This window comes from Agrobacterium sp. NPDC090283, assembly GCF_044769685.1.
GTDB lineage: Bacteria > Pseudomonadota > Alphaproteobacteria > Rhizobiales > Rhizobiaceae > Agrobacterium.
This window is the reverse complement of sequence record NZ_JBIVYG010000002.1, coordinates 345,059-458,388: the sequence shown is the minus strand read 5'-3', so window position 1 is coordinate 458,388 and position 113,330 is coordinate 345,059. Positions and strand designations below refer to the sequence as shown.

Annotated in this window: 103 protein-coding genes and 1 riboswitch (2 of these 104 running past the window's edge); of the genes, 61 read left to right on the top strand and 42 right to left on the bottom strand. The window is 60.7% G+C overall.

Annotated features, from left to right (window positions below; genetic code table 11):
* The 4 genes from ACIQUH_RS05045 to gpmI form a co-directional block, all read left to right on the top strand.
* A protein-coding gene (locus ACIQUH_RS05045; protein ID WP_400812925.1) for a 3-methyl-2-oxobutanoate dehydrogenase (2-methylpropanoyl-transferring) subunit alpha crosses the window boundary here: on the top strand, positions 1-1,206 show its 3' portion. It extends 33 nt beyond the left edge of the window; 1,206 of the gene's 1,239 nt are visible here — the last part of the coding sequence; its start codon lies off the left edge, out of view; it ends in the stop codon at positions 1,204-1,206.
* A 3-nt stretch (positions 1,207-1,209) separates the two neighbouring features.
* Complete coding sequence (locus ACIQUH_RS05040) at positions 1,210-2,223, top strand: alpha-ketoacid dehydrogenase subunit beta (RefSeq protein ID WP_400812924.1); 1,014 nt, start codon at positions 1,210-1,212, stop codon at positions 2,221-2,223.
* Between the two features lie 2 nt (positions 2,224-2,225).
* A complete protein-coding gene (locus ACIQUH_RS05035; RefSeq protein WP_400812923.1) occupies positions 2,226-3,503 on the top strand; it encodes a dihydrolipoamide acetyltransferase family protein in 1,278 nt (425 codons plus the stop codon).
* 366 nt (positions 3,504-3,869) lie between these two features.
* A complete protein-coding gene (gpmI, locus tag ACIQUH_RS05030) occupies positions 3,870-5,387 on the top strand; it encodes a 2,3-bisphosphoglycerate-independent phosphoglycerate mutase (protein ID WP_400812922.1) in 1,518 nt (505 codons plus the stop codon).
* 72 nt (positions 5,388-5,459) lie between these two features.
* Here the strand turns inward: gpmI and ACIQUH_RS05025 are convergent, their stop codons facing one another.
* From ACIQUH_RS05025 to ACIQUH_RS04995, 7 genes are all read right to left on the bottom strand, one after another.
* Positions 5,460-5,897 carry a DUF6691 family protein gene (locus ACIQUH_RS05025; RefSeq protein ID WP_400812921.1) on the bottom strand — a complete coding sequence of 146 codons (438 nt, stop codon included), beginning with the start codon at positions 5,895-5,897 and terminating at the stop codon, positions 5,460-5,462.
* Positions 5,894-6,301, bottom strand: coding sequence for a YeeE/YedE family protein (locus ACIQUH_RS05020; protein ID WP_400812920.1), 408 nt, complete (start codon positions 6,299-6,301; stop codon positions 5,894-5,896). Before ACIQUH_RS05020 ends, ACIQUH_RS05025 begins: the two co-directional genes overlap by 4 nt.
* Positions 6,298-6,654, bottom strand: a complete 357-nt coding sequence (gene bigR, locus ACIQUH_RS05015) for a sulfite-sensing transcriptional repressor BigR (protein ID WP_400812919.1) — start codon at positions 6,652-6,654, stop codon at positions 6,298-6,300. Before bigR ends, ACIQUH_RS05020 begins: the two co-directional genes overlap by 4 nt.
* The gene (blh, locus tag ACIQUH_RS05010; protein ID WP_400812918.1) at positions 6,648-7,943 is read right to left on the bottom strand and encodes a bifunctional sulfur transferase/dioxygenase Blh; all 1,296 of its coding nucleotides are present in this window, start codon (positions 7,941-7,943) and stop codon (positions 6,648-6,650) included. Before blh ends, bigR begins: the two co-directional genes overlap by 7 nt.
* 262 nt (positions 7,944-8,205) lie before the next feature.
* The gene (locus ACIQUH_RS05005; protein WP_400812917.1) at positions 8,206-8,691 is read right to left on the bottom strand and encodes a hypothetical protein; all 486 of its coding nucleotides are present in this window, start codon (positions 8,689-8,691) and stop codon (positions 8,206-8,208) included.
* A gap of 13 nt (positions 8,692-8,704) precedes the next feature.
* The gene (locus ACIQUH_RS05000; protein WP_400812916.1) at positions 8,705-9,496 is read right to left on the bottom strand and encodes an SDR family NAD(P)-dependent oxidoreductase; all 792 of its coding nucleotides are present in this window, start codon (positions 9,494-9,496) and stop codon (positions 8,705-8,707) included.
* 26 nt (positions 9,497-9,522) lie between these two features.
* Positions 9,523-10,350, bottom strand: a complete 828-nt coding sequence (locus ACIQUH_RS04995) for an alpha/beta fold hydrolase (protein ID WP_400812915.1) — start codon at positions 10,348-10,350, stop codon at positions 9,523-9,525.
* Positions 10,351-10,477: 127 nt separating this feature from the next.
* Here ACIQUH_RS04995 and ACIQUH_RS04990 point away from each other — a divergent pair, with 127 nt between their 5' ends.
* Both ACIQUH_RS04990 and ACIQUH_RS04985 read left to right on the top strand, forming a co-directional pair.
* Positions 10,478-11,464, top strand: coding sequence for a GlxA family transcriptional regulator (locus tag ACIQUH_RS04990; RefSeq protein WP_400813015.1), 987 nt, complete (start codon positions 10,478-10,480; stop codon positions 11,462-11,464).
* A 121-nt stretch (positions 11,465-11,585) separates the two neighbouring features.
* On the top strand, positions 11,586-12,317 hold the full coding sequence (locus ACIQUH_RS04985; protein WP_400812914.1) for a FadR/GntR family transcriptional regulator: 732 nt from the start codon (positions 11,586-11,588) through the stop codon (positions 12,315-12,317).
* 29 nt (positions 12,318-12,346) lie between these two features.
* Here the strand turns inward: ACIQUH_RS04985 and ACIQUH_RS04980 are convergent, their stop codons facing one another.
* Positions 12,347-12,982 carry a LysE family translocator gene (locus ACIQUH_RS04980; RefSeq protein ID WP_400812913.1) on the bottom strand — a complete coding sequence of 212 codons (636 nt, stop codon included), beginning with the start codon at positions 12,980-12,982 and terminating at the stop codon, positions 12,347-12,349.
* Between the two features lie 313 nt (positions 12,983-13,295).
* On the opposite strand from ACIQUH_RS04980, the gene ACIQUH_RS04975 reads away from it, so the two are divergent.
* The 4 genes from ACIQUH_RS04975 to ACIQUH_RS04960 are packed head-to-tail and all read left to right on the top strand — an operon-like array spanning position 13,296 to position 16,804.
* On the top strand, positions 13,296-14,318 hold the full coding sequence (locus tag ACIQUH_RS04975; protein ID WP_020813122.1) for an ABC transporter permease: 1,023 nt from the start codon (positions 13,296-13,298) through the stop codon (positions 14,316-14,318).
* Entirely contained in the window at positions 14,318-15,205 is an 888-nt protein-coding gene (locus ACIQUH_RS04970; RefSeq protein WP_400812912.1) for an ABC transporter permease, read from the top strand. Before ACIQUH_RS04975 ends, ACIQUH_RS04970 begins: the two co-directional genes overlap by 1 nt.
* A gap of 4 nt (positions 15,206-15,209) precedes the next feature.
* Positions 15,210-16,046 (top strand): ABC transporter ATP-binding protein, encoded by an 837-nt coding sequence (locus tag ACIQUH_RS04965; protein WP_111791673.1) that lies wholly within the window; start codon positions 15,210-15,212, stop codon positions 16,044-16,046.
* Positions 16,046-16,804, top strand: a complete 759-nt coding sequence (locus ACIQUH_RS04960) for an ABC transporter ATP-binding protein (RefSeq protein WP_400812911.1) — start codon at positions 16,046-16,048, stop codon at positions 16,802-16,804. The genes ACIQUH_RS04965 and ACIQUH_RS04960 overlap by 1 nt, the downstream gene beginning before the upstream one ends.
* A gap of 407 nt (positions 16,805-17,211) precedes the next feature.
* Here the strand turns inward: ACIQUH_RS04960 and ACIQUH_RS04955 are convergent, their stop codons facing one another.
* From ACIQUH_RS04955 to ACIQUH_RS04945, 3 genes are all read right to left on the bottom strand, one after another.
* A complete protein-coding gene (locus ACIQUH_RS04955) occupies positions 17,212-18,810 on the bottom strand; it encodes an ABC transporter substrate-binding protein (RefSeq protein ID WP_400812910.1) in 1,599 nt (532 codons plus the stop codon).
* Positions 18,811-18,891: 81 nt separating this feature from the next.
* Entirely contained in the window at positions 18,892-19,521 is a 630-nt protein-coding gene (locus ACIQUH_RS04950) for an SGNH/GDSL hydrolase family protein (RefSeq protein ID WP_400812909.1), read from the bottom strand.
* A gap of 6 nt (positions 19,522-19,527) precedes the next feature.
* Positions 19,528-20,676 (bottom strand): mandelate racemase family protein, encoded by a 1,149-nt coding sequence (locus ACIQUH_RS04945; RefSeq protein WP_400812908.1) that lies wholly within the window; start codon positions 20,674-20,676, stop codon positions 19,528-19,530.
* Between the two features lie 435 nt (positions 20,677-21,111).
* Between ACIQUH_RS04945 and ACIQUH_RS04940 the strand changes: the two genes are divergently transcribed.
* Entirely contained in the window at positions 21,112-22,140 is a 1,029-nt protein-coding gene (locus tag ACIQUH_RS04940) for an LLM class flavin-dependent oxidoreductase (protein WP_400812907.1), read from the top strand.
* 62 nt (positions 22,141-22,202) lie between these two features.
* Here the strand turns inward: ACIQUH_RS04940 and ACIQUH_RS04935 are convergent, their stop codons facing one another.
* On the bottom strand, positions 22,203-23,510 hold the full coding sequence (locus ACIQUH_RS04935; protein ID WP_400812906.1) for an NtaA/DmoA family FMN-dependent monooxygenase: 1,308 nt from the start codon (positions 23,508-23,510) through the stop codon (positions 22,203-22,205).
* 359 nt (positions 23,511-23,869) lie between these two features.
* Here ACIQUH_RS04935 and ACIQUH_RS04930 point away from each other — a divergent pair, with 359 nt between their 5' ends.
* From ACIQUH_RS04930 to ACIQUH_RS04895, 8 genes are all read left to right on the top strand, one after another.
* Positions 23,870-24,937 carry an ABC transporter substrate-binding protein gene (locus ACIQUH_RS04930; RefSeq protein ID WP_400812905.1) on the top strand — a complete coding sequence of 356 codons (1,068 nt, stop codon included), beginning with the start codon at positions 23,870-23,872 and terminating at the stop codon, positions 24,935-24,937.
* 7 nt (positions 24,938-24,944) lie between these two features.
* Positions 24,945-25,841: an NmrA family NAD(P)-binding protein gene (locus ACIQUH_RS04925; RefSeq protein ID WP_400812904.1), complete on the top strand. Its 897-nt coding sequence runs from the start codon at positions 24,945-24,947 to the stop codon at positions 25,839-25,841.
* Entirely contained in the window at positions 25,832-27,016 is a 1,185-nt protein-coding gene (locus tag ACIQUH_RS04920; RefSeq protein WP_400812903.1) for an LLM class flavin-dependent oxidoreductase, read from the top strand. Before ACIQUH_RS04925 ends, ACIQUH_RS04920 begins: the two co-directional genes overlap by 10 nt.
* 92 nt (positions 27,017-27,108) lie before the next feature.
* Positions 27,109-28,308: a M20 aminoacylase family protein gene (locus tag ACIQUH_RS04915; RefSeq protein ID WP_400812902.1), complete on the top strand. Its 1,200-nt coding sequence runs from the start codon at positions 27,109-27,111 to the stop codon at positions 28,306-28,308.
* A gap of 34 nt (positions 28,309-28,342) precedes the next feature.
* Positions 28,343-29,932, top strand: coding sequence for an ABC transporter substrate-binding protein (locus ACIQUH_RS04910; RefSeq protein WP_400812901.1), 1,590 nt, complete (start codon positions 28,343-28,345; stop codon positions 29,930-29,932).
* A gap of 439 nt (positions 29,933-30,371) precedes the next feature.
* Complete coding sequence (locus ACIQUH_RS04905) at positions 30,372-30,722, top strand: DUF3088 domain-containing protein (RefSeq protein ID WP_400812900.1); 351 nt, start codon at positions 30,372-30,374, stop codon at positions 30,720-30,722.
* A 39-nt stretch (positions 30,723-30,761) separates the two neighbouring features.
* On the top strand, positions 30,762-32,357 hold the full coding sequence (locus ACIQUH_RS04900) for an ABC transporter substrate-binding protein (RefSeq protein WP_400812899.1): 1,596 nt from the start codon (positions 30,762-30,764) through the stop codon (positions 32,355-32,357).
* A 44-nt stretch (positions 32,358-32,401) separates the two neighbouring features.
* Positions 32,402-33,754: an LLM class flavin-dependent oxidoreductase gene (locus ACIQUH_RS04895; RefSeq protein ID WP_400812898.1), complete on the top strand. Its 1,353-nt coding sequence runs from the start codon at positions 32,402-32,404 to the stop codon at positions 33,752-33,754.
* 16 nt (positions 33,755-33,770) lie between these two features.
* Here ACIQUH_RS04895 and ACIQUH_RS04890 read toward each other — a convergent pair whose 3' ends face one another.
* From ACIQUH_RS04890 to ACIQUH_RS04860, 7 genes are all read right to left on the bottom strand, one after another.
* On the bottom strand, positions 33,771-34,742 hold the full coding sequence (locus tag ACIQUH_RS04890; protein ID WP_400812897.1) for a LysR substrate-binding domain-containing protein: 972 nt from the start codon (positions 34,740-34,742) through the stop codon (positions 33,771-33,773).
* Positions 34,743-34,779: 37 nt separating this feature from the next.
* Positions 34,780-36,018 carry an acyl-CoA dehydrogenase family protein gene (locus ACIQUH_RS04885; RefSeq protein ID WP_400812896.1) on the bottom strand — a complete coding sequence of 413 codons (1,239 nt, stop codon included), beginning with the start codon at positions 36,016-36,018 and terminating at the stop codon, positions 34,780-34,782.
* 68 nt (positions 36,019-36,086) lie between these two features.
* Positions 36,087-37,142, bottom strand: a complete 1,056-nt coding sequence (locus ACIQUH_RS04880) for an aldo/keto reductase (RefSeq protein ID WP_400812895.1) — start codon at positions 37,140-37,142, stop codon at positions 36,087-36,089.
* Between the two features lie 18 nt (positions 37,143-37,160).
* Positions 37,161-38,096: an ABC transporter ATP-binding protein gene (locus tag ACIQUH_RS04875; RefSeq protein ID WP_400812894.1), complete on the bottom strand. Its 936-nt coding sequence runs from the start codon at positions 38,094-38,096 to the stop codon at positions 37,161-37,163.
* On the bottom strand, positions 38,074-39,072 hold the full coding sequence (locus tag ACIQUH_RS04870; protein WP_400812893.1) for an ABC transporter ATP-binding protein: 999 nt from the start codon (positions 39,070-39,072) through the stop codon (positions 38,074-38,076). The genes ACIQUH_RS04875 and ACIQUH_RS04870 overlap by 23 nt, the downstream gene beginning before the upstream one ends.
* Positions 39,069-40,064, bottom strand: coding sequence for an ABC transporter permease (locus ACIQUH_RS04865; protein WP_400812892.1), 996 nt, complete (start codon positions 40,062-40,064; stop codon positions 39,069-39,071). The genes ACIQUH_RS04870 and ACIQUH_RS04865 overlap by 4 nt, the downstream gene beginning before the upstream one ends.
* Positions 40,061-41,050 (bottom strand): ABC transporter permease, encoded by a 990-nt coding sequence (locus ACIQUH_RS04860; protein WP_400812891.1) that lies wholly within the window; start codon positions 41,048-41,050, stop codon positions 40,061-40,063. The genes ACIQUH_RS04865 and ACIQUH_RS04860 overlap by 4 nt, the downstream gene beginning before the upstream one ends.
* 269 nt (positions 41,051-41,319) lie before the next feature.
* Here ACIQUH_RS04860 and ACIQUH_RS04855 point away from each other — a divergent pair, with 269 nt between their 5' ends.
* The 3 genes from ACIQUH_RS04855 (at position 41,320) to ACIQUH_RS04845 (ending at position 45,245) form a co-directional block, all read left to right on the top strand.
* Positions 41,320-42,927, top strand: a complete 1,608-nt coding sequence (locus ACIQUH_RS04855; protein WP_400812890.1) for an ABC transporter substrate-binding protein — start codon at positions 41,320-41,322, stop codon at positions 42,925-42,927.
* A 111-nt stretch (positions 42,928-43,038) separates the two neighbouring features.
* On the top strand, positions 43,039-44,070 hold the full coding sequence (locus ACIQUH_RS04850) for an ABC transporter substrate-binding protein (RefSeq protein WP_400812889.1): 1,032 nt from the start codon (positions 43,039-43,041) through the stop codon (positions 44,068-44,070).
* A complete protein-coding gene (locus ACIQUH_RS04845) occupies positions 44,067-45,245 on the top strand; it encodes an acyl-CoA dehydrogenase family protein (protein WP_400812888.1) in 1,179 nt (392 codons plus the stop codon). Before ACIQUH_RS04850 ends, ACIQUH_RS04845 begins: the two co-directional genes overlap by 4 nt.
* 60 nt (positions 45,246-45,305) lie before the next feature.
* Here ACIQUH_RS04845 and ACIQUH_RS04840 read toward each other — a convergent pair whose 3' ends face one another.
* Positions 45,306-46,376 carry an LLM class flavin-dependent oxidoreductase gene (locus ACIQUH_RS04840; protein ID WP_400812887.1) on the bottom strand — a complete coding sequence of 357 codons (1,071 nt, stop codon included), beginning with the start codon at positions 46,374-46,376 and terminating at the stop codon, positions 45,306-45,308.
* 400 nt (positions 46,377-46,776) lie between these two features.
* On the opposite strand from ACIQUH_RS04840, the gene ACIQUH_RS04835 reads away from it, so the two are divergent.
* From ACIQUH_RS04835 to ACIQUH_RS04805, 7 genes are all read left to right on the top strand, one after another.
* Complete coding sequence (locus ACIQUH_RS04835; RefSeq protein WP_400812886.1) at positions 46,777-47,379, top strand: alpha/beta hydrolase; 603 nt, start codon at positions 46,777-46,779, stop codon at positions 47,377-47,379.
* Positions 47,380-47,643: 264 nt separating this feature from the next.
* Positions 47,644-48,573: a sulfurtransferase gene (locus ACIQUH_RS04830; RefSeq protein WP_400812885.1), complete on the top strand. Its 930-nt coding sequence runs from the start codon at positions 47,644-47,646 to the stop codon at positions 48,571-48,573.
* A gap of 76 nt (positions 48,574-48,649) precedes the next feature.
* The gene (locus ACIQUH_RS04825) at positions 48,650-49,831 is read left to right on the top strand and encodes a YeeE/YedE family protein (RefSeq protein WP_400812884.1); all 1,182 of its coding nucleotides are present in this window, start codon (positions 48,650-48,652) and stop codon (positions 49,829-49,831) included.
* Between the two features lie 208 nt (positions 49,832-50,039).
* Positions 50,040-50,237 (top strand): hypothetical protein, encoded by a 198-nt coding sequence (locus tag ACIQUH_RS04820; protein WP_400812883.1) that lies wholly within the window; start codon positions 50,040-50,042, stop codon positions 50,235-50,237.
* 168 nt (positions 50,238-50,405) lie between these two features.
* Positions 50,406-51,575 (top strand): FMNH2-dependent alkanesulfonate monooxygenase, encoded by a 1,170-nt coding sequence (gene ssuD / locus ACIQUH_RS04815; RefSeq protein ID WP_400812882.1) that lies wholly within the window; start codon positions 50,406-50,408, stop codon positions 51,573-51,575.
* A gap of 192 nt (positions 51,576-51,767) precedes the next feature.
* Positions 51,768-52,313 (top strand): flavin reductase family protein, encoded by a 546-nt coding sequence (locus tag ACIQUH_RS04810; RefSeq protein ID WP_400812881.1) that lies wholly within the window; start codon positions 51,768-51,770, stop codon positions 52,311-52,313.
* A gap of 50 nt (positions 52,314-52,363) precedes the next feature.
* On the top strand, positions 52,364-53,308 hold the full coding sequence (locus tag ACIQUH_RS04805) for an acyl-CoA dehydrogenase family protein (protein ID WP_400812880.1): 945 nt from the start codon (positions 52,364-52,366) through the stop codon (positions 53,306-53,308).
* Positions 53,309-53,352: 44 nt separating this feature from the next.
* Here the strand turns inward: ACIQUH_RS04805 and ACIQUH_RS04800 are convergent, their stop codons facing one another.
* On the bottom strand, positions 53,353-53,802 hold the full coding sequence (locus ACIQUH_RS04800) for an RrF2 family transcriptional regulator (RefSeq protein ID WP_400812879.1): 450 nt from the start codon (positions 53,800-53,802) through the stop codon (positions 53,353-53,355).
* Positions 53,803-54,105: 303 nt separating this feature from the next.
* Here ACIQUH_RS04800 and ACIQUH_RS04795 point away from each other — a divergent pair, with 303 nt between their 5' ends.
* The 7 genes from ACIQUH_RS04795 to ACIQUH_RS04765 all read left to right on the top strand — a co-directional run bounded on the left by ACIQUH_RS04795 (position 54,106) and on the right by ACIQUH_RS04765 (position 62,179).
* Positions 54,106-55,110: an LLM class flavin-dependent oxidoreductase gene (locus ACIQUH_RS04795; protein WP_400812878.1), complete on the top strand. Its 1,005-nt coding sequence runs from the start codon at positions 54,106-54,108 to the stop codon at positions 55,108-55,110.
* Between the two features lie 22 nt (positions 55,111-55,132).
* Entirely contained in the window at positions 55,133-56,473 is a 1,341-nt protein-coding gene (locus ACIQUH_RS04790; protein ID WP_400812877.1) for an LLM class flavin-dependent oxidoreductase, read from the top strand.
* An 82-nt stretch (positions 56,474-56,555) separates the two neighbouring features.
* Positions 56,556-57,743 (top strand): M20 aminoacylase family protein, encoded by a 1,188-nt coding sequence (locus tag ACIQUH_RS04785; protein ID WP_400812876.1) that lies wholly within the window; start codon positions 56,556-56,558, stop codon positions 57,741-57,743.
* A gap of 21 nt (positions 57,744-57,764) precedes the next feature.
* Positions 57,765-58,319, top strand: coding sequence for a GNAT family N-acetyltransferase (locus tag ACIQUH_RS04780; RefSeq protein ID WP_400812875.1), 555 nt, complete (start codon positions 57,765-57,767; stop codon positions 58,317-58,319).
* A gap of 13 nt (positions 58,320-58,332) precedes the next feature.
* Complete coding sequence (locus tag ACIQUH_RS04775; RefSeq protein WP_400812874.1) at positions 58,333-60,138, top strand: amino acid ABC transporter permease/ATP-binding protein; 1,806 nt, start codon at positions 58,333-58,335, stop codon at positions 60,136-60,138.
* 23 nt (positions 60,139-60,161) lie between these two features.
* On the top strand, positions 60,162-61,100 hold the full coding sequence (locus ACIQUH_RS04770) for an ABC transporter substrate-binding protein (RefSeq protein WP_400812873.1): 939 nt from the start codon (positions 60,162-60,164) through the stop codon (positions 61,098-61,100).
* 143 nt (positions 61,101-61,243) lie between these two features.
* The gene (locus ACIQUH_RS04765) at positions 61,244-62,179 is read left to right on the top strand and encodes an ABC transporter substrate-binding protein (protein ID WP_400812872.1); all 936 of its coding nucleotides are present in this window, start codon (positions 61,244-61,246) and stop codon (positions 62,177-62,179) included.
* 66 nt (positions 62,180-62,245) lie between these two features.
* On the opposite strand, the gene ACIQUH_RS04760 is transcribed toward ACIQUH_RS04765, so the two are convergent.
* Positions 62,246-63,169, bottom strand: a complete 924-nt coding sequence (locus tag ACIQUH_RS04760) for a LysR substrate-binding domain-containing protein (RefSeq protein WP_400812871.1) — start codon at positions 63,167-63,169, stop codon at positions 62,246-62,248.
* A gap of 113 nt (positions 63,170-63,282) precedes the next feature.
* On the opposite strand from ACIQUH_RS04760, the gene ACIQUH_RS04755 reads away from it, so the two are divergent.
* From ACIQUH_RS04755 to ACIQUH_RS04745, 3 genes are read left to right on the top strand one after another with little or no spacing between them, the layout of a single operon-like run.
* The gene (locus ACIQUH_RS04755; RefSeq protein ID WP_400812870.1) at positions 63,283-63,594 is read left to right on the top strand and encodes a (2Fe-2S)-binding protein; all 312 of its coding nucleotides are present in this window, start codon (positions 63,283-63,285) and stop codon (positions 63,592-63,594) included.
* Complete coding sequence (locus tag ACIQUH_RS04750; protein WP_400812869.1) at positions 63,573-64,955, top strand: FAD-dependent oxidoreductase; 1,383 nt, start codon at positions 63,573-63,575, stop codon at positions 64,953-64,955. The genes ACIQUH_RS04755 and ACIQUH_RS04750 overlap by 22 nt, the downstream gene beginning before the upstream one ends.
* Positions 64,948-66,099: an NAD(P)/FAD-dependent oxidoreductase gene (locus ACIQUH_RS04745; RefSeq protein ID WP_400812868.1), complete on the top strand. Its 1,152-nt coding sequence runs from the start codon at positions 64,948-64,950 to the stop codon at positions 66,097-66,099. Before ACIQUH_RS04750 ends, ACIQUH_RS04745 begins: the two co-directional genes overlap by 8 nt.
* 7 nt (positions 66,100-66,106) lie before the next feature.
* Here ACIQUH_RS04745 and ACIQUH_RS04740 read toward each other — a convergent pair whose 3' ends face one another.
* Positions 66,107-67,432, bottom strand: a complete 1,326-nt coding sequence (locus tag ACIQUH_RS04740) for an NAD(P)/FAD-dependent oxidoreductase (protein ID WP_400812867.1) — start codon at positions 67,430-67,432, stop codon at positions 66,107-66,109.
* A 229-nt stretch (positions 67,433-67,661) separates the two neighbouring features.
* Here ACIQUH_RS04740 and ACIQUH_RS04735 point away from each other — a divergent pair, with 229 nt between their 5' ends.
* On the top strand, positions 67,662-68,138 hold the full coding sequence (locus ACIQUH_RS04735; RefSeq protein ID WP_003506856.1) for an Lrp/AsnC family transcriptional regulator: 477 nt from the start codon (positions 67,662-67,664) through the stop codon (positions 68,136-68,138).
* 167 nt (positions 68,139-68,305) lie between these two features.
* Here the strand turns inward: ACIQUH_RS04735 and ACIQUH_RS04730 are convergent, their stop codons facing one another.
* The 7 genes from ACIQUH_RS04730 to ACIQUH_RS04700 form a co-directional block, all read right to left on the bottom strand.
* Entirely contained in the window at positions 68,306-69,961 is a 1,656-nt protein-coding gene (locus tag ACIQUH_RS04730) for an ABC transporter ATP-binding protein (RefSeq protein ID WP_400812866.1), read from the bottom strand.
* On the bottom strand, positions 69,958-70,812 hold the full coding sequence (locus ACIQUH_RS04725; RefSeq protein ID WP_400812865.1) for an ABC transporter permease: 855 nt from the start codon (positions 70,810-70,812) through the stop codon (positions 69,958-69,960). Before ACIQUH_RS04725 ends, ACIQUH_RS04730 begins: the two co-directional genes overlap by 4 nt.
* Positions 70,812-71,762, bottom strand: a complete 951-nt coding sequence (locus ACIQUH_RS04720) for an ABC transporter permease (protein WP_196380584.1) — start codon at positions 71,760-71,762, stop codon at positions 70,812-70,814. Before ACIQUH_RS04720 ends, ACIQUH_RS04725 begins: the two co-directional genes overlap by 1 nt.
* A 92-nt stretch (positions 71,763-71,854) precedes the next feature.
* Positions 71,855-73,465 (bottom strand): ABC transporter substrate-binding protein, encoded by a 1,611-nt coding sequence (locus ACIQUH_RS04715; protein WP_400812864.1) that lies wholly within the window; start codon positions 73,463-73,465, stop codon positions 71,855-71,857.
* 93 nt (positions 73,466-73,558) lie between these two features.
* Positions 73,559-74,272, bottom strand: coding sequence for an HAD-IA family hydrolase (locus tag ACIQUH_RS04710; RefSeq protein WP_400812863.1), 714 nt, complete (start codon positions 74,270-74,272; stop codon positions 73,559-73,561).
* 257 nt (positions 74,273-74,529) lie between these two features.
* On the bottom strand, positions 74,530-75,903 hold the full coding sequence (locus ACIQUH_RS04705) for an aspartate aminotransferase family protein (RefSeq protein ID WP_400812862.1): 1,374 nt from the start codon (positions 75,901-75,903) through the stop codon (positions 74,530-74,532).
* A gap of 14 nt (positions 75,904-75,917) precedes the next feature.
* The gene (locus ACIQUH_RS04700; protein ID WP_400812861.1) at positions 75,918-76,754 is read right to left on the bottom strand and encodes a GNAT family N-acetyltransferase; all 837 of its coding nucleotides are present in this window, start codon (positions 76,752-76,754) and stop codon (positions 75,918-75,920) included.
* 322 nt (positions 76,755-77,076) lie between these two features.
* On the opposite strand from ACIQUH_RS04700, the gene ACIQUH_RS04695 reads away from it, so the two are divergent.
* Together ACIQUH_RS04695 and ACIQUH_RS04690 are read left to right on the top strand one after the other, a co-directional pair.
* Positions 77,077-77,745, top strand: coding sequence for a haloacid dehalogenase type II (locus tag ACIQUH_RS04695; protein WP_035221404.1), 669 nt, complete (start codon positions 77,077-77,079; stop codon positions 77,743-77,745).
* 15 nt (positions 77,746-77,760) lie between these two features.
* Positions 77,761-79,035 carry an NAD(P)/FAD-dependent oxidoreductase gene (locus ACIQUH_RS04690; protein WP_400812860.1) on the top strand — a complete coding sequence of 425 codons (1,275 nt, stop codon included), beginning with the start codon at positions 77,761-77,763 and terminating at the stop codon, positions 79,033-79,035.
* 256 nt (positions 79,036-79,291) lie between these two features.
* Here ACIQUH_RS04690 and ACIQUH_RS04685 read toward each other — a convergent pair whose 3' ends face one another.
* The 9 genes from ACIQUH_RS04685 to argE form a co-directional block, all read right to left on the bottom strand.
* Positions 79,292-80,749 carry an NAD-dependent succinate-semialdehyde dehydrogenase gene (locus ACIQUH_RS04685; protein ID WP_400812859.1) on the bottom strand — a complete coding sequence of 486 codons (1,458 nt, stop codon included), beginning with the start codon at positions 80,747-80,749 and terminating at the stop codon, positions 79,292-79,294.
* A 15-nt stretch (positions 80,750-80,764) separates the two neighbouring features.
* Positions 80,765-81,808 (bottom strand): tartrate dehydrogenase, encoded by a 1,044-nt coding sequence (locus tag ACIQUH_RS04680; protein ID WP_400812858.1) that lies wholly within the window; start codon positions 81,806-81,808, stop codon positions 80,765-80,767.
* Between the two features lie 13 nt (positions 81,809-81,821).
* Positions 81,822-83,285, bottom strand: a complete 1,464-nt coding sequence (locus ACIQUH_RS04675; protein ID WP_400812857.1) for an aldehyde dehydrogenase family protein — start codon at positions 83,283-83,285, stop codon at positions 81,822-81,824.
* A gap of 141 nt (positions 83,286-83,426) precedes the next feature.
* Positions 83,427-85,394: a hydantoinase B/oxoprolinase family protein gene (locus tag ACIQUH_RS04670; protein ID WP_400812856.1), complete on the bottom strand. Its 1,968-nt coding sequence runs from the start codon at positions 85,392-85,394 to the stop codon at positions 83,427-83,429.
* 3 nt (positions 85,395-85,397) lie between these two features.
* Entirely contained in the window at positions 85,398-87,440 is a 2,043-nt protein-coding gene (locus ACIQUH_RS04665; RefSeq protein WP_400812855.1) for a hydantoinase/oxoprolinase family protein, read from the bottom strand.
* 128 nt (positions 87,441-87,568) lie between these two features.
* The gene (locus ACIQUH_RS04660; protein WP_400812854.1) at positions 87,569-88,024 is read right to left on the bottom strand and encodes a GNAT family N-acetyltransferase; all 456 of its coding nucleotides are present in this window, start codon (positions 88,022-88,024) and stop codon (positions 87,569-87,571) included.
* Entirely contained in the window at positions 88,021-88,377 is a 357-nt protein-coding gene (locus ACIQUH_RS04655) for a cupin domain-containing protein (RefSeq protein WP_003524651.1), read from the bottom strand. The genes ACIQUH_RS04660 and ACIQUH_RS04655 overlap by 4 nt, the downstream gene beginning before the upstream one ends.
* A gap of 26 nt (positions 88,378-88,403) precedes the next feature.
* A complete protein-coding gene (locus ACIQUH_RS04650) occupies positions 88,404-89,327 on the bottom strand; it encodes a 2-hydroxyacid dehydrogenase (RefSeq protein ID WP_400812853.1) in 924 nt (307 codons plus the stop codon).
* Positions 89,328-89,350: 23 nt separating this feature from the next.
* Entirely contained in the window at positions 89,351-90,475 is a 1,125-nt protein-coding gene (gene argE / locus ACIQUH_RS04645; RefSeq protein ID WP_400812852.1) for an acetylornithine deacetylase, read from the bottom strand.
* Between the two features lie 203 nt (positions 90,476-90,678).
* Here argE and ACIQUH_RS04640 point away from each other — a divergent pair, with 203 nt between their 5' ends.
* The 5 genes from ACIQUH_RS04640 to ACIQUH_RS04620 all read left to right on the top strand — a co-directional run bounded on the left by ACIQUH_RS04640 (position 90,679) and on the right by ACIQUH_RS04620 (position 95,317).
* Positions 90,679-91,557: a GNAT family N-acetyltransferase gene (locus tag ACIQUH_RS04640; RefSeq protein WP_400812851.1), complete on the top strand. Its 879-nt coding sequence runs from the start codon at positions 90,679-90,681 to the stop codon at positions 91,555-91,557.
* 39 nt (positions 91,558-91,596) lie between these two features.
* Positions 91,597-91,831, top strand: a riboswitch (cobalamin riboswitch).
* Positions 91,832-91,987: 156 nt separating this feature from the next.
* Positions 91,988-93,019 carry an ABC transporter substrate-binding protein gene (locus ACIQUH_RS04635; protein ID WP_400812850.1) on the top strand — a complete coding sequence of 344 codons (1,032 nt, stop codon included), beginning with the start codon at positions 91,988-91,990 and terminating at the stop codon, positions 93,017-93,019.
* Positions 93,016-94,044 carry a FecCD family ABC transporter permease gene (locus ACIQUH_RS04630; protein ID WP_400812849.1) on the top strand — a complete coding sequence of 343 codons (1,029 nt, stop codon included), beginning with the start codon at positions 93,016-93,018 and terminating at the stop codon, positions 94,042-94,044. The genes ACIQUH_RS04635 and ACIQUH_RS04630 overlap by 4 nt, the downstream gene beginning before the upstream one ends.
* Complete coding sequence (locus ACIQUH_RS04625) at positions 94,041-94,841, top strand: ABC transporter ATP-binding protein (RefSeq protein WP_400812848.1); 801 nt, start codon at positions 94,041-94,043, stop codon at positions 94,839-94,841. The genes ACIQUH_RS04630 and ACIQUH_RS04625 overlap by 4 nt, the downstream gene beginning before the upstream one ends.
* On the top strand, positions 94,838-95,317 hold the full coding sequence (locus ACIQUH_RS04620) for a pseudoazurin (RefSeq protein WP_400812847.1): 480 nt from the start codon (positions 94,838-94,840) through the stop codon (positions 95,315-95,317). The genes ACIQUH_RS04625 and ACIQUH_RS04620 overlap by 4 nt, the downstream gene beginning before the upstream one ends.
* A 135-nt stretch (positions 95,318-95,452) precedes the next feature.
* Here ACIQUH_RS04620 and ACIQUH_RS04615 read toward each other — a convergent pair whose 3' ends face one another.
* Entirely contained in the window at positions 95,453-96,265 is an 813-nt protein-coding gene (locus ACIQUH_RS04615) for a class I SAM-dependent methyltransferase (protein ID WP_400812846.1), read from the bottom strand.
* 113 nt (positions 96,266-96,378) lie between these two features.
* Here ACIQUH_RS04615 and ACIQUH_RS04610 point away from each other — a divergent pair, with 113 nt between their 5' ends.
* The 11 genes from ACIQUH_RS04610 to ACIQUH_RS04560 all read left to right on the top strand — a co-directional run bounded on the left by ACIQUH_RS04610 (position 96,379) and on the right by ACIQUH_RS04560 (position 109,414).
* Positions 96,379-97,512 carry an ABC transporter substrate-binding protein gene (locus ACIQUH_RS04610; protein ID WP_400812845.1) on the top strand — a complete coding sequence of 378 codons (1,134 nt, stop codon included), beginning with the start codon at positions 96,379-96,381 and terminating at the stop codon, positions 97,510-97,512.
* Positions 97,513-97,608: 96 nt separating this feature from the next.
* Positions 97,609-98,748 carry an ABC transporter substrate-binding protein gene (locus ACIQUH_RS04605; protein ID WP_400812844.1) on the top strand — a complete coding sequence of 380 codons (1,140 nt, stop codon included), beginning with the start codon at positions 97,609-97,611 and terminating at the stop codon, positions 98,746-98,748.
* Positions 98,745-99,812, top strand: coding sequence for a FecCD family ABC transporter permease (locus ACIQUH_RS04600; protein WP_400812843.1), 1,068 nt, complete (start codon positions 98,745-98,747; stop codon positions 99,810-99,812). Before ACIQUH_RS04605 ends, ACIQUH_RS04600 begins: the two co-directional genes overlap by 4 nt.
* Positions 99,806-100,558 carry an ABC transporter ATP-binding protein gene (locus ACIQUH_RS04595; RefSeq protein ID WP_400812842.1) on the top strand — a complete coding sequence of 251 codons (753 nt, stop codon included), beginning with the start codon at positions 99,806-99,808 and terminating at the stop codon, positions 100,556-100,558. The genes ACIQUH_RS04600 and ACIQUH_RS04595 overlap by 7 nt, the downstream gene beginning before the upstream one ends.
* Positions 100,559-100,786: 228 nt before the next feature.
* Positions 100,787-101,287, top strand: a complete 501-nt coding sequence (locus ACIQUH_RS04590; RefSeq protein ID WP_400812841.1) for an RNA polymerase sigma factor — start codon at positions 100,787-100,789, stop codon at positions 101,285-101,287.
* Positions 101,288-101,397: 110 nt separating this feature from the next.
* Positions 101,398-102,393, top strand: coding sequence for a FecR family protein (locus tag ACIQUH_RS04585; RefSeq protein WP_400812840.1), 996 nt, complete (start codon positions 101,398-101,400; stop codon positions 102,391-102,393).
* Positions 102,353-102,673, top strand: coding sequence for a hypothetical protein (locus ACIQUH_RS04580; protein WP_400813022.1), 321 nt, complete (start codon positions 102,353-102,355; stop codon positions 102,671-102,673). The genes ACIQUH_RS04585 and ACIQUH_RS04580 overlap by 41 nt, the downstream gene beginning before the upstream one ends.
* A complete protein-coding gene (locus ACIQUH_RS04575) occupies positions 102,606-105,392 on the top strand; it encodes a TonB-dependent hemoglobin/transferrin/lactoferrin family receptor (RefSeq protein WP_400813014.1) in 2,787 nt (928 codons plus the stop codon). Before ACIQUH_RS04580 ends, ACIQUH_RS04575 begins: the two co-directional genes overlap by 68 nt.
* A 104-nt stretch (positions 105,393-105,496) precedes the next feature.
* Positions 105,497-106,252: a hypothetical protein gene (locus ACIQUH_RS04570; RefSeq protein ID WP_400812839.1), complete on the top strand. Its 756-nt coding sequence runs from the start codon at positions 105,497-105,499 to the stop codon at positions 106,250-106,252.
* 14 nt (positions 106,253-106,266) lie between these two features.
* A complete protein-coding gene (locus ACIQUH_RS04565) occupies positions 106,267-108,114 on the top strand; it encodes a type I secretion system permease/ATPase (RefSeq protein ID WP_400812838.1) in 1,848 nt (615 codons plus the stop codon).
* Positions 108,101-109,414, top strand: coding sequence for an HlyD family type I secretion periplasmic adaptor subunit (locus tag ACIQUH_RS04560; protein WP_400812837.1), 1,314 nt, complete (start codon positions 108,101-108,103; stop codon positions 109,412-109,414). The genes ACIQUH_RS04565 and ACIQUH_RS04560 overlap by 14 nt, the downstream gene beginning before the upstream one ends.
* 24 nt (positions 109,415-109,438) lie before the next feature.
* Here ACIQUH_RS04560 and ACIQUH_RS04555 read toward each other — a convergent pair whose 3' ends face one another.
* Positions 109,439-110,359, bottom strand: a complete 921-nt coding sequence (locus ACIQUH_RS04555) for an SMP-30/gluconolactonase/LRE family protein (protein ID WP_400812836.1) — start codon at positions 110,357-110,359, stop codon at positions 109,439-109,441.
* 33 nt (positions 110,360-110,392) lie between these two features.
* Positions 110,393-111,106: a GntR family transcriptional regulator gene (locus ACIQUH_RS04550; RefSeq protein WP_400812835.1), complete on the bottom strand. Its 714-nt coding sequence runs from the start codon at positions 111,104-111,106 to the stop codon at positions 110,393-110,395.
* A gap of 103 nt (positions 111,107-111,209) precedes the next feature.
* Between ACIQUH_RS04550 and ACIQUH_RS04545 the strand changes: the two genes are divergently transcribed.
* The 3 genes in view from ACIQUH_RS04545 to ACIQUH_RS04535 are tightly spaced (each overlapping or abutting the next) and all read left to right on the top strand, a layout consistent with a single transcriptional unit that may run on beyond the window.
* Complete coding sequence (locus ACIQUH_RS04545) at positions 111,210-112,262, top strand: Gfo/Idh/MocA family protein (RefSeq protein WP_400812834.1); 1,053 nt, start codon at positions 111,210-111,212, stop codon at positions 112,260-112,262.
* Complete coding sequence (locus tag ACIQUH_RS04540) at positions 112,255-113,271, top strand: Gfo/Idh/MocA family protein (RefSeq protein ID WP_400812833.1); 1,017 nt, start codon at positions 112,255-112,257, stop codon at positions 113,269-113,271. Before ACIQUH_RS04545 ends, ACIQUH_RS04540 begins: the two co-directional genes overlap by 8 nt.
* Positions 113,268-113,330: the start of a Gfo/Idh/MocA family protein gene (locus ACIQUH_RS04535; RefSeq protein ID WP_400812832.1), read on the top strand. 1,011 nt of this gene lie beyond the right edge of the window; 63 of the gene's 1,074 nt are visible here — the first part of the coding sequence; it begins with the start codon at positions 113,268-113,270; the stop codon falls past the right edge of the window. Before ACIQUH_RS04540 ends, ACIQUH_RS04535 begins: the two co-directional genes overlap by 4 nt.

Sequence of the window (113,330 nt, the reverse complement as noted above, 5' to 3'; positions counted from 1 at the left end):
CATGTTCCGGAACCCGCGGTGCGGCCCGGCGGGGAGCCGGATTTCTCCAATGTGAAGATACCCAAGGCCGGCTCCGTGCCGCGCCCGGAGGTGGACGCCGCACCGGAAAGCATGCGCGATCTCGCCTATTCGATCATTCGCGTCCTCAATCATCAGGGTGAGGCCGTCGGACCGTGGGCCGGGCTGCTTTCGGATGAGGAATTGCTGGTCGGCCTCAAGAACATGATGCGGCTTCGGGCTTTCGATGCCCGCATGCTGATGGCGCAGCGGCAGGGCAAGACCTCCTTCTACATGCAGCATCTGGGCGAAGAGGCTGTCAGTTGTGCCTTCCGCAAGGCGCTTTCCAAAGGCGACATGAATTTCCCGACCTACCGGCAGGCGGGCCTGTTGATCGCCGACGATTACCCGCTCGTCACCATGATGAACCAGATCTATTCCAACGAGCTCGACCCGTTGCATGGGCGGCAATTGCCGGTTCTCTATTCCTCGAAGGAGCATGGCTTCTTCACCGTTTCCGGCAACCTCGCCACGCAATATGTGCAGGCGGTCGGCTGGGCGATGGCCTCGGCCATCAAGGGCGATACGAAGATCGCGGCCGCCTGGATCGGTGATGGCTCGACGGCGGAGTCGGATTTTCACTCGGCGATGGTCTTTGCCTCCACCTATAAGGCTCCGGTCGTTCTCAATATCGTCAATAACCAATGGGCGATTTCCACCTTTCAGGGCATTGCGCGGGGCGGTTCCGGCACATTTGCGGCGCGCGGGCTTGGCTTCGGCATTCCCGCACTCCGGGTCGACGGCAATGATTATCTCGCCGTTTATGCCGTGGCGCGGTGGGCGGTGGAACGGGCGCGCCGCAATCTCGGCCCGACGCTGATCGAATATGTCACCTATCGTGTCGGTGCCCATTCCACCTCTGACGATCCGAGTGCCTATCGCCCCAAGGCGGAATCCGATGCCTGGCCGCTGGGCGACCCGGTTCTGCGATTGAAGAAACATCTCACCCTGCGTGGTGTCTGGTCGGAGGAGCGGCACCGGCAGGCGGAGGCGGAAATCGCCGACGAGGTGTTGGAAGCGCAGCGCGAGGCAGAAAGCCACGGTACACTGCATGAGGGCAAAAAACCGCCGAAAAAGGATATTTTCGAAGGCGTCTACGCCGAGATGCCACCGCATCTCGTCCGCCAGCGCCAGAAGGCAGGGTGGTAAGACATGGCAAGAATGACGATGATTGAAGCCGTTCGCAGCGCCATGGATGTATCCATGGAGCGCAGCGACGATGTCGTGGTGTTCGGTGAGGATGTGGGCTATTTCGGCGGCGTCTTCCGTGCCACGCAGGGGCTGCAGGGAAAATACGGCAAGACCCGCTGTTTCGATGCGCCGATCAGCGAATCCGGCATTGTCGGCACCGCCATCGGCATGGCCGCTTATGGCCTGCGCCCCTGCGTCGAAATCCAGTTCGCCGATTACATGTATCCCGCCTATGACCAAATCACCCAGGAGGCGGCGCGTATCCGCTATCGCTCCAATGGCGATTTCACCTGCCCGATCGTGCTGAGAATGCCAACCGGCGGCGGTATTTTTGGCGGGCAGACGCACAGCCAGAGCCCGGAAGCGCTTTTCACCCATGTCTGCGGACTGAAAGTTGTGGTCCCTTCCAACCCCTATGACGCCAAGGGGCTGCTGATTGCCTCCATCGAAGACCCCGATCCCGTGATGTTTCTGGAACCGAAGCGGCTTTATAACGGCCCCTTCGACGGTCATCACGACCGACCGGTCATGCCCTGGTCCAAACACGAGATGGGCGAGGTGCCGGAAGGGCATTACACCATCCCCATCGGCAAGGCGGAAATCCGCCGTCCCGGCAACGACGTCACCGTCATCGCTTATGGCACCATGGTGCATGTGGCGCTGGCGGCGGCGGAAGAGACGGGTGTGGATGCCGAGATCATCGATCTGCGCAGCCTGCTGCCGCTCGATCTCGATACCATCGTGAAGTCCGTCTCCAAAACCGGCCGCTGTGTGATGGTGCATGAGGCGACGCTCACTTCTGGCTTCGGCGCCGAAGTCGTGTCGCTGGTGCAGGAACATTGTTTCTATCACCTTGAGGCGCCCGTCGTTCGCGTCGCCGGTTGGGATACGCCTTATCCCCATGCGCAGGAATGGGACTATTTTCCGGGACCCGCCCGCGTCGGGCGCGCCCTCGTAGACGTCATGGAGGCCTGATTATGACGGAATATGTTCTTACCATGCCCGATGTCGGTGAAGGTGTGGCGGAAGCCGAATTGGTGGAATGGAACGTCAAGCCGGGCGATATCGTCCATGAGGACATGGTGCTGGCCGCTGTCATGACGGACAAGGCGACGGTGGAAATCCCGTCACCCGTCGCGGGCGTCGTCACCTGGCTCGCCGTGACGGTCGGAAACACCGTGCCGGTGAAAGCGCCGCTGGTTCGCATCGAAACAGATGTCGCCGCCGTTGCCCCCAATGGCAGCGTGCCGGAAGCGGAGGCAGCAACCCGGGTGATGGAAGCGGATGCGCCAGCCGATATGACGGAGACGCCGCCACCCGTTGAAACCCAGCCGGCGGCGCGGCAGGTCGAGGAGGCCCCGCCGGCGCCCGCAGCCGAGCTGCACCACAAACCGCTGGCCTCCCCCGCGGTTCGCCAGCGCGCCGACGATCTCGATATCGATCTCACCAAGGTCAAGGGAACGGGGCCGGACGGCCATATCACCCATGCCGATCTCGATGGTTTTTTAACGGTACGGGGCCGGCCGGAACGCCCCGAGCCGATGACGCCGCGTGACAGCGCCGTCGAGGAAGTGAAGGTGACGGGGCTGCGGCGCAAGATTGCCGAGAAGATGGTGCTGTCCGTCTCGCGCATTCCCCACATCACCTATGTCGAAGAAGTCGACGTGACCGATCTCGAAGATCTGCGCGCGACGATGAACGGCAATCGCCGTTCCGGGCAGCCGAAACTGACGATACTGCCGTTTCTGATGCGCGCGCTGGTGAAAGCCGTGGCCGATCATCCCGGAATGAACGCCACTTTCGATGATGAAAAAGGGGTCGTCAGCCACTATGAGGCGGTCCATGTCGGCATCGCCACGCAGACGCCGGCGGGCCTGACGGTTCCGGTCGTTCGCCATACGGAAACGCTTGGCCTTTGGGACTGTGCGGAGGAAGTCGCGCGTGTCGCGGAAGCCGCCCGCACCGGCACGGCGCATCGGGAAGAACTGATGGGCTCCACCATCACCATCAGTTCGCTGGGGGCTTTGGGCGGTGTTGTTTCGACGCCGATCATCAACCATCCCGAGGTGGCGATCATCGGCGTCAACAAGATCGTGACGCGACCGGTCTGGGATGGCACGCGTTTCGTGCCGCGCAAGATGATGAACCTGTCTTCGAGCTTCGATCATCGGGTCGTCGACGGCTGGGATGCAGCGGTCTTCATTCAGGCCGTCAAGGCGCTCTTGGAAAAGCCGGCGCTGATTTTTATCGAGTGATAGGCCGTTATTATCGATGCGCTTCACACCCTCATCCCTGTGCTTGTCACAGGGATCCAGCCAGCCCAAGTCATTGGGCTGAAAAGAGTCCTCTCGCCGCACAGACGCGCGTCGGCTGGATTCCTGTGACGAGCACAGGAATGAGGGGAAGAACTGTGACACCAGTGTGGTCGATTTTAAGCCGCCGTTTTCGACCTTCACGGAACTGTTTCGCTGTCGGTATAGGCTTGCGTTCGCCATCTTCGGGTATAGAAGAGAAGAACGAGAAGCATGTTTTCTCATCACGATCATAGTGGCGGACGAGGGCGCTCCGGTGCCCGGCGGTCCGCTGTCCGCCGGCAACCGAATGAAGAAGAAGGTCCTCCCATGCACACTCCCAAACCCGTTGTCCTGACTATTCTCGATGGCTGGGGGTTGAACGAGGACACATCCAGCAATGCGCCGGTGCTTGCGAATACGCCCACCATGGACCGGCTTTTCGCCACCTGCCCGAATGCGAGGCTGACCACCTTCGGCCCGAAAGTCGGTCTGCCCACCGGGCAGATGGGCAATTCCGAAGTCGGCCACACCAATATCGGCGCCGGCCGCATCGTCGCCATGGATCTCGGCCAGATCGATCTGGCGATCGAGGATGGCAGCTTTTTCCGCAATGCGGCGATGCTCGATTTCGCCGCCAGGGTGAAGGCCGCGGGTGGCGTGGCGCATCTGATGTGCGTCGTTTCCGATGGCGGCGTCCACGGCCATATCCTCCACGGCCAGGCGGCGGTGAAGCTGATGGTCAGTCACGGTCTGAAGGTCGTCGTGCATGCCATCACCGATGGCCGCGATGTCGCGCCGCAATCGGCCGAAGACTTCGTGGCGGCGCTGGTGGCAAGCCTGCCGCAGGGCGCGAGCATCGGCACGGTGATCGGCCGTTATTATGCGATGGACCGCGACAATCGCTGGGAGCGCGTCGAGAAAGCCTATGACGCCATGGTTCTGGCGAAAGGCGAACATGCGCGGGATGCGGTGAGCGCCGTTGCCCAGAGCTACAAAAACAACGTCACCGATGAATTCATCCTGCCGACGGTGATCGATGGTTATGAGGGCTTCAAGGCCGGCGACGGCCTGTTCTGCCTGAATTTCCGCGCCGACCGTGCCCGTGAAATTCTCCTTGCCATCGGTGCTGATGATTTCGACGGTTTTCCGCGCGAAAAGCCCGTGCTTTCGGCGCTGTTGGGCATGGTGGAATATTCCACCAGGCATAATGGTTTTATGACCACGGCTTACCCGAAGCGCGATATCGCCAATACGCTCGGCGCCTGGGTGGCGAAGCAGGGGCTCACGCAGTTCCGCCTGGCCGAGACGGAAAAATATCCGCATGTCACCTTCTTCCTGAATGGCGGCAAAGAAGAGCCGGAAGTGGGCGAAGACCGCTTCATGCCGAAATCGCCGAAGGTTGCGACCTACGACCTGCAGCCGGAGATGAGCGCGCCCGAGGTGACGGAGAAATTTGTCGAGGCGATCGGCAAGGGATACGATCTCATCGTCACCAACTACGCCAATCCTGATATGGTCGGCCATACCGGCGATCTGCAGGCAGCGATCAAGGCCTGCGAAGCCGTGGATCGCGGGCTGAGCGCAGTCGTTGCTGCCCTTGAAAAAGTGGGTGGCGCGATGCTTGTCATTGCCGACCACGGTAATTGCGAAACCATGGTTGACCCGGTGACGGGCGGTCCGCATACGGCGCATACCACCAATCCGGTGCCGGTGATCCTGTTTGGCGGACCGGAAGGCGCCAAACTGCATGATGGCATTTTGGCCGATGTCGCGCCCACCCTGCTGCAACTGATGAATGTGCCGCTGCCGCCGGAAATGACGGGCAAGAGCCTGATCGACCTGTAATCAAATGCGGTCGCGCCGGCGTTCTGGACCCGCGCGGCCGCATTTTTGTCTGCCGAATGAGCGTTGCGCGTTCTATGGTTCTCTTGCGTAGAGGCGGTCGTGCACCAGCATGCCGGCAATCATGGCGCAGACGAAGAGAACGACCGGCATAAGCCCAAGGGCAAAAGCCGATAGTGCCGGACCGGGGCATAAACCGGCAAGCCCCCAACCCAGGCCGAAAATCGCCGAGCCTGTTATGAGCGGCGGGTCGATGCGGGTTCTTGCGGGAGGGCTGAAATCCTCGGCGAGGACCGGTTTGGCGAGACGTCGGCTGGCGAAAACACCCGGCACGGCGACCATCAATGCACCGCCGAGGACGAATATCAGGCTCGGATCCCAATGGCCACTCGCCAGGTCGAGAAAACCGGAAACGCGGGCTGGATCGATCATGCCTGACAGCGAGAGGCCGAAGCCGAACAACGCGCCTGCGACCAATGCCAGAGTAACACGGGCCACGGCTGGATTTTTCATGACAGCGCCCCTGTTATCGTTGCGGCGCAGATGCCGGTGATCAGGAAGGTTGCGGTCGCGGCGATGGAGCGACGGGAAAATCGCGCCAGCCCCATGATGCCATGGCCGGAGGTGCAGCCGGAGCCCATGCGCGTACCAAAACCCACCAGCAAGCCGGCAATGAGGATAAGCGGCCAGGGTGCGACTATGGTGATGGCAGGCAGCCGGCCGAAGGCGGCGGCATGGATATAGGGCCCAGCCAGCAAGCCGGCGACGAAGGCGAGATCGGCAATACGCCGTTCCCGGCCGAGCATTTTGCCCAGGATTCCGCTGATGCCGGCAATGCGGCCATTAAAGAGAAACAGGAGAATGCTGGCAAGACCGAGCAGCATGCCGCCGAAAAGAGAGGGCCAATAGGGGGTCACGGGGTCTTTGCCTCCGGTGAACAGAATATGGTGTAAAGGGCTTCGATCAGTTGCGCGGCTTTCGCCTCGCTCAGTTGGTAGAAGATTTGCTTGGCGTCGCGCCGGGTCTCGACCACGCCGGCTTCCCGCAGGACGCCGAGCTGCTGGGAGAGCGTCGGCTGGCGAATATCCAGCTTGACTTCCAGTTCGCCAACGGAAAATTCCCCCTGCGCCAGCGTGCAGGCGAGCATCAGCCGCGCGGGATGGGCAAGCGTTTTCAGTAGCAGCGCGACTTCGACAGCCCGCGCCTCCATGGCGGGGAGGAGAATTTCAGCAATGTGCGGTGTCTCTTCCAGCGTGGTCTCCTTTACCATGTGCTGCCCTCCAGCACATCGAGCGGGAATTTCAGATAACGCTTGCCATTCGCCTCCGGCTCCGGCAGGCGGCCGCCGCGAATATTGACCTGCAGGGCGTGGAGAATGAGCTTCGGCATCGGCAGGGTGCGATCCCGTGTTTCCCTGAGACGGATGAAGCCCTCCTCCGTCATGCCGGCCAGATGCGGATTGCTGCGTTTCTGTTCGCCAACCGTGCTTTCCCATTTCGGGGCGCGGCCGCCGGGCTGATAGTCATGGCCGGTGAAAAGCCTTGTTTCGTCGGGGAGGGCAAGAATGTCCTGAATGGACGCCCAGAGTTCTCTGGCGCTGCCGCCCGGAAAATCGGCGCGGGCGGTGCCGGAATCGGGCATGAAAAGTGTATCGTGCACAAAGGCGGCATCTCCCACCACATAGGTCACGGAGGCGAGTGTATGGCCGGGCGAAAACAGCACGCGCGCTTCCAGCGAACCGATATTGAACCTGTCGCCCGCCTCGAACAGCCGGTCCCATTGCGAACCGTCGGTTTCGAGATCCGGCCAGTTATATTTCTCCTGCCAGAGCTTTTGCACGCCGGTGACCTTCGCGCCGATCGCCGTCGGCGCGCCGGTTTTCTGCTTCAGATAATGGGCGGCGGAAAAATGGTCGGCATGCGGATGGGTATCGAGAATCCATTCTACCGACAGGCCCTCGCTCTTCACATGGTCCAGAATGGCGTCGGCATTCATCGTTCCGGTCGCGCCGGATTTCTCATCGAAATCATAGACCGGGTCGATGATGGCGCAGCCGCCGGTCGCGGGATCGGACACGACATATTGCACGCTCCATGTGCGCGGATCGAAGAACGCCTTGACGTGCGGGACAGCCGCCGCGCGCCGTTCCAGCCAGCGGGTGGCGCCGGAAAGGTCAAAGCCATGGACCTTGCCGAAAGCCTCGATACCGTCCCGTTCGATGCGCCCATCCAGCGCTTCCCCGAGAACATGAAGCGTGAGCGCGCGCGTGCCACCCTTGCAATGGGCAAAAACCGGACCTTCCGCTTCCGCCATTTTTTGCTGGAAGGCGCGGATATCGGCTTCGGTGATGGTAGGGCCGCTGACCGGGATGAAGCCATAGTCCATGCCTGCCGCGGTGGCGGCGCTTTTTTCCTGCGCATTGCCCGGCTGGCCGGCCTCTTCACCATCAGGGCGGGCATTGATGATGCTTTTATAGCCCTGAGCGGAGAGCGATTGGAAATCGGCGATCGTCGGCTGGGCCGCAACGGTCAGACGCTCGTTGATCTTCACGGCATTCATCGGCATCTCCTGTTGTAATAATTTAATATATATTATTATATAATGTATATTGTATATTTGCAAGAGGCTGAAAATGCCTTCGTTCCGAATGTCTCCTGCCACATTTTCAGGAAGGGTTCGGAAGGAACACTAGAGACGGGATTTCTTCGTTTTGTGACGGGTGGGCAAAGACCGCCAGTATTGGGCATGCAAAGACATGCCTTGCGCCCCAAATAGTGAGGCACAAGGCATGTTCACGAAAACCGGCTCGAATCCAGTCTCGCTAGACGGCGAGCCTGCGGCGCGTCGCCTTCCAGCCGAGACAGATGGCTGCAACAAGCAGAACCGTCTGGGCGATCACAAAGGGCGGTTCATTACCGTTCGGTGCGAGATTGTTGAGCGTTTCGACCTTGAGAAAGGCCTGAACGATCAACACGAACATATTGAGATAAAGGCTGATCGTGGCGGTGATCGTATAAATGATGCGCGCCCTGCCATTCAGACCGTATCCGTAAAGCGCAACCAGTGCGATTGCCAGAACGAGAGTCGAGATGATGCCGACGCCGAGTGCCGGTGTGAAATTTCCGATTGGAAACAGGAAGCCGGTGAGTGTGGTGGCGAGCGTGGTGACGAGGAAAATCGCCATCATGCGGGGCATCCACCGCCCGGCCGCATAAGCGGGCAGTGCGATCAGTCCGGCGGCAATGCCGATGAAGCTTAAGCCCACATGCAGTGCCGTGAATTGGGGAATGGTCAGTCCGAGGATCATGATACGTCTCCCTCTATTCGGTTTTGGCTGCACGATACCGGCTGGCGGCAAGTGCATGCGACAGATTGGGCCTTAACGCCGCGCGCGCTGCAAGGAAATTTTCGAGATCGGCCGTATCCGGCAGGGAAGGAATGGTCAGCGCTTCGCCGAGGTCGAGACCGGCAAGGGCCGCATCCACCATCTCGTAAACGTCCATGACCATGGCGGACGGAATGGCATCGAGCCGTTCCTCTTCCCAGATCGCTGTGCGGGTGATGCCCGGCAGGACGGCCTGAACCCGCACGCCGGAGGGCGAAAGCTGCGCCTCAAGCGCCTCGGTGAAGGCAAGGACGAAGGCCTTGGTGGCCGGATAGACGGCGGTGAACGCCGCCGGCATCAGCGCCGTGACCGAGGTGATGTTGATGATCGTGCCCTTTCCATCGGCGGCAAGGCGCGGTGCTATGGCCGCCGCAAGCCGGGTGACGGCAAGAATGTTGAGGTTGATCATCGTCGTCACATAGGCCGGATCCAGCGCCGTGATCGCGCCTTCACCGGCAATGCCGGCATTGTTGACAAGGCCGGTAATCAGCCGGTCGTCGCGCAGCCGCCCTTCCACCTTTTCGAGATCTTCCGCCCGTGAAAGATCGGCGGAGAGAACCTCGACCGCGATGTGATGATCCTTTTCCAGCTGTGCGGCCAACGCCTTCAGCTTTTCGGCGCGCCGTGCCACGAGGATGAGATCATGGCCGCGTTTTGCCAGGCGTTCCGCATAGACCGCGCCGATGCCGTCCGATGCGCCGGTGATGAGAAATGTATTCTGTGTCATGTCCGTGTCTCCTGTGTCTCAAGGTTTCAGGCGTTGATGAAGGCGAGAAGGTCGGCGTTGAACCGGTCCTGATGGGTCTGCGTCAGGCCATGATCGGCGTCCTCATAGATTTTAAGGACCGCATGTTTGACTATTCTGACCGTGGAAAGCGCCGAAGCGCCGACCGGAACGATCTGGTCGTCATCACCGTGCAGAACCAGCGTCGGTTTGTCGAAGGCCTTCAGGTCCTGATGGAAATCGCTTTCCGAGAAAGCGCGGATGCTGTCGAGCTGGCCTTTCAGGCCGCCCATCATGCCCTGCCGCCAGAATTCCTCGCGGATGCCTTCGGATATCACGGCGCCTTCGCGGTTGTAGCCGTAGAAGGGAATGGTCAGGTCCTTGAAAAACTGGCTGCGATTGTCATAGGTGCCCTTGCGGATATCGTCGAAAACATCGATCGGCAGGCCGATGGCATTGCTTTCCGTCTTCAGCATCAGCGGCGGCACCGCGCCGATAAGGGCGATCTTGGCGATGCGGGCCGTGCCGTGGCGGCCGATATAACGTGTCACCTCGCCGCCGCCGGTGGAATGGCCGACCAGAATGATGTCGTGGAGATCGAGCTGTTCGATCAGCTCGGCCAGATCGTCGGCATATTGATCCATGGTATTGTTATGCCAGACCTGATCGGAGCGGCCGTGGCTGCGGCGGTCATGGGCGATGGTGCGGAAACCGTTGTTGGCGAAGAACACCATCTGCGCATCCCAGGCATCGGCGCTGAGCGGCCAGCCGTGGGAGAAGATGATGGGCTGGCCGTCTTTCGGGCCCCAGTCCTTGTAGAAGATATGTGTTCCGTCTCTGGTGGTGATCGTTGTCATGGCTCTCTCTCCTGTTGCAGGGAGCTTGCTTGCGTCCCGTGGGAATAGAGATACTCTTGGCGCAGCCGGGGCTGGATTGGCGCTTCTGACAGAAAACGAGCCGAAACTGACAAAACGGGGTGTGGGCATGGCGGGTGTAGCGGGAAGCGCGCTGGAAGTGGGACTGGTCCTCTATCGCGACTGTCAGATCGCCATGGTGCATGGCATCACCGATCTTTTCGCCATCGCATCGGTATTTTCACAGGATCGCGGCGGGCCGAAATTGCGGGTCAGTCACTGGAGCATGGGCGAGGGCGGTGAATTTTCCCGCTGCCATGACACCGAGCCCGGCACACCGGGACATCCCGATATCTTCGTCGTGCCCGGCCGGTTGACCGGGCCTGCTGAAATCGAAGAGGCCGCGCCTTATGCCCGCTGGCTGCTGGATCGGCACGCGCAGGGCGCGACGCTGGCCGCCAGTTGCGGCGGCTCCTTTATCATCGCCGCGACGGGCCTCCTGTCCGGCCGCCCGGCGACCACGCACTGGCTGTTTGCCGAACGGTTCCGCGACCGTTTTCCCGATATCCGGCTGGAGATAGACAAGATCGTCATCGAGGATGGCGATATCATCACGGCTGGCGGGCTGATGGCCTGGACCGATCTTGGCCTGCGCATCGTCGACCGGCTGCTTGGCCCCTCGGTGATGATCGAGACCGGAAAGTTCCTGCTGATCGACCCTTCGGGGCGGGAACAGCGCCATTATAGCAGCTTCGCCCCGAGGCTGACGCATGGCGACGAGCCGATCCTGAAGGTGCAGCACTGGCTGCAGGCCCGCGCCGGACGGGCGACGAGCGTTGCCGACATGGCCGGCCATGCCGGGCTGGAGGAGCGAACCTTCCTGCGCCGTTTCAAGGCGGCGACCGGTATGAAGCCGATCGAATATGTCCAGCATCTGAGGGTCGGCAAGGCGCGGGAATTGCTGGAATTCACCCGCCGCTCGGTCGATCAGATCGCCTGGTCGGTGGGTTATGAGGATGCCGCCGCCTTCCGCCGGGTGTTTCACCGCATTCTCGGCCTTTCACCGGGGGAATATAGGAGCCGCTTTTCCAGCAGTTCGGCCATGGCCGCGGCCTGACGATACCCTGCGGCTTCGACGGTGCCATTGGTGCGCTGGCGAGGCCGCTGAGACGTCTGGCCCTTGCAATGTGGCGGGTGTTTGCTAACATGCCAGACAAGTTTAAAACAGGTGGGCCGGAATGGACGTTGAGAGCAGCACGAAGCAGGGGGTATCGCTCGCGGCGAAAATCAGTTCGGCATTGCGGCGGGATCTGGCGGAAGGCGTTTTCCGCCCCGGTGACCGGCTTCCGAGCGAAAGCGAATTGACGCGGGAATATTCCGTCAGCCGCACGGTCGTGCGTGAGGCCATCGCCATTCTGCGCGCCGATGGCCTTGTCGAAGCCCGCAAGGGTGCCGGCGTTTTTGCTGTCGAAGTAAAGCCGGCCAAGGAACTGCCTTTTAACGATCTGGCGGTGGGGCGAATTTCCTCTGTGATCGAATTGCTGGAATTGCGCACCGTTTTCGAGGTCGAATCCGCCGGGCTTGCGGCATCGCGCCGCTCCGCTGTGCAGGTGGAGGCGATTGTGGATGCGCACCGGCGCGTCGGAGATTGTCTCGCCGCCGGCCTGCCGACACGGGACGCCGATTTTGAGTTCCATCTGGCGATTGCACAGGCCACGCAGAACAGGCGGTTTCCCGAGTTTCTGCAGCTCATCCGCTCCGGCATCATTCCTCGTGGGGAATTGCAGGGTGCGGCGCCCGGGTCGCGTCCCAAGGACTACAATCTGCATCTCCAGGAGGAGCATGCGAGGATTGTCGACGCCATCATCGAAGGGGACGCCGATGCCGCTCGCCAATATATGGCGGCGCATCTGCGCGGCAGTCTTGAGCGCTACAAGGTGCTGTTGCGCTCCCGCACTGCCGCTGAATGAGATCCGGAAATGGCATTCAGGTCAATGGGTTACGTGGTCGCCCGCCGATAGAAGGCCAATGAGGCAGCAAGCGTCAGAAGCGCGCCGCCGCAAATCCTGTCGAGCCACAGGGCTCCGGATTTTCGCAACAGCCGGACGGCCCGCGAGCCGAGCAGGGCATATCCGAACATCACGATTAAATCGACGCCGGCGAAGATCAGCGCAAGAGCGGCATATTGCTGGAGCTGCGGCGCTGCGGGATCGATGAATTGCGGCAGGAAGGCCGAAAAGAACAGGTATCCCTTGGGATTGGTCACCGCCACGAGAAAGCTCTTGAGGAAAATCGAGCGGGCGGAAGTCGCCGCACTGGCACCTGCTGAATGAAGCGCGCCATCGAGTGTGCCTCTGGAGCGTAAAAGCATGATGCCGAGGAAGGCAAGATAACAGACGCCCACCCATTTGACGACGCCGAACCAGAATTCGGAAGCCGCGAGCAAAGCGCCCAATCCCAGGGCAACCGCGCCGATCAGGACAAAATCCGAGACAACAGCGCCAGTCATGCCGATCAAGGCGCGGCGTACTCCAAATCTTGAGCCATTGGCAAGCGCGAGCAAAACGGTCGGGCCGGGTGTCGCAATGCCAATAAAGGCGACGACGGCAAATGCCAGAAGCGTCATGTCAGCCATATTTTCCTCCCCCTGAAAGTGCGGATGCCTTCGGCATTATCGCGAGGCAGGCGTCCCCTGACGCCACGAAGCGCGAGAATATAGGCTTTTTTGGATGCCGCAACACAGGCGCTTTCCCGAAAGCAAAAGCAAAAGTCGGGTAGTCTCCATATGAAATCTCCGTCTCGAGGCACAGGTTCCGGATCCCTGTGCAGTACGGATTTCGCTGGCGGGCGCTTGACAGCTTTCAACACCTGTGACAACTTGCGAATAGTTGTCAGACAGGATTGCGCCCTGGTCACTTGCGCGGTCGGTCTCTGGCAAGGGAGGAATCATGTCAAAAAGACGCCTTTCGCTGTATGGCCTGTCCGGCCAGATCGGAAGTATTGCCGTTACGCTGCTTGGATTGTTGCTGCTGACCTTTTTTATCGGCCGCCTGATGCCCGCCGATCCGGTGCGGGCGATCGTCGGCGAGGATGCGACCCGCGAAACCTATGAACAGGTCTATCATGCGCTCGGTTTCGATCGGCCGCTGTGGCAGCAGTTCTTCTATTATCTCGGCGATGTCTTCACCGGCGATTTCGGAACCTCGATCCGCACCGGTCGCCCGGTTATCGAAGACATCATCAGGGTCATGCCCGCGACGATGGAGCTTGCTACCTTCGCGATCCTGATTGGCGCCGGCCTCGGCATACCCATGGGCGTTTATGCCGCCGTCAATAAGGACCGCTGGCAGGACCATCTGGTGCGGGTGCTCAGCCTGTTCGGCCATTCGATGCCGATCTTCTGGACCGGCATGATCGCGCTGATCGTTTTTTACGCCCATCTCGGCCTTGTTGGCGGCGGTGGCCGCATGGACCAGTTCTATATCGGTCTGGTGGAGGAGCGGACGGGATTCCTGCTGATCGACAGCCTGCTGGCCGGCGATATGGAGGTCTTCTGGTCGGCCATCAACCACCTCATCCTTCCCGCCGCGCTGCTCGGTTATTCCTCCTCGGCCTATATCACCCGCATGACGCGCAGCTTCATGCTGGACCAACTCGGGCAGGAATATGTGACGACCGCCCGCGTCAAGGGCCTGTCGCAGCGGCAGACGGTGTGGCTGCATGCTTTCGGCAATATCCGTGTGCAGCTGGTCACCATCATTGCGCTTGCCTATGGTTCGCTGCTGGAAGGCGCGGTGCTGATCGAGACCGTCTTCGCTTGGCCGGGTTTCGGACAATATCTCACCAGCAATCTTATCATCGGCGACATGAATGCCGTGATGACCTGCGTTCTGATCGTCGGCGTCATCTTCATCGGGCTCAATCTCCTGTCCGACATTCTCTACCGCTTTTTCGATCCGAGGACCCGCTGATGACGGCCCGTGCAGAAACCTCCTCCCGCCTTCCCGTGCCTTTGAACGCGCTGAAGAACATCATCGTTTTCCTGCTGAAAAGCCCGACATCGGCCTTTGGCCTCGCTGTCCTGCTGCTCCTCGTCATTGCCGCGATTTTCGCGCCCTGGCTTGCGACGCATGACCCTTACGCGCAGGATCTCGCCAACACGCTGCAGGCGCCCGGCAACGGCCATGTCTTCGGCACGGATGAGCTGGGACGCGATATTTACAGCCGCCTTCTCTGGGGCGCGCGTATCACCCTCACCATCATCTCGCTGGTGTCGATCATCGTCGGTCCGGTCGGCCTTCTGGTCGGCACGGCATCCGGTTATCTCGGCGGCAAGTTCGACACGGTGATGATGCGCATCACCGATATCTTTTTGTCCTTCCCGAGCCTCATCCTGTCGCTTGCTTTCGTCGCAGCACTCGGCCCGAGCCTCAACAATGCGATCATCGCGATTGCGCTCACCTCGTGGCCGCCGATCGCGCGTCTTGCCCGTGCCGAAGCCATGACCTTCCGCAAGGCCGACTACATTGCCGCCGCACGGCTTCAGGGCGCCTCGCCGCTCCGCATCATCGTCAAATCGATCATGCCCATGTGCCTGCCGTCGGTTCTCATTCGCCTGACGCTGAACATGGCGACCGTTATCCTCACCGCCGCCGGCCTCGGTTTCCTCGGTCTCGGTGCGCAGCCGCCGCTGCCGGAATGGGGGGCGATGATCGCCACCGGCCGGCGCTACATGCTGGACAGTTGGTGGCTGGTGACCTTCCCCGGCATCGCGATCCTATCCGTCAGCCTTGCCTTCAACCTTCTGGGCGATGGGTTGCGGGATGCGCTTGATCCGAAGCAGATGAACCGGAGATAAGATCATGGAAAAACCAATCCTTGACGTCGAAAATCTTCGCATCCGCTATGGCGGCTCGCCGACTGAAGCGGTGCGCGGCATCTCCTTCACGCTGGGCCGGGAACGGCTCGGCATCGTCGGCGAAAGCGGCTCGGGAAAATCCACCGTCGGCCGTGCCCTGCTGCGCCTCCTGCCATCGGCGACGATCACCGCCGACAGGCTGGATTTCGACGGCCTCGATCTTCTTTCGCTCGATGAGAAGGAGATGCTGAAGGTTCGCGGGCGGCGTATGTCGATGATCCTTCAGGATCCGAAATTCTCCCTGAACCCCATCCGCCGGGTGGGTGATCAGGTGACGGAGACCTATCTGCGCCACTTCAAGGCATCGAAATCGCAAGCCCGGGAAAAGGCGCTCGCCATGCTGGATGCGGTGAAGATCCGCGATGCCGCCCGTGTCTATGAGCAATATCCGCATGAGATTTCCGGCGGCATGGGCCAGCGCGTCATGATTGCCATGATGCTGCTTGCCGATCCCGATCTCGTCATTGCCGACGAGCCGACCTCGGCGCTTGACGTGACCGTGCGGCTGCAGGTGCTGAATATTCTCGACGGTCTGGTGCGCGATCGTGGCATCGGCCTCATCATGATCAGCCACGACCTCAATCTTGTGCGGAATTTCTGCGACCGGGTGCTCATCATGTATTCCGGCCGGGTGGTGGAAACCCTTGCCGCACGCGATCTCGATCAGGCGCAGCACCCCTATACGCGCGGCCTTTTGGCGGCACAGCCGCGCATCGGCGGCACGCGTGCGCCGCTTGCGGTGCTGGACCGCCGCCCTGAATGGCTGGAGGAGAACGTATAATGGCCGTTTCCATCGAAACCCGCGATCTCTCCATCACCTTCGGCAGCGGCCATACGGCGCTGAAAGTGCTGCCTTCGGTATCCTTCCGCGTCGAGCCGGGCGAATGTTTCGGTCTGGTCGGCGAAAGCGGCTCGGGCAAATCCACCGTGCTTCGCTGTGTCTCCATGCTCAATGATTTCTGGACCGGCGATATCCTCATCGACGGCAGGTCGGTGCGTGACATGCCGCTGATCGAGCGGTGCCGCATGCTGCAGATGGTGTTTCAGGACCCCTATGGTTCGCTACATCCCCGCCAATCGGTGCGCACCGTGCTTTCGGAATCGCTTGCGATCCACAGGCTCGGCGACCGTGAAGAGCGCATGCGCAAGGTCATCACCGATGTCGGCCTGCCAGTGTCGTTTCTGGACCGCTTTCCGCATCAGCTTTCCGGCGGCCAGCGGCAGCGCGTGGCGATTGCGAGGGCGCTGATCCTCGAACCGTCGTTGCTTCTGCTCGATGAGCCGACCTCGGCGCTCGACGTTTCGGTGCAGGCGGAAATCCTCAACCTGTTGCAGCGCCTGCGTGAAGAGCGCGGCTTCACCTATATCATGGTGACCCATGATCTCGCCGTGGTCGATCACATGTGCGACCGCTTTGCGGTGATGTTGCGCGGCGAGATCACCGAAATCCTGCCGCGCGAGGCCATCGCCGGCAATGGCGCGACGCATCCCTATGCCCGCGAACTGATCGGCGCCTCGCTGGAATATGAAGGCGCGTGACGTCTCCCAAAACGTGATCGTCCTCCTCCGGGTGTCACGGATAATAACATCCTCCTTCCTTGCCCGGCCTCCCTGCCGGGCATTTTTTTGAAATGGCTTGAGAGGAGGCAGCCCGGCAACTGCGTCATCGGGTATTGACGCAATGATGGAGCAGAAAGGGCGATGTTTCTGCTGAGCTCCCTCCAACCGTCATACCGGCCTTGTGCCGGTATCCAGCCAACCCAAGTCCTTGGGCTGAAAGGACTCTTTCCGCCGTGCAGACGCACGTCGGCTGGATTCCGGCTCAAGGCCGGAATGACGGAAGCGATATGTTTTCGCCAGTAGGAGCAGTTCTGCGCGGTCTTGCCGCCAACAAAAAGCGCGGGGGTAAGCCGCGCCTTTTCCTGAGTAACCGCTGTGTCGGCAGATTACCGCTCCTTGCTCACCTCTTCAAACCGCGAAAGCCAGGGGCTGACGATCATGCCCTTGATATCGCTGCGGAAGGCGGCGGTGTCGATGACCTCGGAGAAAGGCTGGATCGACATGACGATCTCGTCCATGTAGCCCTGCAGGTCCTCATAGAGTTTCGTCTGTTTCGCCACGTCACGCTCGACAAGCGCTTCCTCGATCATCTTGTTCAGCTTTTCATCGAAGAAACTGGTGCGCCAGCTCTGGTAATTGGTGAGCTTGGCATCGTCGGCATTGTTCGGATTATAGGCGATGGAACGCAGGTTGTTGTCGGGATGCGGCTGCTGGCCGCCGCCGCCGCGGCCGAGCAGCAGTTCGAAATTCCGCTCGCGCATCGCGCCATAGATCTGGTCGCCGGAGCCGCTGATCAGTTCGGCCTGAATGCCGGCCTGGGCCAGCGTGTTCTGGATCGCCGTTGCCGCCTTCATGAAGGGGTCTTCCGAAAGCACGCGCAGCGTGGTCTTGAAGCCGTTGGGATAACCGGCCTCCGTCAGAAGCGCCTTGGCCTTTTCGATGTCGAGCTTGTAGCCCTGATCCGGCAGCGCACCCATGACGCCGGTGCTGAGGGAGCGCTGATGCAGCTTGCCGTAATAGGGCATGACCGCCTTGTCGAGACCATCGTAATCGATCAGGTAACGCAGCGCCTCGCGCACCTTCTTGTTGGCAAATTTCTCATCCTTCATCGAAACGCTGAGGTAATAAAAACCGGAGCCGGGCGTGGATTCGATGGTGACGGCCTTGTCGGCTTCCAGCGATTTCAGGTCCGGGGCCTGCAGGGAATAGGCAACGTCGATATCGCCTTTTTCCAGCATCAGACGCTGCGACTGCGATTCCGGCAGATGGCGCATCAGGATGCGTTTCATCTTGGCCTTTTCGCCCCAATAATCGTCGTTGCGGGTAAGGATGATATATTCGTTGGACTTCCACTGCGTCAGCTTGAAGGGGCCGGAGCCGGCGGAATTCAGAGTCAGCCATGCGCCGCCCAGATCGCCATCCTTCTCATTCTCGAGCGCCGTCTTGCTGTCGACGATCGAGCCGGGACCGTTCTGTGCGAGGATCATCAGCAGCAGGTTCGGGTCATCGGGCTTTGGAATGTTCAGCACGAAGGTCTGGTCGTTTTCAGCGACGAACAGCTTGTCGGCCTCTTCCAGCTTGAAACCACGAGTTTTCAGGAAGGAGGACTGCGCCAGGTTGCGGGCGAGCAGCCGCTTCAGGCTCCATGCCACGTCCTTGGCCGTCACCGCATTGCCGGAGGCAAACTTGGCATCGGCGCGCAGATGGAAACGGATCGATTTCCGGTCTTCGGCAATTTCCCAGCGTTCCGCAAGGCGTGGCTGAACGCTGCGATCCTCAGGTGAAAGCACCACCAGCGTGTCATAGACATTGTTCAGGACCTGCACGGTCTCGCGGCCGGTAATGGCGGCGGGGTCGAGGGTCAGGATGTTGCTCATGGTCGTGGCGACGATGAGCTGATCCTTCGGCGTTTCGGCAAAGCTGCTGAGCGGCATGGCGCCGATCAGCAGGGCGCCAAGCGCTGCGGTTGCAAGAAAATGTTTCATCTTTCCTCCCAATGTGGCCGGTTCATACGGCCTTTCCACGTTTTGATCCACGCGCCCGGTTCCTCCTCAGGCTGCGTGTGATCAGCCAAGAATTTCCCTGACCGGTGCCACGAGTGCCCGGCCGATTGCCGCCGTTGCCGGCGCGTCCAGATGCACGCCATCCACCGGCGAGGCGCTGGCGACCGATCCGGCGTCAAAGAAGGCATGTCCGAGTTCGGCGGCGAGTTTGCGGTAAAGCGGCGCAAGCCTGAGCGATTGCTCGATATCCCGCCCGCCCGCCGGTTCTCCGCCAGGACCAGCAACGCAGGGCGGCGGGGCGACGATCAGCAGTTTCGGCACCGCCTCGCGCGGCTTGTAGATGAAGGTCTCGACGATCTGCGCCAGCCGCCGCATGCCCGAAACCGCGGCTTCCGCGCGCCCGCCATGCACAGGCTTGATGTCATTGGTGCCGAGCATGACGATGACGAGATCGAGTGGCATATGGCAGGAAAGGGCGATCTCAAGCGCCCGCGCGCCGTTGCGGCAGGCAGGGCCGGCATGGTCGTCGTAGCAGGTGGTGCGCCCGCCCAGCCCTTCCGGGTGAACCTTCACCTTTCCGGCAAGCCCGGCCTCCAGAACCCCCGGCCAGCGGTGTTCGGCCGGGTGTCGCAGACCGGTTGCAGGGTCAGCACCCCAGGTGAGGCTGTCTCCGAAGGCGAGCACCGTTTTCATCGCCCGTTACCTCACCCGATTGTTGTCGATGAAGGTAAAATCGATGTCCTCGCCAAGGCCCGGCCGGTCAGGGACATGCACGAAGCCGTCGCGGTCCATCGGGTCGGACAGCGATTTCAGATAATCGTGGCCGTCATCATATTCGAGGAAGGGGTGCAACAGGCCGCGCTCATACCAGCGGCAATTCTTGGTGGCGGCGACAACATGCAGGTTCATGGCGGTATTGCCGTGCACCTCGCATTCCATGCCGAAGGCTTCGGCCAGATGCATGGTCTTCAGCGCCGGGGTGATACCGCCGACATCGTTGACGCCGGTGCGCAGAATATCGCAGGCGCCGGCCTTGATCCATTCGGCGCGGTGCCAATGTTTGCCGGCCGCACTTTCCGGGCCGACGACCGGAATATCGAGATTGTCGGCGAGCCATTTGTAGGAGGACAGCGACTGTTCATCCATCGGCTCCTCGATCCAGTCGAAGCCGAGTTTTTCGAGGCCACGGCCCAGCGCCAGCGCGTCGGTACGAGAGTACCAGTGGAAAGCGTCGATCATCAGGCGAATATCGGGACCAACTGCTTCACGCACGGCTGCGCAGGCCTTGAGGTCCATCTTCACATCCGGCGCCCAGCTGACGGGCGGCATCCAGGTGTGTAGCTTGATACCCTTGTAACCGCGTTTTACCAGCGTTTCGGCAAAGCGACCGTAATCTTCGGGTGTCGCAAGCCCGCCTTCCAGCTCGTCACCGCACATGATGGAGCCATAGGCCAGCACCTTGTCGCGGTAACCTCCGATCAACTTGTATACAGGTTGATTGAGCAAGCGGCCGGCAAGGTCCCACAGGGCGCAATCCACCACCGCCAGGGTGCGGTCGGTCAGCTGCGCGGCCGATCCGCGCTGCCAGTGGGCAAGGTCCTGCCATAGCCGTTCGCGGTCGCGATGGTCCTCGCCGATCAGGACCTTCTTGACGAATTTTTCGATGACATGCGGGCGAACGATCTCCGGCGCGGTGAAGGAGTGGCCTTCCTGCCCGTCTTCGGTGCGGATGGTCAGCATGGCCTGTTCCACCTGATGCGCCGGCCCCGGATGCGCGTGACCGGCACTGTCCGAGTGCCGACGGGTCGTCGTGCGGAAAACACGGACCTCGACGTCGGTGATGATCATAATTCCTCCCTCATGCAGGTGTCGCAGCGTTAGTGGTTGCCGCAATGTCATACATGTATGCATTATTTGTCAACATGTATGATAATCTGTATTACATGTTGACGCAGAAAATCAAGGCCATTTGCGCACGGTGTTGCACAGGTCTTCGGTGTGAGAGGGTGACTGAGGGAGATTTTGCCTCTTCAGCAGAAGAGAATCTGACGGGAGGCTTGAATGCGGCCTACGCCACTGGCGATTTAATCCATAATTTTAGTAGACTATTGAAACGCGCAATGATCTTTCAACAATGGCCCGGACTATAAACGAACATGCCGTGCCAGCCGTGCCTGTCATCATGCATTCTGCATGGGTATGCGCCGCATTGAACGGCTGTTCCGGAACAGGATGGCTGCATCTGCGCTGCTGGGCTTCAACACTCGTTTCCGGATTACAGCCATGCCCCTTTCCCATATCTCCCACTTCGCCTTTCTCGTTCCCGGCAATTATCAGGACGATGATCCGGCACGAGGGCTGGAAGAAACCCTGCAGCTTTTCGAGGCCGGAGAGGCGCTGGGTTATCACAGCGCCTGGGTTCGCCAGCGCCATCTGGAACGCGGCGTTTCCTCGGCGGCCACTTTTCTCGCGGCGGCATCGCAGCGCACCAGGCGGATCGGACTGGGCACCGCCGTCATTCAGCTCGGTTACGAAAACCCCTTCAGGCTGGCTGAGGATCTGGCAACGGTGGATGTGCTCTCGCGCGGGCGGCTGAATGTTGGCGTTTCGGTGGGCGCACCGCCCTTCGCCCATCTCATTTCGGATTATGTCGATACGGTTCCTGATGCCGATTACAGCCATGCCCGTGCCGAAAAGCTGGCGAGGGCCTTGCGGTCGGAACCGCTGTCCGGTGAGACGGAAGTGGGCAATGCGGCCGGTGCGCAGGTGCCGCGCCTTCGGCCAGCCGCCGAGGGGCTGACGGACCGGTTATGGTATGGCGGCGGATCGCAGAATTCCGCCCGCTGGGCCGGCAAGGCAGGCTTCAATCTTCTGACGGGCAATATCGTCAGCGGCGAGAATACCGATGATTTTCTGACCGCGCAGGCGGCTCTCGTCGCCCGCTTCCGGCAGGAATGGGCGCATGAGCGCCAGCCGCGTGTCGCTCTTGGCCGCGTGATCCTGCCGACGGATAGCGCGAGCCCTGCGACCCGCCGCCGCTATCAGGAATTCGCCGCCGAGCGCGACAAGCGCACGCATGCACCGCATGGCGCACGCCGCACGCTTTTCCTGCCCGATATCGTTGGGACGACGGACGAAATTCTGGAGAAACTGTCGCGCGATCCCGTTCTGCCGCTCGTCTCGGAATTCCGTCTCGAACTGCCCTATGAGTTCCAGCCGGAAGATTATCGCCAGATCGTTACGGATTTCGCCTCAGTCCTGCCGCAGCTTTCCGGCGGGCGGCCCGTTTTGAAAGTGGCTACGGGCCAATAACGTGTTCCATTCCCGCTTTCTGCGGGAATGGTGCGAGATTGACATTGCGACAGCGTCGCCGTTCAATCGGGATAGGGCAGGCCATAGCGGTCGCGGATCGTCGCACCTTCGTATTCGCGCGGGTAAACACCGCGATCCTGCAGCACCGGCACGACCTTTTCGACGAATTCGGCAATATCGTCTGGCGCGCGGGGCGGCTGCAGGGTGTAGCCGTCTACCGTGCCATCCTGCCAGAGATCAATAATGCCATCCGCCACCTCTTCCGGTGTGCCGAGCAGCAGCCGGTGATGTCCTTCCGAGCGCCGCACGGCCTCGCGGGCGGTGAGTTTCTCGTGGGTCAAAAGATCGGAAAGGCCAAGCCCCATGCCTACCGCCCATTGCCGGTTCTGGTCCGGGATGAAACGGCCGGCATCGAGTTTTGCATCGGGGTCGAAGTCGCGGGGATCGATGCCGTTTTCCTTGGCGAAGCGCGCCAGAAGACCGTCCTCAGAGCCCGTTCCGCTGTATAATTCATGTTTGCGCAACGCTTCTTCCCGGGTCTCGCCGAGAATGACAACGAGGCCGGGAACGATGCGGATGCCGGAGGGATCGCGGCCAAGGGAGACGGCGCGGTCGCGGACCTTTTTGCCGAAGGCCTGACCGGCCGGGCGTGACAGGATGTTGCAATAGATGATCTCGCCGTGGCGTGCCGCCAGATCGATGCCACCTTCGGAGGCACCGGCCTGCGCGATCACTGGATGCCCCTGCGGTCCGCGTGGAACGTTGAGCGGGCCTTTGACGTGGAAATATTGCCCCTCATGATCGATGGTTTCGGCCGTCGCCGCATCCCAGAAACGCTCTTCCGGTACTTCGCCTTCACGGCGCGGATCCCAGCTCGACCAGAGCTTTTTCGCGACATCGAGAAATTCGGTAGCCTTGGCGTAACGTTCATTGCGCGGCGGTAGCGGATCGTTGCCGAAATTGGCGGCGACATTGGGATTGAAGGAGGAGACGATATTGACGATCAGCCGCCCGCCGGTGACGAGATCGATGGATTGCGTCCGCCTCGCGAAATTATAGGGCGAATTATAGGTGGAGGACACGGTTGCCACAAAGCCGATATCGGGCACCTGCGCGGCAAGTGAAGTCGAGAGGATGAGCGGATCGATGGTGTGAAACGGGCGGCTTGCCGGGTCGGTCAACAGTGCCGGGTGGTCGGACAAGAAAACGGCGTCGAACCGGCCCTTGTGCGCCAGTTCCGTCAACCGCCGATAATAGCCGATATCGTTGATGTCGTGCCGGTCTCCGCTCCGGTATTTCCAGGCATTGGCGAGATATCCGGTGGTATTGATGCCGACATTGAGATTGAGCCGGCGTTTGGTCTTGCTCATGCTGCCACTTTTTCTTTCAGGTCTATTGGATTGCCGGCCTTTTTGACCGGCGCAGTTGCGGGGAAGCGTAACAGCCGGGGGTCCGGTCGCGAGTTAAAAATCCTTGCTGCTCTGAGAAGAAAAACTTTCATCCGTCGCAGCACCCAGGCTGCGGCTGAATTGGAGAAAGGCGTAAGGCGGGTTGGAGGATCCGACCCGCAATCTTGCCATTATCGAAAGGATATTCCGTCACCTCGATGAACCGCCAGCAAGATGGAAACGAATTTCCCCAATCGCATCTCAAATAGTACACTTTATCTATAGAAAATATTTTATGCCGTGTAGCGTGCCGTCAGATCGCAATTTCGAGGACGAACGCCATGGCCGATGCCGCCCTTCGCCAGATAACCCAACCCGTAACCGTGTGGTATACACGCTGCCCGGCACCCACTCCGCTTTCCATCGCGGCGCAACTGGGCTGGATCGAGGAAAGTTTCGCCGCCCACGACATCTCTGTTTCCTCCATTCGCGATGCGGCCGATCCTGCCATTCGCCAGAGCCATTTCGACCATCGTCTGGACTGGTCCTTCCGCCAGGGCGGCAATATTCCGCCGATCTGGGCGAAATCCGGTGGCCGGAAAACACGGCTGGTGGGGTTGACGAGAACCGACGAGTTTCAGGCCGTCATCGCCTTGCCAGCAAGTGGAATAGGCAAGGGCGGCGACCTGAAGGGGCGGCGCATCGGTCTGCCCAAGAGACCGAACGAAACCATCGATTTCCAGCGTGCGACATCCCTGAAGGGCATTGTGTCAGCGCTGACGGTCTCGGGCCTCACGGTCGCGGAGGTCGAGCTTGTCGATCTGACCGCCAGAGAACCCGTGCTGCTCGGCCCGGCGGATGAGAGGTTCCACGGTCTGCGCCGACGGCTTCCCTATGGCGAGGAAATCGCAGCGCTGCATAGGGGCCAGATCGATGCTTTTTTCGTCAAGGGAGCGGAAGGTGTCACCGTCGCCAATCTGATCGGTGCGCAGGTCGTGGTATCGACGGGATTCCACCCCGATCCCAAAATCCGCATCAACAATGGCACACCGCGTCCTTTGACCGTGGACGCCACCTTTGCCGATGAGCGGCCCGATCTGGTGGCGGAGCTGGTGGCCACGGTTCAGCGCGTTACCGATTGGGCAAATGACAATCCGGCGGAAGCCGTGCGTTTCATCGCCCGTGAAATCGGTGTCAGCGAGGAGGCGGTTCTGGCTGCGAATGGCCCGGATGTGCACCGCAACCTGAGGCTCGATCTCGATCCCGCCGAACTCGATGCTCTGAGCCACTTCAAGGATTTCCTGCTGGAATGGAAGTTCATCCCCGAAGATTTCGATGTGCAGGACTGGGCCGATCCACGCGCCCTTTCTGTCGTGCGGGATATTGCGCAACGCAATCCGGGAAAGTGAAGAGACTATGGCAGCCACCATTCTTGTAACCGGTGCAACCGGCAGGCTCGGCCAGCGTGTCGTCAGCCGTCTTTTGCAAAAACAGGCGATAGTTCGCGTACTGACCCGCAGGCGCGAGGATGCGCTGAAGCTCTGGGGCGACAGGGTCGATATTGCGGAAGGTAATTTTTCCGATCCGGCCAGCCTGAAAGAAGCTGCGCGGGGAACAGACAGGGTCTTCCTGCTTTCCCCCATCGGCGAAACGTTGGCGGCAGATCAGAAGGCGGTCATAGATGCTGCTCTTTCCGCCGGTGCGTCGCGGATCGTGAAGATATCCGGCTCCGACTGGACCATTGCGAATGCCGCACGCTCCATCTCGGGTGCGGCCCATGCTGAGGTCGAAACGCATCTGGCGGGACGCGGTATTGCGCATACGGTATTGCGGCCGAATGCCTGGATGCAGGTGGCGCTGGAGCCCGTTGTCGCCGCGCTGCGCAATGGCGGGGATGTGCCCGCCCGTTTCGGCCATGCGGCGGTCTCCTTCATCGATGCCGACGACATTGCCGATGTGGCGGTTCATGCGCTGACTGCCAGCGCGCCACTTGCCGGTCCGCTGGTGCTGACTGGCGGCGAATCCTTGACGGCACTGGAAATCGCCCGCATCGCGGCCCGTATTCTGCATCGGCCTGTCGGCGTCGCGCATAATGCTGCCTCCGTCTTCCCGCCGCATATCGGCGCCTTCGAACAGAAAGCGATCAGCGAATTCGGACAGCTCATCGGCGACGGTTTCGCGGCATCCGTCACCGATACCGTCGACCGGATTACCGGTCGTCAGCCCCGCAGCGTGGAGGGCTATCTGCGCGCCCGGCTGGCTGCGGCTGCCCCGCAGGGCGATCATTCCGAGGGAGAAAAGACATGGCGCTGACTGTTCCTTTGCCCGGTGGTCCGGAGCTGAAAGGCCTCGAACTGAAAAGTCCTATCGATTTCGATGAGAGCCCGCTCAGCCGTGCGGTAAAGCAGCCACTGATGCTGGGCCTGTTCCTCAATCTGCAGGACATCAATTTCTCCAGCCTGCCGACCAGCAACAGCTGGACCTTCGACTACAATGTCGAGCTGGTGAAGCGCGCGGAGGACCTCGGTTTCGAAATCGCCTTCAGCCGCACGCAATGGCTGCCCAAGGGCGGTTATGACGGCGAATCCTCGCTCGATAGTTTTATCGCGCTTGGCGCCATGGCGGCGGTCACGAAGAGCATCCTGCTGATCTCCACCATCCATGTGCTTTATGGGCCTCTGCATCCGCTGCATCTCGCCAAATATGGCGCGACGCTGGATCATATCGCCAAGGGGCGCTGGGGCATCAACATTGTCACCGGCCACCGCGCCATCGAGCATGAAATGTTCGGCTGGCAGCGTATCGACCACGACAAGCGTTACGATATGGCCGGAGAATTGTTCGATGTTCTCCATCGCCTGTGGGGGGAAACCGAAGACTTCTCATATGAAGGCAAGCTCAATCCCTGGGCGATCAACAATGGCTGGATCACACCCAAGCCCGCCTTTGGCCGCCCGCCGCTGGTGACGGCGACCGGTTCGCCCGCCGGCATCGATTTCGCCGCCCGCCATTCCGATCTGGTTTTCGTCACCTCACCCGGCGGCGCGCATATAGACAGCGCGCTGGAAACGCTGCCCGATCATGTCGCAAACATTAAAAACCGCGCAAAGGCCTATGGCCGGCAGGTGAAGACGATCATCAATCCGATCATCGTCAGCCGCGATACGGAGAAGGAAGCGATCGCCTATGCGGATGCCATCGAGGCCGGAAAACCGCAGCCCGGCACCCGCGCCTTCGCCACCAATAATTACGACAGCGACGCCCATGCCTGGCGCGGCCGCGGCGATGCGCGCCACAAGCAGGGTCGCAATCTTGGCGGCAATATCGAAATCATCGGTTCGCCCGAACAGGTGGTCGAGCAGCTTGTCGGTCTGAAAAAGGCAGGCATCGATGGTGTTCAGCTCAATTTTTACGATTTTCGCGAAGACCTCGACTATTTCGCCGAGCGCATTCTGCCCCTGATGAAGGAGGCGGGTCTGAGGCTCTGACACCACGTTCGCCTCTGCTTTCGAGTCCCCGAAACCCACCCTTCGCAATCGCCCGATTGCGAAAACGATATTTTTTGCCCTGAGGAGATACCGTGAATATCGCCGTCGATCCCGTCAAAACGCCCGCTCCTAAAATCCTGGATCGGATCGGGACCTATGTTCCCGACCTCGTCTCCATCCGCCACGATCTGCACCGGCATCCGGAAATCGGTTTCGAGGAGGTCCGCACGTCAGGCATTGTCGCTGAAAAACTCGCCTCCTGGGGCATCGAGGTGCATCGCGGTTATGGCAATACCGGCGTGGTCGGCGTGCTGCACGGCCGCCATGCGGGCAATCGCTCCATCGGGCTCAGGGCCGATATGGATGCCCTGCCGATGCCGGAGGAAACCGGGCTACCCTATGCGTCGGTCTATCCCGGCAAGTTCCACGGCTGCGGGCATGATGTGCACACCACCATTCTGCTCGGCACGGCCCGTTATCTGGCCGAAACCCGCGATTTTGCCGGCACGGTGGTTTTCATTTTCCAGCCGGCCGAGGAAGGTCTCGGCGGCGCGCGCGCCATGATTGCCGACGGGCTGTTCAGGGATTTTCCGGTCGACGAGATTTACGGGCTGCACAATTCCACCCATGCCGCGCCCAATCATCTGAAGGTTTCGCCCGGCACCATTCTGGCAGGGGCGGATTTCTTCGATGTCCGGTTAAGGGGCAGGGGTGCGCATGCGGCTCACCCGGATGTTTCGCGTGATCCGGTGCCGGCGACGGGTGAACTTATTCAGGCGCTGCAAACCATCGTCAGCCGCAATGTGTCGCCGACCGATCCCGCCGTCCTGTCGATAACGCGCATCGAGGCGGGATCGGCCTACAACGTCATTCCCGAAACGGCCGCGATTGCCGGAACGGTGCGGGCCTTTTCCGACGGCGTGCGCGAAACCATCCGGGAGCGCATCCGCACGATTTCGGATCACATTGCCGCAGCGCACGGCCTCACCGCCGAGGTGGATATTCGCGACATATTCTCGGTCCTTACCAATGACGATGCATCGGTGGATATCGTCGCCGGCGTGGCGCGCGAAGTGCTTGGAGACGAGCGCGTTTCCACAGAACCCAGCCGCTTCATGGGCAGCGAGGATTTCGCCGATCTTCTGAAACACGCGCCCGGCGCGTTTTTCACGCTTGGCCATTCCGGCACCGTGCCCGCCCATAATCCCGGTTTCATCGTTGACGACGCCATCCTGCCGGTCGGCGCCACGCTGTTTGCCCGTCTGGTCGAGACCCGGCTGAAGGCCGCCTGAGCATTTGAAAACAATTTCACAAAGGGAAACATCCATGGATATTACAAGACGCAAGACATTGCTTTTGAGTGCAGCGTTAACCGGGGCAATGTTGTTGCCTTCCCTGCCGGTTCTGGCGGCGGAAACGCCCAAAAAGGGCGGCATAGTCACCCTTGCGGGTCTCGGTGAGCCGACGACACTGGTGCCGCTTTCCGATTCCAATACGCGCACCCGCGCCATTTCCACGAAAATCCTCGAAGGGCTGGTGCGGTTCGACAGCGAGTTCAAACCGCACCCGGTGCTGGCCGAAAGCTGGGAAACATCGGCCGACGGGCTGCGTCACACTTTCAAGCTGCGCAAGGGCGTCAAATGGCATGACGGCAAGGATTTCACGTCGCAGGATGTCAAATTTTCCCTGCTGGCTTTCAAGAAGGTTGGTCCTCGCGGGCGCATCACCTTCGCCAATATTGCCGATATCGAAACGCCGGATCCGCTGACGGCCGTGGTGGTGCTTTCCAAGCCCGCACCCTATCTCCTGCGGGCGCTGACGGGTGGCGAAACGCCAATCCTGCCGGCCCACGCCTATGCTTCGGAAAACTATAATGAAAGCCCGAATGGCAATGCGCCTGTTGGCACCGGCCCCTTCGTCTTTGAGGAATGGAAACGCGGCAGCTATGTGAAGCTGAAGAAAAACCCGAATTACTGGCAGGCCGATCTTCCCTATCTCGATGGTTTCGTGGCGCGCTTTGTCGCCGATGCCGCCTCCACCACGATCTCTGTTGAAACGGGTGAAGCGGATTATACCGCCGATGTCTCCTACAGCGATCTGGAGCGCCTTCGGCAAAATCCGAAGCTCGCGGTGGAGGTCTATACCGACGCCTATCTTAACAATGCCGCGATATTCGAGTTCAATCTGGAGAACCCGATCCTCGCGAAGAAAGAAGTCCGCCACGCGCTGGCCCATGCCATCGACCGTGATTTCATCAACGATGCGATTTTCTTCGGTACGGCTAAACCGGCCGGGTCGAACATCCCCGCGGTCTTCACCGCTTATAATGACGAGAAGCCCTTCACCTATCCTTTCGATCTTGCCAGGGCGAACGAACTGCTGGACAAGGCCGGTTACCCGAAAGGCGCCGATGGCACCCGTTTTTCGCTGCGACTGGCCTTTCTGCCTTCCGACGTCTTCCGCAAAACCGCTGAATATCTGCGTTCCTCCTTCGGCAAGCTCGGCGTGAAGGTGGATATCGTCGAAGGCGATCTCGCCACCTTCATCAAGCGCGTTTACACCGAGCGCGGTTTTGACCTGACGGTGAACGGTATCAGCCGTCTGTTCGATCCGACGGCAGGCGTGCAGCGCCTCTATTGGTCCGACGGCATCAAGAACCCGGCGCCCTATGTCAACGCCGCGCATTACAACAATCCGAAAGTTGACGATCTTTTCCGAGCGGCTGCCATCGAAGTGGATGAAACAAAACGGGCAGGGCAGTTTCACGAAATCCAGAAAGTCGTCGGCGACGACCTGCCGAATTTCTCGATCGTTGCTTTGCCGACCGTCATTCTGCGCAACACCAGTTTGAAGTCCCTCGTGACAACCATCGATATTGCCTATAGCGACCTGGCGACGGCGTGGAAAAGCGAGTGAGGACGGAAATCCGGCGATCCTGCGGTGCGAGAGTTATGGCGAACTTTCCTCCGCATTCGACGTCATCCTCGGTCTTGTACCGAGGATCTGCCAAGGCATCCTCGCCTTGTAGGCCGCAGATGCTCGGGACAGGCCCGAGCATGACGAAGGAGAGGTTCTGCTCAACGGTCCTCACCAAAACCCGGCAATTCTGCCGGGTTTTTTATTGCCTAAAACTGCCCACTGCTTATTTTTTGCCTTCGCGCGATATGCTCCTTTTCGGGAAAAACATTGCGCTCCAAACAAGTCGCCCGAAACAGCGGTGCTGGCCAGGGAAGTTCTGAAAAATTCAGTTTCATCAATAATTTAACGCAAAGCATTTCTTCGCTTCAAAGCAAGAATTGCTTTCTGGACCCACGCTTTGGCGGCCTGCACTGTGAGCTGGAAATCTCACCCGCACATGATGGATGCCATGGCCAAGGATACGCTTTTTTTGATCGCCCCCGGTTTTGAGGACCCCAAGCACCCCGGTGTCCGCTTCGTCTGCCCGCATTGTAACCAGATCGAGGGCCTGCTTTCCGCATTTCCGGACCTTGCCGCCGGCATCGATATCCGCCGTGTCGGTTTCCAACGCCCGCGTGAGGCGGTCATCGCTGCCGTGGGTGAGGAAAATCAGTCGCTGCCGCTGTTCATATTTGCCGGCGACGCGCCCAGCGACGCCACGGCCAAGGGCGAGACCCATTTCATTCAGGACACCAAACGCATTTTGCAAATCCTCGCCGAGCGCCACGGGTTCCCGCAGCTGCATTGAGCTGCCGCACCCGCACATCGGATTTTTTCGGAGACAGACATGACCCTTTCCAGACGCCAGTTTCATAAAATCGCACTCGCCGCCGGCGCTTTCGTGGCGCTTCCGGGTGGTTCTTTCGCCGCTGCCGAAGAGCCCGTTTCGGGCGGCACGCTGAAGATCGTTTATTTTCCCGAGCCGACCCAGCTCGTGGCCATCAACACCAGCGCTGGCGGCCCGCAATTCATCGGTTCGAAAATTTATGACGGGCTTTTGACCTATGATTACGAACTATCGCCCAAGCCCAGCCTCGCGAAGGAATGGAGCGTTTCGGCCGACGGGCTGGAATATGTCTTCCATCTGCAGCCGAATGCGAAATTCCATGACGGTAAACCGGTGACATCGGCGGATGTGGAATTTTCCATCCTGCGGCTAAAGGAGGCCCATCCGCGCGGTCGGGCGACGTTCGCGAATGTCGAGAGTGTCGATACCTCCGATCCGCTGGTCGCGAAGGTGAAACTTTCCAAGCCGGCGCCGGGCCTGATCACCGCGCTTGCATCCTCGGAATCGCCTGTTGTGCCGAAGCACATTTTCGAGACCTTCAAGCCGACAGATAATCCCAAACCCGCCCAGATCATCGGCAGCGGACCCTTCGTGCTGAAGGAATGGGTACCGGGCAGCCATATCCTGCTGGAAAAAAACGCCGATTACTGGGACGCGCCGCGGCCTTATCTCGACCGCGTCATCATCCGCCTCATCAACGATGCGGGCGCCCGTGCGGCCGCGCTTGAAACCGGCGAGGGCGACATTGGCCCCAACCCGGTCGCGCTTGCCGATCTGGAACGGCTGAAATCCATCCCCACACTGAAGGTGGATGACCGCATCTATGCCTATGCCGGCCAGCAGAACCAGCTGGTGATCAATCTGGAGAACGAATACCTGAAGGAATTGAAGGTCAGGCAGGCCATCGCCCATGCCATCGACGTTCCGGCGCTCATCGATACCGTGCTTTATGGTTATGCCGTGCCATCGCCGACGCCGATCAGCCCCGGCCTTGCGAAGTTCCACAATGCGGATATCGGTTTTGCCAAGTTCGACGTCGTGCAGGCGGAGAAATTGCTGGATGAGGCAGGCTTTCCGCGCAAGGACGGCGGCAAGCGCTTCAAGCTCCGCGTCACCACCAACCCGTTCAATCCGCAGACCTATTCGGATTTCATCGCGCAGGCGCTGTCGAAGATCGGCATCGAGGCGGATATCCAGAAATTCGATTTCGGCACCTATGTGAAGGTGGTCTATACCGACCGCGCCTGGGACCTCTCGGTGGAATCCCTTTCCAATACCTTCGACCCGACAGCCGGTGTGCAGCGTGTCTACTGGAGCAAGAACTTCAAGATCGGCCTGCCGTTCTCCAATGCCAGCCATTACGCCAATCCGGAAGTGGACCGGCTGCTGGAAGCGGCGGCGGTGGAGCCTGACATCGAAAAACGCGCCGCCTTCTTCAAGGAGTTTCAGGCGGTTGTCGCCAAGGATCTTCCCGTCATCAATCTCGTCTCTCCCATCCAGCCGGTCGTCGGCAGCGTGCGCATCAAGGACTATGCGACAGGCGCAGAGGGGCTGAGCGGCAATCTCGCCAAGGCCTGGGTGACAAAGGAGGCGTGAGAGCCTCCTCACCTGCGGTTCAGAGTGAATAAGAGGTCATTTCCATGAGCAGAAAATCCGAAAAGCTGGTTCTCAATGCCTTCATCTATCCGGGCGGACATCATGAGGCAGCCTGGCGGCATCCGGACTCGGAGCCCCATCGCGTCACCGATATAAAGCTCTATCAGGATATCGCCCGCAAGGCCGAGGCGGCGAAGCTGGATGCCATCTTCTTTGCCGATGCGCCGGTGCTGGATGCCAATATCCGCTATGCCGCCCGCCACCGGCTGGAGCCGATCACCATGCTTTCGGCGCTCGCCGCCGTCACGGAAAAGATCGGCTTCATCGCCACGGCCTCCACCACCTATTACGAGCCATATAATCTCGCGCGGCTGTTTGCGTCCGTCGATCATATCAGCGGCGGCCGGGTTGGCTGGAACATCGTCACGACTTCGGCGGATGCGGCGGCCGGTAACTTCAATCTCCAGAAGCATCCGCCGCATGCCGACCGCTACCGTCAGGCCATCGAGTTCGTCGATGTGGTGACGAAGCTCTGGGACAGCTGGGAAGACGATGCCATCGTCGCCGACAAGGAAAGCGGTCTGTTTGCCGAGACAGACCGCATCCACCCCGCCAATCACGATGGGGAATTTTATCGGGTGCGGGGCGCGCTCAACGTGCCGCGTTCACCACAGGGCCGGCCGGTCTATGTGCAGGCCGGCTCCTCTGAGGAGGGGCGCGGTTTTGCCGCCCAATATGCCGAGGCAATCTTTACCGCGCATCAGACTCTGGAGAGTGCGCGGTCTTTTTATTCTGACATCAAGAGACGTGTTGCTGCCGCAGGTCGCAACCCCGCCCACGTTAAAATCCTGCCTGGCATCAGCCCCTTTATCGCATCAACCGAGGAGGAGGCGCGCAAACTTGAGGCCTCCTTCAACGATCTCATCCAGCCGGCCTTTTCGCTCGGGCAATTGCAGCGCATGACAGGCATAGACCTGTCATCGGCCGATCTTGACCAGCCGCTGCCAATAGAGGCCGTCGAGGCGACACGCGCGCAGGCGGATAGCAGCCGCCATCAGCTGGTCCTTGATGTCATAGACCGGGAAAACCCGACGATCCGACAATTGTTGCACCGGCTTGCCGGCGGGCGCGGCCACAAGGTGATTTCCGGAACGCCGGAACAGGTGGCGGACTGGATAGAGACCTGGTTCCGCGAAGGCGCAGCCGATGGTTTCAACATCATGCCGCCATGGCTGAATGGCGGGTTCGATATCTTCGTGGATGAGGTGGTGCCGATCCTGAAACGGCGAGGCCTGTTCCGTGAGGATTACGAAGGCGATACGCTGCGCGACCATTATGGCCTGCCACGGCCGGACAATATCTACACGGCCAGAGAGTTGCAAAGGGAACGCGCCTGAGGTGGGACGGGCGTGTTCAGGCGGCGGCCACGAGAGAGCGCATATCCTCGCGCAACAAAGCGAGTAGAGATGCGACCTCCGGCAGCCGCCGCCTGTCAGGACTGGTCAGCAGGTGATAACGGCTGGCAGTCGGTTGCGGTGATCCGAAGGGGGCGATAAGACGGCCGTTTTTTAGTTCCTCCGAAATCAGCGAGTGGCGCGCGAGGCCGATGCCATGGCCGGATGAGATTGCTTCTATCAGCGCCGTCTGGCGTGAAAAACGCGGGCCTGTCGCCGAAAGCCGGAGCGGAATGCGGCAGGCGCGCAGCCAGTTCGCCCATTCGAAGGCGGCGTCCAGGCCATTGCCGCGCAACATCGCAAAGCCAAGATCCCGCAATTGGGCGGGCTCGTCTGCAAGCCCATGGCGGGCTGCGAACTCGGGAGTGCAGACGGCGCTAACGGTATCGGCGAAAAGCGGCTCGTGAAGAAAGCCCGGAATTTGCGCGTGGGTGGCGACGATGGCGCAATCGGCATCAAAATGGGTGAGATCGACGGTTTCACCCTCGATGGATTCGATCGAAAGCTCGACGTCTCCAAGCGCCGGAACGATGCTGCCCAGCCGCGGCGCCAGCCAGCGGGCGGCAAAGCAACCTTCCGCCAGAACCTTCAACTGCGGTCTGGCATTCGAAACCATCAGGTCGGAAAGACTGCCGATCATGGTCTCGAAAGCATCGGCAAGACCGGGATAAAGCGCGCTGCCGGCATCCGTCAGCAGCAATTCGCCGCGCTGGCGGCTGAAAAGCGGCTGGCCGAGATGGGTTTCGAGAATACGGACCTGCTGACCGATGGCGGCGGTGGAGACATGCAGCTCCTCCGCCGCTCGCGAGAAGCTCGCATGGCGGGCGGCCACCACGAAGGCGCGCAAGGCGGTCAGCGGCGGCAGCCTGGAAAGTGTGGGCAGGCGAAAAGCTGCCCGGCTCGCGGCGGGAGCGACAAACTCCGTTCTCATTGGTGTTCCTCCTTTGCCGCCTGCATCTTCCGCATGGTCAGAATACCCGGCCTTCCCTGAGGTGCGTCGTGGTGCCATTGAGGTAATAGTCACCGATCACCCGCGCCTTGTGGGCCAGCGGATTGTGATTGTAGACCGTGCGGATGTTGCGCCAGTGGCGGTCGAAATTCCGGTCGCTCGATGTCGCCGAGCCGCCGCCGAGTTCATAGAGATTGGTGGCGACGGTGAGCGACAGCTGCGAGGCGATGATCTGGGTGCGGGCGGTGGCAAGCGAGCCTTCCAGCAGGGCTGCCTCAATGGCCTCTTCGTCACCATTTGCAAAGGCGGCAGCCGTTCGGTCGAGCGTTCTGGCCGCTTCGCGGATGAGTGTCTTGACGGCGAAAGCTCCGGCACTGATTTCACCCAGCATCTTCTGCACGAAGGGATCCTGATTGGCGGTTTCCGCAGCGCTGTGAAGCGTGGTGCGCGCCTGACGCAGAACATACTCCACACCATCGTTGAGCGCGCCCTGAACGGCGCCGGCGGCAGACGCAGCAAGGTGCAGCTGCCGCATGGCCGAGCTGTGGCGGCCGATCTGGGTGCCGAGCTTGCGGGTTGTCAGCTCATGCGGCAGCACCTCGACATTCTCAAGCAGCACGCCGCCGCTTGCCGTCATGCGCTGGCCCATGCTGTCCCAGTCGTCGAGGATGGTGATGCCGGTGCGATCAAGCGGAATGAGCACGCCGATTGGCTGCTCGTCATCGCCAATGGCGCTGAAGGTGCCGAAATCGGCAAAGGCCGTACCGGTCGCATACCATTTGCGGCCGTTCAGCCGGTAGCGGTCGCCATCGGCACTCAGCCGCGTGGTGATTTCGCCGGGGCGTTTGGTGCCCTGCTCGGTGCTGGCGCCCGCAAAGAGCTTGCCTGCGAGGACCTGTTCAAGATGCCGCCGGTCCTCCAGCTCGATGGGTGCAAGGGCGAGATTTTCGGTGAAATTGAAATGGCTGCGAAGCGCGTGCGGAATATTGCTGTCGGCTTCGCCGAGGGTCATCAGCACTTCGATATAGTCGGCAATCGAGCCGCCCGGTCCGCCCTTGGCTTCGGGAACGCGCAACGTGCCGATCTTTGCCTCCTTGATAAGGGCGAAGATATCGAAGGGCAGTTCGCGTTCGCGCTCGCGACGGGCGGCATCCCGAGCCGCGATAGCCGCAATGTCCTTTGCTCGGGCCAGGATCTCGTCACGGCTCGGCACGCCGGAATTATCGGTGGTGGTTGTTTGCAGTTTCGGATTGGACATTGCAGCTTTCCCTGAGCGGATGTGAGGGCCTGCGGCACGGCGCGCCGCAGGCATGTTCGTCTGGACGTTCAGGCGACCGCGCGCGGCTTGAGCGCCGGGCGGTGTGCGGGTGCGAGATTGCGCGGCACGCGTCCTTCGACGGGATGGCTCGGATCGTTGAAACCGGGTGTCGACGGATGGCCTGTCGTGACGAGGCTGTCGACCAGCGCCTCATCTTCCGCATCGATCTTCACATCGAGCGCGCGGATATATCCGTCCCAGTGTTCTTCAGTGCGCGGGCCGGTGATGGCGGCGGTAACGAACTTGTTGTTCAGCACCCAAGCGAGCGCGAAATCCGCCGCCGAAACGCCCTTTGAAGCGGCATGGGCCGCGACCTTCTGGGCGATTTCAACCGATTCCGGACGCCATTCTGTTTCCAGAACGCGCTTGTCGCCACGGCCAACACGGGTATCTGCGCCCGGCTGTTCGCCCGGCTGGTATTTGCCGGTGAGGACGCCGCGTGCGAGCGGTGAATAGGATACCACGCCTAGGCCATAATGATCGGCCGCCGGTAGCTGCTCGGCTTCGGCCGTGCGGTTGACGATGTTGTAGAGCGGCTGGCTGGCAACCGGCCGGTCGATGCCGAGCTGATCGGCCAGATGCGAAATTTCAGCGATGCGCCAGCCGCGGAAGTTCGACACGCCGAAATAGCGCAGTTTGCCGGCACGAATGAGATCGGCGATGGCGCGCACCGGCTCTTCCAGCGGCGCATCGAAGACGGCGCGGTGGAAATAGAGGATATCGATATAGTCGGTGTTGAGGCGGCGGAGAGAATTCTCGACGGTTTCGATTACCCATTTGCGGGAATGGCCGCCAAGGTTCGGGCCCTTGGTATGGGAGTTGACGAATTTCGTCGCCAGAACCCAGTGATCGCGCGTGGACTTGATACCGCGGCCAACGACCTCTTCCGACTTGCCGTCGTGATAGACATCGGCGGTATCGATGAAGTTGATGCCCTGTTCGCGCGCCTTGTCGATGATGCGGAAGGCCACGTCATCCGGTGTCGGGCCTCCGAACATCATCGTTCCGAGGCTCAGCGGTGACACTTTCAGCGCGCTGCGTCCGAGATAGCGATAGTCGACCATTATGGTTGCTCCTTTAAGTTATTGGGCATGGTGGCAGGCCACGGCGTGGTTCTTGCCGAAAAAGGTGTAATCCGGCGCTTTTTCGCGACAGAGATCGGTGGCGAGCGGGCAGCGTGTGTGAAACCGGCAGCCGGATGGCGGATCGTGCGGGCTCGGCAGATCGCCGGAAATCGGTGCCGCCTGCTTGCGGCGGGCGGGATCGGGAACGGCAGCGAGAAGGGCGCGAGTGTAAGGATGCTTCGGAGAAGCCCAGAGTTCCGATGTCGGGGCGCTTTCGACGATCTTGCCGAGATACATGACCAGCACGCGGTCGGAGAAATAACGCACCACGGACAGATCATGTGAGACGAAGAGATAGGACAGCGAAAGCCGCTTCTTCATCTCCACCAGAAGATTGAGGATCTGCGCCTGTATCGAAAGATCGAGCGCCGAGACCGGCTCGTCGCAGACCACCAGTTCCGGTTCCAGAACCAGTGCGCGGGCAATGCCGATGCGCTGGCGCTGGCCGCCGGAAAATTCATGCGGAGAACGGTCGAGCGAATCCGCCGGCAGGCCGACCTGCGCGACGATGGCTTCAACAATCTCCCGCTGGTGCGCTTTGTCGCCGATGCCGTGCACTTTCAGGGGCCCGGTAAGGATGGTGCGCACCGTCTGTCGCGGATTGAGCGAAGCGAAGGGATCCTGAAAGATCATCTGGATGCGGCGGCGTATGCCGCGTAGCTGCGAAGGCGTCATGGCCGTCACATCAGCGCCCTTGAAGGTGATCCTGCCGGAAGACGGCTCGACCAGACGCATCAGCGACTTGCCGAGCGAGGATTTGCCGCAGCCGGATTCGCCCACCAGTGCCACGGTTTCGCCCGCCTCGATATCAAGTGAGACGTCATCGACGGCGCGCACGGTGCCGCGTCCGCCCGTGTAATGGGTGGACAGACTATGCACTGACAAGAGCGTCATTGGATACCTCCTGGGATGTGGGAGCAACGAAGGGGCAGGCCGCGTATCGGCCTTCCGAAATCGGCCTCAGCGGCGGCACGAACTGCCCGCAGAAGCCGCGGGCGCTCGGACAGCGTGGCCGGAAGGCGCAGCCGCGTTCCCCCGTGGCGGAAACGATGGAGCCCGGAATTTCGATGAGGGGCCCGTCGCGATAATGCTGGCCGTCTTCCGCGCGCGGCGAGGCGGCAAGCAGGCCGCGCGTATAGGGATGGTAGGGGTTGGAGAAAACCGGTTCCGGCAGCCCTTCCTCCACTTTACGGCCGGCATACATGACCATCACCCGGTCCGCCCATTGTGCCACGATACCGAGATCGTGGGTGATGAGGATGACCGCCATGTTGAGATCTCGGCGCAGATTGTCGAGCAGCTGCAGGATCTGCGCCTGTATCGTCACGTCAAGTGCCGTCGTCGCCTCGTCGGCGATCAGCAGTTTCGGATTGCAGGCGACGCCGATGGCGATCATCACACGCTGGCGCATGCCGCCGGAAAGCTGGTGCGGATAATCATCCACCCGGCGTCGGGCGTCGGGAATGTTGACGAGGTCCAGCAGCTCGATGGCGCGTTTGCGCGCCTGATGCCGGTCGATCTTCTCATGGATGCGCAGCACCTCGATGATTTGCTCGCCGACCGTCAGCACGGGGTTGAGCGAGGTCATCGGCTCCTGAAAGATCATGCCGATATCCCGGCCGCGAATGCCGCGCCATTGCCGCTCGGAAAGCGGCAGCAGATCGCGGCCCTCGAGCAGAACCCGGCCGCCGGTCTTGGCGTGGGAGGGCAGGAGGCCGATCAGGCCGAGCGCGGTCAACGATTTGCCGGAGCCGCTTTCGCCGACGATCGCCAGCATTTCGCCGGGACTGACATCGAAACTGACGCCTTTGACCGGCTGGGCAGAGCCGAAGCTGACGGAGAGATCATGGACTTCGATCAGTTTGCTCATCGGCGTTCCTCCGAAAAACGGGGGTTGAGCGCATCGTTGAGGCCATCGCTGATGAGGTTCAGCGAAATGACGGTGAAGACGATGGCAAGGCCGGGAAGGGCGGTCAGATACCAGGCCGTGCGGATGACATCACGGCCGGAACCGATCATCGAACCCCAGGAGACACGGTTGGGATCGCCAAGCCCCATGAAGGACAGCGCTGCTTCCATGAGGATCGCGCCCGCCACCATGACGGATGAGGTGACGATGATCGGTGGCAGCGCATTGGGCAGGATTTCCTGAAACACGATGCGGGCATGGCCATAACCAAGGCTGCGGGCGGCGAGCACATAATCCTTTTCGCGGATGGCGCGGAATTCCGCACGGGTAAGACGCGCAACGAGCGGCCAGGTGATGATGCCGATGGCTGACGTGACCGTGGTGACAGACGGCTGGGCGATGGCGACCAGCACCACCAAGAGCACGAAATTCGGCAAGGTCTGGAAGATTTCGATGAGCTTGACGAGGATGTCGTCAATGACGCCACCGAAATAACCGGCGAAAGCGCCAACCGCGATGCCGATGGTGAGCCCGATCAGAGTTGCCACGACACCGACGGTGAGCGAGATGCGCGCGCCATGCACGATGCCGGCCAGAACATCCCGGCCCATGGAATCGGTTCCGAGCGGATAGGCCGCGTTCTGGCCAGGCCACAGGAACGGGCGGGCCACCATTTCCAGGGGATCGCCAGGATAGATCAACGGGGCGATCAGTGCGGTGACGATGACGGTGGCGAGAAACAGCAGGCCGACGATGGCATTGGGATTGGTGAGGAAGATTTTCAGTTCGCGCCGCAGTCCACGTCGCGGCACGGAGACCGAGCGGGCCGAAAGCGCATCCGGCGCATGGATATAGGGCCAGGCCTTTTCTTCCGGCTTTTTCGGTTTGGGATTGGTCTCGTCAGCGCCAAGTTCCGCCGTGTTGAGAGCCGCTGTCGTTTGGGATGAGTTCATCGGCTTTCTCCGATGCGGGGATCGAGCCATGCCTGCAACAGGTCCACGGCCGCATTGACGATGATGACGACGAGGGAAGAGAGAAGCAGAATGCCGAGCAGCACACTGAAATCCCGCGCCATCACGGCTTCGAAGGCGAGGCGGCCAAGGCCTGGCCAGCTGAAGACGGTTTCAACCACAACGGCGCCGCCGAGCAGGCCGCCAATATGCATGCCGGCCATGGTGGTGATGGGGATGAGCGCGTTGCGCAGGATGTGGCGTGTGGTGAGCCTGATCGGCGAAACGCCCTTGGCGCGCGCCGTGCGCACATAGTCCTGCGATTTCACTTCCAGCATGGCTGCGCGGGTGAGGCGGGCATAGATGGCCAGAAAATAGAGCGCCAGCGACAGGGCAGGGAGCACGATGTAGCGCAGCCTGTCGAGAAAGGCGGCGAAACCGGTAAGGCTGCTGCCGATGGTGCTGTCACCGCCTGAAGGAAGCCAGCCGAGCTTGACCGAAAAGGTCAGGATCAGCATCAGGCCGATCCAGAAACCCGGCACGGAATAAAAGATCAGCGAGCCGATCGAAATGATCCGGTCCGGCAGCTTGCCGGAAAAAAGCGCCATGATGGAGCCGAGGAACACACCGACGAAGATTGCGATGCCAAGGGCCGCCCCCATCAGCGCAAGCGTGCCGGGCAGGCGCTGGCCGATAAGGTCTGCCACCGGCATGCCGTAGCGCGGTGAAAAGCCGAGGCTGAACTGGGCCAGATTGCCGAGATAATTCATCAGCTGATGCACAACCGGCAGATCGAGACCGAAGCGGGAGCGGATTTCCGCCATGGTCTCGACGGTTGCCGAGCCAGCTTCCGCCGCCAGCACGTCGGCCGCGTCGCCGGGCGCCAGTTGCAGCAAAAAGAAGTTGAGTATGACGATACCGAGAACCGTCGGAACGGCCTGAATGGCCACCCGTTTTGCCTGCGATAAAATCCTTTTCGAATTTGACATCGGCTCCAGTCCGCAATCGTGAAAACATAAATCCGCCGGTCAAGGCATGGACATTAGTTGACTAATTTTATGGAATTTGTCAAAGAGTAATAGAATTATTTTCTGAAATTTACCGAAATACGCGCCATAAAGAAAAGATAATTCCTGATAATGAGAATGATTGGTCCTTCATCCCAATCTCGCTCTCGTCTGCAGAACAAACTTCTTCTTGGGCGCGGTCATTCAGTTTTGCCGGTTTGTCGCCGGTTCAATCAAGGAGAGGGTATCGCATGACTATTTTCAACCAGACGACGCGGCGCGGATTTCTGCTGGCTTCGGTGGCGCTCGGCGTGGTGTCGTTGCCGGGGCTGAAGCTGCAGGCGGCGGAGCCGGCAAGCGGCGGCACGGCCACCCTGCTCATCTCATCGGAACCGCCGGTGCTGACGACGATCGCACATACGGCCTATAATTCCGTCTATATATCGCCAAAGGTGACCGAAGGTCTGCTGACCTATGATTTCGATCTCAATCCCAAGCCGCTCTTGGCCAAGTCATGGGATGTGAGCGCGGACGGCCTGCGTTACACTTTCACGCTAAGGCCCGGCGTAAAGTGGCATGACGGCAAGCCCTTCACTTCCGCCGATGTGGCTTTCTCCATCAATACCATCAAGGAAGTGCATCCGCGCGGCCGTAATACATTCCTGAACCTCACAAGCGTCGAGACGCCTGATGAGTTGACGGCGGTTCTGGTTCTTTCCAAACCAGCGCCATACCTGATAACGGCGCTCGCTGCCGCCGAAACGCCCATCGTGCCGAAACATCTCTATGAGGGTACGAAAGTGACGGAAAATCCGGTCAATCTCGCCCCCATCGGCACCGGTCCGTTCAAGTTCAAGGAGTGGGTACGCGGCAGCCATATCGTTTTTGAGCGCAATGTCGATTATTGGGATGCGCCGCGCCCCTATCTCGACAAGCTGATCGTCCGCTTCATTCCTGACGCTTCCGCCCGAGCGATTGCCATTGAAACCGGCGAGATCGATCTCGCCCCCAGCACGCCGGTTGCCTATAGCGATCTCGACCGCTTGAAAGAGCTTCCCAGCCTCGGTTTTGAGACAAACGGCTATCAATATTCGAATTCCGTCAGCCGCGTGGAGTTCAATCTCGAAAAGGATGTGTTCAAGGATGTGCGCGTCCGTCGCGCCTTCGCGCATGTGATCGACCGCAACGTCATCTTCAACACCGTCAATTACGGTTACGGCGCGACCATCACCGGGCCGATCAATCCGAAGCTGACGAAATGGTTCGTGGATGATCTGAAGACCTATCCGATCGATCTGAAGGCCGCCGAAGCGCTTCTCGATGAGGCCGGATACAAGCGCGGTGCGGATGGTATCCGTTTCAAGCTCAATCTGGATTATGTGCCCAGCACCGAGGCCTATCCGCGCGGCGCGGATTATATTCGCCAGGCGCTGGCCAAAGTCGGTGTTGATGTAACGGTACGCACGCAGGATTTCGCCACCTATACCAAACGCATCTACACGGATCGCGATTTCGATTTTGCCTATGAGGGCATGAGCAATCTCTTCGATCCGACCGTTGGCGTGCAACGGCTTTATTGGTCGAAGAATTTCAAGAAGGGCGTGCCCTTCTCCAATGGTGCCGCCTACAGCAATCCGAAGGTGGACGCGCTTCTCGAAGCCGCCGCCATCGAGATCGATCCGGACAAGCGCGTCGCGCAATGGAAGGAAATCCAGCAGATCCTCGTCGAGGACGTGCCGGCCATCGACATCGTCGCGGCACCTGAAATCACCATCTTCAACAAGCGCATCGCCGATCACACCATTGGTGCCGAAGGTGTCGCGGGAAGCCTCGCCTTCGCGCATATCGCGGCATCCTGATCGTCTCGCCAAATCCGGCTCGCTCTTTGGTGCGGGCCGGTATGTCTCCCTTCAGTCGACAGGCACCGCGGCATCGCTTCCGGTGCCATCGTTTTCATCGAGGCCAAAGCCATGAGCACGACACTTTCCGAAATCTGGTACACACGCTGCCCGGTGCCCACGCCGGTGGGGCTGGCGGCGCAACTCGGTTATCTCGGGCAGACCTTCGAGGAGATCGGCATATCGCTGAAATCCATCATCGATTCTCCTGACCGTTCGGTTCGCCAGAGCCATTTCAACCACACGCTGGAATGGTCCTTCCGCCACGGCGGCAATGTGCCTCCCATCCGCGCCCGCTCGGAAGGGCGCAATACACGCCTTATTGGGGTGACCTGGACGGACGAGTTTCAGGCAATCATCACCCTGCCGGAAACCGGTATCCGCTCGCTTGCCGATCTCGCCGGTCGCCGTTTCGGCGTGCCGCGCCGGCCGGAAGGCATCGTCGATTTCATGCGCGCGACGGCGCTGAAAGGCGTCGTTTCGGCGCTTTCGCTGGAAGGGCTGAAGGTCGAGGATGTCGAGCTCAGGGACATCGTCATCAAGGATTCGGTGCTGGCCTCTCAGGAAGGGCCGTCGCTGTTCGGCCTGAAGCGCCGGCAATCCTTCGGCGAGGAGATCATCGCGCTGCTGCGGGGCGAGGTCGATGCGATTTTCGTCAAGGGAACGGCCGGCATTGCCGCCGCGAATTTGATCGGCGCGGTGCAGGTGGCGGAGTTCGGTTTTCATCCCGATCCCAAAATACGCATCAATTCCGGTTCGCCACGGGTGCTGACGGTCGACGGACGGCTTGCCGATGAGCGCCCCGATCTGGTGCAGCGGCTGGTTGGCGCCATCGCCAGGGCCTCGCTCTGGGCGGAACAGCACCCGGAAGAGACGCGCCGTTTCATCGCGCGCGAGGCCGGTGCCACAGAGGAACAGGTTCTGGCCGCCAACGGAGCTGAGGTTCACCGCCATCTCGGTCTTGGCCTCGATGCCGACCTTGTCGGCGCTGTGGGCCACTACAAGGATTTCCTGCATCAATGGGGCTTCCTTGAAAAAGACTTCGATCTTGGCGACTGGATCGATGATCGTTTCGTTACGGCAAATGAAAGGGCGGTGGCATGAGCGTTGCACTTTCCGCCGTTCCGGATGCGCCGGCGCAGCGGCCCGATCCCGTCGCCATCGCAGCCGCGCTGGCCGGGGATTTCAGCCTGACCGCTGCGGATCACGATAAAAGCGGTGAATTCGCCGCCGGCAATTTCGAGGCGCTTTTCAAGTCCGGCCTGCTGGGTCTCGTCACGGCTGAAAAGGATGGCGGCTGGGGCGAGGGCATGGAAACGGCCCATGCCGTCATTACGGCCATAGCCAAGGGGGATCCGTCGACCGCCCTTATCCTTGCCATGCATTATAGCGTCCATGCCGCGATCCGGCGTGGCAAGTGGCCGGCACCACTTGCTGCAAAGGTATTGGCCGCCAATAGCAGGGAACCGGCGCTCCTGAACAATGCCCAGGCGGAGCCGGGTGTCGGTTCGCCGGCCCATGGCGGCCTGCCGGAAACGACGGCGCGGATCGAAGGCGATGTCTGGGTGGTCAATGGCCGCAAGAGTTTCGTCACCGGCCTGCCGGGTCTGAAATGGGCGATCGTGCTTGCCGTTACGACGGAAGAGACGCCGCGCCTCATTCAGCTTCTGGTCCCTCTCGATGCGGCTGGTATCGCCCAGGAAAAAGCATGGGAAGCGACCGGCATGTATGCCACAGCCAGCCATGATCTGGTGTTGAACGAGGTAAGGGTACCGCTTGCCGACATTGTTGCCGAACAGCCGGCGGATGAGCCGCTGCGGCGTGATGAGGCGGACGGTTATAATTTCTTCGTGCTGCTGGCTTCCGTCTATCACGGTGTCGCCCTTTCGGCGCGGGACGATCTGTTGCGCCATCTGAATGGCCATGTTCCGGCAAGTCTTGGCGCGCCGCTGTCCTCCATTCCCCGCATTCAGGAGGGTCTCGGGCAGATCGAGGTGCTGCTTGCGGCGAACCGACGCCTCCTTCTCTCCGTCGCCCGTGATGTCGATGCGGGGGAGAGAGTGGGAACCGATGCGCTGGCCGTTCGCCATGTGGTCATCGATAATGCGGTGGCGGTGACGGATCTGGCGCTGGAACTTGGCGGCAATCGCGGCCTGCGCCGGGATTACGACCTTGAACGCCATCACCGTGACGCCATAACGGCAAGGGCGCATGCGCCGCAGAGCCATATGATCCGAACGATTCTCGGTCGTCAGAGCATCAAGGCAGCGGGCGGTTGACCGACGAAACAAAAGGGCGGCCCTTTCCGAGGCGGGCCACCCTTGTTCAAGCCACGCCGATCAATCCCGCAGCAGCGGCAGCAAGCTGTTGCCCTGCCGTTCGATTTCCTTGAGATAGGGCGTGTCGGAAAGCACGAAATGGCTGATGCCCAGCGCACGGTATTTGCGCAATGACGCGGCGACATCTTCCGCCGAACCGACAAGCCATGTGGTTCCCGCCCCGCCGCCGCCGAATTTGCCGGGTGCAGTATAAAGATTGTCGTCCAGCACGTCGCTCTGACGGTGCAAATCCAGCAGGCGGCGCTGGCCGACCGCCACGGACTGAAGATGGTCGTTCCAGCGTACGCCATTGTTTGCGGCCATTTCGGCAACTTTCGCTTCCGCATCGCGCCACGCCTCGGCCGTGGTTTCGCGCACCAGCGTGGTGATCCGCAGGCCGAATTGCAGCGGCGGCAGATCGCGGCCGAGCTTTTCACTGAAGTGCCTGAGCCGCTCGATCCTTTCGCGCACGCCGGCGAGCGGTTCTCCCCAGAAAAGCTGCACATCGGCCTCGGTTGCGGCAACCTGCTCGGCTGCTTCGGAAGCGCCGCCGAAATAGAGTTTGGGATGTGGCCGGCCTTCGCGTGCGGCGATGCGCGGCGAGACGGTAGAGTTCGTCACGCAAAAATGATCGCCGTTAAAGGTGACGTTTTCCTCCGTCCAGAGCCGCCGCACCAGCCGCATGAATTCTTTCGTGCGGGCATAACGCTGCGCCTGGTCGCCTTCTTCGTCGCCATAGGCGGCAAGCTCATCCCTGCCGGAGACGATGTTGATCCGAACTCTACCACCGGAAAGCTGATCGAGCGTGGCGGCGGCCGATGCGAGGTTGGCGGGCTTCCAGTAGCCGGGACGGATAGCGATCAGCGGCTCGAATGTGGTGGTGCGCGCCGCAAGCGCCGTTGCCACGGTAAATGTATCCGGACGTCCCCAACCGGTGCCGACCAGCGCGCCTTTCCAGCCATGGGTTTCAAGCGCCCGGGCATGGCTCGTCAATGTATCGAGACTGTTGTGATTGTCGCTGACGGCGTCGCCCCGGTGGCCGGGTTTGACGTCATTGGGGATGTACCAGAGAAATTCGCTCGTGCTGCTCACATTATCCGCCTGAATTTTCGTTTTATGGTGCGGTGGAATGGCCCTGCCGACGTTTGGCCTTCACCACTTGGGGCTCCCGGGAGGCGCAAGCCTCCGCAGCTGCGAGAATGGCAAAGCGGCGGCGGTCCTGCGAAGCAGCGGCGTTTCTTTTGTCATGCGGCGGAGGAAAAGCTTTCCGTCTGGAAAGCCTATATTGCACATATTTTCTATATAAAAAATTTGAGGAAATGATTTCCTCTGATCGAGATTATCTCCGTCATGGAGAAAGCATTTTCTGTTCTATCGAAATTGTCTGGATCGATTTTTCGCGAGGCTTCGAAAGGTGAGCAAGGCAATAGTCGACGGAAATCGCGAAATTCACCATGCTTGCGACATACCGCCCATAACCCACGGAGCAGGCATGTGTACCACCTTGATTGTCCCTGGCCTGAATGGTTCGGACGAAGGACATTGGCAGCGGCACTGGTTGCTGGATGATCCCGACTCGCAGCTGGTCGATCAGGACAATTGGGAATGCCCGGTTCTCGAGGACTGGCTCGATCGTCTCGAGGCAGCGCTGGCAACAGTCGAAAGCGCTTATATCGTCGCCCACAGTCTCGGTTGCCTGCTGGTGGCGAATATGGCGTCTCGACCCTCCGCCGCCAAAATCAAGGGCGCGCTTCTGGTCGCACCCGCCCATCTCGATCGCGTTGAGGCGATGCATCCCTGTATCGTCCGGTTTGGCGCGTTTCCGCAGCAACCGCTTGCTTTCCCCAGCCTCGTCGTAGGCAGCATGAACGATCCTTATATGGATTGCGAGGAGCTCGCGCGCAGTGCGCGCCTGTGGGGGAGCGATCTCATCAATCTCGGCGCCGTCGGACATATCAATATTGCCAGCGGCTACGGGCGCTGGCCCGAAGGTTATGCTCTTCTCGAGCGGCTGAAAGCCGATAGTGCACCTGCAAAAGCGGTGGCCGGATCGAGACTGCGCAGATTGACGGCCCAGGGCGACGCGCATTTTTAGAGAGAGATATCGGGCATTCCAGCCTTCCTTGCTACACGGGATGGATGCGGGTCTGTTTATCGCCCTTTTCGGCTTTGACATCACTTGCAACCTTTAGGGGTTTTATGGACGATTTTTGTAGATGAAATTTTGAATTTCACCTGAAGATTGTTTTTGAGTGGGTGCATTTATTTTCTATAAAAAATATAGAAAAGCATTTCTTCGCTCCGGACGGTTTTGTCGTCACCTTTCATTGGTCATCAAATCAGGGAAAGGGGTAAGGAAATGTCCAGGATCAAGCTAGTAACGTCGGCTCTCGGCGGGTTGTTTTTGTCGACGATATCGCTGGCCGCGGCCGGGGCTTCGGAAGCGCTGGTGACGGCCGACTGGCTGAAGGAAAATCTCGACAATCCGAAAGTGCGGGTTTTTGAAGTCAGCGTCGATACGGGCGTCTATGAGCGCGGGCATATTCCCGGTGCTGTGAACCTCAACTGGCATACGGATCTCGTCGACAAGGAAAAACGCGACATTGCCGCGCGCGACAATTTCCAGTCCCTGCTGCAGAAGGCCGGCGTGGGTGACGATACGACGATCGTTCTATATGGCGATAACAATAACTGGTTTGCCGCCTGGGGGGCGTGGATTTTCGAAACCTACGGTCTGGGCGACCGGGTGAAGCTGCTGAATGGCGGCCGCAAGCTCTGGGAAGCGCAGGGCCTGCCTTTCGACACATCCGCCCCGGCAACGGCCGAAACGAAACTGAAGCTTGCCGAGCCCGATACCTCGGTCCGGGCGCGCTTTGTGGACGTCGTTGCGGTGGCTGAGGGCAAGCACAACATCAAGCTGGTGGATATCCGCTCGGCGGATGAATATTCCGGCAAGATCTTCGCGCCCGATGGCGTCAAGGAATTGTCCGTGCGGGCCGGTCACATCCCCGGTGCCGTCAATGTTCCGTGGGGCACAATCGTCAACAAGGATGGAACCTTCAAATCGGCGGAAGAGATCAAGGCGATCTATGCCGAGAAGGGCATCGACGGTTCGGCTCCCATCATCACCTATTGCCGCATCGGCGAGCGTTCCAGCCACACCTGGTTCGCCCTGAAGAAGATCCTCGGTTACGACGTCCGCAATTATGACGGCTCCTGGACCGAGTACGGAAATGCGGTCGGTGTGCCGATCAGCAATCCGACGGGAACGGTCTGGACGGGCAAATAAGCCTTATACGCTCCATCCATGGGCCGGTGCGTCGGGTGCGCGCCGGCATTTATTCTTCCGCCATTGCCGGTATTCCATGTGTTTGACCCTTTCCCGCCTTGCGGCGCTTGCCATTTTATGTGCCGTCACGGTTGCTGCTTATCGATTGGAGCTGCTTGAGAATGGCAGGCCGCTTGCATTTTCCCTTCTGGCGGGGACCGCTTTCGGCATTGTGATGCAGCGCGGACGGTTCTGCTTTCTCTGCAATTTTCGCGACTTCATCGACGGCAGGCGTTCGGAGGGTGTTGTGGCTATTCTTGTCGCCCTGCTGGCGGGGGTGATGTTTTACCAGATCGTCACCGCGGCGTGGGTGCCGGTGCCGCAACCTGGCCGCCTGCCGCCCAATGCGCATATCGGCCCCGTCGGCTGGATTCTGGCGGTGGCGGCGACCGTCTTCGGTTTGGGCGCGGCACTTTCCGGCTCCTGCCTGTCAGGGCATTTTTACCGGCTGGGCGAGGGGGCCTTCGGTTCCGTGTTTGCCATAGTGGGTGCGGGGGTCGGTTTCCTGCTGGCATTCCTGAGCTGGAATTTTCTCTATACGGTCAGCATTTTCGACGATCGACCCATCTGGTTGCCGCATCATCTGGGATATGGCCCGGCGCTGCTGATTGCCGGCGCCGTGTTGGCCATTCTGATCCTCCTCGTTCTGTTTTTCGATAAAACCGCCCCCGCTTCCTCGGCCGTGGCGCCGGAAAACAGGCTGCGGCAGGCGCTTCGAAGCGTCTTCATCGACCGCTGGCCGCCCGTCGTCACAGGGGTTCTCGTCGCGGCCATCAGCGCCTTTTCCTATTTCCGTGTCGCACCGCTCGGGGTGACGGCCGAACTCGGCAGCATCGTCAGAACGGCAGGGGCTGCGGCGGGCTGGGTGCCGGCAACGCTCGCGGGGCTCGACACGGTACGCGGATGCATCAGCGCCGTTAAAACGACGATCCTGTCGCCGAACGGCCTGTTCGTCTCGGGACTGATATTTGCGAGCCTGGCGTCCGCGCTTTCGGCAGGAAAATTTCAGCCAGCATGGCCTTCCGTGGGTGGATTGGCGACACGGTTTGCCGGTGGCGTGCTGATGGGCTGGGGCGGCATGACCGCGCTTGGCTGCACCATTGGCGTGCTGCTCTCAGGCATCCATGCGGGCGCGCTTTCCGGCTGGGTATTTCTCGTTTTTTGCGGCTTGGGCGCATTTGCCGGCCTTTTTCTCAAGCGCCGGTTCGCCTTGCCGTGAGGCCGGACACTTGAAAATTACCGCCATCGCCAGACGAAGCGGCGATGGCCCCATTATCGGCGGCCGGAAACGGATTTTTTCCCGCCGCCGCAACCTTAGTCCACATTTGCCGGTGACCCTCCAATTATAGAATAGTAATTTTATGGAAAATATTGACGATTTTGAACGGTCGCCCGAGGATAAGGTGAGTTGAGCAAAGGAGGCGCACATGCCGCAGGGACTTCATGCGTTTACTTTCGATCTGTTCGGTTTGACCCGGCGCCAGCCGCGGGAAGAGGAACAGGCCAGTCTTCACCCTCTGGATCATTCCGGGCGCATCCGGCAGGAGAAAAGCGATCTCGAACTCGAACGGGAAGAGATCTGCGAAATGAACTTTGCGATGTTCGGCCTTTATCCGGTCTTCTGACGACGATCAGCGAGGGCGCCTTTTCCCTTCGCAGCGCGGTTCATCCGGGAGAGAAACTCTCCTTGCCGGATGGAAATTGGAACAAAATTTCTTAAACGCGCCGGGGAATTGGCTACCCTTTTATCACCAAGCCGCATTGCCCGAGGGCAGATTGCAAAGGACCTGCCGATGAGCACACCCGATAAACCACTCGATTTTCTGTGGTTCATACCCACCTCAGGCGATGGCAGCTATCTCGGCTCGGATGATCTTTCACGTCCTGCCGATCCCGGCTACTTCCGGGAAATAGCCCAGGCCGCCGATCGGCTCGGTTATTCAGGCGTGCTCATCCCCACGGGTGTCGCCTGTGAAGAGTCTTTCATTCTTGCGGCCAATCTCGCCGCCTATACCGAAAAGCTGAAATTCCTCGTCGCCATCCGTCCGGGCGTCGCGTCACCCGCCTATTATGCGCGGCTCGCTTCCACGCTCGATCGCGTTTCCCATGGGCGGCTGCTTCTCAACATCGTGGTTGGCGGCAGCGCACAGGAATTGGCCGGCGACGGCATTTTCCTGCCGCACGACGAGCGTTACGATCACGCCGATGAGTTCTTCCAGGTCTTCAGCTCGCTGATCGAAACCGGCAAGGGAAACCTCGACGGCAAATATATCAAGGCGCTGGACGCGAGACTCGGCCTGCCGCCGGTGCAGGAACCGCGTCCGCCGCTTTATTTCGGCGGTTCTTCCGATGCCGGCATCGAGTTTTCGGCCGGTATCACCGACAAATATCTCACCTGGGGCGAACCGCCGGCGCAGGTGGCGGAAAAAATCGCCAAGGTGCGCGCCGCCGCTGCCAAAAAGGGGCGGGAGGTTACCTTCGGCATCCGTCTGCATTTCATCGTGCGTGAAACGGATGAGGAAGCATGGGCCGATGCCGAGCGGCTTATCTCGAAGCTCTCCGACGAAACCATCGCATCTGCGCAGGAGGTCTTCTCCAAGGCTTCGGATTCCGTCGGGCAGGCGAGAATGCAGGCGCTGCACAATGGCCGGCGTGACCGGCTCGAAGTCTCTCCGAATTTGTGGGCGGGTATCGGTCTCGTCCGTTCGGGTGCGGGCACGGCACTGGTCGGTTCGCCGAAGACGGTGGCAGCGCGGCTCAGGGAGTATCAGGCGCTGGGCATCGATACCGTCATCGCCTCGGGTTATCCGCATCTCGAAGAAGCCTATCGCCTTTCCGAACTGCTGTTTCCGGAAATCGGGCTTGGCGGACCCCGCAACCAGATACGGTCTTCTTTCGGCGCGAAACAGGTTTTCGGCGGCGGCGGCCATGGCGGCAACGTCAAGCTGGTGTCCGGCTCCTGATCCATCGACGACGGGAGGCGGCCTGTGCCTCCCTCCTTTTCGGCAGATATCCTTGCAGCGGGACGAAACCAGGCGACGGGACATAAAACATTATTTCTATAGAATATTATCATTATGGAAAACGATGTCTATTTCACCCCCCGCCGCCGCTGCTAGCTATTGAACAATTCAGCTGTTTTCAGGAGCAACCCGATGACATTGCAATATGCGGTCAAGGATCAACAGTTCATCAACCTCCGCGACCCGGTCGCCGGCAAGGCGGCGGATGCCGACAGCCTCAAGGCGGCGCTGAGAACGCTCGGCGGCGGCGTCAGCGTGATTACGGCCGGCGAGGGCGACGAGCGAACGGGCGCGACGGTGACCTCGGCCACCGCTTTGTCGGTCGATCCGCCGCGCATTCTGGTGGCGCTCAACCGCGCCTCATCCACATGGCCGGTGGTGCAGCGTTTCGGTCATTTCGCCGTCAACATCATCGGGGCGAACCATCAGTTCGTCGCCAATCAGTTTGCCGGCATCGGCGGCCTGAAAGGCCCGGACCGGTATCGCGGTGCGGAATGGACACGGCTGTCGAGCGGAGCGCCCATTCTCGAAGATGCTGTTGCCGCGATCGATTGCACGATTGAAGAGACGATCGAACGGCACAGCCATGTCATCGTCATCGGCAAGGTGGAGGCGATCCGCATCGGCTCCGGCCATTCGCTGCTCTATCAAAACGGTCGTTATCATTCTCTGGACTGAGCGCCGGTCGTTCGGCGCTTTCATTTTGTCATTCTTTGAGGGAGTTGAGCATGGGATCCGTCACGCCTCTCGGCGAAAGACTTCGTTTCGTTCCTCCACGCCTCGGCACGGATATCGATGTGCTGACGGTTGCCCGGACGATCGCCGAAAACTGCGCCGTTGAAAGTCCCGGGCAAATCCATGCGCGGATCGCCCGTTCCGGTCTTCTTGCTCTTTCCGTTCCAACGGAACTGGGCGGGGCGGATATCACCAATGATGTTCTCTCGCAGGCGCTCGCCATCATTTCCGCAGCCGATGCGGCGGCGGCGCATGATCTCGCTGAACATTTCACCGCGCTTGAATTCATCAGGAATGCGGGCAGCGAAGACCAGCGCAAGACGCTCTTCGCCCGTCTCGATCTTGGCGAGACCTTCGCGCTGGCAATATCTGCCGCGGATCTGGATCAGGCGGTCAAGCTGACTGAGGACGACTACGCTCTGCGGCTTCCCGACGACGTCGCGGGGTCGGTCAGGGGCGACGCGGACTGGATTGTCGTGCCGGCCGTCAACACGGCCGGACAGCCTTTGCTTGTCGTTCTGCGCAACCGCCCCAATACTTCATGGGAAGGTCTGTTACGCGCCGATCAGGTGGTGTTCCTGGCTCAGGGAGCCGGAAATCTGGCCGTTTCCGTTTCTACCCTTTTGAAAGCAGCCGTGGCTCTGGGGCAGAAGCAGCGCGAACTTTCGGCGCTGCTGATCGACAGGCTGGCCGGCGATGGCGCGGCGCGACCCGTGATAGGCGAAATATTTCTCGCCATCGAACTCCTGAAGGCGCAGATATCCAGCCTTGCGGCGAATATCGATGCGGCACAGGTGGGGGCGGAAAACGTCACCTTTCGCTCGGTTCGCAACAATGCCATCACGCTTGAAATTCTGATGGCGCGCCTCGGTCTTGTCGAAGGCGTCAGTGAAGCCGGGCTGATCGCGTCGCTGGACGATGATCTGCGCAGGCAATAAGCGACGCCCTGTCGTCAGACATGAACTGAGGGTCGGGTGGAATCCTATTCGCCGGCCGGAATGGAGCGGGCGTCCTGCCCGTCCTTGGCCACGAATTGCGCGAGCGTCATATTGTCCAGAATGGTTGCGATGGCGTCGCGCACGTCCGTCATCGAAACCCTGACCTGACAGGTCTCCGGATCATCACAGTCGTCACAGGCTTCAAAGGCCGTGCGGCTCGCACAGCGGATGGGAGCCAGGGGGCCGTCCAGCGTGCGGATGACCTGCCCGATCATGATTTCGGATGGCATTTTCGACAGCGAATAACCGCCATTCGGACCCTTCTTGGAGCGCAGAATGCCGCTATTGCGCAGCTCCAGAAGAATAGTATCGAGGAATTTTTTCGGGATATTGTTGCGGGCCGCAATTTCGGTCACGAAGGCGGTCTCGCCCTGGGGCAACTGCGCCAGATCGACAAGAGCCTTTAATCCGTATTTGCCTTTTTTGGTCAACATCGCATGATCCGAAAAGAGAGACGGCACGTTTTACCGCGCCGGGCCATATTATTCCTAACTTACTAAGTAGTTTTTAGCGAATTCCGGCGCAAGCCCGTTTCGTCCGGGTTTGGTGCGTAAAACGGCCTGTTGCAGCCTTTTTTGGGCCATTCCTTCGGCCTTGCCGATGGTTTTGCCAAGGCTGGCCTCCGAAAACATCACTGAAAACAATATTTTCTCTGATCGCGCTGCAACGTGGAACGATCATCCTTTATTAGAATATAAAATCGGTAGACAAAGTATGCATCAAAGACGCGCGAGGTGATGATGTATACGCTCAGTTTGCTGGACAAGAGCCCGGTTCCGCCGGGTGAGGACGCCGCGAGCGCGTTCCGCGACACGATCAATCTTGCCAGACGCGCCGAAGAGCTGGGTTATCGCCGTTTCTGGGTGGCCGAACATCACAATTCACCGGAGCTAGCCGGTTCCGCGCCGGAAGCGCTGGTTGCCTGGATCCTGGCGAAGACCTCCCACATCCGCGTCGGCTCGGGCGGTGTCATGCTGCAGCACTATAGTCCTTACAAGGTCGCCGAGGTTTTCAACGTCCTGTCGTCGCTTGCGCCCGGCCGGGTCGATCTCGGCATCGGCAAGACACCGGGCGGATTGCCGCTGGCGACGTCGGCCTTGCAGCAGGCTTATGATCCCGCCCGTAAACCGGATTTCGAAACGGCGCTCAGTGAACTCACCACGTTTTTGTCCGGCGCGGCGCCGCAGGATCACGCGCAGGCCGGACTGCAGGCAACACCCGCACCGCCGGTCGCTGTGGAAAGATTCCTGCTCGGCGCCAGCCCGGAAAGCGCAAGGCTTGCGGCTTCAAGGGGATGGAATTTCGTTTTTGCCGGTCACCTCAATGGTGATGCCGATGTTCTTCGCCGCAGCCTCGCGGCTTTCCGCGAAGAAAGCGGCGGAAGTGCTCCCATCCTTGCCCTGTCGGCTTTTGCGGCCAGCGACCCCGCCCATGCCGCACGGCAGGTGGAAGGCCAGCGCATTTACCGGGTATTCCTCAGCGACGGCAGGGCGTTCAATCTGGGCCGGCGTGAACAGGCGGAGGAATTTGCCCGCCAGTCCGGCGATGCCGATTACCGCATCGAAGAGCGCAAGCCCAACGTCCTGCATGGCGGGCCGGAGGATATTCACAAGGCGCTCCGTGCGCTTTCCGAAGAGCACGGCATCGAAGAATTCATCATCGAGCCGCCGCATGTCGGGGCAGATCAGCGGCTTGCCTCGATAGAACTGCTTGCCACGCATCGCCTTTCCCGGGCGGCGTAATTTTCTCTGAGGAGGGAATGACATGACGAGAAAGAAAATCCGTTTCGGCATCATGCTTCAGGGTCCGGGCGGGCACATGAACGCCTGGCGGCATCCCAAAAGCCCTGTCGATGCCAGCGTCAATTTCGACTTCTTCAGGAAGACCGCGCTGAAGGCGGAAGCGGCGGGCATCGCCTTTGCTTTCGTGGCGGACGGGCTCTATATCAACGACAAGTCGATCCCGCATTTCCTCAACCGGTTCGAGCCGCTGACGATCCTTTCGGCGCTCGCCTCGGTGACCTCGAAGATCGGTCTCGCCGGCACCGTTTCGACCTCCTATAGCGATCCCTTCACCGTTGCCCGCCAGTTCGCCTCGCTCGATCTCCTGAGCGGCGGCCGCGCCGGGTGGAATGCCGTGACGACGCCGCTCGAAGGCACGGCGAAGAATTACAGCCGCAACCATCCCGAACATGCGCTGCGTTACGAGATCGCCGACGAATATCTCGAAGTCATCAAGGGCCTGTGGGATAGCTGGGACGACGACGCCTTTGTGCGCAACCGCGAGACGGGGCAATTCTTCGACCGTGCCAAACTCCATACACTCGGCCACAAGGGCCGCTTCTTCCAGGTGGAAGGCCCGCTCAATATCCAGCGTTCGCCACAGGGGCAGCCGGTGGTGTTCCAGGCCGGTTCCTCCGATGCCGGTATCGGCCTTGCGGGCAAACATGCCGATGCCGTCTTCACCAATTCCGCTTCGCTTGAGGAAAACCAGACTTTTCTCAAGCGTGTGAAACAGAGCGCCGTCGCGCAGGGCAGGTCCGCTGCCGATGTAAAGATTTTCCCCGGTATCGGCCCCATCGTCGGCGAGACCCAGGAGGAAGCGGAGGCGAAATATGACGTCATCCGCAACCTCATCACCATCGAGGATGCGCTCGCTTATCTCGGCCGTTTCTTCGATCACCATGATTTCAGCGCCTATCTGCTGGATGAGCCTTTCCCCGAACTCGGTGAGATCGGCAAGAACAGTTTCCGCTCGACCACGGACCGCATCAAGCGCCGCGCCAAGGAAAAGAACCAGACGCTGCGGGAAGCGGCGCTGGAGGCTGCGACCCCGCGTGAAGGTTTCATCGGCACACCGGACAAGGTGGCGGACGAGATCATCCGCTGGGTGGAGCATGACGCGGCTGACGGCTTCATTCTGGGCTTCCCGGTGATTGCCGAAGGGCTGGACGATTTCATCCGCCTCGTCATCCCGGTGCTGCAGCGGCGCGGTTATTTCGATCCGCATCTGGAAGGGGCGACGCTGCGCGACCATCTTGGCCTGCCTTTCAGGGAAAGCGTCTATTCCCGCCGTGAAAACGGGTCGGACAAGGCCATCGCCTAAGCTTGCAGCCGGGCGGCGATGATTGCCGCCCGGCAAAGATTTCAAGACGCGGCGCGTAGCGAGCCGCGCGGGAGACAGAACCATGAATATCCGCATTGACGGCGCGCGTCCGCAGGACGACGCCGAACGGGGAATCCTTGCCTTCATCGAGGAGAGCATCGCCATCCGGCATGATCTCCACCGGCATCCGGAGCTTTCGCTCAAGGAAAAACGCACGGCCGCGCTCATCGCCCGTTATCTCCTGTCGTTCGGATATGAGGTGACGGAAGGTGTCGGCGGCCATGGTGTTGTCGCCACGTTGAAACGCGGTCATGGCGAAAAACGTCTCGGAATCCGCGCCGATATCGATGCCCTGCCGATTATCGAGGAAACCGGCCTTGCTTATGCCAGCCAGACGCAGGGCGTCATGCATGCCTGCGGTCACGATGGTCATACGACGATCCTGCTCGCCGCCGCCCGGTATCTTGCCGAATCGTCGAATTTTTCCGGCACCCTGACACTGATCTTCCAGCCGGCCGAGGAGATCGGCGCTGGGGCAAGGGCGATGATAAAGGACCGGCTGTTCGAGCGGTTTCCGGTCGATGCGGTTTTCGGCCTGCATAATTGGCCCGGTGTCGATACCGGGCAGTTCGGCTTCGTCGAAGGCCCGGCCATGGCCTCCGTCGACAAGGCGAAGGTGCGGATCGTCGGCAGGGGCGGGCATGGCGCCGCCCCGCATGAAACGGTCGATCCGGTTCTCGCTTCGGCCAGTTTCGTCACCGCCTTGCAAAGCATCGTTTCGCGCAATGTCGATCCGCGCGAGATGGCGGTGCTGACGGTCGGTTCCATCCATGGCGGAACCGCCTCCAACGTCATTCCCGAGAGCGTCGAGCTTCAGATCACTGCCCGGGCCTTTTCGCCTGCCGTGCGTGACAGGCTGGAGGAGCGGCTTCCGGCGCTGGCGAAAGCGCAGGCCGAAAGCTTCGGCGCGAAGGCCGAGGTCGCTTACTCCCGTGGTTTTCCGCCGGTCATCAATCACGTCCCTCAGACGGTCTTCGCCCGCGATGTCGCCAAAAGGCATTTCGCCGCCGGGCAGATCGCCGAAGCGTTCCAGCCGCGCACGGCGAGCGAGGATTTCGCCTTCATGCTGCAGGAGCGGCCCGGCTCTTATCTGTTCGTCGGCAATGGCGAAAGCGCGCCGCTGCACAGCCCCCATTACGATTTCAACGACGCGATCATCGCGCCGGCAGCACGCTTCTGGGTGCGTCTGGCCGAAGCGTACCTCTCCTGACGCGAAATTTAGGACAAGGACATGAGCGACAGTTTTCTCTACACATCGGTCAAGGATCCGCTCGCAACGCCGCTTCTGGAGGAGTTGCTGTTCGAATATGACAGCCGTTACGGCACGTTCTTCAATGCGGAAGGGGCCAAGGCGGAGCTGAACAAATATCCGCCGGAGGCCTTCAGCCCGCCATCGGGCAATTTCCTGTTGCTCCTGCGTGACGGGAAAGCGATCGCTGGCGGCGCCTTCATGCGCTACGACGATGAAACGGCGGAATTCAAGCGGGTCTGGACCCATTCCGCCCATCGCCGGCAAGGGCTGGCGAAAGTCGTACTCCGGGAACTGGAGCAGCAGGCGATCCGGCAGGGTTATGCCCGCGTTTATCTGACCACCGGCTTCCGCCAGCCGGAAGCGGTCGGCCTTTATCTCACCAATGGTTATCGTGCTTTGTTCGATACCGCGGCCGATCCCGAGACGATCCGGTCCTTGCCATTCGAAAAATGGTTGTCCGACACGGCCACCTCCATCCCGGATGGCGCGCCAATACAGGCCGCCCGGCCGCAACTCTCTCCAGTTCATCCCTGAAAGGCTTTCTCCGATGACAATAGCCTCCGATTTTCCGCATGTTGCGGTGAGCGAACAGAAGGATGAGCCGGTCAAGCACGGCTATGCGCATTTCCGTGTCGTTCCCGCCCGTTATCCGCTGCGCACGGCAGGCACCGTTCTCGCGGTTCTCATCATTGCGGCCATCCTGCATTCCGTCTTCGGCAACCCACGCTGGGGCTGGAACGTGTTTGCGGAATGGTTCTTTGCCGAACCGGTGCTTGTGGGGCTCGGCCGGACGCTGCTGCTGACCGTGCTTGGGGCTTTTCTGGGTTTCGTGCTGGGCACGGTTCTGGCGCTCGCCCGTGTTTCGGGTTCGCCGCTGCTCGTCGCGATCTCCTGGACCTATATCTGGATATTCCGTTCCATTCCGCTGATCGTGCTTTTGCTGATCCTCAACAATCTCGGTTATCTCTACGAGACCGTGACGATCGGCGTGCCCTATACCGGCATCAACTTCTTCAGCTGGAACACGACGCAGCTCATGACGCCCTTTGCCGCAGCGGTTCTGGGACTGACATTGCATGCCGCGGCCTTTTCGTCGGAAATCGTGCGTGGTGGCATCCTCTCGGTGGAGCAGGGGCAGCTTGAAGCAGCGGCTTCCCTCGGCCTGCCGCGGCGCCGGCAGTTTTCGCGGATCGTGCTGCCGCAGGCGATGCGGACCATTCTGCCTAATGGCTTCAACGAGATCATCCTGCTCGCCAAGGGCACCTCGCAGGTCTATATCCTCGCGCTGCCGGAGCTGTTCTATACGATCCAGATCATCTATCGCCGCAATCTGGAAGTAATCCCGCTTTTGATGGTCGCCACCGTCTGGTATCTGGTCATCCTGACGGCGCTTTCCATCGTCCAGCACCATATCGAACGGCACTTCTCGCGCGGCGCGCTGCGCAATCCGCCGCCTTCCCTGTTTGCCACGCTCTACCGCACTTTCCTGCCGCGTAAGCCTTTGCCGGAAGCGGTGGAGACGCCATCGCCCGCCATTGAAAGACCTGAACGACCGGCTGCCGCCAGGACGGGTAGTTTCCAGCTCGGCAATCGTGGCGGTTCGGTCAATATCCACGGCGTTTCCAAATCCTTCGGAACGCTTAAGGTGCTGGACGATGTCACGCTCTCCATTCCGGCAGGCAGCGTCACCACCATTCTCGGCCAGTCCGGCTCCGGCAAGTCGACCTTGCTGCGCTCCATCAACCATCTGGAACGTGTCGATGACGGCTTCATCGCTATTGACGGTGAACTGGTCGGATATCGTCAGAAGGGCGACACGCTTTATGAGCTGAAGGAAAAGGACATTCTGAAACGCCGCGTCGAAGTGGGCATGGTGTTCCAGAGCTTCAACCTGTTCCCGCATCTGACCGCGCTTGAAAACATCGCCGAAGCGCCGGTCGTGGTTCGCGGCATATCGAAGGAACAGGCCGAAGCCGAAGCGCGTGATCTTCTGGCCCGCGTCGGTCTGGCCGAAAAGGCCGGCGCTTACCCTCGCCAGCTTTCCGGCGGGCAGCAGCAACGTGTTGCGATTGCCCGGGCCTTGGCGCTGCGGCCGAAGGTCCTGCTCTTTGACGAGCCGACATCCGCGCTCGATCCTGAACTGGTCAACGAGGTGCTGGACGTCATCAAGGAGTTGTCCCGCTCCGGCGTCACCCTCATCATCGTTACCCATGAAATCGGCTTTGCCCGTGAGGTCTCCGACAGGGTCGTCTTCATGGAACAGGGCCGCATTCTCGAAACGGGCACGCCGGAAAAGGTGTTCAACAAGCCGGATCATCCGCGCACGGCCGAGTTTCTCGCAAAAGTTCTCTAATCAACAACAAAGGAAACACTCACATGGCATTTTCATCGAAATTATTATCTTTGCTTGCCAGCGGTCTTTTCACCGCCACCGCCGCGCTCGTCCCGGCCGCGCATGCGCAGGAGGTTGACCTGTCGCCCGAGCAGAAGGGGCGGGTGCGCGCCGAAAAGGTGGAAGAGGCGATCAAGCTTCTGCCCGCCGGCCACAAGTTCATCGCCGATGGAAAGCTGACGGTTGCGACCGTTCCATTCCGCCTGCCGCTCGTGGACTACGCCAGCGACACGAAAACGCCGATCGGCGTGGAGCCTGATATCGCCCAGCTCGTCGCCGACAGCCTCGGCCTTGAGCTGCAGCTTGTACCCATCGCCTGGGCGGACTGGCCGCTCGGTCTTGCGTCCGGCAAATATGATGCCGTTACCTCGAACATCACGGTGACGGAAGCGCGCAAGGAAAAGTTCGATTTCTCCAGCTACCGCAACGATCTGCTCGGCTTCTACGTCGGCAATAACAGCAAGGTGACGGCCATCGGCAAGCCGGAGGATGTCGCAGGGCTGAAGGTCATCGTCGACGCGGCCACCAATCAGGAGCAGATCCTGCTGAAATGGATCAAGGACAACAAGGCCAAGGGACTGGCCGATACCGAAGTGCAATATTACGACGATCAGGCCGTGCTTGACGTCGCCCTGCAATCCGGCCGCGCGGATGCCTATCTCGGCCCCAATGCGACCTCGGCGTTCCAGGCGGCAAGCCAGAAGAAGACGAAGCTCGTCGGCACCTTCTCCGGCGGCTGGCCGGAAGCGGCCGAGATCGCCGTCGCTTCGAAAAAGGGCGCCGGTATTGCCGAGGCCGTCACCGCCGCGCTGAATGCCCAGATCAAGAACGGCAATTACGGCAAGGTTCTTGCCCGCTGGAATCTGGGTTCCGAAGCCATCACCGAATCCCGCACCAATCCGCCGGGCCTGCCCAAGAGCTGAGGTCAGATTTTCCAAAGGCTGAGTTGCCAAAAAGCTGAGTTGCCAAAAGCTGAGTTGAAGGTGGGACATCACTCAGCCGGTAGCGCGGGCATCCTCCCGCCCGCGCTACCTCCGTCCCGCCATCATTCCATCGGGAAACCACAATGACCTTAACTTCTCGTCTCGCCACGGCCACGCTCGGTGCCTTTCTCTCCATCGCCGGTTTTGGGTCTGCTTTCGCAACCGATGTCTTCGACCTGTCGCCGGATCAGCCCGGCCGTATTCGGGTTGAAAAAGACCCCGGCGCGATTGCCGCCGTTCCCAAGGATTTCAAATTCGTCACGCCGGGCAAACTCACGGTCGCGGTCGCACCCGGCGGACCGCCGCTCGCGACCTATGCGACGGATGCAAAAACGGTGGTCGGCGCAGATCCCGATTACGCCCTTGCGGTGGCCGATAGCCTCGGTCTCGAGCTGGAATTGGTGGCGGTTGCCTGGGCTGACTGGCCGCTGGGGCTTGCCTCCGGCAAATACGACGCGGTGATCTCGAATGTGGGCGTTACCGAGCAGCGCAAGGAAAAGTTCGATTTTTCCACCTATCGTCAGGGCCTGCACGGATTTTTCGTCAAGGCGGACAGCGGCATTACCGCCATTCGCGAGCCGAAGGACGCAGCCGGCCTGAGGATCATTGTCGGCGCCGGCACCAATCAGGAGCGCATTCTGCTGAAATGGAGCGATGAGAACGTCGCCGCCGGCCTGAAGCCGATCGAGCTGCAATATTACGATGATGAAGCCACGCGGCTTGTGGCGCTTTCGGCGGGGCGGGCGGATGTGATCGTCCAGCCGCATGCGCAGCTGGTTTTCATCGCCGCACGCGACAAGACCATCAAGCGTGTCGGCACCCTTTCCGCCGGCTGGCCGGAGCGTTCCGATGTCGCCATTACCACCCGCAAGGGTTCGGGACTGGCCGACGCGCTGACGCTTGCCACCAACGACCTGATCAAGAGCGGCGCTTACGCCAAGATTCTGGATCGCTGGCAGCTATCGGAAGAAGCCTTGCCGGAATCGCGGACCAACCCTCCCGGCCTGCCGAAAAGCTGATCGTTCGAATATATGCGGCGGACTGCAATACCCGCAGGCTCAGGCTTGCGGGTATTGTTTTGTCCGTCAGCTCTGGGCGGGGAGGGCGCGAAAGAGTTTTCGCAATTCACCGACGAAGGGTTTGAAAAACCGCGAGAGCGGCCGGGCCGTGTTGGTGGAAACGGCGACATTCATCGTCACCTCAGGCATGAATGGACGCACCGTCACCCCCTCGAAACTGTTCCAGCGCACCAGGCCGTCGACAAGGGCAATGCCGATGCCGCCGCGCACCAGCGGCACAGCGCCCACCGATGAGGTGACCTGTACAGAAACATCACGGGTAAGCCCGTCGCGCTCGAAGGCCTCGTTCAGCTGCGGACCGATCTCGTCTGCATGGTTGCCGTAGGAGATCAGCGGTCTGCCGGCGAGGTCACGCGGTGTTAGCGTCATCATCTCCGCCAGGGCATCGTCATGCCGCATCACCGCCACGACCGGTACGGAGGCGAGAATTTCGCTGCGCACGGTCGGCGCCTGAATGGTGGACAGCGTTACGGCAAAATCGATGTCGCCCAGCAGCAATTGTTCGGCAATCTCTTTTTTTGGCAGGGCGTTGAGATGGATTTTGACGGTCGGGTGCGCCTGCCGGAAGGCGAGAAGCGCCTCGGGCAGCACTGAATAGGTGACCGGCAGGCTGGCTCCGATGCGCAGTAGGCCGAGCTTGCGCTCGCCGATGGTACGGGTCAGCTTTTTCAGGACTTCCAGCTCACGGAAAACCCGGTCGGCATCCTCATAGATCAGATGCGCTTCCATCGTCGGCACCAGCCGCCCGCCGATACGTTCGAACAGCTTGTAACCCAGCTGGCTTTCCAGATGGTGCAGCACCTTGCTGACGCCGGGCTGGGAAACGGCAAGCGAATTGGCGGCCGCCGTCACGGAACCATCGCGCATGATGGCGCGGAAAATTTCAAGCTGTCGGGCGTTCATGGAAACCTCCGGCGTCATCTCTTCCATAACCCAAGGTTCTGTTCAAGCGACCATTTGCGATTGGTGAGAAAGCGCCTGCCGTGGAAATCTGTAAGCGTGCAGGAGAGGTGCCTGCCAGGGTTTCGGGAAAGGAAAAGCGGATGCCGGCCAGATTCAGGCGCATCGCCGAAGAGCGACGCGCGGTTTGCCCTGTCCTGATCGACGGCCTGCCGGTCGAGGCGCTGGAGGGAGATACCGTGCTGACGGCGCTGATGCTGTCGCGCGGGTTCGCTCGCCTTTCGGAATTCGCCGATGGCAAGCGGGCGGGTTTCTGTCTGATGGGTGCCTGTCAGGATTGCTGGGTCTGGACCGGGCAAGGCGAACGGCTGCGCGCCTGTTCCACCGCCGTTCTCCCGGGCATGGATATCAGAACCGAGGTTCCGGAGGGATTATGGCAGATTTGCGCGTCGTGATCGTGGGCGCCGGCCCCGCCGGTACGCGTGCCGCGGAGACGTTGGTGCGGGCGGGACTTAGCCCCATCGTCATCGATGAGGGGGACCGCAGCGGCGGCCAGATTTATCGCCGTCAGCCGCAGAATTTCCGTCGCTCCTATGCGGCGCTTTACGGCACGGAAGCGGGCAAGGCGAGGGCTTTGCACGAAACATTCGACGGTCTTTCGGACCGTATCGATTATCGCCCGCAAACACTCGCCTGGGCAATCCGCGACAATCACATTCATATTCAGCGCGCAGAGACATCCGAAGCCCTGGATTTCGATGCCCTCATTATCGCATCGGGCGCGACCGACCGCATCATGCCCTTGCCGGGCTGGACGAGGCCGGGTTGTTTTTCGCTCGGCGCCGCGCAGATAGCCCTGAAGGCGCAGGCCTGCGCGATAGGGCGGCGGGTCGTTTTCATGGGCACGGGACCGCTGCTTTATCTTGTCGCCTATCAATATATGAAGGCGGGCGCGAAACCCGTGGCGGTGCTGGATACCACGCCGCTTTCCACGCAGATCAGGGGCCTGCCGGGGATGATGGCGCGGCCGTCACAGCTCCTCAAAGGCATGCGGCTTGTCGCAGCGCTGCTTGCCGGTGGAGTAAGGATCGAGCGGGGCGTCGAGCCGATAGAGATTATCGGCGACAACGACAGCGGGGTAAACGCGTTGCGGTATCGAACCGCTTCTGGTGCGGAAAAGCGCCTCGCCTGCGATGCTATCGGCATGGGCTACCATCTGCGGGCGGAAAGCCAGCTTGCCGATCTTGCCGGGTGCCGCTTCTCCTTTCATCCGCTGATCCGGCAATGGCTTCCGGATGTGGACGATATGGGGCGCAGTTCCGTGCCGGATGTCTATCTTGCAGGCGATGGGGTGCGCATTCTCGGTGCGGATGGTGCGGAAGCCTCCGGTCGGCTTGCTGCCTTCGCGCTGCTTGAGGATCACGGCTTGAAGCCATCCCGTGCGGAAATCGGCCGCTGCCGCAAACGACTGAAAGCCGCGAGCCGCTTTGCCCAGGGAATGGCCCGGGCCTTCCCTTGGCCGAACCACTTGGCGAAGGCACTTGCCGACGACACGATTATCTGCCGCTGCGAGGTGGTGACGGCGGGCGAGTTACGCGCAAGCGTGACCAATAAGGGCGCAACGGAGGTCAACCGCTCGAAAGCTTTCTCGCGGGCCGGCATGGGGCGATGCCAGGGGCGGTTCTGCGGGCCGGTGGGACAGGAGATTGTCGCGGCCGCCTGTGGTCTGCCGGTGGAATTGGCCGGACGGCTGCGCGGGCAGGCGCCGGTGAAACCACTGCCTCTGGCGATTGTGAGAGGAGGCGACGATGCGTAACCCGCTTGCGGAGGCCGATGTCATTATCGTTGGTGGAGGCATTGTCGGAACCGCCACCGCGTTTTTCCTGCGGCAACGGGGCGTCAGTGTCATTCTGCTGGAGCGTTTCCTTGTCGGCCAGCAGGCAAGCGGTACCAATTTCGGCAATGTCCGCCGTCAGGGCCGTTATCTCGGGCAGCTTCCGCTCGCCAACAGATCACGCGACATCTGGAGTCGGATACCGCAGCTCACCGGCGCGGATGTGGAATTCATGCCCGTCGGCCATATCCGGTTTCTCTGGGCGGAAGAACAGATCGCCGCGGTCGAGAAATACCGCGACGATGCCGCGCAATATGGTCTGGAGTTGCACATCCTCTCGGGCGAGGCTGTCAGGCAGAAATTCCCCTTTATCGGGCCGGAGGCCGTTGCCGGATCATGGTCGCCGCATGATGGTCACGCCAATCCGCGTCTCGTCGCGCCCGCCTTTGCCCGCGCGGCGCGGCGGGACGGAGCAATGGTCGTGGAAAATTGCGAGGTTCTGGCCATAGAAAAGATCGGCGAGGACTTCCTGGTAACGACGGTGGAAGGGGATTATCGCGCGCCCGTGGTGCTGGTCGCCAGCGGTGCATGGGGTGGCGGGTTTGCCGCTGCGCTGGGGGAGGCGGTGCCGCTGGAAGTGGCCGGGCCGCAAATGGGCGTGACGGAACCCTTGCCATGGTTCATTCAACCCGTTGTCGGCGTCTCCACCAAAATTCCGGGTGAAGTGATCTATATGCGGCAAATTCCGCGCGGAAACGTCATTTTCGGCGGGGTGAAACGATGCGCCGCCGCACTGGACGAACGCCGGGCGAAATACGATCCCGCCGGGCTCGATGCCCAGTTGCGACAGCTTTTGCGGCTTGCGCCCGCCCTGCGCCATGCGCGGCTGATCCGCACCTGGTCCGGCGTGGAAGGTTATATGGCCGACGATCTGCCTGTCATGGGAGACAGTGCCGCCACTTCCGGCCTTTATTACGCTTTTGGCTTCAGTGGCCATGGCTTCCAGATCGGACCGGGTGTCGGCGATGTAATGGCGGAACTGATCGCGACCGGGAAGACCACGACGCCGATTGCGGATTTTCACATCGGTCGTTTCCGCAGCGGTAAACATGTCTCATCCCATTAGGGAAGGGTCAGAAATCGGCGACTTTACCCCATGATGAATCAAGGAAACGGCTGGGGTGATAGGCGGCGGGATCGACGATTGGGTTCGAACCCGTCACGATATCGGCGATCAGATGGCCGGCGCCTGGTCCAATGCCGAAACCATGGCCGCTGAAACCGGCGGCGAGAATGAAGCCGGGCAATTCGCTGGTTTCGCCGATGGCGGGCACGCCATCCGGCGTGCTGTCGATGAAACCGGCCCAGGCGGCAGAAATCTGTGTTTTGCGAAGGGCAGGCAGAAGCTCCAGCGCCCTTTTGTGGGTCTCGCGGATGGCGGCGGCATTCGGTTTCGGATCGAGAATACGAACCCGTTCCATCGGTGTCGGCGCATCCAGCCGCCAGCGTTTCAGCGTCTCGTGGCCGCCGCGAATGCCCTCCAGTCCGCCCGGTCGCAGGCTGCGCCAGCGCTTGAGGAACATCGGGACGAATTCGCGGGCAAACCGCATCTGCTGCGCCGTCGGGTCGATGCGTCCCAGCCCGCTGATGGCGAGCGTGTAGCCGCCGTTGTTCCGTTTCGTTGCCGAGACGGCGGCGGTGTGCAGCGCATCCGGCAGACCTTCCGCGCCCGGCGTGACGGCGAGAATGGAGGAACGGACGGAGGCCTGCGGGAAACGAATGCCGAGCTGGCGGCAAAAAGACGATGCCCAGGCCCCGCCGGACATGATGGCGGTTTTTGTGCGGATCGTGCCTTTTTCGGTGATGACGGCGCTGACCCGGCCGCCTTCCGTCTCAAGCCCGCGTGCGGCACAATTCTGATGCACCGTGCCGCCCAGTTTGATGATGGCGCGCGCCACAGCGGGTGCCGCCATGGAAGGGTCGGCAGTGCCGTCCGTCGGTGAAAACACGCCGCCCTTCCAGCGCTTTGCCGTGGACCGGCCGCGTTCGCTCGCCTCATCGGCGCTCAGCATATGGGTCGTCACGCCTGCGGTAATGGCAAAGTCGCGCCAGCGTGCCCAGCCGGCAAGTTCGGCCTCATTGTCGCTGAGGTAAAACAGCCCGCAGCGGCGAAACCCCGTGTCTTCGCCGCTCTCTGCGCCAAATTCTTCCCACAATGCCAGGCTCTTCGTGGAAATCGGCAATTCGCGAGCATCTCGGTTCTGCTGGCGGCACCAGCCCCAGTTGCGGCTGGATTGCTCCGCCCCGATCAAGCCCTTTTCGACCAGCGCCACTTTGAGGCCGCGCCGGGCAAGATAATAGCTGGCAAAGACACCGACGATACCGCCGCCGATAATGACGGCGTCCGCGGATGTCGGAAGTTCCGGCGATGTCGTGATCTGTTGCAGCGGGGCGGGCATGGTCGGACTCCTTATATCCGTCCTAATTTACCCGAGCCGGCGTGTAAACGCTGCCAGACTGGGCTTGTTACCGGAATCTCCTGCTGTTCGGTGATGCTTCTGCAACTCTTTATGCTGCATCAAAAAAATATCCGCGCATCGACAGGGTTCGCCCATGTGGTAGGATTTACGTCAATGCGCCAGAATTTTATGCTGCGCTTAGAAAAACAAAAAAGGGGTTCCGTATATGATGAAACTTGACCGGATCGACATCAAGATTCTCTACGAACTGCAGAAAAACGGTCGCATCACCAATGTCGAGCTGGCGGAGCTTGTCAATCTGTCGCCCAGCCCCTGCCTGATGCGGGTGAAGAAGCTGCAGGCGGAAGGTTATATCGAGGGCTATTCGGCGCAGATCAACATCAACAAGCTCGGCCAGACGCTGACGGTGTTCACCGAGATCACACTGAAGAACCACCGCCAGATCGATTTCGCCCGCTTCCTCGGCGTTGTCGAAAAGATCGACCAGGTGGTGGAATGTCACCTCGTTTCGGGCGGTTACGACTATCTGCTGAAATTCGTCACCTCCGGCATCGTCGAATATCAGTCGATCATGGAGCGGCTGACCGATATGGATGTCGGCATCGACAAATATTTCAGCTTCGTGGTGCTGAAATCGCCGATCATCAAATCGCACATGCCGCTGACCAGCCTGTTTCCGCTTTGAGGTGGGAGAACGGTTCTTCAGTCAGATGCTTGCTCTATCTCAACGTCATCCTCGGGCTTGAGGCGAGGATCCATAGCCCGTCGAGATCAATGGATCCTCGCCTCAAGGGCGAGGATGACACCGAGGGAGATTTTGGTGCTTCCCAATCCACCTTGCCATCGCCAGCCTCACCTCTTCGAAAACGCCCGCACCAGCTCCGCATCCTGCTGAAGATTGTCGAGCCATGTCGGGTCGAGTTTCGGCACCGAGGAGAACAGCAGTTTCGAATAGGGATGCGTCGGCGATTTGATCGCTTCCGTTTCCAGATGCTCCACCTTTTGCCCGCCATACATCACGACGATTTCGTCGCAGATGGTTTCCACCACCGAAAGATCGTGGCTGATGAAGATATAGGAGAGGTTCAGCTCCCGCTGCAATTCCCCAAGCAGGTCGATGATCGCGGCCGCGACCACGGTATCGAGCGCCGAGGTGATCTCATCGCAGATGATGAGCGACGGTTCGGCGGCAAGCGCCCGGGCGAAATTGATGCGCTGCTTCTGCCCGCCGGAAAGGCCGGAAGGATGGCGATGACGCACCGAGCGCGGCAGCTTCACCATATCGAGAAGCTCATCGATCCGGGCGTCGCGCGCCTTGCCTTTCATGCCGTGATAGAAGGTCAGCGGCCGGCCGAGAATATCCTCGATCGGTTTCGAGGGGTTGAGTGCGGTATCGGCATATTGGAACACGATCTGCATGCGGCGCAGCTGGTCGCCGGTTCGGCGCCGGGCATCCGCATCCAGTTCCCGGCCTTCGAAGATGACATGGCCGCTGGCTGCGGGCAGAATGCCGGCAATGGCGCGCGCCAGCGTCGATTTTCCGCAGCCGGATTCGCCGATGATGCCGAGATTGCGGCCGGGATAGACCGAAAGGCTGACGCTATCCACCGCGCGCACCAGCGGCATCTTGTCTTCGCCCTTGGTTCCGTAACCGGCGATCAGCTTTTCTATATCCAGCAGCGGCGTTGTCTGCTCCTGTTTGACCGGTGTGACGACGCGTGCCTTGTCATGAAAGGCTGTCAGCAGTTCCTTTGTATAGGGATGCTGCGCATTTTCGAGGATATCCTTGGTCGTACCGGTTTCCTGAATCTCGCCGCCCTTCAGCACCACGATCCGGTCGGCGATCTGGGCGACGACGGCAAGATCGTGCGAAACATAAACGCCGCCGATGCCGTTCTTGCGCATTGCCGATTTGAAGGCGCGCAGCACTTCGATCTGGGTCGTGACGTCGAGCGCGGTGGTCGGCTCGTCGAAGATCACCAGCTTCGGGTTGCCGATCAGCGCCATGGCGGCGGAGAGGCGCTGGAGCTGGCCGCCGGACACCTGATGCGGGTAACGCTCGCCGATGGTCTGAGGGTTGGGCAGCGACAGCGCCTTGAAAAGTTCCACTGCCCGCGTCCGTGCCTCCTGCGGCGGCATCAGATGGTGGATGCGGGTGACCTCGATGACCTGATCGATGATCTTCTGCGCCGGGTTGAAGGCGGCGGCGGCACTTTGCGGCACATAGGCCACTTTCGTACCACGGACTTTGGCGCGTTCGGCTTCGGAAAGCTGCACCATGTCCTGGCCCGCCACCTTGACGCTGCCGGCGGAAATGCGGCAACCGGGCCGGGCATAACCCATCAATGTCAGCGCGATGGTGGTCTTGCCGGAACCGCTTTCGCCGATCAGCGCGACGATTTCGCCGTCGGCGATGTCGATGTCCACGCCCTTGATGATGTCGATACGGCGGCCGGAATCAGTGGTCGCCTCGACCTTCAATCCGCGGATTTCAACGAGATTGTTCATGATTCGCTCCTGTCGCGGATTTTCTGCGGCAGATTGTCGATCAGCAGGTTGACGCTGATCGTCAGGCTGGCAATCGCCAGCGAGGGGAAGATGACGGCAGGCGCCGCAAACGGCAGGCCGCCGATGTTCTCACGCACCAGCGCGCCCCAGTCCGCATTCGGCGGCTGCAGGCCGAGGCCGAGGAAGGAGAGGCCTGACAGAAGCAGCACGATGAACACGAAGCGCACGCCAAGATCGGCAAGCACGGGCCTGACGATGTTCGGCAGGATTTCAGAGCCGATCAGGTAGAACAGGCTTTCGCCGCGCACCCGGGCGACGGTGACGAAATCCATGGTGTTGACATTGACGGCGAGCGCCCGGGCAAAACGATAGGCGCCCGGTGTATAGATGACCGAGAGCGTGACGATCAGCACCGGAATGGACGAGCCGACGGCGGCTACGACCACGAGGCCGAAAAGCTTGCTCGGAATGGAATTCACCGCATCGAGAAAGCGGCTGAGCGCCGCATCGAACCAGCCGCCGATGACGGCGGCGCACATGCCGAGCACGACGCCGGAGGTGCAGGCGATGGTGACGGCAGCGAGCGATATGCCGACCGTGAAACGCGCGCCCATGAGAATGCGGGAAAACACGTCGCGGCCGAGATAGTCGGAACCGAGCCAGAGATCTGACGTCATCGGCCCGAAATAATCGAGATCGACGATTTCACCGACCGGATGCGGAATGAGATAGGGCGCGAAGATCGCCACCATGGCCCAGAAAAAAATGACGAGAAAGCCGAAAACGCCGACTGCGTTGATCTTGTAACCCAAACGCGAGGTCCCCGAAGTTGTTTTGATACTGTCGGCCATCAGCGCAGCCTCGGATTGGACATGATGGCGATGATGTCAGCCGTCGTGATGAGGAGGAGATAACCGACGCAGAAGATCATCGCGCAGCTCTGGATCAGCGGCAGGTCGCGGGTCGCGACGCCATCGACCATCAGCTTGGCGATGCCGGGATAGTTGAAGATCGTCTCGACGATGATGACGCCGCCGACGAGATAGGAAAGCGACAGCGCCACCGCATTGACGATGGGGCCGAGCGCATTGGGAAGCGCATGGCGAAGCACGATGCGCATGCGCGGCGCACCCTTCAAAAGCGCCATTTCGACATAGGGCGTATCGAGCGTCTCGATCACGGCGGCGCGGCTCATGCGGATCATCTGCGCAGAAACGACGAAGGTCAGCGTGATGACCGGCATGGCATAGACCCGCAGCACATCGAAAAGTGTGTGAACCTCGCTGACCAGCGACAGCGCCGGCAGCCATTTCAGATAAACGGCGAAAAGCAGCACGGCGAGTGTGGCAATCATGAATTCCGGCACCGAGATGACGCCAATGGTCAGCACGGTGACAACCCGGTCATAAAGCGTTCCGCGCAGCATGGCGGAGCTGATACCGAGGGTCAGCGCCAGCGGCACGGCGATGATGGTGGTAATGCCGGCAAGCTTCATGGAGTTGACGAAGCGCGGGCCGATAAGATCGGCAATCGCCATATTGTTGGCGTAGGACGTGCCGAGTTCACCCTGCAGCAGGCCCAGAAGCCAGCGGACAAAACGCAGGAGGGCCGGATCGTCGAGATGCATGGCGGTGCGCAGGCCCGCCACGGCCTCCGGCGTCGCCGCCTGGCCAAGCAGGATCGTCGCCGTATCGCCGGGCAGCAGGCTGGTGGCGGAAAAGACGATAAACGACACGATAAGCAGCGTCGTCAGCATGACGACCAGCCGCCTGGCGATAAGGGATAATATCCGGCTGTTCATTCACATGCTCCTGCGACGTGCCTGATTGTGGAGGCTTTCCGCAACGACGGAAAGGCTGCCGGGCGCATTCTCGCGCCCGGCTCCATGGTCTATCAGGCTTCGAGCCAGACGTATTCCGCAAAGGCATAACCCATCATGCCGCCGAGCGGATTGGCTTCCAGCCCCTTCAGCTTGGAAGTGATGGCGTCGACGTTCGAAATATAGGCGGGAATGATGGTGCCGGCTTCATCGGCGATCATCGTTTCCAGTTCGAAGTAGATCTGCTTGCGCTTTTCGATATCGAGCATGCCGCGGGCTTCAAGCATCAGCTTGTCGAATTTCGGCGACTTGTACTGGCTTTCGTTCCACGGTGCGTCGGAAGCGTAGAGCAGGGAGAACAGGATGTCCGGCGTCGGGCGCGGATTGATGTTGCCGAAATGGACCGGCGCCTTCAGCCAGTAATTGCTCCAGTAACCGTCCGAAGGCACCCGCTGCACATCCAGCTTGACGCCGATTTCGGCGGCGGAAGCCTGGATGATCATCGCCATGTCGACCGAAGAGCTTGCCGCATCCGATGCGATGACCGGAATGGACTGGCCGATGAGGCCTGCCTTCTGGAAATGGAACTTCGCCTTGTCCGGATCGAAGGCTTTCGGCTTCAGGTCGGGATTGTGGTATGGGCTCATCGGCGGAACCGGCTGGTCGTTGCCGACTTCACCCAGGCCGCGCAGTGCGGCCTTGACGATCTGCTCGCGATTGACGATCGACTTCATGCCGGCGACGAAATCGGCATTGTTGCCCGGCGCCTGGTCGAGCCGCATGTTGAGGTTGGTGTAGTTTCCGGATGTCGTCTTGGAAAGAACGACACCGTCCTGCTTGTCGAGCAGGCGCAGTGCACGCGGGTTGATGGAGGCTGCAAGCTGGATATCGCCGGAAAGAAGCGCGTTGACGCGGGCATTATCGTCGGAAATCGCGATGAATTCGAAGCTGTCGATGTGCGGGCCGCCGGACTTCCAGTAATTGGCGTTCTTGGCCATGATCGAACGGACGCCGGGCTCGAATTTTTCAAGCTTGAAGGCGCCCGTGCCGTTGCCCTTGGAGAAATCCGTGGTGCCGTCGGCGACGATCATGAAATGGTGCAGGGCCAGAATGGATGGAAGGTCGGCATTCGGGTTTGCCAGCGTGATTTCTACCGTGCTCTTGTCGAGAGCCTTGAAGCCGGTCATCTGCGCGGCGATCTTGGCGACCTTGGAACCGACGGCCGGATCGAGATGGCGCTTCAGCGAATAGACCACATCGTCGGCCGTCAGCGCCTTGCCGTCATGGAAGGTGACGCCGGAACGCAGTTTCACGGTCCAGGTCTTGGCGTCCTTGGTTTTGATGGACTCGGCCAGTTCCAGCTGCGGTGTGCCGGAAACGTCCAGGAAGCTCAAACGGTTATAGAGCGCGCAGCAACGAACATAGTCCGTCGAAAGCGAGGCCTTCGCCGGATCGAGCGTATCGGCGGTGGAGGAGGACCAGCCAGCAGCTTTCAGCGTGCCGCCGGAAACCGGCGTCGCGGCAACCGCCTGAGAGGCGCGGCCGAGAATGGCCGAACCGGCGGAAAGGGCGACGCCGCCCGCCAGCAGCATGTGAAGCAGCTCACGCCGCGTTGCGCCGCGCCGGATCGCCTGTTCAACGGCGGCATCGTCGGAGCGGGTCCAGTTTGTAATCCTGTCACTCATGGTCTTCCCCTTTTGTATGATTTGTTGAAATGCGTCTGAAGAAATTTCCGGCATGCCACATCCCAGTTCGCGGCACGCCATTGGCGGGGCGGCTCAGCCGCCCGTCTGTCTCACTGCTTCGGCAAGGCCGGCCATGGAGGTGAAGTGGTAGTCCGGCTTGGTGAAGTTTTCCGGCTCGATCGTACCGCCATAACCCTTCTGGGCGTGGCGTCGCTCGATCCAGCAATTGGTCATGCCCAGTTTCCGGGAGATGCCGATATCGTGGTACTGGCTTTGCGCGACATGCAGAATGTCGTCCTTCGATGCTCCCTCGCTTTCCACAAAGGCAAAGACCTTTTCGAAGAAGGCGGGATCAGGTTTTTCGGTGCCGGTGTCATCCGCCGTGAAAGCGGCATGAAAGGGATTGCCGAGTTCCTTCGAGAAATAGTCGAAGGCCCAGCGCTGGGCGTTGGTCATGGCGATGAGACGATGCGTTTTGGCAAGTTCCGCCATGGCGGCTCGGCTGTCTTCAAAGCCTTTCCAGCTTTTTGCCGCATCGCGCAGACGCTCGCCGAAAGCGCGTTCCGCCGGCAGGCCGAGTTCAGGAGCGATGATCAGGTATACGCGGACGAGATCGTCCGGAAACAGATCGGTCGCGTCGGAATAACGGGCGGCGCGATAGAGCGCGAGCGCCTTTTCACCGTCTACCTCCACGCCGCTTTCCGCGCCGATTGCAGCCAGCGTCGATTTCAGGCCGCCTTCGAAATCGATGAGAGTCCCCACCACGTCGAAGCTCATATATTTGAAGTCGCTCAGTTTTTTGGGCAATGTCGGTCTCCGCTTTGCCGCCTTAAGCCTCTTGGGGAGCCTGCGGCAGATTATTCTGTTCCCGGACGGGATCCTTGCCCCGTTCCCATTTGCGATTACGCCCTTTTTTATGGCGTTTCGTGCCGTTTGCATTCATAGTTTGGCACTTTCGGCACGCCGGATTCGCCGAAATGGATCGGCTCTTCGGCAGAATATTGCGAATATGCGGTGCGTTGCGACATTTCGAGAGGGTGCCGCAACGCCGCCCGGCTATCGCCTCAGGCCATGGCGGCCCGCACCGCGGGGTCTTCGAGCGTCTGGTCGAGGGTCTTCAGCGTCCGCTCGATGATGGCGTCGATCTCGCTGTCGGTGCAGCAGAGCGGCGGCGCGTAACCCAGAATGCCGTTCGCAAAGGCGCGCACGATCAGGCCGTTTTCCCAGGCGCGGTCGAAAACTTTTCGCGCGGGGGCGGCTGCGGCCGGCAGCGGCGTTTTCTTGTCCTTGTCGGTCACAAGTTCTATGGCGGCGAGCATGCCGCGCCCGCGGACATCGCCGACCAGCGGATGGCTTCTCAGGCTCTCAAGCCCCGCCATCAGCCTTTGACCGGCGCGGCGGCCGTTTTCCAGCAGCCCGCCCTCGTAAAGTTTCAGCACTTCGAGACCGACGGCGGCGCTGACGGGATGGGCGGAATAGGTATAGCCATGCCCGATTGCGGCCTCGCCTGCGAAGTCGGCTATCGTATCATAGACGTGGTCCGCCATGAAGACTGCGCCCATCGGCACGTAGCCGGAGGTGAGGCCCTTGGCGGTGGTGATGAAGTCCGGCACGATATCCTCGTCGGCACAGGCAAACAGCGGTCCCGTGCGGCCAAAGCCGGTGATGACCTCGTCGGCGACGAAGAGGATGCCATAGGACCGGCAGAGGTCGCGCATGGCCTTGATCCAGCCCGGAGGCGGCACGAGAACCCCGCCGGAACCCTGGATCGGCTCCGCATAGAAGGCGGCGACGCGGTCCGGACCGATCGCCTCGATCTTGTCCTTCAGGATTTGCAGGGAGGATGCGATGATGGCGGCCGGCTCGCTTCCCACCGGGTTACGGTAGGCGTAATGCGACGGGATTTTGTGCTGCCAGTCGTAGGGCACGCCGAAACCAGCATGGAAAGCGGGCAGGGCGGTGAGGCCCGAACCGGCGGTGGTGGAGCCGTGATAACCCTGTTCGATGGAGATAAACTGGTCGCGCTGCGGCTGGCCCTTGGCATGCCAGTAATAACGGATGAACCTGATAGTGCTGTCCACCGCATCGGAACCGCCAAGCGTGAAATAGACGTGGTCGAGATCGCCCGGTGCGCGGTCGGCAAGCTCCGAGGCAAGCCGGATCGCCGGTTCGCTGCCAATGTCGAAATAGGCCGTCGCATAGGGCAATTCCCGCATCTGCTTTGCCGCCGCCTCGACGATGCTGTCATGGCCGTAACCGGCATTGACGCACCACAGGCCGGCAAAACCATCGATGAGCTGATGGCCGGTCATATCGGTGACGGTGGCGCCGCTTGCCGATTGCAGCACCCGCACGCCCAGCTTCTCATGGCCACGGAAGGAGGAGACGGGGTGCACCAGATGGGCGCGATCCAGTTCGATCAGTGAATTGCTTAACATGGGTCTCTCCGGATTCAGCCCAGCGCCTGGCTGGTCAATGCGAATGTTTTCAGTTTCTTGTCAGCGGGAATTTCGGTTTTCGACCGGCGCATGGTGATGCCGCCGCCGACATGGCCAAGGCCCCGTTCGGCAAGCCAGGGGGCAAGGCCCGTGTCGGCCGTGGTGTCCACACGCAGGAATGCGCCGGGACGTTCAGAAAACACGAATGCGATCAGTTCTTTCGCGATTTCAGCATTTTCCGCCACGACCGGGCCGATGACTTCGCCGCGTCCGAAGGCGCGAAGTGCCGCAAAACCCTTGATGACGCCCTGTTCCTGCACGATTGCGAAACGCGCCCTTTCGGCAAGTGCCGCAAAGAGGGCCGTGCGATCCGCACCGAAAGCCTGCGCATCGAGCGCGGCGAGTTCGGCCGGAACGATGGTTTCCGCCCAGGCCACGCCTTCCGGCCTGTCGGTCGTCGTCGGAATGCCCTGATGCTGGAGCACCTCGCCGCAGGCGGTAAAGCCCAGCTTTTCATAAAGGGGCAGGCCGTCGGTCGTGGCGACGAGACGGCACTCGCGATTTTCTGCCGCGTCCATTGCCGCGCCCATCAGCTGGCGTCCAAGGCCGCGGCCGCGCATGCTCTCATCCACGATCACCATATTGACGGTGGCGCAGGTGTCTCCGAGAAGCGTCGCCATGGCGGTTCCGACGACACGCCCGTTTTCCAGGGCGACGAAACCCTTGCTGAGGGAAAGGACCAGCGCCCAGTCTTCTTTCCGGTGCGGCCAGCCGGCCTGGCGGGAAAGTTCAACGGCCGCATCGAGGTGGTCCGGTTGAAACGTTTGGATATCGATCAGGCTCGCTTGCATGCCGGAACTCCATTTTTCTGCTTATTCATTGATAGACTGATGCCCAAAGAAGATTGTCCCGACAAATGGGAAGGTTCGATATGTTTCGCTGTTGCTTTTATCCGCCGCCGCATCTTATGCCGCATCTTGTCCGCATCCGGCCGTAAACCGGGGACCGGCGGCGGCTTCCGGTTTGCCTCAACGCAACTCTCTGCCAAACTGGCGGCTGCATACGCAACAATCTGCTTCCGCTGACGGCAATTGCGGTGCGTCGACCGGGCAAAGGCTTTCTATGATCAATGCATTCCGGCACGGCCGATCCCCAAGCAAGGATGACGACGACATGACCATCTTCCGCCCGAAATACATCTCCTTCGATTGCTACGGCACGCTGATCAATTTCCAGATGGCAGAGGCCGCCCGCGATCTTTATGGCGATCGTCTCGACGAAGCGCAGATGCAGCAGTTCATCAAGAATTTTGCGGCCTATCGTCTGGATGAGATCATGGGCGACTGGAAGCCCTATGCCCAGGTGGTTCATAATTCGCTTTCGCGGAGCTGCAAGCGCAATGGCGTGGCCTTCAAGGATGAAGATGCCACCTTCGTTTACGAGCGCGTTCCGACCTGGGGCCCGCATGCCGATGTTCCGGCCGGGCTTGCCAAGGTTGCGAAGGAAATTCCCCTCGTCATCCTGTCCAACGCCATGAATTCGCAGATCATGTCGAATGTCGAAAAGCTTGGTGCGCCCTTCCACGCGGTCTACACCGCCGAGCAGGCCCAGGCCTACAAGCCGCGCTTCAAGGCCTTCGAATATATGTTCGACATGCTGGGTTGCGGTCCGGAAGACATGCTGCATGTTTCCTCCTCGTTCCGTTACGACCTGATGTCGGCCCATGATCTCGGCATCAAGAACAAGGTCTGGGTCAATCGTGGCCACGAGCCCGCCAATCCCTACTACGGTTATGTCGAAATCGCCGATATTTCCGGCCTGGCAGGCGTGGTTGGGTTGTAAGGAAAGGTCGGGACCATGAAGTTCGTCTCCTATTGGCACGATACCGCGCCGCAATTTTCAGGTGCCGCGCAAGGTCCCGTCGAAGGTCATTACGATGTCGCCGTCATCGGTGGAGGGTTCACCGGTCTCGGGGCCGCGCGCCAGCTGGCCAAGGCCGGTGCGCGGGTGGTCGTTCTTGAAGGGGAGCGGGTCGGCTGGGGCGCCTCCGGCCGCAATGGCGGGCATCTCAATAATGGCCTCGCCCATTCCTATCTCTCCGCCAAGGCCGAGCTTGGCAAGGAACGCGCGATCGCCCTCTACAGGGCGCTCGATTCCTCCATCGATACGCTGGAGGCGCTGATCGCGGAGGAGGGCATCGATTGCAATTTCCGCCGCTCGGGCAAGCTGAAGCTTGCCTCCAAACCGCAGCATTTCGAAGGGCTGGCGAAGAATTTCGAGACGCTGCATGCCGAGGTCGATCCCGATACGGCGCTTCTTTCCGCCGCCGATCTCAAGGCTGAGATCGGCTCGCCCTTTTATGGCGCCATGCTCTCGAAGAAGAGCGCCATGATGCATATGGGTCGCTATGTGGCGGGCCTTGCCGAAGCCGCCAGCCGTCATGGCGCGGTGATCTTCGAAAATGCGGCGGTGACGAAGCATATCCAGAACGGCAGGACCCATGAACTGGAAACCTCGCGCGGCAAGGTGACGGCCGACAATGTTCTGGTGGCGACCGGCGCCTACACGCCCTCCGGCTTCGGTTATTTCCGCCGCCGCATCATCGCCGTCGGCAGTTTCATCATCGCCACGCGGCCGCTGACGGATGCCGAGATCAAGGCTTCGGTTCCGGGCAACCGCACCTATGTCAACTCCATGAATATCGGCAATTATTTCCGGCTCGCGCCGGATAACCGGCTGATCTTCGGCGGCCGTGCACGCTTTTCCGCCACGTCGGACCAGCGTTCGGACGCCAAAAGCGGAGAGATCCTGACGGAAAGCCTGCATCGCATCTTCCCGCAGCTTGCCCATGTGCCGATCGATTATTGCTGGGGCGGTCTGGTGGATATGACCAAGGATCGTTATCCGCGCGCCGGTTTCCATGACGGCGTCTGGTACGCCATGGGTTATTCCGGCCACGGTGCGCAGCTTTCCACCCATCTCGGCATGATCATGGCCGACGCCATTCTGGGTCGGCCGGATAATAACCCGCTGAAGGGGCTGGACTGGCCGGCCGTGCCGGGTCATTTCGGCAAGCCGTGGTTCCTGCCGCTGGTGGGCTTTTATTACAAGATGCTGGACAAGATTCAGTAGAGTTCGGTCGCTTCCTGTCGCTCAGGCTTCTTACGAACCATCCCCCACATTCGACGTCATCCTCGGGCTTGTCCCGAGGATCCAAGCACGTCTCGTGAAATCAAACCGTTGCAGATGCTCGGGACAGGCCCGAGCATGACGGATGAGGAGGTTTTCGGACTTTCCATCAATCTCACAGTGGCTGCTGGCCGTTTTGTTCCATCGCCAAAAAGAAGGGCCGCAGAGCGACCCTTTAGGCGGGGAGAAGGAAGCGGGCTCAGGAAAGCCCGCCAATATGAAACGTCTTGATCTCCAGATATTCCTCGATGCCGACCTGCGCGCCCTCACGGCCGAGGCCGGATTGCTTGACGCCGCCGAAGGGGGCGACTTCGGTGGAAATCGCGCCGGTGTTAAGGCCGACCATGCCGAATTCCAGCGCCTCGCCCACGCGCCAGGCGCGTTTCAGGCTTTCGGTATAGAAATAGGCGGCAAGGCCGAAGGGCGTGCCGTTGGCGATGGCGATGGCCTCTTCCTCCGTCTCGAAACGGAAGAGCGGGGCAACCGGTCCGAAGGTTTCTTCGCTCGCAAGACGCATCCCGGTCGTGGCGCCGGTCAGCACCACGGGAGCGGTATATTGCGGACCTTCCGGCAGATCATGCGGCTTGGTGATGATCTTCGCGCCCTTGGAAACGGCGTCATCGATATGGGCGCGGATCTTGGTGATGGCCGGTTCGTTGATCATCGGGCCGATCGCAACGCCTGCCTCCGTTCCGGGTCCGACCCGCATGGCGTCGACGCGATCCGCCAGTTTCTTGGCAAAGGCGTCATAAACGCTCGACTGCACGAGAATTCGGTTGGCGCAAACGCAGGTCTGGCCGCCATTGCGGAATTTCGAGACGAGCGCGCCTTCGATGGCGAGATCGAGATCGGCATCGTCGAACACGATGAAGGGCGCATTGCCGCCGAGTTCCAGCGACAGTCGCTTGACGCTGTCGGCAGCACCGCGCATCAAGAGCGAACCGACGCGGGTGGAGCCGGTGAAGGAAATTTTCCGAACCGTCTCATTGGCCATGATTTCATTGCCGATTTCCGTCGGCATGCCGGTGACGATGTTGATGACGCCCGCCGGAATGCCTGCCCGTTCGGCAAGAACACCGAGCGCCAGCGCCGAATAGGGCGTGAATTCCGAAGGCTTGATGACCACGGTGCAGCCGGCCGCAAGTGCTGGCGCGACCTTGCGGGTGATCATGGCGTTCGGGAAGTTCCACGGCGTGATGATGCCGCAGACGCCGACCGGCTCTTTCAGCACCACGATACGCCGGTCCGGCGTCGGCGAAGGAATGGTGCCGCCGCCGATACGACGCGCCTCTTCCGCGAACCATTTGACGAAGGATGCGCCGTAGCGAATTTCTCCCTTCGCTTCATCAAGCGGTTTGCCCTGTTCGGTGGTGAGGATCAGGCCGAGATCATCGACATTGTCGATCATCAGCGCGAACCATTTTTCCAGAAGCGCCGCACGCTCCGCGTGGGTTTTCTTTTTCCACGGGCCGAAGGCGGCATTGGCGGCTTCGATGGCCGCGCGGGTTTCCACGCCACCCATGTCCGGCACGGTGCCGATGACCGCCTGCGTCGCCGGATCGATCACGTCGACCGCCTTGCCCGATGCCGCCGCCTTCCATGCGCCGCCGATCAAGCCTGTCTGGCGAAAGAGTTCCTTGTCCTTCAAACCCTGCATCATAATTCTCCGAAATCAGTCGAGCGCCGCAAGAACCGCGGCGGTGATGGCGTCTGTGTTGTCCTTGCCCGGCACAGTGCCGATACCCCGGCCGGTCGCCTTTTCCAGCGCTGCCATGATACCTACGGCTGCATCCTTTTCGCCGAGATGCTCGAGCATCATCGCGCCTGACCAGATGGCGGCGATGGGGTTGGCGATGCCAAGATGGGCGATATCAGGGGCCGAACCGTGCACAGGCTCGAACATGGAGGGCGCGCTGCGGTCAGGATTGATATTGGCGGAAGCGGCAAAACCGAGGCCACCCTGAATGGCCGCACCGAGATCGGTCAGAATGTCGCCAAAGAGGTTGGAAGCGACCACGACATCGAGGCTTTCCGGAGCCAGGACCATGCGGGCCGCCATGGCGTCTATGTGATAGCTGGAAACCTCGACGTCTGGATACTCAGTGGCGAGCTTGCGGGTTACCTCGTCCCAGAACACCATCGAATACTTCTGGGCATTGGACTTGGTGATGGAGGCGAGCTTGCCGCGACGTTTCTGCGCCTGCTCGAAGCCGAAACGCAGGATACGCTCCACACCCTTGCGGGTGAAGATGGAGGTTTCGACGGCAACTTCGTCATCGGTGCCCTGATGCACGCGGCCGCCGGCGCCGGAATATTCGCCTTCCGTGTTTTCGCGAATGCAGAGAATGTCGAAGCCATCCGCCTTCAAAGGCCCCTGCACCCCGGGAAGAAGCCGGTGCGGGCGGATATTGGCATATTGCACGAAAGCCTTGCGGATCGGCAGCAGCAGGCCGTGCAGCGAGACCGAGTCCGGCACTTCCGCCGGCCACCCGACTGCGCCGAGCAGAATGGCGTCGAAGCCACGCAGGGTTTCGATGCCGTCCTTGGGCATCATCGCGCCGGTTTCCTTGTAGAAGGCGCAGGACCAGGGGAATTCCGTTCCTTCAAGCGCAAAACCGGAGGTTTTGGCGGCGGCGTTGAGCACCTGCCATGCGGCGTCCGTCACGCTTTTGCCGATGCCGTCTCCGGGAATGAGTGCGATACGATGCGTTTTCAAGACATTTCCCCTGTTACAGTCCGATAAGGACGCTTTTGCTCTTGCGGTTGGCGAGATAGGCCTCCCGTCCGAGATCCTTGCCGATGCCGGAGCGTTTGTAACCGCCGGTCGGCAATATATGGTCGCGCGAGCGACCGTAACGGTTGACCCAGATAGTGCCCGCCTGGATGGCGCGAGACAGGCGCATGACGCGCGAGACGTCACGGCTGAAAAGACCCGCCGCCAGACCGTAGGTCGGATGATCGGAAAGCGCCAGAGCCTCTTCTTCCGTGCGGAAGGTCTGGAGCGTCAGCACCGGGCCGAAGATTTCCTCGGTAACGGCAGGGGAGGTCTGGTCGACATTGGCGATCAGCGTCGGCTGATAGAAATAGCCGGGGCCATCCATGATCGCCCCGCCGGTCAGGCATTCGCCGCCATGGGCGACCGCCGCCTGCACGATGCCGTCGATGCGCTTGCGCTGCACCTCGGAGATGATAGGCGAATATTGCGTCGTCTCGTCCCAGGTCGGGCCGGGCTTCACTGCCTTCATGCGGGCGATGATGGCAGTGGAAAGGGCATCCGCCGCACTTTCCTCGACGATGATGCGCGAGCCGGCCACGCAGGCCTGCCCGGCATTGGAGAGAATATTGCCGGCGATGGCCGCCGCCGCCTTTTCGATATCGGCATCGGCGAAGACGATTTGCGGGCTCTTGCCGCCGAGTTCCAGCGTCATGGGTTTGATGCCGGTGCGGGCGATGTTGGCCATGATGGCGGCGCCTGCGGCGGTGGAACCGGTGAAGCTGACCTTGGAAATTTCCGGGTGTCCGGTGATGGCATTGCCGGTCACAGGCCCGTCGCCCAGCACGATGTTGATGAGACCTGCCGGCAACCCGGCCCTGATTGCCAGCTGCGCCATGAAGATGCTGGAGAAGGGGGTCATTTCCGATGGTTTCAGCACCACGGCATTGCCCGCCGCGAGCGCCGGGCCGAGCTTCCAGCCGGCCATGGAGACGGGGAAATTCCACGGCGTGATGGCGCCGATCACACCATAGGGTTCAGTCATGATCATGCCGAGGCTTGCATCGTCTGTCGGCACCAGATCGCCGCCTTCCTTGTCGGCAAACTCGGCGAAGAAGCGGATTTGTTCGGCGGTGACGGCGATATCGCCTGTTATCAGCTGGCCCACGGGCCGCGTCGAGGAGAGCGCCTCGATTTTTGCCAAGATCTCGGCTTCCTGTTCGATCAGGTCGGCCCAGCGCTGCAAGACCTTTGTGCGCTCGCGCGGGCGCACGCCGCCCCAGTTGCTGCTCTTCAACGCGGCCTTGGCAGTCTGCACCGCCTCATCGACCACCGCTGCATCCGCCTTGGGGCAACCGGCATATTCGATACCATCAGATGGGCGATGCATGTCGATGCCGTTTGCCGCCGGAACCAGCCGGTCGCCGATGAAGTGGCCGATCGGCAGGGATAAGCTGTCTGGATCGAAGCTGAGCGTCATGTGGAATCCTCTTTGGATATGCCCCAACGCTAATCCCTGATGGCAAGCAGCATCGACCGACTGCGGCGCGGGCGGTGAATGAAAATCCTGTTTTGCCACCGGCAGACAGCGCAATCTTCGGCGACCGGTATATGCCGCAGGTCAGAGGCCGTAGCGGGCGCTTATCCGGTCGAAAATCCCGGCCATCCGCTCGCCAAGGGGGCGGGGATCGTCGCCCTCGTTTTCGACCGCCTCAAACACCCGGTGCTTCAGGAAGAAGCGCCATCCCACGGGCGATTTTTGCAGGAATTGCGTCAGAAGATCATAACGTTCCCGGGTCCATACCGCCTCGAAGGCGAGCCGCTCCGGCCCGTAGCTGATGATATCGTCGGTCTTTTGGCGCGGCGCGGCGCGCAGGGCAGCCGTCGCCTCTTCGTCGATCTCATTACCGATGAGCGCCACCCCATAATGTCTTGCGGCATTTTCTGCCGAGACCGCACCACGCCGCACATCGCGCAGCACGGCCTGCCGCGGGCGGGTGAAGGGGTCGCCGTACCCGCCGGCTCCCGGCCCGACGACACGAATGACATCGCCCGGACCGCAATGGACGATATCGGTATTGCCAAGCGAGATTTCGCCCTCGGTATCGGGATTGCGGAGGAAGCGGGAAATCAGCCCCGGACCTGCGCCATTGACACCCCAGCTCGCCATCACCGAACGGTTGCGGTTGCGGGCCGTGACCACCGTTTCCGGTGACGATATTTCAAACTCCATGATGGCCGAAAGCCCGCCGCGAAAACGCCCCGCCCCGCCGGTGTCGCGTTGCAGCCCATAACGGCGGAAAAGGATCGGTACTTCCGCTTCGCTGATTTCAATCGGCGTGTTGCGCAGAAAACCGGTGGCGCCACCCGCGCCGTCGCTGCCGTCGCAGAAGGGTGTGCCGCCGCCACCGCCGCCAACCGGGCCGATGGAGGCCATGACCGGGCGGCCGTTCCTGTCGCTGGTCTTGATGTTCATGATGGCGTTTCCGCCGGGTGAGGCGGCGGGAATAAGCTCCGGCAGGGCCTTTGCGAAAGCGCCGATGGTGACGATCTGCGTCATGGCGCAGGTCAGCGAACGCATGCCGACGGCGGCCGGGCGCTGGCAATTGACGATCGTGCCTTCCGGCAGCACGGCCCGCGCCGGGCGCAGGGTGCCGGCATTCAGGAGCAGGCTGTTATCGAGCGTGTAAAGCACATAGGTCAGGCCGACCATGACGAGTGAATGCCGCTCGCGACCGCCGGTTGGCATGTTCAGCGAAGAGCCCAGCTGCGGATCGCTGCCGGTATAATCAAGGATCGCCTCGCCGCCGCGGATTTTCAGCGTCAGCGCCACGCGGCATGGTAGGCCGCCGACGGAATCCTCATCGGCATAATCGGCAAAGAAATAGTCGCCATCTGGCACCTTGGTGAGGATTTGCCGGGTCTGTTCTTCCGCATAGTCGAAAATCTGCCGCACACCGTCGAGAAAGTCGTCAAAGCCGAAACGGGCGACGATCTCCTGCATCTTGCGTTCGCCGATATTGACGGAGGCGATCTGGGCGTGGAGGTCGCCGATATTCTGTTCCGGCATGCGGACATTGGCCTTCATCATGTCGATGATGAAGGGATCGAGCCTGCCTTTGCGAACGAGCTTGACTGGCGGGATGCGCAGGCCTTCCTGCTCGATTTCCGAAAGCGAGCGGGACAATGAGGCCGGAACCGCGCCGCCGACATCGGTATTGTGGATGTGCCCGACCACGAAACAGGCGATTTTGCCCTCATGGAAGACCGGTTTCCAGATATGGATATCCGGCGAATGGGTGGCGACGAAACCGCTATAGGGATCGTTGGTGATGCAGATATCGCCCTCTTCATAGTCCTCGAACATGGAAATCAGCGGCGCGTAATCGATGCCGCTATACCAGGGCGCGCCGAATTGCCGGGGATTGGCGAAGGCCAGCCCCTCACGCGTCACCACCTGGCAGGAAAAATCCTCGGTTTCCTTGACGAAGGCGGAATGGGCGGTACGCATCAGCGTGAAGGCCATGGCATCGGCGGCAGCCGAACAGAAATTGGCAAGCACCTTGAGATTGCGGCGATCGATGGCCATGGATCAAAACCCCTTCTTGGTGATGACGAGATTGCCGAAACGGTCCACATGGACTGAAAAATCGGGCGGCACCACGGTGGTGGTATCGTCCTGGAGGACGATGGCGGGGCCGTCGAAATCGTGTCCGGCCGCCAGATCGTCACGGTGATGGATCGCCATGTCGTGTTCAATGCCGCCAAACCAGCCTCTCGTGTGAAAGCGAGGCGTTGCGGGGCAGGTGGCTACACTTGTTTCCAGAAGGGGCGGCTTCGGTGTTTTCCCGGAGACGACAAGTCTGAGATTGACCATCTGCACGGCCGCCCGTTCATCGGAATGACCGTAAAGGCGGGCATGTTCCTCATGGAAAGCCTTGCTGATCGCGCTGGCGTCGCCTCTGACCAGCCATTCCGGCTGGAGCGTGGTTTCGATTTCGTAGGATTGGCCTCGATAGCGCATATCGGCGGAAAGTCGAATCTCGCACTCCCCGCTAAATCCCTGTTCCTTCAGCCAGTTGCGGCCGGTTTCCTGCATCTCGGCGAGAAGGGGAGCGAGATCAGAGACCCCCCTGTCATCCACGTCGCAATAGGTCGTGCGGATGAAATCGTTCTTCAGATCGGCAATCAGGCCGCCGAGCGCGGAAACGACGCCGGGGGTGGGCGGCACCACCACACCCTTCATATCCAGTTCGCGGGCGAGAAAGCATGCCAGCATCGCGCCCGCGCCGCCGAAAGCGAAGAGGTGAAATTCGCGCGGGTCGATGGCGAAACGGGAGGTGAGGGCGTTCACCTCCGCATACATGCCGGAGACGGCGATATCGACGATGTTACCGGCAAGCGCCTCGACCGAAAACCCGAGCGTTTCGGCAAGAGGCAAGAGCGCGGCGCGCGATGCAGCGTGATCGACGGTCACCGCGCCATAACCGAGCGGCATATGGCCGATGAGATTGGCGGCCGCCATGGCATCCGTGATCGTCGGGCGGTCGCCGCCGCGTCCGTAACAGGCCGGACCCGGTGTCGAACCGGCACTTTCCGGCCCCACCTGCAACAGGCCGAGACTGTCCACCCATGCGACCGAGCCGCCGCCCTGGCCGACGGAACTGACGGAAACGGAAGGGACATGAATCTGGAAATCGCCGATCAGCTCACCGACGCCATATTGGGCCTCGCCATCAAGGATAACGGCCACATCGGCGCTGGTGCCGCCGATATCGAGGCTCATCACCCGCTCAAAGCCGCTGGCCTTCGCCAGATAGCCCGCGCCGATGACGCCGGAAGCGGTGCCCGACAGGATCATCTGCACACATTCGCGCCGCGCCTGATCGATGCCCATGACACCGCCATTGGTCTTGGTGATGAGCAGCGGGCAGGCAATGCCTTGCCTGCGCAGCACGGTTTCGAAACGGTCGAGGTAATGTGCAACGCGCGGCTGGACATATCCGCTGATGACGGCTGTGACGGTGCGCTCATATTCGCGGATGATCGGCCATGTCTCGGCGGAGGAGACCACCGGCAGTTGCGGCGCGATGCGCTCGATCATCGCTTTTACGGCCCGTTCGTTTTCAGGGTTACGGTAGGAATGCAGGAAGGCGAGCACGATGCCGTCGCAGCCGGCCGCAAGGGCGCTGGCGACTGCCTTGGCCACATTCTCTTCGTTCGGAGCGAGCTTTATCTCGCCGGTCGCCAGCATGCGCTCGGCTATGCCGAAAACCCGTTCACGCGGGATGAGCGGTTCCGGCCGCACGGAATAGAGATTGTGGATCTGCGGAATTTTCAGGCGTGCGACATCCAGCACGTCCTCGAAATTTTCGGTGGTGAACAGGGCGACGTTCTGGCCGTTGCGCTGGATCACCGTGTTGACGCCGACGGTGGTTCCATGGGTGAAATAGGAAACGTCCTTGGCTTCGATGCCGTCGCGCTTTTTCAGCGTATCGAGCGCGAGAAGGATTTCTTCTCCGGGCGCGTCGGGGCGGGAAAACACCTTCAGGGTGGAAAGCGAGCCGGTCCCATCGTCGAACGCGGCAAAATCCGTAAACGACCCGCCCACATCAACGCCAATGCGATATCCCATCTCTTCCGTCTCCTTTTCCAGTGCGGACGATGCTGTCATCGCGACCGGAAAAGGGCCAAGCATTTATGGGGTAAGGGTCATAGCCCCAGGTTATGAAGATGGCCGAGATGGCCCATCGCGAGGGTTGTTCAACCCTCGCCGGGTTTCGGCACCGTCATGTAATATTCGGGATGGGGTGCGGCGCGATAACCGGCCTTTTCGTAAACGCCATGGGCGTCGCGGGTTGCCAGCATCCAGCTCGATACCGTTGAAAGTTCCGGGTGCCTGCGTATCTCGGTGGCGATCCAGGACGCAAGGCCGCGACCGCGATGATCCTCCACCGTGAAGACATCGCGCAGATAGGCGAAAACGGCATAATCCGTCACCAGACGGGCGAAGGCGGCCATGGAGCCATCGGGGGCGTAAACGCCGACCGGCAGCGAATGCGAAAGCGCACGCTTCAGCCGGTCGGCGGTCATTCCCTGCGCCCAGTAGGAATCGCGGGCGAGAAAACCATGGACCAGATCGAAATTCACCCGTGCCGGATCGGTGCTCAGCACGTAGCCGTCGCGGGTGATTTCAAAAATGGCCGGCTCCCAGTTCATCCGTTCACCGTAACATAGATCTTGCGGACGGTTTCGATGGTTTTCCACACCCCGACGAAGCCCGGCTTCATGACGAAACTGTCGCCCGCCGTATAACGCAGCGGTGCGCCGCCTTCCGGCGTGATTTCGATGACGCCTTCGAGAATATGGCAGAACTCGAAGGTTTCTCCCTTGATCGAACGGCTCTCGCCCGGCGTCGCTTCCCAGATGCCGGTGTGGACGGTGCCGTTGCGGGCTTCGTCCAGCGGCCAGGTCTTGAAGGAGGGATCGCCGGAAATGAGGCGTTCCGGCAGGGCCTTGGAGGCTTTCGGCTCGAAGGCGGGGTGCGTGTCGATGGTCTTGAGAAGCGGCATGGGTGTCCTTTCCTGGAACGGGATGATCAATATCCGCGATTGCGGTCGACGAGGCCGAGCGGCTCGAGGCCGGACTGGTATCGTTTGATGTTCTCGACAACGGTGCGTGCTGCCGAATGAGGCTGGGTGACGCTGGCGATGTGCGGCGTCAGGAGAATTTTCGGATGCGTCCAGAAGGCATGGTCTTCCGGAAGCGGCTCCGGATCGGTGACGTCGATCACAGCACCCGAAAGCCTGCCGCTCTCCAGGGCATCGATGAGGGCGTCGTGGTCGAGCTGTCTGCCGCGCCCGGCGTGAACCAGCCCCGCACCCTCAGGAAGCATTCTCAGGCGTTCGCCATTCAGAAGTCCCGTCGTTTCGTCCGTCAACGGCAGCAGGCAAACGAGAATATCGCTGGAAGAAAGGATTGTGGATAATCCGGCTTCGCCGTGATGGCAGGTCACACCATCGATCTCGCGCGGTGAACGGCTCCAGCCGGACAGCGGAAAACCGAAGGGTTTCAGCCGTTCCAGCGCCGCAACGCCGAGCATGCCGAGCCCGAGAACGCCCACCCGGCATTCTTCCGCCTGACGCTGCGGCAGGGCCTTCCAGAGTTGCTGGTGCTGCTGTTTCAAATAGACCGGCAGGTTGCGGTGAAGCGCCAGCACGCCGAGGCTCACATATTCCTGCATCATGCGGATGATGCCTTCATCCACCATGCGCACGACTTTTACATGCGCAGGAACAGCGTCGATGTGGAACTGATCGACGCCCGCACCGATGGAAAACAGGATTTCGAGATTGCGGTAGCGGCCGATATCATCAGGCACGGTCCAGGTGATGAGGTATCGAACCGCATCCGCATCGACGCTGGCTGCATCCATCGAAAAAGGCAGTTCCGGCAGGTCCCGCGCCAGAGCCTGCCGGAAAATCTCGCCGCGCTTCGCGTCGGAATTGAAGAAGAAAGTCATCTGAAATCCGTGGTTCCGAAGGTTTAAACCGTACAGCGGTTCGCCAGTGTTTCCAGCATTGACTGGCAGGCCGAAAGCTCGCCGGCCGTTATGAACTCGTCCGGCTTGTGGGCGCGGCCGATATCGCCCGGGCCGCAGATGATGGCGTCGATGCCGGCCGCCTGAAAAAGTCCGGCCTCCGTGCCGTAGCTGACGGCGGCGATGCAGGGCGCGTCGGTCAATTCTTCCAGAAGCGTCACGAGGGGTGCATCGGCGGCAAGGGACAACGCCGGATAATCGCTCATCGGCATCCATTCCACGTCGATTCCCTTGGCAGCGAGCGCTTCGACGCCGTCACGCACCGGCTGGAGCAGGGCGACCGGCGATATCCCGGCAATCGCCCGCGCTTCCAGTTCGATGGCGCAGAAATCGGGGATGATATTGATCGCCTGTCCGCCTTTCAGCATGCCGATCTGGAGGGAGGAATAGGGCGGCTCGAATGTCGCTTCGAAAGGACCCTGCGTGAGAGCCTGTGCGGTCTCGACCGCCTTTGCCATGATGCCGGTCATCAGATGGATGGCGTTCACGCCCTGATCCGGTCGCGAGGAATGGCCGGAGCGGCCGCGAATGGCGATGCGTGCGGCGGCTTTGCCCTTGTGGGCGCGCACGGCGCGCAGATTGCTCGGTTCGCCGATGATCGCGCCCGCCGGTTTTGCGCATAGTTCCGGCAATCGGGCGATGAGATGCGGAACGCCGCGGCAGCCCGCCTCCTCGTCATAGGAAAAGGCGATATGAACGGGCCGCTTCAGCGCCATGCGTGAAAATGCCGGTGCCGCGGCGAGAACCGTGGCCAGAAACCCTTTCATGTCGGTGGTTCCGCGTCCGTAAAGACGCTCGCCTCCGGCTCTCAGCGTGAAGGGATCGGAGGACCATTCCGGCTCACCGGCAGGCACCACATCCATATGGCCGGACAGGATGTATCCACTGGCATCGGTCGGGCCGAAGCTGGCGAAGAGATTGGCGCGGTCGCCCTCCGGGCCGGCAAGCAGCGATACTTTCGCGCCGTGGCTTTCCAGATAATCGGCGATCCATCCGGCAATGTCGCCATTGGCGGTTCCTACGACCGAGGGGAAGCCGACAAGACGCTCCAGAATGTCGATTGCGTTCATGGCTGTCTCCGTCGCTTCAACGCCGAAAAGCTTAGAGCGGCCTGCGGCGTTTATCTGCTGAAATAGGCGTGATTTCAGTAGATTGTTGTGTCCTTTCAGCACTTTCAAAAAATTCCTGCTGACGAGGCTGGTTATCTTCGGATGTCGTGAGCTGGGATGCCGGGATCAAGGTTCCGCGCCGGAGGGAATGAGAGCCGTTTGTCATGGAGCTGCTCAAAGTCGATAGTTTCGAGTTGCGGACAGTGGATATCGCCGATGTGGAGGCCGATCATCTGCATGCTTTGTCCATGGCTGTCGGATGGCGATATCACGCGAACGAATGGTGTTTCCTGCGTCAATGTGGCGTCGGCCTTGCCGCGCTGGACGAGATAGACCGCGTTGTCGCAACCGCAATGCTGTTTCCTTATGATGAGGGTTTCGCGACGGTCGGCATGGTCATCGTTTCCCCGCGTTTGCAGGGGCAGGGCGTTGCACCATGGCTGGTCGGCCAACTCATTGCGGGCTACCCTGACGCCGCCCTGCGTTTGAACGCGACGGAAGCGTCGCGGCGGCTTTTTGCGCGGCTGGGTTTTGCCGGGGAGACGGAAAAAATACATCTCCTGCGCGGCAAGGCGCGTTGTACTGCCGAGATGCCGGCGCTTGGAAGAAAACAGAGAATCGAGCCGCTGTCCGAGGATCATTTATCCGCCGTGGCGGATCTGGATCGGGTGGCTTTCGGTGTTTCGCGCCGGGGCGTCCTGCAACGCCTTCTCCGGGAAAATACGGGTTACGGCCTGTTCGAGGCCGATCGTCTTGCCGCCTTCGCATTGCGGCGTGCAGCGGGGCGGGGCCATATTGTCGGCCCGGTCGTTGCCGGTGACGAGGCGGATGCGATTGCGCTGGTGAGGCGGCATTTTTCCGATCTCGACGATCAGCTTGTCCGTCTCGATGCCGTGCGGGACAGCGGTCTTCTGACCGATTTCCTGACGCAATCCGGGCTGGTGGTCATCGAAACGCTCACCATCATGTCGAAAGGCGTGCCGCAACCGGCAGGCTCCGGTTCCGCAAGGATTTTCGCCCTTGCAGGCCCGTCTTTGTGCTGAGGTGCGGCACTATCGCAATTGACGCCCCGCTTCTTGCCCCTTATGTGAGAAAGCGACGGTTCCTGCAGCCGAAAGGCGAAGGGATTAATAGGGAACATGGTGCGGGCGATTTTTTCACCCAATGCCGTGGCTGCCCCCGCAACTGTAAGCGGATTGTCGTTCATCCCCGTGACGCTTGAAGGCGTCATGCCACTGTATTCTCAGGAATGCGGGAAGGCAGATGAGTGACGCAAATCCGTGAGCCAGGAGACCTGCCGTTAAAATATAAACCATCGTTACGGGCGGGGAAGCCCGGAGGAGGAGATTGTAATGTTATTTCATAACATTCGTTTGCGTCCCAAGACCGTTCTCCGTACAAGACGTCCCGCTGTTGCTGCGCGTTCTGACGCCTGCTGCTCTGGAATAAGTTTTACTGTCGACTGGAGAACACATGTTTCATTCTAGACGCCTGCCGGTCCATGCCGGCTTTCTGGCCGCTGCGCTTTCGGTTTTGCCTGTCACCGCCGCAAATGCTGCCGAAACCACCTATCCCCTGACGATCAACAGCTGCGGTCAGGAGATCACCTTCAAGCAGGCTCCCGCCCGCACCGTGTCCGTCGGCCAGAGCACGACCGAGGTACTTTATTTGCTCGGCCTCGCCGACAAGGTTGTCGGCACCGCGCTGTGGATCGGCCCGGTTCTGAAGGGATACGAGGAGGCCAATGCCAAGGTTGAGCGGCTGGCCGATAATGACCCCAGCTTCGAGGCGGTCGTCGGCAAGAAGCCGGACCTCGTGACGACGCAGTTCCAGTGGCAGATCGGCCCGGAAGGCGTTGTCGGAACGCCGGCGCAATTTGCCGAACTTGGCATTCCCGTTTATACCTCGCCTGCCGATTGCCTTGGCAAGGACAATTCCGGTGGCGGCGACGGCGTGCGCAACACCGTCTTCACCATGGACCTGATCTACCAGGAAATCCGCGATCTCGCCAAAATCTTCAACGTGCAGGATCGCGGTGAAGAGGTCGTTGCCGATCTGAAGAAGCGTGAGGAAGCCGCCCGCGCCAAGATCGCCTCCGCCAATGGCAAGCTTTCCGCCGTCTTCTGGTTCTCCAGCGCCGAGCTGGATATCGATCCCTATGTGGCCGGCCGCAATGGCGCCCCCGGCTACATCATGTCCGCGCTGGGTCTGAAGAACGTCATCGAAAGCGATGAAGAATGGCCAACCGTCGGCTGGGAAACCATCGCCAAGGCCAATCCGTCCATCGTCGTCGCCGGCAAGATGGACCGCCGCCGGTTCCCTGCCGACGATGTCGCCGTCAAGCTGAAGTTCCTCGCCACCGATCCCGTGGCCAGCATCATGCCCGCCGTCAAGGAAGGTCATGTGTTCGAGATGGATGCGCAGGCGATGAACCCGACCATCCGCACCATCGAAGGCATCGAAACGCTGGCCGAGGCGATTTCGGCTGCCGGCCTCGCGAAGTGAACGGACTTTCCATTCATCTCGGCAGGGCGGGGCTGGCTCTTGCCGCGCTCGCCCTGTTGCTCGTGGCGCTGATGGCCGGGGCGGCCATCGGCGAGACCGCCATTCCGTTTGATGTCGTGGCGAAAACCATTGCCAACCGTGTCTTCCATGCGGGTTATCCGCTGGAGCCGCTGGATGAGGGTATCGTCTGGAGTTACCGCCTCAGCCGCGCGGTTGTTGCCGCCTGTTGCGGCGCTTCTTTGGCGCTCGCCGGAGCGGTGCTGCAATCGCTTCTGCGCAATCCGCTTGCCGATCCCTATATTCTCGGCATTTCCGCCGGCGCCTCCACCGGTGCCGTCGCCGTGGCGCTTTTGGGCTTCGGAGCGGGGTTCCTGACGATGCCGGCCGGGGCGCTCATTGGCGCTTTCGTCGCGTTTTCGCTGGTCAGCCTTCTGGCGGTGCGGGCGGGACACGGCAACAGCGCCATCATTCTGGCGGGGGTGGCCGGGTCGCAGCTGTTCAACGCCATGACCTCCTTCATCGTCACCAAATCCGCCAATGCGGAACAGGCGCGCGGCATCATGTTCTGGCTACTGGGCAACCTCTCGGGCGTGCGCTGGCCGGATGTCTGGCTGGCGCTGCCGGTCAGCCTTGCGGGACTTGCTGTGTGTCTCTGGTATGCTCGGGCGCTCGATGCCTTCGCCTTCGGCGGTCAGGCCGCCGCCTCGCTCGGCATTCCGGTGCGCTGGGTCTACGCCGTGCTCATCTCCGTTTCGGCGATCATGACGGCTGCGATGGTGTCGCTGGTCGGCTCCATCGGCTTCGTGGGGCTCGTCATTCCGCATGCCGCACGCATCTTCGTCGGCGTTCGCCATGGCATATTATTGCCGGTAACGGCGCTGACCGGCGCGGTTTTCATGATTATTGCGGATATTCTCTCGCGCATCGTCATTCCCGGGCAGGTGCTGCCCATCGGCGTCATCACTGCGCTTGTCGGTGCGCCCGCCTTTGCCTTCATTCTCGGGCAGAAGAGGGGACGTTCATGAAATTATCCGCCCACGACCTGCATTTCCATGCCGGCAATATCGACATCGTACGCGGCGTTTCACTCGATGTCGGTTCCGGTGAGTTTCTGGGCATTATCGGGCCGAACGGTTCCGGCAAAAGCACGCTGCTTTCCATGCTGGCAGGCATTCGCAAGCCGCGCCGGGGCCATGTCAGGCTCGGGGATGAGCCGCTCGCCTCGCTGGGACGCCGAGACCTTGCCCGCCGGCTCGCCTTCGTGGAGCAGCAGGCCGAAACCACCGAACGCATCACCGCACGACAGGCGGTGGAGCTTGGGCGCACGCCCTATCTCGGTCCGCTTTCCGCCTGGTCGCAGAAGGATGACGCCATTGTTGATGCAGCACTTGCCAATGTCGACATGGCCGACAAGGCGGAGCGCAACTGGCACCACCTTTCCGGCGGAGAACGCCAGCGCCTGCATATCGCCCGCGCATTGACGCAGGAGCCGCATATCCTGCTTCTGGACGAGCCGACCAACCATCTCGACATCGGCCACCAGATCGGCCTGCTCGATCTGGTGCGCCGGCAGGGTCTGACGGTCGTGGCGGCGCTGCACGATCTCAATCACGCCGCCATGTTCTGCGACCGCGTCGCCATCATGCACCGGGGCGAGATGATTGCCGCCGGTCCGCCGCGGGAGGTTCTGACACCGGCGAGAATAGCCGCCGTCTTTGGGGTGGAATGCGTCGTCACCACGGATGAGGCCGGCTTTTCGCATATTCGTTTTCTGCCGGCCCATGGGCGGGCCGGGCAAGCAAGGAAAGTATTGGCACGATGATGACATTGACGAGGCTCGCAAACGCTGCCGCAAGGACCAGCCTGTTTTGGGCCGCTGCCGTCATTGCCGTGGCGGTCACGGGCTTTCCGCTTCAGGCTTCAGCCGAGACCTTCGAGGTGAAAATGCTGAACCGGGGCGAAAAAGGCCCGATGGTATTCGAACCCGATTTTCTCGAAATAGCGCCCGGCGACCGCGTGCGCTTCGTGCCTACCCACAAGAGCCACAATGCCGCGACCATCGATGGCATGATCCCGGAAGGTGCCGAAGGTTTCAAAAGCCGGATCAATGACGAATTCGAGACCGGCTTTGAAAAGCCGGGCTTTTACGGCATCAAATGCTCGCCGCATTACGGCATGGGCATGGTCATGCTGATCAAGGTCGGCGAGGCGACCCTGCCGCAGAGCTACCGGACAGTGGACGTACCCGGCCGGGCGAAGCCAAGGTTCGAGGACCTCTTCGAGCAGGCGGAAAAATGAGGCCGCACTGAGCTCTCATCCGTCATGCCGGACTTGATCCGGTATCCAGCCGCGGCGCGGCTGCGCCGTGGGAAGAGTCTTTTGCGATCAAGGACTTGATAACACTGAACCCTGGATCTACTCCGGGGTGACGGATTAGTCCCCCGGCTTCACCGCGCACACGGCATAACGATGCTGCAGCCCGCGAAGGATGCCTTTCAGCAGGCTGAAATTTTTCGCCTGGGCGCGGTGAATGGCCTGAAGCTCCTGATCGATCGCGACAGGTTCGAAGCCGGTCGCACGTAACAGCGCCGCGACATCGCCGGCCCTTGCGCCCTTCGAAAAGTAAACGCGCGACAGGATGCTGTTGAAAGTGTTTTCCGGGTCCGCCGGCTTGTGCGGCTGGTCCGGTTTGACGAGGCCGACGCCTTCGAGACTGGCCGCCAGTTTCTTCACCAGTCTTTCGCGCCAGCCGGTATTCACGAAATCGCCGTCGACGATCAGAAGCTTTCCGCCGGGTTTCAGGACACGGAACCATTCGGCAAAGCTTGCCTGCGGGTCCACCAGCGTCCAGACCAGATGGCGGGTGATGATGACGTCGGCGCTTTCATCCGGCTCCATGGTGTTTTCGGCATCGCCGACAAAAAAGCGGATGCTGCGGCCGCGGCTTTTCGCTTTTTCACGGGCAAGCGCCAGCATCGTCTCCGACCAGTCCATGCCCGTGACCTGAAAACCGAGATCGTCCATCAGGTGCGAGATGACGCCGGTGCCGCTGGCAAGATCGAGCGCCCTGCGGCCTTCTCCGCGGCCGAGATGTTTCAGGATAAGCGCGTGCCAGGCCTCGCGCTCGTCTTCGGAGAAAATTTCATGTCCGGGGGAAAGGTCGAAAGTCGCGGCGCGGCCGGACCAATAGGATTTGATTTCGTCTCTCAGACTGTCGTTTTTGCCATATTGGATTGTGTCGATCATCGGACTTCAACTCATGTACCGGTCAGTTAAGAATGGCTCTAAAACATAAATGTTGACTAGTATAGTCAGAAAATAATACAGCCGCGCCAGTCAACACTGGAGAGCAATATCCGATGCGCATCTCAGCCAAATCTGCGGCACTTGCCCTTGGCCTTCTCGTATCCGCCGCATGGCCGGCATTCGCCGAAAAGGTCACCGTCAAGGATGTGACGGGCCGCGATGTCGAGGTCAATGTGCCGGTATCGCACGTCATCCTCGGTGAAGGTCGCCAGATTTATTTCCTGGCTGCGCTCGACAAGGAAAACCCTTTCCAGCACGTGGTGGGCTGGCGCGACGATCTGGCGAAAGCCGACCCGGAAACCTATGCGGCCTATCTCGCCAAATATCCTGAGATCGCCAAGCTGCCGACCTTTGGCGGCATGAAGGATGGCACCTTCGACATAGAGCAGGCTGTTGCCCTGAAGCCTGATGTAATCCTGATGAATATCGACGCCAAGACGGCGACCGAAGAAGCGGGCTATATCGAAAAGCTCGCCAAGGTCGGCATTCCGCTGGTCTATGTCGATTTCCGCGAAAAGCCGATGGAAAATACCGAGCCGAGCATGCGCCTCATGGGTCAGCTGACGGGCAAGGAAAAGATCGCCGAGGACTTCATCAAGTTCCGCGCCGACTCCATCGCCAAGGTCACCGATACGCTCGAAAAGGCCAATCCGAAGAAGCCCGTCGTGTTCATGGAGCGCGCCGGCGGTTACTCTGACGATTGCTGCATGTCCTTCGGCAACGAGAATTTCGGCAAGATGGTGGAGCTTGCCGGCGGCATCAACATGGCCAAGGACATCATTCCCGGCACCTTCGGCACCGTCAATCCGGAACAGATCATTGCCTCCAATCCGGAGCAGATCATCATCACCGGCGGCAACTGGAACGGTTATGTTCCCGGCGGCAACTGGGTCGGCGTCGGTTATGGCGCGGATCTGAAGGAAGCCCATCGTAAGCTTGAAAACCTCACCAAGCGGCCGGCCTTCACCGGCGTTCAGGCGGTGAAAGACGGCAATGTCCACGCCATCTGGCATCAGTTTTATAACAATCCCTACCAGTTCGTGGCCGTTCAGGAAATCGCCAAGTGGCTGCATCCGGACCTCTTCAGGGATCTCGACCCCGAGGCGACCTTCAAGGAACTGCATGCCCGCTTCCTGCCGCTCGAATACAAGCCCGGCTACTTCGTTTCGCTGAAGGACGCCAAGTAATAAAGGGACGGTGAAGGGGAGCGCCGTCCAACCGATGGATAAAGCCGCAGCCATGCGGCTTTATCGCTTTGTTTTGGAACTCAATGAGGATTTCTCATGCGGCTCAACGCTCTCAGGCATCTTACGGTGCTGGCTTTCTCCCTTCTCGCAATGCCGGTTCTGGCGGCCGAGATTACCGATGTCACCGGGCGTAAGGTCGAGCTGGACCTGCCGGCCAAAAGCGTCATCGTCGGTGAGGCACGCCAGGTGCATGTCATTGCGGCTCTCAGGGGCGACCAGACCTTCGACACCATTGTCGGGTGGCGTGACGATCTTCTCAAAAAGGATCCCGACAGCTACGCCGCCTATGTCGAGCGTTTTCCGCAGATCGAGAAACTGCCGCGCTTCGGTTATGTGCCGCAGGGCGATTTCAGCCTGGAAACGGCCATCACTCTCTCGCCCGATGTGATCACCCTCAATCTGGAAGCGGAGAAATCCGCCAAGGAGAGTGGTTTTGAAGAAAAGGCCGCCGCCGCCGGCATCAAGATCATCTATCTCGATTTCCGCATCGATCCCGAAAAGAACAGCGAAGCCTCGGTCGAAATTCTCGGCAAGCTCTTCGGCGCCGAAGAGCGCGCGCAGGAATTCATCGCCTATCGCCGCGCCGAAATCGCCCGCGTGACCGACCGGCTCGCCAGCGTCAAGGATTTGAAGCGCCCGAACGTCTTCATCGAACGCGCCCCCGGCATTTCCGGCGAAAACAATTGCTGCCGCACTTTCGGACCGGTCAATTTCGGCGCGATGGTCGATCTCGCCGGCGGCCACAACATTGCCGACGGCATCATCAAGACGACCTTCGGCGATCTCAATCCCGAACAGCTCGTCGTTGCCGATCCTGACCACGTCATCGTCACCGGTTCCAACTGGGCCGCCGAATCCGACATCAACCAGTTCGTTCCCGTCGGACGCGGGGCGGATATGGCTCTCTCCCGTGAGCGACTGGCCAACCTGATGAAGCGCACGCCGTTTCCGGAACTGAAGGCCGTGAAGCAAGGCAATGTCCATGCCGTCTGGCACCAGTTCTATGGCGCGCCCTACGAATTTTTCCCGATCCAGCAATTCGCCAAGTGGTTCCATCCCGATCTCTTCGCCGATCTCGATCCGGAAAAGAATTTTGAGGAGTTTCACCGCAAATTCCTGCCCGTCACCTACAAGCCGGGCTATTTCGCCTCGCTCGAAAAAGGTTTGAACCAATGAGTGCGCTGAATGAAAGCGCTGATGGCATCAGTGGGCGCGATCAATATCGCGCCCTTGCCGCGCGCAGGATAATCATCCTCTTCGGGCTTTTTATCGCCCTGTGTTTCAGCATGGCCGCCGACATGGCGCTCGGCCCGGCGCGCTATACGCTCTCCGAGGTTCTGGCGACGATTGCCGATCCGGCCGCCGTCGGAAACCAGCTGCGGGTGGTGATCTGGGATATCCGCATGCCGATCGCGCTGATGGCGGTCACCGTCGGCGCTTCGCTTTCGGTTGCGGGCGCGCAGATGCAGACCATCCTGTCGAACCCGCTCGCCAGCCCCTTCACGCTCGGCATTTCCGCTGCGGCAAGCTTTGGTGCGGCGCTGGCTCTTGTCGGCGGCGTGGCGATCTTTCCGGGCGCCGTGCATTACATGGTGCCGATCAACGCCTTCATCATGGCCATGGTCGCGGCTCTTTTCATCCATTTCGCCTCGACGCTTCGCGGGGTGACGGTCGAAACCATCGTGCTCCTCGGTATCGCGCTGGTGTTCACCTTCAATGCGGCGCTGTCGCTGCTCGAATATCTCGCCTCCGAACAGGCGCTTGCCGCCGTGGTATTCTGGACCATGGGCAGCCTGACGAAGGCGACCTGGGACAAGGTCTATATTACCGCGGCCATCCTCCTCGTCACCGTGCCGTTGTTCATGCGCAATGCCTGGGCGCTGACGGCGCTGAGGCTCGGCGATGACAAGGCGGCCAGCATGGGCATCAATGTCCGGCGGCTGCGGTTGACGACCATGCTGACGGTCAGCCTGCTGGCGGCCATTCCGGTTTCCTTTGTCGGCACAATCGGTTTCGTCGGGCTGGTCGGTCCGCATATCGCCCGTATGGTTGTTGGCGAAGACCAGCGTTTCTTCCTGCCCGGCTCGGTGATCTGCGGCGCGCTGCTTCTGTCGGCAACCTCGGTCATCAGCAAGATCCTCATTCCGGGCGCTATTTTGCCGATCGGCGTCATCACGGCGCTCGTCGGCGTTCCGTTCTTCTTCGCGCTTATTTTCGGCAACAGGAGACGCGCATGGTAGCGCTCGCACTGAAAGACGTTGGCGCCGCCTATGGGCGCATCACGGTTCTTTCCAAGGTCGGCATCGATACGCTGGAAGGCGGCAGCGTGACGGCCGTGATCGGCCCGAACGCCGCCGGCAAGTCCACGCTTTTCAAACGCATCGCCAGCCTGATTTCCGGGCCGGGACTGGTCGAGCTCTCCGATACGGCTCGCGGCGACCGCGCCATCTGCTACATGCCGCAGGATACCGGCGCCAACGCCGTTCTGACCGTCTATGAATCCGTGCTTCTTTCCGCCAAGCAGGGCGGCGGCTGGCGGGTCCATGACGATGAGCTGTTCGAGATCGACGCCATTCTCAAGGCACTGAAAATTCATGACCTGGCTTTCCGCGGGCTTGGCGAACTGTCCGGCGGTCAGCGCCAGCTTGTTTCGCTGGCGCAGGCGCTGGCGCGCAAGCCGGAAGTACTGCTGATGGACGAGCCGACTTCCGCGCTCGATCTCCACCGGCAGATCGAGGTTCTGGGCTTCGTCACCGATCTGGCGCAGAAGACCGGCATGATCGTGCTGATCGCCCTGCATGACCTCAACCATGCTCTTCGTTATTGCGAAAATACGATGGTGATCGCGCGCGGTGAAATGGTGGTGAGCGGCAGCACGGAGACGGTGATAACCCCGGAGATGCTGCGCGATATCTACCGCATCGACGCGCGTATCGAACCCTGCTCGCAGGGCAGGCCGATGGTTATCGTCGACGGCGCTATCTGACAGGCAAGACCCGGCCGCATTCGTTGCCGGGTCCGCTTGCCAAGGCCGCAGCCCTGTCAGGCACGGCTGCCTACATGAACAGCAGCGCGCACAAATTCTTGATGATAATAGTCATGAAATATCTGTTCGATCCACGGTTTGGATGCTAGAGCTTTGAGCGGCAGAACTGCGCGGCCATTCAGGCCCCGGCGGGTTTCGTCGATCCCTCGAATTTCTCTCGGTTGAGACATGGGCATACGGGAAGATGACAAGCGTTATAACGCTTACGTCGCGCATAGGGTCGACCTGATCAAATACGCCACCCTCATTCTGGGGTCGCGGGCGGATGCGGAGGACGTGGTTCAGGAAGCATTCCTGAAGTTCGTTCCCGAGGCTTCCGGCAATCCTTCCAATCTCAAATCCTATCTTTTCCGCATCGTTCGCAATCTTGCGCTCGACAATATCAGGCGCAGCCGTCAGGACCTCAGGGAACGGCCGGACGATACGCCGTTCTGGGGTATGCCGCAGGACAATGGCACGCCGGAGGAGCATGCCCTTTTCTGCGACGAAGTCCGGCAGATGCGGACTATTTTGGCCGGCCTGCCGGTTCAGGCGAGGGTGGCATTGGAAATGCACAGATTCGGCGGTTACAATATGGAGGAGATTGCGCATCACCTCGGCGTGTCCGTGGCCAGTGCACACCGTCTGATCAAGGGCGGCATTGCCGCGATTACCAAAGAAATGAAGTAAATAATCCTGATTGTCCCGCCCTGTGAAAAAAATCTCTTTGTCAAACGTCTTTATAATAATGCAGAAGACGATGCTTCTCCTCCGCCCCGCAAAGGAACTGGTCCGGTTCAATGACCCTTGATCCAGAGAAAAAAATCGAATTGCCGACCGGGAAGGCGGAAGAGGCGGCCGACTGGCTGCTGCGTTTGCAATCGGGCTCAGCGGAACCGCGGCTGAAAGCGGAGTTTGAAAAATGGCTGGCGGCTGCGCCGGCAAACCGTCTCGCTTGGGAAAGAACCTGCAAGACCTGGCGGAACCTCGGTCTGGTGGAGCCCGAATTCAAGAACCTTTGGGAGGATGCACCGCATCTGCCGGGCAAAGCCGCGGCAAAGCCGCGGCGGCGGCGCTGGTCCGTGCGTCATTATGTCGGCGCGGCCGCCGCGGCGGCATCCCTCTGTCTCGCGGTGTTGTTCGTCCCAACATTTTTTGTCCGCCTGGAGGCTGACTATCAGACCGCCACCGCCGAAAGCCGCACGATAACGTTGGAAGACGGTAGCAAAGTGCAGCTTGCGGCGGCGAGCGCACTATCAACGGATTTCACGAACGGCCGTCGCAATGTGAAGGTGCTGAAAGGTGAAGCCTTTTTCGATGTCGTACCGGATAAAACGCGTCCCTTTGTTGTGGAGGCAAAAAACGTGACCGTTCAGGTGCTGGGCACGGCTTTCGACGTCGACCTGACGGATGGGGTAACCCAGGTGGCGCTGGCGCACGGTTCCGTGGAGGCCTCTTTCCGTAATGCGCCGCCAACGCGGCTGGTGCCGGGCGAGATGCTGATCGTCGACGCTTCCGGCGCGATCCGCAAAGAGACCGTTTCCGTCGAGGATATTGGCGGCTGGCGCAACGGCGAACTCTATGTGGTCGATGCGACGATAGGCTCGGTCGTGGAGCAGATCCAGCGTTACCATCCGGCGTGGCTTACCATGGCCGACAAGCGGCTTGCCGAGCAGAGGGTGACAGGGTTTTACGATCTGCGCGACCCGGATCGCGCGCTGGAGGCCCTGGTGGAGCCCTATAAGGGCAAGGTGCATGCGATTGGCGGCAGCGCCCGCATCATCACCCGCTTCTGAAATATTCCGAAACAAAAAATCATATTTATTTTCAGTAGTTTATAAAATTTCTTCCGAAAGCCTGAAAAAAATCGACGCGGCAATCGTCTTTTTGTTGAGTAATCCGGTCAAGATATATCCGGAGCGAAAGACAGGAAGACGAAAGCAATATGCGCCTCCAGACATGCAAGACCGGTTCAGGGGAAAAAGCAGCAAAGCGGGCTCGCAGGGCCGTGCTGCTGGCGACAACGGCGATCGCCGTTTCATTCGCGACGCCCGTTTTGGCCCAGACCGGAGCTGACGCCGCCAACTCCCAGCGTGGTGAGCAGGGGGCGACGCGGCCGTTCAATATTCCCGCCCAGTCGCTGTCATCGGTCGTGGGTGCTTTCGGGCGGCAATCCGGTCTTCAGGTAACGCTTGCCACACCGGCGGCGGGCAATGTGCGCACCAATGCCGTCACGGGCAGTTTCACGGTGCGGGAGGCGCTGTCGCGGTTGCTGGCGGGAACGGGCGTCAATTTCCGTATCGCCGGCAATGGCAGGGCCGTCGTCATCGGCACGGGGCAATCGACCGTCGATCTTTCCGCGGCGGAGGGCACCACGGTTCTGGAAACCATTACCCTGACCGGCAAGACCGGGCGCAACTCCATTGCCGGTTCCGGTTATCAGGGGACGCCCGACTGGGTTTATGAAACGCCCGCCAGCGTCAGCGTGGTCGGCCGCGAGGCGATCCAGTCGGCCGGCGTGCGCAATACGCGCGATGTTTTCAACCGGGTTTCCGGTGTTTATGCCGGCGAAGGCAATGGCAGCTTCCCAACCGTTTCGCCCAATGTGCGCGGCTTGCAGGAAAGCGGCCGCGTGGTCGTCTCCATCGATGGCGCACGGCAGAATGCGCAGCGCGGTGCGACTTTTGGCGGTACTGCGAGTTACACCGCAAGCGCTGGGCAGGGTTATGTGGATGTCGCTTTCATCCGTGCCGTCGAGATCGAGAAGATAACCAATGCGCGGTCGGGCAATGCGGGCTCCTTGGGCGGTAAGGTCGAGTTCCGAACCGTCAGCGCCGATGATCTGATTGCCGCAGGCGAAAACAAGGGCGGGGAGGTGAATGTTTCCCGCGGCACCAATGGTTATGATTTTCAGGGCTCGGTGCTCGGCGCCGTTCGCTCGCCTGATGGTCCTCTGTCCTTTGTCGCCGGCTACAGCCGCACCATCATGGACGAATACAAGATTGGAACGAAGGGCGAGGCCCGGAGCACCGCGCTGACGATGAAAGACCTGCTCGGCCGCGATGGCTGGTCGACGTTTTTCAAGGGCGAGGGCGACTTTGGCGACGTGAAGGCTTCGCTCTCCTGGATGCACCAGCAGAATGATTTCGTCCACGGCTCGTATAACGTTATGGACAGGGAAAGCGTGCGAAACGACAGCGTCGTCGCGAAGCTGGACTGGGACCCGGAGAGTGAACTCATCGATTTCAAGTCGTCGCTGTGGCTGAACGATAATATGACGCATGAACTGCGCGCGGCGCGCACTGGTGGTGTAGCCGGGAGCGCAGGATATGCAACTGAAACCAACCTTGACATGGGCCTGCGGAGTTTCGGCGTTAGCGTGGAAAATACCAGTCGTGCCGCCACCCCGGTAGGCGAGCTTAGCCTGAACTATGGCGTCGAGGCTTTTCGAGACATTGCCTCTTCGGTTGCCACCAGCTCCGCTATCGAAAAGAATCCTTCCTACGCCAGTAGTTATACCGCCTTTAGCCCGGCAGGGCGACGCGATGTCGCAAGCCTATTTTTCAACGGCGAGCTGGAACCTGCAGATTGGATCACGTTAAGTGGTGGTGTTCGGTATGACTGGTCGCGGCTGAAGGGACGCACGACATATTACAATCAGGCTACAGTCGCCACAGGCTCAAATCGTACTGTCGGTTCGGTAGACAGTTATCTCACGTATGTTTCGCAATACCTGCCAGCGACCTACAGCCGCGTCTACGCAATCTGCATGACTGGGGTGTTTGGTGGCCGTACTTTCACGGCGGCTCAAAGGGCAAGCTCCTGCAATACTTTGAACAACATTTGGCCCGCCACCAAGGGCGAAATCATCAACGGTCAGTGGCGCGATGCCGGAACGACCTACTTCGGTACCACTTACTCAACGGAATATCCTTCCTATGACGTGGAAATAGACCATACCTACAGCGCGTGGCTACCTTCCGCCACCATCGAGCTGAAACCTGTCGACTGGTTCCGCCCCTATGTGAGCTATTCGCAGAGCCTACGTCCGCCGACAATTCTCGAGGCGTTTTTCGCCGGTGCGCGTCCGGGCGACAGCCCCGGATATGAATACGCTCCGAACCAGGCCCTGCGCGCCGAAAAGGCGACGACCTACGAAATCGGCGCGAATATGAGCTTCGACGGCGTGCTGCTGGACGACGATTCCATTCGCTTCAAAATGGCCGCCTTTCGCCGCGAGGTGAAGGACTATATCGCCCTCGGTTATCTCGTCACCAATCAGGTTCTCGACCGCACCTATACCAGCTTCGTCAATCTGGACGGCACGACCTATATGCGCGGACTTGAATTCGAGGGCAATTACGATGCCCGCAGTTTCTGGATCGGCGGTTCGGCAACATTTCTGAAAACAGAATGGCCTGAAAAGACGCAGGTTTTCTCCAACGGCACGACCACCACAACGGGCGAAATCGTTGCCTGGCCGGGCGATGTCGCGCCCAAGGCGAAGCTGACGCTCGATGGCGGCATGCGTTTCTTCGATGAGAAATTCTCGCTGGGCGCAAGGCTCAACCATGTCACGCCGACACAGTCGCGCACACTGGATACGGAGGGCAATCTGCGCGAGGTGACCGATCCCTACACGACGGTGGATCTCTATGGGTCCTATGCCTTCAACGACAAGGCCACGCTTCGCTTCGCCGTCAACAACCTGACGGACCGCAAATATATTCCGGCAGCCAGCGCTTACACGGCGCCGGGCCGCACCTTTATCGCGACGATGAACGTGAAGTTCTGAACCGTGGAAGAAATTCTCCGGGCAGGGTTGCAGCCCGTCCCGGAGATGAAACGCCTTCGTCAAATGACCAAGGTATCTGTATTGGCCAGCAAAGGAGTACACCCATGGCTACCACAATTCAACTGACGCAGTCTTCCTCCGATCTGATCGGCTACCTCAACGGTTGGACGAGCGGTTTCGGTTCGACCTATGGTGCGTTCTACGACGCTCAGACCAGCTCTCTCGCCACCACCACCATCGATCCGAACACGACCTATGAGGCGTGGGGCGATGGCAGCTCCGGCGGCAAGGGCATCGTCATGAGTGGCGCTCTGCAGTACTCCCAGGGCAACCTGACGGGTTCGGTCGACAGCATTGTTCTGGGCACCGGCTACAGCCAGTCCACCAGCGGCATCGCCGTCAGCCAGCAGGAACTGCTGATCGATCCCGACAGTGCCTATTCGCTCGCCGGTGCTCGCGATCTTCTTGATCTCGCCGTCTACCAGCTTGCCCGTTTCGGTTCGCTGGCCGGCTTCTATGATTACTTTGCCGCCACCGGCACGGTGATCGAGGACACGACGGCCTCCAACACCCTGACAGGTTTTGCTGGTGCAGATACGTTCGTATTCTCCGGCGGCAATGATGTGGTGCAGGCCGGTCCCACTGGGACCTATGGCTACCAGGACGGTACGGACAAACTGGACGTTTCCGCTTGGGGCTCCGGGAGCATTGACGATGTCTTCATCAGCAACAATGCAAACGGCGATGCTGTCATCGAAAACATTTTTGGTGGCGACACTATCACCCTCGTTGGTGTAGATTCCAGCGTACTCGACGCATCGGACTTCATTTTCGCCAGCGCATCGGCGCTTGCCGCGTAAAGGAAAATCAGGCTGTGGGCTTTCAAAACCACCAGCAGACGCCGCCGCAGTCCCTCACTGCGGCGGTTGTTTCGCCCCTTAAAAGCACATTTCTCGGTGTTGCGCTCGTCAGCGGCGTGGTCAATATACTCGCGCTCACTTCGCCGCTCTTCATGCTGCAGGTTTATGATCGGGTACTGGCAAGCGGCAGCCTGCCGACGCTGGTTGGGCTCGCCATCCTCGCGCTTGGTCTTTATGGCTTCCAGTGCCTGCTCGATATCATCCGCGCCCGCGTTCTGATCCGCATCGGCGAAGATTTCGATATGCGCCACTCCGGCAGGGTGCACGACGCGGTGGTGCGCCTGCCGCTCGTCAACCGCATGCCGGGCGACGGTCTGCAGCCGCTGCGCGATCTCGACAATGTGCGCGGTTTTCTCTCCGGCACGGGGCCGACCGCCTTTTTCGATCTGCCGTGGATGCCGCTTTATCTCGGCATATGTTTTCTGTTTCATTTCTGGATCGGCGTGACGGCGCTTGCCGGCGCGGTACTGCTGGTATCCCTGACGATCCTCACCAATATTTTCTCGCAGAAGCCGATCCGCGACACCATGGTGGAAAACATGGCCCGCAACCGGCAACTGGAGGCCTCGCGCCGCAATGCCGAAGTCGTGCAGGCCATGGGGCTTGGCGGCCGGCTCGGCAAACGCTGGCAGATTTCCAACGAGGCCTATCTCGCCGCCAATCGCAAGGCGGGCGATGTGGCCGGCGGTCTCGGCAATATCGCCAAGTCTTTGCGGGTCGTGCTGCAATCGGCCATTCTGGCGGTCGGCGCCTGGCTCGTCATCAATCAGGAGGCCTCCGGCGGCGTGATGATCGCCAGCTCGATCATGATGGGCCGGGCGCTCGCGCCTGTCGATCTTGCCATTTCCAACTGGAAGTCCTTCGTGGCCGCCCGGCAGAGCTGGGCGCGGCTGAGGGAGCTTTTTGCACAGATGCCGGCCAATGCCGCCGCCATGGCCCTGCCGAAGCCTGAAAAGGAATTGCGGGTCGAAAACGTTACCATCGTTCCGCCGGGAGAAAGAAAACCGACCGTCACCGGCCTTGGCTTCATCGTGACCGCTGGAAACGCGCTCGGCGTCATCGGCCCCTCCGGTTCGGGTAAATCCACGCTCGCGCGCATTCTCACCGGCGCGTGGATGCCGGCGGCCGGTAAGGTACGGCTGGATGGTGCAAGTTTCGAGCAATGGGACCGGGAGGCGCTGGGCCGCCATATCGGTTATCTGCCGCAGGGCGTGGAGCTGTTCGATGGCACGATCGGTGAAAATATCTCCCGTTTCGAGGATAATCCCGATCCCGAAGCCATCATCGCGGCTGCCAGGGCTGCGGGCGCGCATGAGCTGATCCTGCGTTTCGAAAAGGGTTATGACAGCGATATCGGTGAGGCGGGTTCGGCGCTTTCCGCCGGGCAGCGCCAGCGCATCGGCCTTGCCCGCGCGCTATACGGCGATCCCTTTATCGTGGTGCTGGACGAACCCAACGCCAATCTCGATGCCGAAGGCGAAGCCGCCGTGGTCAAGGCGATTTCCTCGGTCAAGGCGCGGGGCGGTATTGCCGTCGTCGTCGCCCACCGGCCGAGCGCCATCGGTGCTGTCGATTTCATTTTGATGATGGAAGAGGGTCGTATGAAGGCTTTTGGCCCTCGCGACGAGGTGCTGTCGAAGGTGCTGCGCGTTCCGCAGGCGCAGGCGGCCAAGGGATTTACCGCATCCGCCCAGACGGTCTCGCCGCTGCGCGTCGTCGCCAATACCCAGCCCCAGGCGTTGGTGCTGGAAGATGTCCGTGAAGAGAGCAGCCAGGAAGGAGATGCGGATGTCAAACATTGATCAGCGTAGTCATGTGTCCCGTTCCATCCGCAAACATCTTGTTGCCGGTCTTGCAGCAGGCGTAGCGCTGCTGGCCGGTGTCGGCGGATGGGCCGCGACGACCAATCTTGCCGGCGCCGTTGTCGCCTCCGGCCATCTGGTGGTGGATTCCTACAGCAAGAAGGTGCAGCATCCGAGCGGTGGTGTCGTCGGCGAAATTCTGGTGAATGAGGGCGACAGGGTGAAGGCCGGCGATGTGGTCATGCGCCTCGACGCAACCCAGACCCGCGCCAATCTCGCTATCGTCACCAAGCGCCTGGATGAACTGAATGCGCGAATGGCAAGGCTGGAGGCCGAGCGCGACGATCTGCCGGAACTCGTTTTTCCGCAGGCGCTGATGGCGCGAAAAGACGATGCCGATGTCGCCTCCGCCATGCGCAGCGAGACCAAGCTGTTCGAATTCCGCAAATCCTATCGCGAAGGGCGCAAAGCACAGCTTTCCGAACGTATCACCCAGTTCGAGCATGAGATCGAAGGGCTGAAGGCGCAGGAAGTCGCCTATGATAACGGCCTTGCCGTGCTGGAGGCTGAAATCACCTCGCAAAAATCCCTGCGCGAACAGGGTATCGTCTCCGTGCAGCGGCTGAACAGCCTGCAGACGCAGGCCGCGACATTCGGCGGCGAACGCGGCGAAAAAATCGCCTATCAGGCGCAGACCGCGGGGCGCATCACCGAAACCAAGCTGCAGATCCTGCAGATCGATCAGGAATTGCGCACCGAGGTCGGCCGGGAACTGCGCGAGATACAGGCGCAGATGGGTGAATTCGTCGAGCGCAAGGTCGCGGCCGAAGACGAGTTGAAGCGCATCGATATCGTCGCGCCGCAATCGGGCATGGTGCATGAAATGGCCGTGCATACGGTCGGCGGCGTCGTGACGCCCGCCGATCCGATCATGCTCATCGTGCCTGACGGAGACGAGCTGGCGCTGGAGGTGCAGATCGTACCGAAGGATATCGATCAGCTGCAGGTGGGGCAAAAGGCCATGCTGCGCATGACCGCCTTCAACCAGCGGGTCACGCCGGAATTGGAAGGCCATGTCAGCCGCATCGCGGCGGATATCACCACCGACCAGCGCAGCGGTCTCTCCTATTATCTGGCGAGGATTTCCGTGCCGGTTTCCGAGCGGCAGAAGCTGAACAATGCGCCGCTGGTGCCGGGCATGCCTGCCGAGGCGTTCATCCAGACCAGTGAAAGGACGGCGCTGTCCTATATCGCCAAGCCGCTGACGGACCAGATCAGCCGCGCTTTCCGTGAGGAATAGGAATATAGGCCCGGCTTCGGGCCTTTATCCACCTTTGCCAAAACGGAAGGCGGCAAAGCCTTTCGCCCGTGTCGGGATTGCCCAGACGCCGCCCGAAAACGGTGCTTTCGCCAGCCGGTCTTCGGACATGTTGTGGCGATGTGACGTCAGGAAAAGGACGCTGAAATCAGGTCCTCCGAAGCAGGGCATGGTGGGGTGCGGGACAGGGGTCGCGATCACATCCGTATGCGTGCCATCGGGCGTGAAAACGTTCAACAGGCCAGCGGAAACGCCAGCGCTGTAATAATTGCCGCCGATATCGAGACAGCCGCCATCGGGTCTTCCTGTCTCTTCCGCCATCCGGGCCACCAGCACGCCGTCATCGAATGTGCCGTTCCTGCTGTCGAATTTTCGCCGTCGTATCCATTTCTGGACGGAATCGCTCTGCCACATGATGGATCCGTCCGGAGAGAAGGCGAGCCCGTTCGGGCATGTCAGGCCGGTCTGCATGCGCTCGGCGCTCTTTTCGGTGATACGCCAAAGTTCACCATGCGGCTCCATGTCCCCAAGTGGCACATTGTGCATGGTACCCACCCAGAAAGCGCCATCAGGGCCGACCCGTCCGTCGTTCAGCCGACAGGGGATGCCTTTCGGTGCCGGAATGGAGTGGAGGAGGCGCGTCTTGCCGCTGTCCGGATCGAGGATAACGATATCCATGCCACAGGCGACGACGAGGTCGCCGCTTTCACAAAGCCCGAGGCTCGACACGGTGTGAGGAAACGACCATTCGCGATATTGGCCGGGCTCCAGCGCAGCTGACCGCACCGTCTTGCCGAGGATATCGCACCAGAAAAGCACCTGCCGCCGCTCGTCCCAAACAGGGGATTCCGCCAGCGTGCTCATCGTGTCGCACAGAAGTTTTGCCTGCGACATGGCAAGCGCTTGTCCGGGATTTGCCGTATTCATGATGCTCGAACCGTTTAAAATGTTGGCGCAGAATTATTCGAAATAGTCCTGGTGGTTCTCGAAAACCTGCGAAAGAATGCCGAGGACACGCCTCAGGTGTTTGCGCAGTTCTTCGGCCGCAAGGGTTTCGTCCCCGGCCTTGATCGCCTCGTAAACCGCCTCATGTTCGGAAAGCAGCCGCGCCATATGTGCCTCGTCGGTAATGGCGAGCGCACGCAGGCGGTCCAGTCCCGCCTTTTCGCGGATCAGCAGGGTCTCCAGTCTTTCCAGCCCCGTCGCGGCGGCAAGCGCGCTGTGGAACTGGTCGTCATGCATACGGAAGGCCTTTCTGTCGCCCTTGCGCATGGCCGCGCGCTGGCCGCTCAGGGCATGTTCGATTTCCTGTTCGGCTTCCGGCGCAATGCCGATCTGGCATAGCCTGCACACGGCGGCCACCTCCAGCGCCTCGCGGATGAACTGCGCGCTGCGGATGTGCTTTTCCGATAATTTCGAAACATAGGTGCCGCGGCTTGGCAGGGTGACGATCAGGCCGTCATCTCTCAGCCGGCTCAACGCCTCGCGCACCGGGGTGCGGCTGGAACTGAAGGATTGCCCGATCTCGTTTTCCGAGACCGCCTGACCGGGAAAAAGCTCCCGCGAAAGGATGGCGGATTTCAGCGCGGAATAAATCTGGTCAACGACCGGACGGTTGAGGTCCAGTCGCTCCATCGTCGGCACGGTGCCACCTGTCACGGGAATTTTCGGCATAGACCCTCCAGCGTTTTCATAACCGGTATACCGGAACACAAGTCTGTTGACAACCGGCATACCGGTATGCAAATGATCGCGCATTGGGAAGGAGGCTCCCGAAATGCAAAATATCAAGACCTGCGTCATCGTTGGCGCCGGAATGGTGGCGAAGACGCATGTGCTCGCCTGTGCGGCAAGTCCGGAAAAAATTCGTCTGAAGGGCATCGTCGATGGCGGTTCCGGTCGCGCCAAGGCACTGGCTGCCGAAGCGTCGAAACACACCGGATACGATGTCGCGGTTTACTCCTCGGTCGAAGAAGCGGCACGCGATGCGGATGTCGATTTCGTCATCATCGCGACGCCGCCGAATGCCCGCATCGATATCGTCGGACAGCTCGCGAAAGCCGGCAAACACATTCTGATGGAAAAGCCCGTCGCCCGTAACACTGAGGAAGCCGACAGTCTCGTCGCCCTCTGTCGCGATGCGGGCGTTACGCTCGGCATCATCTTCCAGCACCGCATGCGGGCGGCGTCCCAGAAAGCCCGTGAACTGGTCGACGGCGGCATGCTCGGGGCGCTTGGTCTTTGCGAAATTTCCGTGCCATGGTGGCGGGCCCAATCCTATTACGACGAACCCGGCCGCGGCACGCTTGCGCGCGACGGCGGCGGTGTTCTGATCTCCCAGGCAATCCACACAATCGATCTGGCATTGAGCCTCACGGGGCCGGTCGCACGGGTTCAGGCCATGGCGGCGACGACGCGTTTTCACCGTATGGAAACCGAGGATTATGTTTCTGCCGGCCTGCGGTTCAAGAATGGCGCCGTCGGTTCGCTCGTTGCGAGCACCGCGAGTTTCCCCGGCGCGGCGGAATCGATCCTCCTCCACTTCGACAATGCCAGCCTGCGGCTCGCCTCCGGCCTGCTGCATGTCGACTGGCGCGATGGCCGGCAGGAGACTTTCGGTGGCGCGGCCTCCGGCACGGGCGGCGGCGGCGACCCCATGGCTTTCACGCATGAATGGCATCAGGGCGTCTTCGAGGATTTCGCAGACGCCATCTCTTCAGGACGCCCGCCGGTCGTCACCGGTGAAGCGGCTCTTTTGTCTCACAGATTGATCGACGCGATCATCAACTCGGCCGACACCGGCAAGGAAGTGGAACTGCAGGATGACTAAAGCAATCAAGTTCGTCGCTCTTGGCATAGAGCACCGCCACATTTTCGGCATGGCCCAGAACCTGCTGGATGCCGGCGCGGAATTCGCCGGCTGGTGGACAGAAGGCGAACCGGATGTCGTGGAAGGCTTCGTCAAGCGCTTCCCGGATGTGCCGCGCGCAGCATCGAAAGAGGCGCTGCTGGCCGATGGCAGCATCGATCTCGTCGTCATCGCCGATATTCCGTCCAAGCGTGCCGATCTCGCGATTGCCGCCATGGAAGCCGGCAAGGATGTCATGTCCGACAAGCCCGGCTGCACCACCTTCGAACAGCTTGATCGCCTTCGCCAGACCGTGGCAAAGACCAAGCGCATCTGGACTGTCGATTTCTCCGAGCGGTTTGAAGTTCCAAGCGTGACCAAGGCGGCTGAACTCGTCGCGCAGGGCGCCATCGGCCGCGTCATCCAGACCGTCGGTCTCGGCCCCCATCGCCTGAATCGCCAGATCCGCCCGAAGTGGTTCTTCGAACGGGAAGCTTACGGCGGCATCCTCACCGATATCGCCAGCCACCAGATCGATCAGTTCATGTTCTTCACCGGCTCGACCGAAGTGGAGATCGTGGCCGCCACCGTTGCCAACTATGCCAACCCCGGCGATCCGGGCCTGCAGGATTTCGGCGAAGTCGTGCTGCGCGGCAACAAGGGCCACGGTTATATCCGCGTCGACTGGTATACGCCGGATGCGCTGCCGACCTGGGGTGACGGCCGCCTGACCATCCTTGGCACCGAGGGTTACATCGAACTGCGCAAATATGTCGATGTCGGCAACACTGAAGGCACGGACCGCCTCGTTCTCGTGAATGGCGACCGCTGCGAGTACATCGACGCTTCCGATGCCGGTCTGCCCTATTTCGCCCGTATCTGCGACGATATCCGCAACCGCACCCAAACGGCGATGACGCAGGAACACGTCTTCAAGGTCTGCGACCTGTCGCTGCAGGCACAGGCCAAGGCTGAGGGAGCATCGAAATGATCGGTGTTGCCATCATTGGCGCCGGTATCGGCGCCCAGCATCTGAGCGGCTATCGGGCC

Bases quoted from the DNA above. Each gene is read 5' to 3' on its own strand.
- ACIQUH_RS05040 (WP_400812924.1), top strand. From the start codon at position 1,210: ATGGCAAGAATGACGATGATTGAAGCCGTTCGCAGCGCCATGGATGTA.
- ACIQUH_RS05035 (WP_400812923.1), top strand. From the start codon at position 2,226: ATGACGGAATATGTTCTTACCATGCCCGATGTCGGTGAAGGTGTGGCG.
- gpmI (WP_400812922.1), top strand. From the start codon at position 3,870: ATGCACACTCCCAAACCCGTTGTCCTGACTATTCTCGATGGCTGGGGG.
- ACIQUH_RS05025 (WP_400812921.1), bottom strand. From the start codon at position 5,897: ATGAAAAATCCAGCCGTGGCCCGTGTTACTCTGGCATTGGTCGCAGGC.
- bigR (WP_400812919.1), bottom strand. From the start codon at position 6,654: ATGGTAAAGGAGACCACGCTGGAAGAGACACCGCACATTGCTGAAATT.
- blh (WP_400812918.1), bottom strand. From the start codon at position 7,943: ATGAATGCCGTGAAGATCAACGAGCGTCTGACCGTTGCGGCCCAGCCG.
- ACIQUH_RS05005 (WP_400812917.1), bottom strand. From the start codon at position 8,691: ATGATCCTCGGACTGACCATTCCCCAATTCACGGCACTGCATGTGGGC.
- ACIQUH_RS05000 (WP_400812916.1), bottom strand. From the start codon at position 9,496: ATGACACAGAATACATTTCTCATCACCGGCGCATCGGACGGCATCGGC.
- ACIQUH_RS04995 (WP_400812915.1), bottom strand. From the start codon at position 10,350: ATGACAACGATCACCACCAGAGACGGAACACATATCTTCTACAAGGAC.
- ACIQUH_RS04990 (WP_400813015.1), top strand. From the start codon at position 10,478: ATGGCGGGTGTAGCGGGAAGCGCGCTGGAAGTGGGACTGGTCCTCTAT.
- ACIQUH_RS04985 (WP_400812914.1), top strand. From the start codon at position 11,586: ATGGACGTTGAGAGCAGCACGAAGCAGGGGGTATCGCTCGCGGCGAAA.
- ACIQUH_RS04980 (WP_400812913.1), bottom strand. From the start codon at position 12,982: ATGGCTGACATGACGCTTCTGGCATTTGCCGTCGTCGCCTTTATTGGC.
- ACIQUH_RS04975 (WP_020813122.1), top strand. From the start codon at position 13,296: ATGTCAAAAAGACGCCTTTCGCTGTATGGCCTGTCCGGCCAGATCGGA.
- ACIQUH_RS04970 (WP_400812912.1), top strand. From the start codon at position 14,318: ATGACGGCCCGTGCAGAAACCTCCTCCCGCCTTCCCGTGCCTTTGAAC.
- ACIQUH_RS04965 (WP_111791673.1), top strand. From the start codon at position 15,210: ATGGAAAAACCAATCCTTGACGTCGAAAATCTTCGCATCCGCTATGGC.
- ACIQUH_RS04960 (WP_400812911.1), top strand. From the start codon at position 16,046: ATGGCCGTTTCCATCGAAACCCGCGATCTCTCCATCACCTTCGGCAGC.
- ACIQUH_RS04955 (WP_400812910.1), bottom strand. From the start codon at position 18,810: ATGAAACATTTTCTTGCAACCGCAGCGCTTGGCGCCCTGCTGATCGGC.
- ACIQUH_RS04950 (WP_400812909.1), bottom strand. From the start codon at position 19,521: ATGAAAACGGTGCTCGCCTTCGGAGACAGCCTCACCTGGGGTGCTGAC.
- ACIQUH_RS04945 (WP_400812908.1), bottom strand. From the start codon at position 20,676: ATGATCATCACCGACGTCGAGGTCCGTGTTTTCCGCACGACGACCCGT.
- ACIQUH_RS04940 (WP_400812907.1), top strand. From the start codon at position 21,112: ATGCCCCTTTCCCATATCTCCCACTTCGCCTTTCTCGTTCCCGGCAAT.
- ACIQUH_RS04935 (WP_400812906.1), bottom strand. From the start codon at position 23,510: ATGAGCAAGACCAAACGCCGGCTCAATCTCAATGTCGGCATCAATACC.
- ACIQUH_RS04930 (WP_400812905.1), top strand. From the start codon at position 23,870: ATGGCCGATGCCGCCCTTCGCCAGATAACCCAACCCGTAACCGTGTGG.
- ACIQUH_RS04925 (WP_400812904.1), top strand. From the start codon at position 24,945: ATGGCAGCCACCATTCTTGTAACCGGTGCAACCGGCAGGCTCGGCCAG.
- ACIQUH_RS04920 (WP_400812903.1), top strand. From the start codon at position 25,832: ATGGCGCTGACTGTTCCTTTGCCCGGTGGTCCGGAGCTGAAAGGCCTC.
- ACIQUH_RS04910 (WP_400812901.1), top strand. From the start codon at position 28,343: ATGGATATTACAAGACGCAAGACATTGCTTTTGAGTGCAGCGTTAACC.
- ACIQUH_RS04905 (WP_400812900.1), top strand. From the start codon at position 30,372: ATGATGGATGCCATGGCCAAGGATACGCTTTTTTTGATCGCCCCCGGT.
- ACIQUH_RS04900 (WP_400812899.1), top strand. From the start codon at position 30,762: ATGACCCTTTCCAGACGCCAGTTTCATAAAATCGCACTCGCCGCCGGC.
- ACIQUH_RS04895 (WP_400812898.1), top strand. From the start codon at position 32,402: ATGAGCAGAAAATCCGAAAAGCTGGTTCTCAATGCCTTCATCTATCCG.
- ACIQUH_RS04890 (WP_400812897.1), bottom strand. From the start codon at position 34,742: ATGAGAACGGAGTTTGTCGCTCCCGCCGCGAGCCGGGCAGCTTTTCGC.
- ACIQUH_RS04885 (WP_400812896.1), bottom strand. From the start codon at position 36,018: ATGTCCAATCCGAAACTGCAAACAACCACCACCGATAATTCCGGCGTG.
- ACIQUH_RS04880 (WP_400812895.1), bottom strand. From the start codon at position 37,142: ATGGTCGACTATCGCTATCTCGGACGCAGCGCGCTGAAAGTGTCACCG.
- ACIQUH_RS04875 (WP_400812894.1), bottom strand. From the start codon at position 38,096: ATGACGCTCTTGTCAGTGCATAGTCTGTCCACCCATTACACGGGCGGA.
- ACIQUH_RS04870 (WP_400812893.1), bottom strand. From the start codon at position 39,072: ATGAGCAAACTGATCGAAGTCCATGATCTCTCCGTCAGCTTCGGCTCT.
- ACIQUH_RS04865 (WP_400812892.1), bottom strand. From the start codon at position 40,064: ATGAACTCATCCCAAACGACAGCGGCTCTCAACACGGCGGAACTTGGC.
- ACIQUH_RS04860 (WP_400812891.1), bottom strand. From the start codon at position 41,050: ATGTCAAATTCGAAAAGGATTTTATCGCAGGCAAAACGGGTGGCCATT.
- ACIQUH_RS04855 (WP_400812890.1), top strand. From the start codon at position 41,320: ATGACTATTTTCAACCAGACGACGCGGCGCGGATTTCTGCTGGCTTCG.
- ACIQUH_RS04850 (WP_400812889.1), top strand. From the start codon at position 43,039: ATGAGCACGACACTTTCCGAAATCTGGTACACACGCTGCCCGGTGCCC.
- ACIQUH_RS04845 (WP_400812888.1), top strand. From the start codon at position 44,067: ATGAGCGTTGCACTTTCCGCCGTTCCGGATGCGCCGGCGCAGCGGCCC.
- ACIQUH_RS04835 (WP_400812886.1), top strand. From the start codon at position 46,777: ATGTGTACCACCTTGATTGTCCCTGGCCTGAATGGTTCGGACGAAGGA.
- ACIQUH_RS04830 (WP_400812885.1), top strand. From the start codon at position 47,644: ATGTCCAGGATCAAGCTAGTAACGTCGGCTCTCGGCGGGTTGTTTTTG.
- ACIQUH_RS04825 (WP_400812884.1), top strand. From the start codon at position 48,650: ATGTGTTTGACCCTTTCCCGCCTTGCGGCGCTTGCCATTTTATGTGCC.
- ACIQUH_RS04820 (WP_400812883.1), top strand. From the start codon at position 50,040: ATGCCGCAGGGACTTCATGCGTTTACTTTCGATCTGTTCGGTTTGACC.
- ssuD (WP_400812882.1), top strand. From the start codon at position 50,406: ATGAGCACACCCGATAAACCACTCGATTTTCTGTGGTTCATACCCACC.
- ACIQUH_RS04810 (WP_400812881.1), top strand. From the start codon at position 51,768: ATGACATTGCAATATGCGGTCAAGGATCAACAGTTCATCAACCTCCGC.
- ACIQUH_RS04805 (WP_400812880.1), top strand. From the start codon at position 52,364: ATGGGATCCGTCACGCCTCTCGGCGAAAGACTTCGTTTCGTTCCTCCA.
- ACIQUH_RS04800 (WP_400812879.1), bottom strand. From the start codon at position 53,802: ATGTTGACCAAAAAAGGCAAATACGGATTAAAGGCTCTTGTCGATCTG.
- ACIQUH_RS04795 (WP_400812878.1), top strand. From the start codon at position 54,106: ATGATGTATACGCTCAGTTTGCTGGACAAGAGCCCGGTTCCGCCGGGT.
- ACIQUH_RS04790 (WP_400812877.1), top strand. From the start codon at position 55,133: ATGACGAGAAAGAAAATCCGTTTCGGCATCATGCTTCAGGGTCCGGGC.
- ACIQUH_RS04785 (WP_400812876.1), top strand. From the start codon at position 56,556: ATGAATATCCGCATTGACGGCGCGCGTCCGCAGGACGACGCCGAACGG.
- ACIQUH_RS04780 (WP_400812875.1), top strand. From the start codon at position 57,765: ATGAGCGACAGTTTTCTCTACACATCGGTCAAGGATCCGCTCGCAACG.
- ACIQUH_RS04775 (WP_400812874.1), top strand. From the start codon at position 58,333: ATGACAATAGCCTCCGATTTTCCGCATGTTGCGGTGAGCGAACAGAAG.
- ACIQUH_RS04770 (WP_400812873.1), top strand. From the start codon at position 60,162: ATGGCATTTTCATCGAAATTATTATCTTTGCTTGCCAGCGGTCTTTTC.
- ACIQUH_RS04765 (WP_400812872.1), top strand. From the start codon at position 61,244: ATGACCTTAACTTCTCGTCTCGCCACGGCCACGCTCGGTGCCTTTCTC.
- ACIQUH_RS04760 (WP_400812871.1), bottom strand. From the start codon at position 63,169: ATGGAAGAGATGACGCCGGAGGTTTCCATGAACGCCCGACAGCTTGAA.
- ACIQUH_RS04755 (WP_400812870.1), top strand. From the start codon at position 63,283: ATGCCGGCCAGATTCAGGCGCATCGCCGAAGAGCGACGCGCGGTTTGC.
- ACIQUH_RS04750 (WP_400812869.1), top strand. From the start codon at position 63,573: ATGGCAGATTTGCGCGTCGTGATCGTGGGCGCCGGCCCCGCCGGTACG.
- ACIQUH_RS04745 (WP_400812868.1), top strand. From the start codon at position 64,948: ATGCGTAACCCGCTTGCGGAGGCCGATGTCATTATCGTTGGTGGAGGC.
- ACIQUH_RS04740 (WP_400812867.1), bottom strand. From the start codon at position 67,432: ATGCCCGCCCCGCTGCAACAGATCACGACATCGCCGGAACTTCCGACA.
- ACIQUH_RS04735 (WP_003506856.1), top strand. From the start codon at position 67,662: ATGAAACTTGACCGGATCGACATCAAGATTCTCTACGAACTGCAGAAA.
- ACIQUH_RS04730 (WP_400812866.1), bottom strand. From the start codon at position 69,961: ATGAACAATCTCGTTGAAATCCGCGGATTGAAGGTCGAGGCGACCACT.
- ACIQUH_RS04725 (WP_400812865.1), bottom strand. From the start codon at position 70,812: ATGGCCGACAGTATCAAAACAACTTCGGGGACCTCGCGTTTGGGTTAC.
- ACIQUH_RS04720 (WP_196380584.1), bottom strand. From the start codon at position 71,762: ATGAACAGCCGGATATTATCCCTTATCGCCAGGCGGCTGGTCGTCATG.
- ACIQUH_RS04715 (WP_400812864.1), bottom strand. From the start codon at position 73,465: ATGAGTGACAGGATTACAAACTGGACCCGCTCCGACGATGCCGCCGTT.
- ACIQUH_RS04705 (WP_400812862.1), bottom strand. From the start codon at position 75,903: ATGTTAAGCAATTCACTGATCGAACTGGATCGCGCCCATCTGGTGCAC.
- ACIQUH_RS04700 (WP_400812861.1), bottom strand. From the start codon at position 76,754: ATGCAAGCGAGCCTGATCGATATCCAAACGTTTCAACCGGACCACCTC.
- ACIQUH_RS04695 (WP_035221404.1), top strand. From the start codon at position 77,077: ATGACCATCTTCCGCCCGAAATACATCTCCTTCGATTGCTACGGCACG.
- ACIQUH_RS04690 (WP_400812860.1), top strand. From the start codon at position 77,761: ATGAAGTTCGTCTCCTATTGGCACGATACCGCGCCGCAATTTTCAGGT.
- ACIQUH_RS04685 (WP_400812859.1), bottom strand. From the start codon at position 80,749: ATGCAGGGTTTGAAGGACAAGGAACTCTTTCGCCAGACAGGCTTGATC.
- ACIQUH_RS04675 (WP_400812857.1), bottom strand. From the start codon at position 83,285: ATGACGCTCAGCTTCGATCCAGACAGCTTATCCCTGCCGATCGGCCAC.
- ACIQUH_RS04670 (WP_400812856.1), bottom strand. From the start codon at position 85,394: ATGGCCATCGATCGCCGCAATCTCAAGGTGCTTGCCAATTTCTGTTCG.
- ACIQUH_RS04665 (WP_400812855.1), bottom strand. From the start codon at position 87,440: ATGGGATATCGCATTGGCGTTGATGTGGGCGGGTCGTTTACGGATTTT.
- ACIQUH_RS04660 (WP_400812854.1), bottom strand. From the start codon at position 88,024: ATGAACTGGGAGCCGGCCATTTTTGAAATCACCCGCGACGGCTACGTG.
- ACIQUH_RS04655 (WP_003524651.1), bottom strand. From the start codon at position 88,377: ATGCCGCTTCTCAAGACCATCGACACGCACCCCGCCTTCGAGCCGAAA.
- ACIQUH_RS04650 (WP_400812853.1), bottom strand. From the start codon at position 89,327: ATGACTTTCTTCTTCAATTCCGACGCGAAGCGCGGCGAGATTTTCCGG.
- argE (WP_400812852.1), bottom strand. From the start codon at position 90,475: ATGAACGCAATCGACATTCTGGAGCGTCTTGTCGGCTTCCCCTCGGTC.
- ACIQUH_RS04640 (WP_400812851.1), top strand. From the start codon at position 90,679: ATGGAGCTGCTCAAAGTCGATAGTTTCGAGTTGCGGACAGTGGATATC.
- ACIQUH_RS04635 (WP_400812850.1), top strand. From the start codon at position 91,988: ATGTTTCATTCTAGACGCCTGCCGGTCCATGCCGGCTTTCTGGCCGCT.
- ACIQUH_RS04625 (WP_400812848.1), top strand. From the start codon at position 94,041: ATGAAATTATCCGCCCACGACCTGCATTTCCATGCCGGCAATATCGAC.
- ACIQUH_RS04620 (WP_400812847.1), top strand. From the start codon at position 94,838: ATGATGACATTGACGAGGCTCGCAAACGCTGCCGCAAGGACCAGCCTG.
- ACIQUH_RS04615 (WP_400812846.1), bottom strand. From the start codon at position 96,265: ATGATCGACACAATCCAATATGGCAAAAACGACAGTCTGAGAGACGAA.
- ACIQUH_RS04610 (WP_400812845.1), top strand. From the start codon at position 96,379: ATGCGCATCTCAGCCAAATCTGCGGCACTTGCCCTTGGCCTTCTCGTA.
- ACIQUH_RS04605 (WP_400812844.1), top strand. From the start codon at position 97,609: ATGCGGCTCAACGCTCTCAGGCATCTTACGGTGCTGGCTTTCTCCCTT.
- ACIQUH_RS04600 (WP_400812843.1), top strand. From the start codon at position 98,745: ATGAGTGCGCTGAATGAAAGCGCTGATGGCATCAGTGGGCGCGATCAA.
- ACIQUH_RS04595 (WP_400812842.1), top strand. From the start codon at position 99,806: ATGGTAGCGCTCGCACTGAAAGACGTTGGCGCCGCCTATGGGCGCATC.
- ACIQUH_RS04590 (WP_400812841.1), top strand. From the start codon at position 100,787: ATGGGCATACGGGAAGATGACAAGCGTTATAACGCTTACGTCGCGCAT.
- ACIQUH_RS04585 (WP_400812840.1), top strand. From the start codon at position 101,398: ATGACCCTTGATCCAGAGAAAAAAATCGAATTGCCGACCGGGAAGGCG.
- ACIQUH_RS04580 (WP_400813022.1), top strand. From the start codon at position 102,353: ATGCGATTGGCGGCAGCGCCCGCATCATCACCCGCTTCTGAAATATTC.
- ACIQUH_RS04570 (WP_400812839.1), top strand. From the start codon at position 105,497: ATGGCTACCACAATTCAACTGACGCAGTCTTCCTCCGATCTGATCGGC.
- ACIQUH_RS04560 (WP_400812837.1), top strand. From the start codon at position 108,101: ATGTCAAACATTGATCAGCGTAGTCATGTGTCCCGTTCCATCCGCAAA.
- ACIQUH_RS04555 (WP_400812836.1), bottom strand. From the start codon at position 110,359: ATGAATACGGCAAATCCCGGACAAGCGCTTGCCATGTCGCAGGCAAAA.
- ACIQUH_RS04550 (WP_400812835.1), bottom strand. From the start codon at position 111,106: ATGCCGAAAATTCCCGTGACAGGTGGCACCGTGCCGACGATGGAGCGA.
- ACIQUH_RS04545 (WP_400812834.1), top strand. From the start codon at position 111,210: ATGCAAAATATCAAGACCTGCGTCATCGTTGGCGCCGGAATGGTGGCG.
- ACIQUH_RS04540 (WP_400812833.1), top strand. From the start codon at position 112,255: ATGACTAAAGCAATCAAGTTCGTCGCTCTTGGCATAGAGCACCGCCAC.